Origin of the sequence: Paracidovorax konjaci (genome assembly GCF_900112675.1) — a bacterium.
GTDB classification, from domain to species: domain Bacteria; phylum Pseudomonadota; class Gammaproteobacteria; order Burkholderiales; family Burkholderiaceae_C; genus Paracidovorax; species Paracidovorax konjaci.
The window spans coordinates 285095-398355 of record NZ_FOMQ01000004.1 but is presented as its reverse complement, the minus strand read 5'-3'; the positions used below and the strand labels follow the sequence as shown (position 1 = coordinate 398355).

Annotated in this window: 102 protein-coding genes, 2 tRNA genes and 1 riboswitch (1 of these 105 cut by a window edge); of the genes, 48 read left to right on the top strand and 56 right to left on the bottom strand. The window is 69.4% G+C overall.

What is annotated here, in order from left to right; all coding sequences use genetic code 11:
- Nucleotides 1-59: 59 nt before the first annotated feature.
- The 3 genes from BM144_RS08305 to BM144_RS08295 all read right to left on the bottom strand — a co-directional run bounded on the left by BM144_RS08305 (nt 60) and on the right by BM144_RS08295 (nt 3908).
- Nucleotides 60-1202 (bottom strand): ROK family protein, encoded by a 1143-nt coding sequence (locus BM144_RS08305; protein ID WP_092951004.1) that lies wholly within the window; start codon nt 1200-1202, stop codon nt 60-62.
- Between the two features lie 298 nt (nt 1203-1500).
- Nucleotides 1501-2748 (bottom strand): YeeE/YedE family protein, encoded by a 1248-nt coding sequence (locus BM144_RS08300; RefSeq protein WP_245783583.1) that lies wholly within the window; start codon nt 2746-2748, stop codon nt 1501-1503.
- Between the two features lie 170 nt (nt 2749-2918).
- Nucleotides 2919-3908, bottom strand: a complete 990-nt coding sequence (locus BM144_RS08295; RefSeq protein ID WP_092951002.1) for a sulfurtransferase — start codon at nt 3906-3908, stop codon at nt 2919-2921.
- Nucleotides 3909-4141: 233 nt separating this feature from the next.
- Here BM144_RS08295 and BM144_RS08290 point away from each other — a divergent pair, with 233 nt between their 5' ends.
- Nucleotides 4142-4489 carry a c-type cytochrome gene (locus BM144_RS08290; RefSeq protein WP_092951000.1) on the top strand — a complete coding sequence of 116 codons (348 nt, stop codon included), beginning with the start codon at nt 4142-4144 and terminating at the stop codon, nt 4487-4489.
- A 26-nt stretch (nt 4490-4515) separates the two neighbouring features.
- On the opposite strand, the gene BM144_RS08285 is transcribed toward BM144_RS08290, so the two are convergent.
- The 12 genes from BM144_RS08285 to BM144_RS08230 form a co-directional block, all read right to left on the bottom strand.
- A complete protein-coding gene (locus BM144_RS08285; RefSeq protein WP_092950998.1) occupies nt 4516-5445 on the bottom strand; it encodes a CysB family HTH-type transcriptional regulator in 930 nt (309 codons plus the stop codon).
- A 137-nt stretch (nt 5446-5582) separates the two neighbouring features.
- Nucleotides 5583-6599, bottom strand: a complete 1017-nt coding sequence (locus BM144_RS08280) for a tripartite tricarboxylate transporter substrate-binding protein (protein WP_092950996.1) — start codon at nt 6597-6599, stop codon at nt 5583-5585.
- A 47-nt stretch (nt 6600-6646) separates the two neighbouring features.
- A complete protein-coding gene (locus tag BM144_RS08275; protein ID WP_011796117.1) occupies nt 6647-6862 on the bottom strand; it encodes a TOBE domain-containing protein in 216 nt (71 codons plus the stop codon).
- Nucleotides 6863-6940: 78 nt separating this feature from the next.
- On the bottom strand, nt 6941-7789 hold the full coding sequence (locus BM144_RS08270) for an ATP-binding cassette domain-containing protein (protein WP_092950994.1): 849 nt from the start codon (nt 7787-7789) through the stop codon (nt 6941-6943).
- 5 nt (nt 7790-7794) lie between these two features.
- On the bottom strand, nt 7795-8805 hold the full coding sequence (locus BM144_RS08265) for an aliphatic sulfonate ABC transporter substrate-binding protein (RefSeq protein ID WP_092950992.1): 1011 nt from the start codon (nt 8803-8805) through the stop codon (nt 7795-7797).
- A 14-nt stretch (nt 8806-8819) separates the two neighbouring features.
- Entirely contained in the window at nt 8820-9698 is an 879-nt protein-coding gene (ssuC, locus tag BM144_RS08260; protein ID WP_092950990.1) for an aliphatic sulfonate ABC transporter permease SsuC, read from the bottom strand.
- The gene (locus BM144_RS08255) at nt 9695-10069 is read right to left on the bottom strand and encodes a VOC family protein (protein WP_092950988.1); all 375 of its coding nucleotides are present in this window, start codon (nt 10067-10069) and stop codon (nt 9695-9697) included. The genes ssuC and BM144_RS08255 overlap by 4 nt, the downstream gene beginning before the upstream one ends.
- Nucleotides 10070-10092: 23 nt before the next feature.
- Nucleotides 10093-11298, bottom strand: a complete 1206-nt coding sequence (ssuD, locus tag BM144_RS08250) for an FMNH2-dependent alkanesulfonate monooxygenase (RefSeq protein ID WP_092950986.1) — start codon at nt 11296-11298, stop codon at nt 10093-10095.
- Nucleotides 11299-11362: 64 nt separating this feature from the next.
- Complete coding sequence (locus BM144_RS08245) at nt 11363-11575, bottom strand: hypothetical protein (RefSeq protein WP_092950984.1); 213 nt, start codon at nt 11573-11575, stop codon at nt 11363-11365.
- Nucleotides 11576-11607: 32 nt separating this feature from the next.
- Nucleotides 11608-12606: a sulfonate ABC transporter substrate-binding protein gene (locus BM144_RS08240; RefSeq protein ID WP_434802657.1), complete on the bottom strand. Its 999-nt coding sequence runs from the start codon at nt 12604-12606 to the stop codon at nt 11608-11610.
- Between the two features lie 190 nt (nt 12607-12796).
- A complete protein-coding gene (gene ssuE, locus BM144_RS08235) occupies nt 12797-13387 on the bottom strand; it encodes an NADPH-dependent FMN reductase (protein WP_092950980.1) in 591 nt (196 codons plus the stop codon).
- 49 nt (nt 13388-13436) lie between these two features.
- Nucleotides 13437-14462 carry a sulfate ABC transporter substrate-binding protein gene (locus BM144_RS08230; RefSeq protein WP_092950978.1) on the bottom strand — a complete coding sequence of 342 codons (1026 nt, stop codon included), beginning with the start codon at nt 14460-14462 and terminating at the stop codon, nt 13437-13439.
- Nucleotides 14463-14693: 231 nt separating this feature from the next.
- Here BM144_RS08230 and BM144_RS08225 point away from each other — a divergent pair, with 231 nt between their 5' ends.
- Complete coding sequence (locus tag BM144_RS08225) at nt 14694-14966, top strand: oxidative damage protection protein (protein WP_092950976.1); 273 nt, start codon at nt 14694-14696, stop codon at nt 14964-14966.
- 166 nt (nt 14967-15132) lie between these two features.
- A complete protein-coding gene (gene mnmC, locus BM144_RS08220) occupies nt 15133-17028 on the top strand; it encodes a bifunctional tRNA (5-methylaminomethyl-2-thiouridine)(34)-methyltransferase MnmC2/FAD-dependent 5-carboxymethylaminomethyl-2-thiouridine(34) oxidoreductase MnmC1 (RefSeq protein ID WP_092951145.1) in 1896 nt (631 codons plus the stop codon).
- A gap of 22 nt (nt 17029-17050) precedes the next feature.
- Here the strand turns inward: mnmC and BM144_RS08215 are convergent, their stop codons facing one another.
- On the bottom strand, nt 17051-18283 hold the full coding sequence (locus tag BM144_RS08215) for an MFS transporter (protein ID WP_092950974.1): 1233 nt from the start codon (nt 18281-18283) through the stop codon (nt 17051-17053).
- 232 nt (nt 18284-18515) lie between these two features.
- Between BM144_RS08215 and BM144_RS08210 the strand changes: the two genes are divergently transcribed.
- From BM144_RS08210 to BM144_RS08175, 8 genes are all read left to right on the top strand, one after another.
- The gene (locus BM144_RS08210) at nt 18516-19319 is read left to right on the top strand and encodes a sulfite exporter TauE/SafE family protein (RefSeq protein WP_092950972.1); all 804 of its coding nucleotides are present in this window, start codon (nt 18516-18518) and stop codon (nt 19317-19319) included.
- Between the two features lie 10 nt (nt 19320-19329).
- Nucleotides 19330-21180, top strand: coding sequence for a nitrite/sulfite reductase (locus BM144_RS08205; protein ID WP_092950970.1), 1851 nt, complete (start codon nt 19330-19332; stop codon nt 21178-21180).
- 29 nt (nt 21181-21209) lie between these two features.
- Nucleotides 21210-21590, top strand: a complete 381-nt coding sequence (locus BM144_RS08200) for a DUF934 domain-containing protein (RefSeq protein WP_092950968.1) — start codon at nt 21210-21212, stop codon at nt 21588-21590.
- A gap of 33 nt (nt 21591-21623) precedes the next feature.
- Nucleotides 21624-22556 carry a sulfate adenylyltransferase subunit CysD gene (cysD, locus tag BM144_RS08195; RefSeq protein WP_092950966.1) on the top strand — a complete coding sequence of 311 codons (933 nt, stop codon included), beginning with the start codon at nt 21624-21626 and terminating at the stop codon, nt 22554-22556.
- Complete coding sequence (locus BM144_RS08190) at nt 22556-23929, top strand: sulfate adenylyltransferase subunit 1 (RefSeq protein WP_092950964.1); 1374 nt, start codon at nt 22556-22558, stop codon at nt 23927-23929. Before cysD ends, BM144_RS08190 begins: the two co-directional genes overlap by 1 nt.
- A gap of 130 nt (nt 23930-24059) precedes the next feature.
- Nucleotides 24060-24383, top strand: coding sequence for a ferredoxin FdxA (gene fdxA, locus BM144_RS08185; RefSeq protein WP_092950962.1), 324 nt, complete (start codon nt 24060-24062; stop codon nt 24381-24383).
- 10 nt (nt 24384-24393) lie between these two features.
- Nucleotides 24394-25500, top strand: coding sequence for an NAD(P)/FAD-dependent oxidoreductase (locus BM144_RS08180; protein ID WP_245783593.1), 1107 nt, complete (start codon nt 24394-24396; stop codon nt 25498-25500).
- Nucleotides 25501-25713: 213 nt separating this feature from the next.
- On the top strand, nt 25714-26148 hold the full coding sequence (locus BM144_RS08175; protein WP_245783592.1) for an SH3 domain-containing protein: 435 nt from the start codon (nt 25714-25716) through the stop codon (nt 26146-26148).
- A 39-nt stretch (nt 26149-26187) separates the two neighbouring features.
- Here the strand turns inward: BM144_RS08175 and thiD are convergent, their stop codons facing one another.
- Nucleotides 26188-27102 (bottom strand): bifunctional hydroxymethylpyrimidine kinase/phosphomethylpyrimidine kinase, encoded by a 915-nt coding sequence (gene thiD / locus BM144_RS08170; protein ID WP_092950960.1) that lies wholly within the window; start codon nt 27100-27102, stop codon nt 26188-26190.
- A 66-nt stretch (nt 27103-27168) separates the two neighbouring features.
- Nucleotides 27169-27267: riboswitch (TPP riboswitch) on the top strand.
- Between the two features lie 69 nt (nt 27268-27336).
- On the opposite strand from thiD, the gene BM144_RS08165 reads away from it, so the two are divergent.
- From BM144_RS08165 to thiE, 4 genes are all read left to right on the top strand, one after another.
- Nucleotides 27337-28488 (top strand): FAD-dependent oxidoreductase, encoded by a 1152-nt coding sequence (locus BM144_RS08165; protein WP_092950958.1) that lies wholly within the window; start codon nt 27337-27339, stop codon nt 28486-28488.
- Nucleotides 28485-28682, top strand: coding sequence for a sulfur carrier protein ThiS (gene thiS, locus BM144_RS08160; protein WP_092950956.1), 198 nt, complete (start codon nt 28485-28487; stop codon nt 28680-28682). Before BM144_RS08165 ends, thiS begins: the two co-directional genes overlap by 4 nt.
- An 81-nt stretch (nt 28683-28763) precedes the next feature.
- The gene (locus BM144_RS08155; RefSeq protein ID WP_092951139.1) at nt 28764-29573 is read left to right on the top strand and encodes a thiazole synthase; all 810 of its coding nucleotides are present in this window, start codon (nt 28764-28766) and stop codon (nt 29571-29573) included.
- The gene (thiE, locus tag BM144_RS08150) at nt 29566-30474 is read left to right on the top strand and encodes a thiamine phosphate synthase (protein WP_092950954.1); all 909 of its coding nucleotides are present in this window, start codon (nt 29566-29568) and stop codon (nt 30472-30474) included. Before BM144_RS08155 ends, thiE begins: the two co-directional genes overlap by 8 nt.
- Nucleotides 30475-30591: 117 nt before the next feature.
- Here the strand turns inward: thiE and BM144_RS08145 are convergent, their stop codons facing one another.
- Nucleotides 30592-32892: a hypothetical protein gene (locus tag BM144_RS08145; RefSeq protein ID WP_245783582.1), complete on the bottom strand. Its 2301-nt coding sequence runs from the start codon at nt 32890-32892 to the stop codon at nt 30592-30594.
- Between the two features lie 72 nt (nt 32893-32964).
- Between BM144_RS08145 and BM144_RS08140 the strand changes: the two genes are divergently transcribed.
- The 5 genes from BM144_RS08140 (at nt 32965) to BM144_RS08120 (ending at nt 38796) form a co-directional block, all read left to right on the top strand.
- Nucleotides 32965-34485, top strand: a complete 1521-nt coding sequence (locus BM144_RS08140; protein ID WP_092950950.1) for a 3-hydroxyacyl-CoA dehydrogenase — start codon at nt 32965-32967, stop codon at nt 34483-34485.
- A 47-nt stretch (nt 34486-34532) separates the two neighbouring features.
- Nucleotides 34533-35312 (top strand): oxepin-CoA hydrolase, alternative type, encoded by a 780-nt coding sequence (locus tag BM144_RS08135; protein ID WP_092950948.1) that lies wholly within the window; start codon nt 34533-34535, stop codon nt 35310-35312.
- A gap of 302 nt (nt 35313-35614) precedes the next feature.
- On the top strand, nt 35615-36334 hold the full coding sequence (locus tag BM144_RS08130) for a Crp/Fnr family transcriptional regulator (RefSeq protein WP_092950946.1): 720 nt from the start codon (nt 35615-35617) through the stop codon (nt 36332-36334).
- A 47-nt stretch (nt 36335-36381) separates the two neighbouring features.
- Nucleotides 36382-37467, top strand: a complete 1086-nt coding sequence (locus BM144_RS08125) for a phosphotransferase (RefSeq protein WP_092950944.1) — start codon at nt 36382-36384, stop codon at nt 37465-37467.
- A 54-nt stretch (nt 37468-37521) separates the two neighbouring features.
- On the top strand, nt 37522-38796 hold the full coding sequence (locus BM144_RS08120) for an acyl-CoA dehydrogenase family protein (protein WP_092950942.1): 1275 nt from the start codon (nt 37522-37524) through the stop codon (nt 38794-38796).
- Nucleotides 38797-38834: 38 nt separating this feature from the next.
- Here BM144_RS08120 and BM144_RS08115 read toward each other — a convergent pair whose 3' ends face one another.
- From BM144_RS08115 to BM144_RS08090, 6 genes are all read right to left on the bottom strand, one after another.
- A complete protein-coding gene (locus tag BM144_RS08115; protein ID WP_092950940.1) occupies nt 38835-41411 on the bottom strand; it encodes a penicillin acylase family protein in 2577 nt (858 codons plus the stop codon).
- A 67-nt stretch (nt 41412-41478) separates the two neighbouring features.
- On the bottom strand, nt 41479-42426 hold the full coding sequence (locus tag BM144_RS08110; RefSeq protein WP_092950938.1) for an adenylate/guanylate cyclase domain-containing protein: 948 nt from the start codon (nt 42424-42426) through the stop codon (nt 41479-41481).
- A gap of 248 nt (nt 42427-42674) precedes the next feature.
- Complete coding sequence (locus BM144_RS08105; protein WP_092950936.1) at nt 42675-43673, bottom strand: LD-carboxypeptidase; 999 nt, start codon at nt 43671-43673, stop codon at nt 42675-42677.
- Nucleotides 43674-43763: 90 nt separating this feature from the next.
- Nucleotides 43764-45149, bottom strand: coding sequence for a tRNA adenosine(34) deaminase TadA (gene tadA, locus BM144_RS08100; RefSeq protein WP_245783591.1), 1386 nt, complete (start codon nt 45147-45149; stop codon nt 43764-43766).
- 135 nt (nt 45150-45284) lie between these two features.
- Entirely contained in the window at nt 45285-45530 is a 246-nt protein-coding gene (locus tag BM144_RS08095) for a hypothetical protein (protein WP_092950932.1), read from the bottom strand.
- A gap of 146 nt (nt 45531-45676) precedes the next feature.
- Complete coding sequence (locus BM144_RS08090; RefSeq protein WP_092950930.1) at nt 45677-46834, bottom strand: branched-chain amino acid ABC transporter substrate-binding protein; 1158 nt, start codon at nt 46832-46834, stop codon at nt 45677-45679.
- Between the two features lie 271 nt (nt 46835-47105).
- Here BM144_RS08090 and BM144_RS08085 point away from each other — a divergent pair, with 271 nt between their 5' ends.
- Nucleotides 47106-49115 (top strand): peptidase U32 family protein, encoded by a 2010-nt coding sequence (locus BM144_RS08085; protein WP_092950928.1) that lies wholly within the window; start codon nt 47106-47108, stop codon nt 49113-49115.
- A gap of 39 nt (nt 49116-49154) precedes the next feature.
- Here the strand turns inward: BM144_RS08085 and BM144_RS22695 are convergent, their stop codons facing one another.
- On the bottom strand, nt 49155-51143 hold the full coding sequence (locus BM144_RS22695; RefSeq protein ID WP_175525977.1) for a S9 family peptidase: 1989 nt from the start codon (nt 51141-51143) through the stop codon (nt 49155-49157).
- A gap of 367 nt (nt 51144-51510) precedes the next feature.
- Here BM144_RS22695 and BM144_RS08070 point away from each other — a divergent pair, with 367 nt between their 5' ends.
- Nucleotides 51511-52797 carry an O-acetylhomoserine aminocarboxypropyltransferase/cysteine synthase family protein gene (locus BM144_RS08070; RefSeq protein ID WP_092950926.1) on the top strand — a complete coding sequence of 429 codons (1287 nt, stop codon included), beginning with the start codon at nt 51511-51513 and terminating at the stop codon, nt 52795-52797.
- 116 nt (nt 52798-52913) lie between these two features.
- On the opposite strand, the gene egtB is transcribed toward BM144_RS08070, so the two are convergent.
- Both egtB and egtD read right to left on the bottom strand, forming a co-directional pair.
- On the bottom strand, nt 52914-54317 hold the full coding sequence (gene egtB, locus BM144_RS08065) for an ergothioneine biosynthesis protein EgtB (protein ID WP_092951135.1): 1404 nt from the start codon (nt 54315-54317) through the stop codon (nt 52914-52916).
- Nucleotides 54318-54461: 144 nt separating this feature from the next.
- Complete coding sequence (gene egtD, locus BM144_RS08060) at nt 54462-55400, bottom strand: L-histidine N(alpha)-methyltransferase (protein WP_092950924.1); 939 nt, start codon at nt 55398-55400, stop codon at nt 54462-54464.
- A gap of 377 nt (nt 55401-55777) precedes the next feature.
- Here egtD and BM144_RS08055 point away from each other — a divergent pair, with 377 nt between their 5' ends.
- Together BM144_RS08055 and BM144_RS08050 are read left to right on the top strand one after the other, a co-directional pair.
- Nucleotides 55778-56809 carry a metal-dependent hydrolase gene (locus BM144_RS08055; RefSeq protein ID WP_092950922.1) on the top strand — a complete coding sequence of 344 codons (1032 nt, stop codon included), beginning with the start codon at nt 55778-55780 and terminating at the stop codon, nt 56807-56809.
- Nucleotides 56810-56890: 81 nt separating this feature from the next.
- Complete coding sequence (locus BM144_RS08050) at nt 56891-58678, top strand: ATP-binding protein (protein WP_092950920.1); 1788 nt, start codon at nt 56891-56893, stop codon at nt 58676-58678.
- Between the two features lie 168 nt (nt 58679-58846).
- On the opposite strand, the gene BM144_RS08045 is transcribed toward BM144_RS08050, so the two are convergent.
- Together BM144_RS08045 and BM144_RS08040 are read right to left on the bottom strand one after the other, a co-directional pair.
- Nucleotides 58847-59449: an OmpW/AlkL family protein gene (locus BM144_RS08045; RefSeq protein WP_092950918.1), complete on the bottom strand. Its 603-nt coding sequence runs from the start codon at nt 59447-59449 to the stop codon at nt 58847-58849.
- Nucleotides 59450-59549: 100 nt separating this feature from the next.
- Entirely contained in the window at nt 59550-60545 is a 996-nt protein-coding gene (locus tag BM144_RS08040) for a DUF808 domain-containing protein (protein ID WP_092950916.1), read from the bottom strand.
- 163 nt (nt 60546-60708) lie between these two features.
- Between BM144_RS08040 and BM144_RS08035 the strand changes: the two genes are divergently transcribed.
- Complete coding sequence (locus BM144_RS08035) at nt 60709-62526, top strand: putative bifunctional diguanylate cyclase/phosphodiesterase (RefSeq protein ID WP_092950914.1); 1818 nt, start codon at nt 60709-60711, stop codon at nt 62524-62526.
- Nucleotides 62527-62604: 78 nt separating this feature from the next.
- Here BM144_RS08035 and BM144_RS22690 read toward each other — a convergent pair whose 3' ends face one another.
- The 4 genes from BM144_RS22690 to purL all read right to left on the bottom strand — a co-directional run bounded on the left by BM144_RS22690 (nt 62605) and on the right by purL (nt 67909).
- Nucleotides 62605-63075, bottom strand: coding sequence for a hypothetical protein (locus tag BM144_RS22690; protein WP_139225672.1), 471 nt, complete (start codon nt 63073-63075; stop codon nt 62605-62607).
- The gene (locus BM144_RS08030) at nt 63075-63581 is read right to left on the bottom strand and encodes an N-acetylmuramoyl-L-alanine amidase (RefSeq protein WP_245783581.1); all 507 of its coding nucleotides are present in this window, start codon (nt 63579-63581) and stop codon (nt 63075-63077) included. The genes BM144_RS22690 and BM144_RS08030 overlap by 1 nt, the downstream gene beginning before the upstream one ends.
- Before the next feature lie 6 nt (nt 63582-63587).
- Complete coding sequence (locus tag BM144_RS23400) at nt 63588-63809, bottom strand: hypothetical protein (protein WP_245783580.1); 222 nt, start codon at nt 63807-63809, stop codon at nt 63588-63590.
- 77 nt (nt 63810-63886) lie between these two features.
- Nucleotides 63887-67909 (bottom strand): phosphoribosylformylglycinamidine synthase, encoded by a 4023-nt coding sequence (gene purL / locus BM144_RS08025; protein ID WP_092950912.1) that lies wholly within the window; start codon nt 67907-67909, stop codon nt 63887-63889.
- A gap of 201 nt (nt 67910-68110) precedes the next feature.
- Here purL and map point away from each other — a divergent pair, with 201 nt between their 5' ends.
- Both map and BM144_RS08015 read left to right on the top strand, forming a co-directional pair.
- On the top strand, nt 68111-68926 hold the full coding sequence (gene map, locus BM144_RS08020) for a type I methionyl aminopeptidase (protein WP_092950910.1): 816 nt from the start codon (nt 68111-68113) through the stop codon (nt 68924-68926).
- A 147-nt stretch (nt 68927-69073) separates the two neighbouring features.
- On the top strand, nt 69074-71677 hold the full coding sequence (locus tag BM144_RS08015) for a [protein-PII] uridylyltransferase (protein WP_092950908.1): 2604 nt from the start codon (nt 69074-69076) through the stop codon (nt 71675-71677).
- Between the two features lie 86 nt (nt 71678-71763).
- Here the strand turns inward: BM144_RS08015 and BM144_RS08010 are convergent, their stop codons facing one another.
- Nucleotides 71764-72303 carry a peptide deformylase gene (locus BM144_RS08010; protein ID WP_092950906.1) on the bottom strand — a complete coding sequence of 180 codons (540 nt, stop codon included), beginning with the start codon at nt 72301-72303 and terminating at the stop codon, nt 71764-71766.
- Between the two features lie 97 nt (nt 72304-72400).
- Between BM144_RS08010 and BM144_RS08005 the strand changes: the two genes are divergently transcribed.
- From BM144_RS08005 to BM144_RS07980, 6 genes are all read left to right on the top strand, one after another.
- Nucleotides 72401-72814: a YbaN family protein gene (locus tag BM144_RS08005; RefSeq protein WP_092950904.1), complete on the top strand. Its 414-nt coding sequence runs from the start codon at nt 72401-72403 to the stop codon at nt 72812-72814.
- A gap of 70 nt (nt 72815-72884) precedes the next feature.
- A tRNA-Asn gene (locus BM144_RS08000) sits at nt 72885-72960 on the top strand.
- 53 nt (nt 72961-73013) lie between these two features.
- Nucleotides 73014-73089: transfer RNA gene (locus tag BM144_RS07995), tRNA-Asn, on the top strand.
- Nucleotides 73090-73292: 203 nt separating this feature from the next.
- On the top strand, nt 73293-74054 hold the full coding sequence (gene aat, locus BM144_RS07990) for a leucyl/phenylalanyl-tRNA--protein transferase (protein WP_092950902.1): 762 nt from the start codon (nt 73293-73295) through the stop codon (nt 74052-74054).
- Nucleotides 74051-74788 carry an arginyltransferase gene (locus BM144_RS07985; protein ID WP_092950900.1) on the top strand — a complete coding sequence of 246 codons (738 nt, stop codon included), beginning with the start codon at nt 74051-74053 and terminating at the stop codon, nt 74786-74788. Before aat ends, BM144_RS07985 begins: the two co-directional genes overlap by 4 nt.
- 66 nt (nt 74789-74854) lie before the next feature.
- The gene (locus BM144_RS07980) at nt 74855-75670 is read left to right on the top strand and encodes an IclR family transcriptional regulator (protein WP_092950898.1); all 816 of its coding nucleotides are present in this window, start codon (nt 74855-74857) and stop codon (nt 75668-75670) included.
- 202 nt (nt 75671-75872) lie between these two features.
- On the opposite strand, the gene pbpG is transcribed toward BM144_RS07980, so the two are convergent.
- The 6 genes from pbpG to BM144_RS07950 form a co-directional block, all read right to left on the bottom strand.
- A complete protein-coding gene (gene pbpG, locus BM144_RS07975) occupies nt 75873-76976 on the bottom strand; it encodes a D-alanyl-D-alanine endopeptidase (protein ID WP_092950896.1) in 1104 nt (367 codons plus the stop codon).
- 115 nt (nt 76977-77091) lie between these two features.
- Entirely contained in the window at nt 77092-78630 is a 1539-nt protein-coding gene (locus BM144_RS07970) for a 2-isopropylmalate synthase (RefSeq protein ID WP_092951134.1), read from the bottom strand.
- Nucleotides 78631-78832: 202 nt separating this feature from the next.
- On the bottom strand, nt 78833-79666 hold the full coding sequence (gene pssA / locus BM144_RS07965) for a CDP-diacylglycerol--serine O-phosphatidyltransferase (RefSeq protein WP_092950894.1): 834 nt from the start codon (nt 79664-79666) through the stop codon (nt 78833-78835).
- A 177-nt stretch (nt 79667-79843) separates the two neighbouring features.
- Nucleotides 79844-80860 (bottom strand): ketol-acid reductoisomerase, encoded by a 1017-nt coding sequence (gene ilvC / locus BM144_RS07960; protein WP_092950892.1) that lies wholly within the window; start codon nt 80858-80860, stop codon nt 79844-79846.
- A 58-nt stretch (nt 80861-80918) separates the two neighbouring features.
- Nucleotides 80919-81410, bottom strand: a complete 492-nt coding sequence (gene ilvN / locus BM144_RS07955; RefSeq protein WP_092950890.1) for an acetolactate synthase small subunit — start codon at nt 81408-81410, stop codon at nt 80919-80921.
- A gap of 136 nt (nt 81411-81546) precedes the next feature.
- Complete coding sequence (locus BM144_RS07950; RefSeq protein ID WP_092950888.1) at nt 81547-83349, bottom strand: acetolactate synthase 3 catalytic subunit; 1803 nt, start codon at nt 83347-83349, stop codon at nt 81547-81549.
- A gap of 287 nt (nt 83350-83636) precedes the next feature.
- Between BM144_RS07950 and BM144_RS07945 the strand changes: the two genes are divergently transcribed.
- The 6 genes from BM144_RS07945 (at nt 83637) to BM144_RS07920 (ending at nt 87179) form a co-directional block, all read left to right on the top strand.
- Complete coding sequence (locus tag BM144_RS07945; RefSeq protein ID WP_092950886.1) at nt 83637-84206, top strand: RNA polymerase sigma factor; 570 nt, start codon at nt 83637-83639, stop codon at nt 84204-84206.
- Nucleotides 84203-84667 carry a DUF3619 family protein gene (locus tag BM144_RS07940; protein WP_092950884.1) on the top strand — a complete coding sequence of 155 codons (465 nt, stop codon included), beginning with the start codon at nt 84203-84205 and terminating at the stop codon, nt 84665-84667. Before BM144_RS07945 ends, BM144_RS07940 begins: the two co-directional genes overlap by 4 nt.
- A gap of 11 nt (nt 84668-84678) precedes the next feature.
- Nucleotides 84679-85548, top strand: coding sequence for a DUF3106 domain-containing protein (locus BM144_RS07935; RefSeq protein ID WP_092950882.1), 870 nt, complete (start codon nt 84679-84681; stop codon nt 85546-85548).
- Nucleotides 85549-85555: 7 nt separating this feature from the next.
- Nucleotides 85556-86101: an RDD family protein gene (locus tag BM144_RS07930; protein WP_281246082.1), complete on the top strand. Its 546-nt coding sequence runs from the start codon at nt 85556-85558 to the stop codon at nt 86099-86101.
- 95 nt (nt 86102-86196) lie between these two features.
- Nucleotides 86197-86589: a diacylglycerol kinase gene (locus BM144_RS07925; RefSeq protein ID WP_092950878.1), complete on the top strand. Its 393-nt coding sequence runs from the start codon at nt 86197-86199 to the stop codon at nt 86587-86589.
- A complete protein-coding gene (locus tag BM144_RS07920; RefSeq protein WP_092950876.1) occupies nt 86586-87179 on the top strand; it encodes an LOG family protein in 594 nt (197 codons plus the stop codon). The genes BM144_RS07925 and BM144_RS07920 overlap by 4 nt, the downstream gene beginning before the upstream one ends.
- 81 nt (nt 87180-87260) lie before the next feature.
- On the opposite strand, the gene BM144_RS07915 is transcribed toward BM144_RS07920, so the two are convergent.
- Together BM144_RS07915 and BM144_RS07910 are read right to left on the bottom strand one after the other, a co-directional pair.
- A complete protein-coding gene (locus BM144_RS07915) occupies nt 87261-87599 on the bottom strand; it encodes a P-II family nitrogen regulator (RefSeq protein ID WP_092950874.1) in 339 nt (112 codons plus the stop codon).
- 192 nt (nt 87600-87791) lie between these two features.
- Nucleotides 87792-89444 carry an NAD+ synthase gene (locus tag BM144_RS07910; RefSeq protein WP_092950872.1) on the bottom strand — a complete coding sequence of 551 codons (1653 nt, stop codon included), beginning with the start codon at nt 89442-89444 and terminating at the stop codon, nt 87792-87794.
- 341 nt (nt 89445-89785) lie between these two features.
- Here BM144_RS07910 and BM144_RS07905 point away from each other — a divergent pair, with 341 nt between their 5' ends.
- Entirely contained in the window at nt 89786-91012 is a 1227-nt protein-coding gene (locus tag BM144_RS07905; protein WP_092950870.1) for a GNAT family N-acetyltransferase, read from the top strand.
- Nucleotides 91013-91028: 16 nt separating this feature from the next.
- Here the strand turns inward: BM144_RS07905 and BM144_RS07900 are convergent, their stop codons facing one another.
- Nucleotides 91029-91949, bottom strand: coding sequence for a LysR family transcriptional regulator (locus BM144_RS07900; protein WP_092950868.1), 921 nt, complete (start codon nt 91947-91949; stop codon nt 91029-91031).
- A 170-nt stretch (nt 91950-92119) separates the two neighbouring features.
- Between BM144_RS07900 and BM144_RS07895 the strand changes: the two genes are divergently transcribed.
- The gene (locus BM144_RS07895) at nt 92120-93562 is read left to right on the top strand and encodes a M20 family metallopeptidase (protein WP_092950866.1); all 1443 of its coding nucleotides are present in this window, start codon (nt 92120-92122) and stop codon (nt 93560-93562) included.
- Between the two features lie 64 nt (nt 93563-93626).
- The gene (locus BM144_RS07890) at nt 93627-94652 is read left to right on the top strand and encodes a Bug family tripartite tricarboxylate transporter substrate binding protein (protein ID WP_092950864.1); all 1026 of its coding nucleotides are present in this window, start codon (nt 93627-93629) and stop codon (nt 94650-94652) included.
- A gap of 137 nt (nt 94653-94789) precedes the next feature.
- Here BM144_RS07890 and BM144_RS07885 read toward each other — a convergent pair whose 3' ends face one another.
- From BM144_RS07885 to BM144_RS07875, 3 genes are all read right to left on the bottom strand, one after another.
- Complete coding sequence (locus tag BM144_RS07885; protein ID WP_092950862.1) at nt 94790-95305, bottom strand: chemotaxis protein CheW; 516 nt, start codon at nt 95303-95305, stop codon at nt 94790-94792.
- A 208-nt stretch (nt 95306-95513) separates the two neighbouring features.
- Entirely contained in the window at nt 95514-96155 is a 642-nt protein-coding gene (locus BM144_RS07880; RefSeq protein ID WP_092950860.1) for a 3-oxoacid CoA-transferase subunit B, read from the bottom strand.
- A gap of 3 nt (nt 96156-96158) precedes the next feature.
- Entirely contained in the window at nt 96159-96971 is an 813-nt protein-coding gene (locus tag BM144_RS07875) for a CoA transferase subunit A (protein ID WP_092950858.1), read from the bottom strand.
- Between the two features lie 159 nt (nt 96972-97130).
- On the opposite strand from BM144_RS07875, the gene BM144_RS07870 reads away from it, so the two are divergent.
- Complete coding sequence (locus BM144_RS07870) at nt 97131-97673, top strand: PAS and helix-turn-helix domain-containing protein (protein ID WP_092950856.1); 543 nt, start codon at nt 97131-97133, stop codon at nt 97671-97673.
- Nucleotides 97674-97812: 139 nt separating this feature from the next.
- Nucleotides 97813-98715: a hypothetical protein gene (locus BM144_RS23305; RefSeq protein ID WP_217644332.1), complete on the top strand. Its 903-nt coding sequence runs from the start codon at nt 97813-97815 to the stop codon at nt 98713-98715.
- A 50-nt stretch (nt 98716-98765) separates the two neighbouring features.
- Here BM144_RS23305 and BM144_RS07855 read toward each other — a convergent pair whose 3' ends face one another.
- The 10 genes from BM144_RS07855 to BM144_RS07810 all read right to left on the bottom strand — a co-directional run bounded on the left by BM144_RS07855 (nt 98766) and on the right by BM144_RS07810 (nt 108860).
- Complete coding sequence (locus BM144_RS07855) at nt 98766-100046, bottom strand: NAD(P)/FAD-dependent oxidoreductase (protein ID WP_092950854.1); 1281 nt, start codon at nt 100044-100046, stop codon at nt 98766-98768.
- A gap of 112 nt (nt 100047-100158) precedes the next feature.
- A complete protein-coding gene (locus BM144_RS07850; RefSeq protein ID WP_092950852.1) occupies nt 100159-101085 on the bottom strand; it encodes an SMP-30/gluconolactonase/LRE family protein in 927 nt (308 codons plus the stop codon).
- A 48-nt stretch (nt 101086-101133) separates the two neighbouring features.
- Complete coding sequence (locus BM144_RS07845) at nt 101134-102045, bottom strand: amidohydrolase family protein (protein ID WP_092950850.1); 912 nt, start codon at nt 102043-102045, stop codon at nt 101134-101136.
- Between the two features lie 7 nt (nt 102046-102052).
- Entirely contained in the window at nt 102053-103027 is a 975-nt protein-coding gene (locus BM144_RS07840) for a Bug family tripartite tricarboxylate transporter substrate binding protein (protein WP_092950848.1), read from the bottom strand.
- A gap of 50 nt (nt 103028-103077) precedes the next feature.
- Complete coding sequence (locus BM144_RS07835; protein ID WP_092950846.1) at nt 103078-104070, bottom strand: Bug family tripartite tricarboxylate transporter substrate binding protein; 993 nt, start codon at nt 104068-104070, stop codon at nt 103078-103080.
- Between the two features lie 75 nt (nt 104071-104145).
- The gene (locus BM144_RS07830) at nt 104146-105087 is read right to left on the bottom strand and encodes an NAD(P)-dependent oxidoreductase (protein ID WP_092950844.1); all 942 of its coding nucleotides are present in this window, start codon (nt 105085-105087) and stop codon (nt 104146-104148) included.
- Nucleotides 105084-105770, bottom strand: a complete 687-nt coding sequence (locus tag BM144_RS07825; protein ID WP_092950842.1) for an RraA family protein — start codon at nt 105768-105770, stop codon at nt 105084-105086. Before BM144_RS07825 ends, BM144_RS07830 begins: the two co-directional genes overlap by 4 nt.
- Nucleotides 105771-105839: 69 nt before the next feature.
- Nucleotides 105840-106859, bottom strand: coding sequence for a Bug family tripartite tricarboxylate transporter substrate binding protein (locus BM144_RS07820; RefSeq protein WP_092950840.1), 1020 nt, complete (start codon nt 106857-106859; stop codon nt 105840-105842).
- A gap of 30 nt (nt 106860-106889) precedes the next feature.
- Nucleotides 106890-107789 carry an amidohydrolase family protein gene (locus tag BM144_RS07815; RefSeq protein ID WP_092951130.1) on the bottom strand — a complete coding sequence of 300 codons (900 nt, stop codon included), beginning with the start codon at nt 107787-107789 and terminating at the stop codon, nt 106890-106892.
- Nucleotides 107790-107855: 66 nt separating this feature from the next.
- Entirely contained in the window at nt 107856-108860 is a 1005-nt protein-coding gene (locus BM144_RS07810) for a tripartite tricarboxylate transporter substrate binding protein (RefSeq protein ID WP_092951128.1), read from the bottom strand.
- Nucleotides 108861-108977: 117 nt separating this feature from the next.
- On the opposite strand from BM144_RS07810, the gene BM144_RS07805 reads away from it, so the two are divergent.
- The 4 genes from BM144_RS07805 to BM144_RS07790 form a co-directional block, all read left to right on the top strand.
- On the top strand, nt 108978-109826 hold the full coding sequence (locus tag BM144_RS07805) for an IclR family transcriptional regulator (protein ID WP_245783579.1): 849 nt from the start codon (nt 108978-108980) through the stop codon (nt 109824-109826).
- Nucleotides 109827-109876: 50 nt separating this feature from the next.
- Complete coding sequence (locus BM144_RS07800; RefSeq protein WP_092950836.1) at nt 109877-110449, top strand: peroxidase-related enzyme; 573 nt, start codon at nt 109877-109879, stop codon at nt 110447-110449.
- A 105-nt stretch (nt 110450-110554) separates the two neighbouring features.
- Nucleotides 110555-112645: a multicopper oxidase family protein gene (locus BM144_RS07795; RefSeq protein ID WP_092950834.1), complete on the top strand. Its 2091-nt coding sequence runs from the start codon at nt 110555-110557 to the stop codon at nt 112643-112645.
- Between the two features lie 249 nt (nt 112646-112894).
- Nucleotides 112895-113261: the 5' portion of a DJ-1/PfpI family protein gene (locus BM144_RS07790; RefSeq protein ID WP_092950832.1), read on the top strand. 374 nt of this gene lie beyond the right edge of the window; 367 of the gene's 741 nt are visible here — the first part of the coding sequence; its start codon is at nt 112895-112897; its stop codon lies beyond the right edge, outside the window.

Below are 113261 nucleotides of genomic sequence, written 5' to 3'. Positions count from 1 at the left end.
CTCCCGGCGGCCGCGCGGCCCGGCCCCGCGCGGCGCATGGGCGCCCGGTCCGCGCCCCGTCAGCGCCGGGGCCGCTGCGGGTGGCGGTTGGTGTAGCTCGCGTTGCCCAGGCCCGTGCCCACGGTGAGCACGGCCCACCGCTCCACGTCCTGCGTGAAGGGCAGCTCCGAGAGGCCCTGCACCACGGCGTCGTTGTGCAGGCAGACCTGCGTGCGGCCTCCGCCGATGGTGGGCAGGCGCTCGCACAGGTCGCGCGGCAGGTGGAAGCGGATGCTCTCCCAGTTGCCCGGCAGGTTCTGCGTGCCGCCCGCGAGCGAGCCGTCTTCGCAGACCAGCCCCGGGCAGGCCACGCCCACGAACGGCGCCAGGCCCAGGCCGCGCTTTTGCGCATGCTCCACCAGCTCTTCGAGGATGCCGGCGATGCCTTCCACGAGTTCGTCGCGGCGCGGCTCGTCGTCGGCATGGCCCCATTTCTCGCGGCGCAGCACCTCGGCCTTGGACATGTCGGGCGCCGAGTGCAGGTGCGTCTGCACGATGCCGCAGCGCACGTTCGTGCCGCCGATGTCCACCGCCAGGATCGCGTCGTAGCTCTGCAGCAGGGCGGGCGGGGCGAGGTGCACCCAGCCGATCAGGCCGCCTTCGTCGGCGTGGTGGTGCAGCAGGCGCAGCTCCACCGGGTCTTTCTTCTTGTGCTTGAGCTCGGCTGCCAGCAGTTCCGACGCACGGGCGATCGCGCGGCCGCCCACCTCGCTCTGGTGGAAGCCGCCGCCCACGATCACGCGCTCGACGCCCTTCCAGGTCTTGTGCTGCAGGAACTGCTGCACCACGTGCGCGAACTGCTGCGCGTAGTCTTCCGAGGCGGCTTCGATGGTGCGGGCGGCGGAGCCGTCCTTCTCGAACATCGCATCCAGCCGCTGCTTGCTGATCTCGCGCGTGGGCTTGTCGCCCAGCGGGTCCTTGCCGGCCATGTCGGCATACACCGTGCGCCACGCGTCGAGCATGTGCCGGAAGGCCGTGCGGCTGGCGTTGTCGCCCACGTAGCCGTCGCCATCGCGCAGCTCCAGGCTGTACTCGCCGATGGTGACGGACGCCAGTTCCATCTCTCCGTGCGGGCCGGCCGCGCACAGGGCGAGCCGGGCCTTTTCCTCGCGCTCTGCCGCGGCGGCGGACGCCGGGGCTTCTTCCTTCTCTTTGGATGCCATGGGATGTGTGGTTCAGGTGGAGAGTGGAAGCCGGGGCTGGACGCCGCCGCTTCCGCGGCCCGCAACGCGGGCGCGCACCGCATGGTGGCCCGGCGGCGAGGGGCCACCGCGTCAGCCAACGCCGCCAAACCGCGCGGGGCACGCGGAGGGCCGGCATGCATTCACTATCAAATCAATAGCAAAGTATTCAATGGATCCGGCGGCATGGAGCACAAAACGCTTCAAAACCGGGATGCAGCACTGCCGGAGCGCCGGCCGCGGAGCCCGGCAGGCGGCGGTCCCCTGCGGGGCGCGCGGGCTATCGGCCGCGGCGCAACGCCGCCTGCACGCGCAGGCCGGCCCACACCGCCACCAGCACCGCGGCGCCGAACACCCAGCCCGACAGCGCGCCCGCGATGCTGCCCGACAGCAGCGTGCCGATGGTGCAGCCCAGGCCGGTCATGGCGCCCCAGCCCAGCAGCACGCCGCCGGCCAGCCCGCGTGCGGCATCGCGCAGCGTCGGCCAGCGCGGGGCAAACTGCCGGCTGGCCAGTGCCGCGACGAACGCACCGGCCACGATGCCGGCCAGCAGCGCCGCATTGGGCGTAAGCCACTGCGCCTGCGGGGCCGTGGCACAGCCGCCGAGGCTGTCGAGCCCCTCCAGGCGCGCGGGCACCCAGCCCCATTCCGTGCCGAGCGCGCGGGCCGCGCCGCCCAGCGTGGCGGTGACGCCGAGCGGGCGCATGCGCACGATGACGAACGCCGCGATCAGCCCCACGGCCAACCCGCCCGACCAGTACGCCCAGCGGCCGGTCCAGAGGCGGCGCCACACGTCGCCCAGGGTGGGCACCGCCCGCGGGACATCCGCCACGGCAGGCACGCCGGCCTGCCGCCGTGCGTAGCCGCGCCAGAGCAGCGCCGCCGCGGTGCCCAGCACCGCCAGCTCCAGGGCCAGCGCGCCGCCGTAGCCCAGGTGGGCCGGGAGCCAGACCACGGGTGCATCGGCGATGGTGAGGGTGTAGAGCGGGTTCCACGTGCGGAACCCCAGCAGGAAGCCGAGCGCCGAGCCCAGCAGCGCGAACGGAGCCACGGGCGAGCCTTCGGTCAGCCGGTACCAGTGCGCGCTGATGCACGAGCCCGAGACCACCATGCCCGCGCCGAAGGCGAGCCCCGCCGCGACCAGCGCCGCGCTCACGGGCCCGACGTGCATGTCGGGCGGCAACTGGCCGGGCGCCGGGGCGGCCACCCAACTGCCCAGCACCACCGTGCTGCCGACGGCGCCCACGGCCAGCGCGAGCAGGATGGCCAGCAGGCCGCGCGGATCGCCGCCTTCGAACGCATCGCGTGCGTGGCAGTAGAAGCAGAACCGCGACCGCTGCAGCACCAGGCCCAGCAGCGCCCCGGCCAGCAGCGCGAAGGCGAGCGTGCGCCCACCCGGCACGCCCTGCGACAGCGCCTGGGCGGCTGCCGCGATGCCGGCCAGCAGCGCCACCGAAACCACCGGGCCCGCCACGCCGGCCACTCCACCCGGCCGCGCGCCCGGCCGTGCCATTACCGTCGATGCCATCTCCCCCTCCCACTGCCGCGTTGCGGCCCTTCGGAAACAAAAAAAGCCCGCGGGAGGCGGGCTGTCAAAAGAGACCCCCTACTGACAAACTTTTCGCGGCGCCGGTCCCTGGGGGACCGTGGCGCTGCCGGCATGCAGGGCGCCGGGGAAGCGCGCCCGCATGCCGTGCGTCATTTCGATGCCCAGACCGTGCCGGCCGGGTTGTTGATGGGCACGGCCACGGCGTTGCCGTATTCGGTCCACGAGCCGTCGTAGTTGCGCACCTGGTAGCCCAGGATCTTGCTCAGCGCGAACCAGGTGTGGCTGGAGCGCTCGCCGATGCGGCAGTAGGTGATGACGGGCTTGCTGCCATCCACGCCCGCCGCCGCGTAGAGCTTGCGCAGTTCGTCGGCGGACTTGAAGGTGCCGTCCTCGCGCACCGCATGGCCCCAGGGCACGTTCACGGCGCCGGGCACGTGGCCCGCGCGCAGCGACAGCTCGGGCACGCCGGGTGGCGCGAAGACCTTGCCGGAGAATTCGTCGGCGGAGCGGATGTCCACCAGCTTCGCGTCGCTGCGGCCTTCGGCCACGGCCAGCGTGTCGGCCAGCCGGGCGCGCAGTTGCGGGTTGGGCGCCGTCACGCGGTAGGTGGTGGCCGTGTATTCGGGGACCCGGTTGTTGAGGGGGCGGCTCTCGGCCTCCCACTTCTTGCGGCCGCCGTCGAGCAGCTTGACGTTCTTCACGCCATAGATGTCGAACACCCAGGCGCCCCAGGCGGCGAACCAGTTGTTGGTGTCGCCGTAGAGCACCACCGTGGTGTCGGCCGCGACGCCGGAGCGCGACAGCAGCGCCTCGAACGCTTCCTTGCCCACGATGTCGCGGCGCACCTTGTCGTTCAGGTCGTTGTGCCACGAGAAGTTGACCGCGCCGGGCACGTGGGCACGCTCGTAGAGGCCGGGGTTGACGCTGACCTCGACGATGCGCACCCGCGCGTTGTCGAGGTTCTGCGCGAGCCACTCGGTGCTGACCAGCGGGCCGTCGGGGACGGGGGTGGCTGCCGTGGCCGCCGCGCCGCACAGCGCCAGCGTGGCGCCCCAGGCGGCCCGGTGCAGGCTCTGGCGCCAGGGCGCGTTGCGCGGTCGGGCGCGTGTCGTGGTGGCGGTGCGTTCAGCGGTGGTCATCCCTCGTCCTTTCGGCAATGCGGTGTTCTGTCCGGTGGTGGCGCCCTGCCGGTGTGCGGCGGGGTGGAGTCCACTGTAGGGACCGCCGCAGCGGGCGTTAAGCGACAAGATCGCGCTTCGTTATGCGCAAACCGACGATGTGCGGGGCACCCCGCGCAGCGCGGCATACTGGCCGCCCGCCCCCTCCGCATTCGCCCCAGGGCACGCCCGCCCTGCCCCCACCGCCGTTCGCCATGCCACTGCCGCCCCTGCATTCCACCGCCCGCCGCCGAGGCGCGCCGGCCCTGGCGCTTGTCGCCGCGCTGGCGCTGCCCGCAGCTGCCCGAGCGGACGCCGGCGGCGACAGCGTGCGCGAGCACGGGTGCATGCGCTGCCATGCGATGGTGCGCACGTACGTGGGCCCGGGTTTCGCGCAGATCGCCGAGCGCTACCGTGGCGACAAGGGTGCCGAGGCCCACCTGGCGGGCAAGATCCGCAACGGCGGCGCGGGCGCGTGGGGCCGGGCCCTCATGCCCCGGCATCCCCGCATCGGCGAGGACGAGGCGCGGTCGCTCGCGCGCTGGATCCTGGCGCAGCGCTGAAGACCGCGCGGCGGACTGGCCGGCGGTCAGGCCTCGCTGCGCAGCGCCTCATCCACCGCTTCGCGCGTGAGCGTGGGCACGAAGGTCTCGATGAAACGATAGGCGTAGCCGCGCAGCCAGCTGCCGCGCCGCAGGCCCAGCCGCGTGAGGTTGACCTCGAAGAGATGGCGCGCGTCGATCATGCGCAGGTGGCGGTCGCGTTCGGGGTCCACCGCGATCGAGGCGACGATGCCCACGCCCATGTCCAGCTCCACATAGGTCTTGATGACGTCCGCGTCCATGGCCGTGAGCACCACGTCGGGCTGCAGCCCTTCGCGCGCGAAGGCCTCGTCGATGTGGGCGCGGCCGGTGTAGCCCAGCTCGTAGGTCACGATCGGGAAGCGCGCGAGCTGCTGCAGCGTGGGTGGATCCGGCAGGTCGAGCAGCGGGTGCTCCGGCGGCACGACGATGCTGTGCGACCAGCGGTAGCACGGCAGCGTGACGAGGTCGCCGTAGCCCGCGAGCGCCTCGGTCGCCACGCCGATGTCGGCTTCGCCCGATTGCAGCATCTCGGCCACCTGCCGCGGCGAGCCCTGGTGCAGGTGCAGCGACACCTGCGGGAACAGCGCGCGGAAGTCGCGGATCACCTGCGGCAGCGCATAGCGGGCCTGGGAGTGGGTGGCGGCGATGGACAACCGCCCCTCGCCGCTCGCGCGGTAGTCGTGGCCCGCGCGCTTGAGGTTCTCGGCCTCCAGCAGCAGGCGCTCGACGATGGGCAGCAGCGTCGCCCCCGGCGGCGTCAGCCCCGTGAGGCGCTTGCCCACGCGCACGAAGATTTCCAGGCCCAGCTCCTCCTCCAGCTCGCGGATCTGCCGGCTCACGCCGGGTTGCGAGGTGTGGAGCATGTGGGCCACGTCGGTCAGGTTGAAGCCGCAGCGAACGGCCTCGCGCACGGAGCGCAGTTGCTGGAAGTTCATATTCCGTCGTCGTCAGTCAGAGGGTCTTTTGCTATGTTTTTATGAGCGCTCCATGCAATTTTCACGGCGGCATGGAGGCCTTTTTGATCAAACCTTGCCCGCAGGGGCCGCCGCGCCGCAACCGGCACGGCGTGGCGTCAGGCATCGGCGACGAAGCCCGATGCCTCCACCACCGGGCGCCATTTGGCGATTTCGGCCACGCGCAGCGCTTCGAGCTGCGCAGGCGTGCGCGGATCGGGCTCCAGCGCCAGTTCGAGAAGCCGGGCGCGCACCTCGGGCGCGGCGAGCGCGGTGTTGAGCGCACGGTTGACGGCCGCCACGGCCGCGGGCGGCGTGCTGCTGCGCGCCCAGAGGCTGTACCAGCCGCTGCCCACGGCGCGCGGGTAGCCGGACTCCGCGAAGGTGGGCACCTCCGGCAGCTCGCGCGTGCGCTTGTCGGAAAAGGTGCCCAGGATGCGGATGCGCCCCTGGCGGTGCAGCGGCAGCAACTCCGTGGTGGTCTGGATGGCGGAGCTGAGCTGGCCGCCGGCCAGGTCGTTCAGCATCGGCGCGCCGCCCTTGTAGGCCAAGTGCACGATGTCCACCTTGGCGGCGCTGCCGAGCAGCAGCCCGAAGAAATGCGGCAGGCTGCCCGTGGCCGGGCTCCCGAAATTGGCCTGGCCGGGGTTGGCGCGCAGCCAGGCGATGAATTCGCCCACCGTCTTCGCGGGGTGGCTGGCCGGCACCGCCAGCGCGAACTGGAAATGCGCGACCAGCCCCACGGGCGCGAAGTCGGTGGCGGGGTCGTAGCCCGGCTTGCGGTAGACGATCTGCGACAGCACCGGCGTGATGAGCGGCGCGAGCAGGTAGGTCGCGCCATCGGCGGGCGCGCCCAGCAGCGCCTGCGCCGCGATCTGCCCGCCGGCGCCGGGCCGGTTGTCCACGATCACATGGTGGCCGGGGCCCAGCAGCGGCCCGATGCGCTCGGCCACGGTGCGGCCCAGCAGATCGATACCGCCACCGGCGCCGAAGCCCACGAGGATGCGGGCCGAATCCGGCACGGGCGAGCCGGCCGCCCGTGCCACCGGCGCCCAGCCGGCCATCGGCAGCGCGGCGGCACAGGCCAGCGAGCGCGCGAGCAGGGTGCGGCGGGTGGGATGGGAACTGGCGGGCATGGTGTCGGACTCCGGTGCGGCAGGGGAAAAGGAAAAGCGCCGGCGCATCAGAGCTTGGCGATCGACACTTCGGTCGACTTCACCAGCGCCACCACGTCCGAGCCGACCTGCAGGCCGAGATCGTCCACCGAGCGGGTGGTGATGACCGAGGTGACGATGCCCCACGGGGTTTCGACATCGACTTCCGAGACCACGTCGCCGCGGATGATCTCGCGCACTTTGCCTTTGAACTGGTTGCGCACATTGATGGCTTGGATGGACATGCTGGGTAGCTCCTGTGGTGGGTTGGAAAAGAAAAAGACGAAAAAAGAAAGGAATAAAAAAAATCAGGCGTCGCGGGTTCAGATGGCCCAGCGCAGGCCGTGCGCCGGCACGCCCGGCCAGCCGCCCGATCCGCTGCCGGTGCCGCCGCCCTCCTCCGCCTCCGGGGACGCGGGTTTCTGCAGCACGCGGTCCAGGATGCGTTTTTCGAGGGCCGCGAAGGCCGCGTCCCCGTGCGACCGGGGCCGGGGCAGCCCGACGCGTTCGTCGAGCGCGATGCGGCCGTCTTCGATCAGCACCACGCGGTCGGCCAGGGCAACGGCTTCCTGCACGTCGTGGGTGACCAACAGCGCCGTGAAGCGGTGGCGCTGCCACAGGCCCTCGATGAGGCGGTGCATCTCGATGCGGGTGAGCGCGTCGAGCGCGCCGAGCGGCTCGTCGAGCAGCAGCAGGCGGGGCCGGTGCACGAGCGCGCGCGCCAGGGCCACGCGCTGGCGCTGACCGCCCGACAGGCGCGCGGGCCATTCCCCGGCACGGTCGGCCAGGCCCACCTGCGCCAGCACCTCTTGCCCGCGCTCGCGCGCCGAGGCCGGCAGGCCCAGCGTGACGTTGTCCAGCACGCGGCGCCAGGGCAGCAGGCGCGCTTCCTGGAACATGATCCGCGTATCGCCGTGCAGGCCGGCCACGGGCCGGCCATCGACCTCCAGCGCGCCGCTGCTCGCCGATTCCAGCCCCGCCACCAGGCGCAGCAGCGTGCTCTTGCCGCATCCACTGCGGCCCACGATGGCGATGAATTCGCCCGGCTCCGCGGTGAGCTGCGCATTGCGCAGCACTTCGCGTGCGCCGTAGCGCTTGGTGAGACCCCGGGCCTGCAGGCGCACGCCGCCGGGTGCGGCATCGGAGGGAGGGGTCGAGGAGACAGCGGTCATGGGAATCAGGCTCCGATCGGAAAGAGGGGCGATGCCTGCAGCGTGTCCACGCGGCGCGGGAGCAGCTTTTCGGCGAAGAAGGCATCGGCGATGCGCTGCTGCTCGGCCAGCCCCGCCGGCACCACGGGCCGCACCGCGTAGCTGCGCCGGGCATTGGCCTGGAGCACGACGGCGGCATCCAGGCCCCAGATCGGCGCGAGCAGCTGCGCGGCATCGCGCGGGTTCTGTTTCACCCACCGGCCCGCCTGCTCCAGCTCGGCATACAGCGCCCGCACCACGTCGGCGCGGGACTGCGCGTAGTCGGTGCCGGCCAGGTAATAGCGCTGGTACGACGCCAGGCCTTCGCCGTCGGCCAGCACGCGCGCATTCGACTGCCGCTGCGCGGCCGAGAGGAACGGGTCCCAGACCACCCAGACGTCGATGGCGCCGCGCTCGAACGCGGCGCGGCCATCGGCCGGCGTGAGGTAGGCGGGCTCGATGTCCCGCAGCGACAGTCCGGCCTTCTCCAGCGCGGCCAGCAGCAGGTAGTGCGCACCGGCCGCCTTGGCGAAGCCCACCTTCCGGCCCTTCAGCTCCGCCACGGAGCGCAGCGGCGAATCGGCCCGCACCAGGATGGCCTGTGCCGTGGGCGACGGCGCTTCCTGCGCCACGAAGGTGACCCGGGCGCCCGCGGCCTGCGCGAAGACGGGCACGGTGTCGGCCACGTCGGCGCTGAAATCGATGTGCCCCAGGTTCAGCGCCTCCAGCAGCGGCAGGCCGCTGGTGAACTCATGCCAGGTGGGCTTCACGCCCAGCGGCGCGAGCCGGGCCTCCAGCGCGCCTTGCGCCTTCAGCACCACCGTGAGCGTGGACGACTTCTGGTAGCCGATGCGCACGGCCGCCGGCGCCGGCTGCGCCTGCGCACGCGCGGCCAGCGGCCCGAGGGTGGCGGCGACGGCAGCTGCGCCCGCTGCGGCGAGCACCGCGCGGCGCGTGGGCCGCGCTGCGGCGGGCGGAACGGATCGATGGCGTTGCATGGCGTGCTCCTGTCTCAGCCCTTGGCCTGGTAACCGGGATGCCAGCGCAGCCACCAGTGCTCCAGCCCGCGGGCGAACACATCGGCCAGCTTGCCCAGCAGCGCGTAGAGCAGGATGCCCACCAGCACCACGTCGGTCTGCAGGAACTCGCGCGCGTTCATCGTGAGGTAGCCGATGCCGGCCTGCGCCGAAATGGTCTCCGCGACGATGAGGATGACCCACATGAGTCCCAGCGAGAAGCGCAGGCCCACGAGGATCGACGACAGCGAACCCGGCAGGATCACCTCGCGGTAGAGCTGCCAGCGCGACAGCCCGTAGGTGCGGCCCATCTCGATCAGGCCGGGGTCCACGTTGCGGATGCCGTGGAAGGTGTTGAGGTAGATGGGAAAGAACACCGACACCGCGATCAGGAAGAGCTTGGCGGATTCGTCGATGCCGAACCACAGGATCACCAGCGGGATGAGCGCCAGCGCCGGGATGTTGCGCACCATCTGCACGGTGGAATCGAGCAGCGTCTCGGCCCAGCGCAGCGAGCCGGTGAGCAGGCCCAGCAGCAGGCCCAGCCCGCCGCCGATGGCCAGACCGGTGAGCGCGCGGCCGGCGCTCACCTTCACATGCGTCCACAGCTCGCCGGATTCGGCCAGCACCCAGGCAGCCTTGAGCACGTCGGAAGGCGCGGGCAGCACGCGGCTGGACAGCCAGCCCTGGGCCGAAGCCACCTGCCAGGCGGCGATCAGCGCCACTGGCACCAGCCAGGGCAGCAGCCGCTGTCCCACCGCCACAGCCCAGCGGCGCAGCGGCGCGGGCAGGCCGGCGCCGGGGGCCTCGAGCGTGTCGGTGGCCGCGGACACCTGCAGCTCCCGCACGGCCGGGGAGAGTTCGCGGGCGGTCATGCCAGGGCCCCTGCTTCGGCGTCGGCTTCGAGGAATTCGAGCTGGTTGCCCGCGGGGTCCTTCACGTAGAAGCGCAGGTAGCCGGGCAGCGAACGGTTTTCCACCACCGCCAGTTCGGCCTGCAGCAACCGGCCGCGCAGCTCGGGCAGGTTGTCCACTTCGAAGGCCAGGTGGGAGGCCACCGGCGCGGGTTGCCAGCGGGCCGTGGGCACGAGCGCGATGCGCTGGTTGCCGGCCGCGAAATGCAGCGCGTTCTCGGCCGGATAGGTCACTTCGGCCAGGCCCAGCAGCCCGGCGTAGAAGTCGCGGATCTCGCCCTCTGCGCCCGCAGGGAACGGCAGCTGGACGTGGTTGATGGAATGGATGGCCATGCGTTGTGCTCCTGTGCCCGCTGTCAGCTCTGCGATGCGCGCGGCGTGCTCGGCGTGCTCGGCGTGCGCGGCGCGTACTGGTTGCCCACGATCTCGCCGAACGGCCCGGTCAGCGGCCGCGCCAGGCCACCGGTGCCGGCGATGCGCTGGCGCGTCTCCAGCGGCAGAAGCGGAAACACGAGTTCGGCGAACCGGTAGGCCTCCTCCAGGTGGGGGTAGCCCGAGAGCACGAAGGTGTCGATGCCGAGGTCCGCGTATTCCTGCATGCGCGCCGCCACGGTCTGCGGATCGCCCACCAGCGCCGTGCCCGCGCCGCCGCGCACCAGGCCCACGCCGGCCCAGAGGTTGGGGCTGATCTCCAGGTCGGCGCGGCTGCGCCGCGCGCCTCCGGCGTGCAGCGCGGCCATGCGGCGCTGGCCCTCGGAATCCATGCGGGCGAACACCGCCTGCGCCTGCACCACGGTGTCGTCGGTGACCCGGCTGATGAGGTCTTCCGCGGCGGCCCAGGCCGCGGCATCGGTCTCCCGCACGATCACATGCAGCCGGATGCCGAAGCGCACCGTGCGGCCGTGGCGCGCTGCGCGCTCGCGCACATCGGCCACCTTGCGCGCCACTTCCGCGGGCGGCTCGCCCCAGGTGAGGTAGGCGTCCACCTGCTCGGCGGCCAGGTCGTGCGCCGCGTCGGACGACCCGCCGAAATACACGGGTGGATAGGGGTTCTGCAGCGGCGGATAGAGCAGCTTGGCGCCCTTCACGGTGAGGTGCTCGCCTTCGTAGTCGAAGCTCTCCCCGGCATGGCTGCGCGCCAGGATCTCGCGCCAGATGCGGATGAATTCGGCCGACTGCGCATAGCGCTGCGCATGGTCCAGGAATACGCCGTCGCCTTCCAGTTCGGCCCGGTCGCCGCCGGTGACGAGGTTGATCAGCAGGCGCCCGTTCGAGAGGCGGTCGAAGGTGGCGGCCATGCGCGCAGCCAGGGACGGCTGGTGCAGCCCGGGGCGCACGGCCACGAGGAACTTCAGGCGCTGCGTCACCGCGGCGAGGTTGGAGGCGACCACCCAGGGGTCTTCGCACGAGCGCCCCGTGGGAATGAGCACCCCTTCGTAGCCCAGGCTGTCGGCCGCCACCGCCACCTGCTTGAGGTAGTCGTGGTCGACCGGGCGCGCGCCTTCGGACGTGCCGAGGTAGCGGCTGTCGCCGTGGGTGGGAATGAACCAGAAAACTTGCATGCGTATCTCCCGCGGTGCGATGGGGATGGACGAACGGACGGACTGGCCGGGGCGCGCCGCGGCCTCAGTACGAAATGGCGAAGTACGGCGCCGGGCGGGCGCAGGGGGCCTGCGCCGCGGCGGCCAGCGGCCGGCGGGCCGGCGCGCAGGCCACGGGCGTGCGGCGGGGCGGGGCCGAGCGCGCGGGCGGCGGCTCGATGCCCCAGGCGCGGGCCGTGACCCGCAGCAGGCGCCGCGCGCGGTGGGCCAGGGCGGCAGGCGTGGACAGGATGGACATAGCTGGGCTCCTCGGGCGGGTACGGCGGGGGTTCACGACAGATCCACCGGGGCCGCGTGCAGCACGTTGAGCTTCTTGGGGATCAGCTTCAGGTCGAAGAAGGTGTCCGCGATGGCCTGCTGCTCGGCCAGGATCTCCCGGGTCACCACGCGCGTGCCGTAGCCCACGCGGCCCACGAACAGCTCCGTGATGGAGCGGTCCAGGCCCAGCACCTGCGACAGCTCGGCCGCGGCTTCACTCTTGTTGCGCGAGATCCAGGTATCGACGGCGTTGACCTCGTCGATGGCGATTCGCAGCACATCGGCGTTGCGGGTGGCGAAATCGCGCGACGTGAAATAGAACGCCCGGTTGTTCGCCACGCCCGTGGCATCGGCCAGCACGCGGGCGCCGAGCGTCTTCTCTGCGGAGGCGAGGAACGGGTCCCAGATTACCCAGGCATCGACCGCGCCGCGCTCGAAGGCCGCGCGGGCATCGGGCGGCGCCAGGAAGACCGACTGCACGTCGCGGTATTGCAGGCCGTGCTTTTCGAGCAGCTTGACCAGGAAGTAATGCACGTTGGAGCCCTTGTTGTAGGCCACGCGCTTGCCCTTCAGATCGGCCACGCTGCGGATGGCGGAGCCCTTGGGCACCACCAGCGCCTCCACGGCCGGGCGCGGCACCGTGGCGCCGGCATAGACGAGCGGCGCGCCGGCGGCCTGGGCGAAGATCGGAGGGGCCTCGCCCACGTCGCCGAAATCGATGGCGCCGACGTTCAGCGCCTCCAGCTGCACGGGGCCCGCGTTGAACTCGGTCCACGTCACCTTGGCACCCAGCGGGGCCAGCCGCTTCTCGAGCGTGCCACGGGCCTTGAGCAGCGACAGCCAGCCCTTCTGGTGGCCCACCCGCAGCACGCGGTCGCCCCCCGGCTGCTGGGCCCAGGCGGGCACCGCGGCCAACGCTGCGGTGCCCAGGCCCGCGGCCAGCCATTGGCGGCGCGAGGTATCTGCCGTGCCAGCGGAGGCTGCGGAATCGGTGCGGTCGGCGGAATCGATGAACAGGCCCATGCGGAAACTCCTTGAGTGGGTCGGCCAGGGGCGGTGCGCAGGCAAGGCTCCGCCCGGCGTGCGGCAACGCCGCACCGGCCCCGTGAGACGGTGAGAAAGACGAGAAAAGGGGAAGAAAACAGGGAATTGCCGCGCCCGGCGGCCGCGGGACCGCAAGGCGGCTGCGGCCGGGGGCGTGTCAGACGCTACATCGCACCTGCGAGAAAGGCACCGGCGGGAAGCGCGTGGCCTGCACGGGCGCGGAACGCAGCACCTCGTTCACGAGCTGGTCGAGCGCTTCGTCGAGCCGGTCGGAGATGTCCCGGCCGACGTCGTAGGCCCCTTCGGGCGTCAGTGTGACCTGCGCATCGGTCGCGTACACGCCGGGCAGGATGTGCTTGGCACCCAGCGACTGCAGCACGGGCCGCAGCGCGTAGTCGAGCGCCAGCATGTGGTGGGGACTGCCGCCCGTGGCGAGCGGCAGCACCGCCTTGCCCTTGAGCGCCGTCTGCGGCAGCAGGTCGAGGAAGACCTTCAGCACGCCGCTGTAGGCCGCCTTGTAGACGGGCGTGGCCACCACCAGCGCGGTGGCTTGCGCCACCCGGTCCACCGCCTGGGCGATGGACCGGTGGCCGGTATCGGCCAGCAGCAGCGCCTGCGGCGACAGATCGCGGATGTGCAGGCGATGCACCGCCGTGCCGCGCACCGACAGCCGCAGGGAGACGGCGTCCAGCAACGCGGCCGAGCGCGAGCGCTCGGATGGGCTGCCGGCGATCAGGAGTACGGACATGGATCGGGTCTCTCTCGGTCGGGCGGAGGGTGGCGTCGCGGGATGCGGCTTACTTCTTCGTGTAGATCTGGTCGAAGCTGCCGCCGTCGGCGAAATGGTCCTTGTCGGCCTTGCCCCAGCCGCCGAACGCCTGGTCGATGGTGACCAGCGTGAGCTTGGGGAACTGCTGGTCGTACTTGGCCTTGGCCTTTTCGCTCGTCGGGCGGTAGAAGTGCTTGCCGGCGATGTCCTGCCCTTCGTCGGAGTACAGGTACTTCAGGTATTCCTCGGCCACGGCGCGCGTGCCTTTCTTGTCGACCACCTTGTCCACCACCGACACACTGGGCTCGGCCAGGATGGAGAGCGACGGGGCCACGATCTGGAACTTGTCGGCGCCGAATTCCTTGAGCGCGAGGAAGGCCTCGTTCTCCCAGGCCAGCAGCACATCGCCCACGCCGCGCTGCACGAAGGTGATGGTGGAGCCGCGCGCGCCGGTGTCCAGCACGGGCACGTTCTTGTAGAGGTTGCCCACGAACTCCTTGGCCTTGTCGTCACCGCCGTACTTGCGCTTGGCGAATTCCCAGGCGGCCAGGTAGTTCCAGCGGGCACCGCCGGAGGTCTTGGGGTTGGGCGTGATCACCTGCACACCGGGCTTGATGAGGTCGTCCCAGTCCTTGATGCCCTTGGGATTGCCCTTCTTCACGAGGAACACGATGGTGGACGTGTAGGGGGCGGAGTTGTGCGGAAGGCGCTTCTGCCAATCGGCCTTGACGAGGCCGCCGTTCTTCACCAGCGCATCGATGTCGCCGCCCAGGGCCAGCGTGGCCACGTCGGCATCGATGCCGTCGATGATCGAGCGGGCCTGTTTGCCCGAGCCGCCGTGCGATTGCTTGACCTGCACGTCCTGCCCGGACTTGCCCTTCCAGTACTTGGCGAAGGCCTGGTTGTACTCGACGTACAACTCGCGGGTCGGGTCGTACGACACGTTCAGCAACTGCACGGGCTGCTGCGCGAAGACCGGTGCGCCGATGGCGGCAAGGGCGCCGGCCAGGATGGCTGCGGCAGGAAACTTGATAAAGTCGCGGCGAAGGTTCATGGAAGGCTTTCTAGGGGAATCCGGCAACGGTGGAGCACCGATGCACCGCATTCTGAAAGCCCCTCTTCAAAACTGAAACTACTGAAATTTCAGTTTTAAATATCCAAATCATCTGTAGAGTCGGCTGCCTTGAAGGAGCATGGCGCACCACCGGGGGGATCGTGCCCCTCCAGCGCCAGCGCCCTGCACCGATTCGCCCTCTTCTTTCGACACCACAAGGAACACACCCCCATGGCCCGTACCGTCCAGTGCATCAAGCTCGGCAAGGAAGCCGAAGGCCTCGACTTTCCCCCGTACCCGGGCGACCTGGGCAAGCGCATCTTCGAGAGCGTGAGCAAGGAGGCATGGGCCGGCTGGCTCAAGCACCAGACCATGCTCGTGAACGAGAACCGCCTGAATCTCGCCGATGCCCGCGCCCGGCAGTACCTGGCGCGCCAGATGGAGCAGCACTTCTTCGGCGGCGGTGCGGACGCGGCGGCCGGCTACGTGCCGCCCAGCGCCTGACCTCGGCCTGCACAGGCCCGCAGGCATTCCGTGGCGGCCCCGGCCGCCGCCTCCAGGCCCGGCGCTCCCGGGCCTTCGTTTTTCCCGGCGCCGGCTTCTGATGCGGCGCAACGAAACGGTTGCGCCTTGCCGAGGCGGCACCGGCCACGCATCGACAATCGCCCGCATGTCCGAACCCATCGACTGGCTCCCCGACGGCATCCCCTACAACCCCCGGTTCGGCGACCGCTACCACAGCGAAACCGGCCTCGACCAGGCACGCGGGGTGTTCCTGAGCGGCTGCGGCCTGCCGCAGGCGTGGGCCGGCCAGGCGCAGTGGCGGGTGCTGGAAACCGGTTTCGGCTGCGGGCTCAATTTCCTCGTGACCTGGGCCGCATGGCGCGCCGATCCGGACCGGCCCCGCCTGCTGCACTTCGTGTCCTGCGAGGCCTATCCGGTCGGCGCCGAGGACCTGCGGCGTGCGCTGGAGGGCCAGCCGGAACTGGCCCCCCTGTCCCGCGCCCTGCATGCGCAGTACTGGGGCCTGCTGCCGGGCGTGCACCGGCTCGCCTTCGAGGGCGGCCGCGTCCTGCTCACCCTCTACATCGGCGATGCGCAGGCCATGCTGCGCCAGCAGCAGCCCGTGGCCGATGCCGTGTACCTGGACGGCTTCAGCCCGCTCGCGAACCCCGACCTCTGGTCGCCCCACACGCTCAAGGCCGTGGCGCGCTGCTGCCGGCGGGGCACGCGGCTGGCCACGTGGTGCGTGGCGGGCGCCGTGCGCGAGGCGCTGGCGCAGTGCGGCTTCCAGGTGAAGAAGGTGCCGGGAATGCCCCCCAAGCGCGCCAACCTGCAGGCAGTGTTCGATCCGGCCTGGGAGCCCCGCCCCGCCCAGCAGGAACTGCCCGATGTCAGCGTGCAGGAGGCGCCGTCGCAGGCGCTGGTGATCGGCGGCGGACTCTCGGGCGCGGCCGCAGCGGCCAGCCTGGCGCGGCGTGGCTGGGATGTGCAGGTATTGGACGAGGCCGCGGAGCCGGCCGCGGGCGCCTCCGGGCTGCCCGCCGGGGTGTTCGCGCCGCACGTGTCGCCCGACGACAGCCTGCTCTCACGCCTGTCGCGCGGCGGCGTGCGGGCCACGTTGCAGGCCCTGGCCCCACTCGCCGAGGGCGAGGACTGGAGCGCCTGCGGCGTGCTCGAGCACGAGGTGGACGGCAAGCTCCGCCTGCCCGCCGATGGGGCCGGCGGCGCCGCTGCCGAATGGAGCCGCTTGGCCGATGCCGCAGCGCTGGCGGCTGCCGGCCTGCCGCCGGGAACGCTCGCCTACTGGCACGCGCGCGGCGGATGGATCCGGCCTGCGCGGCTCGTGCGCGCCCTGCTGGACCACCCCTCCATCGCATGGCGGGGCCGGAGCGCCGTCGCGCGCCTGGAGCGCACCGCCGCCCCGGACGGCACGTCGCACTGGCAGGCGTTCGGCCACGACGGCGGGTTGCTGGCCGCAGCGCCGCAGGTCGTCATCGCGGCTGGCTACGGCAGCCGGCCCTGGCTGCCCGCACGCTACCCCCTCCATCCCTTGAGGGGACAGGTCAGCTGGGGGCTGCGGGCGCAGGGCCCCGCGGCGGCCTGGCCGCCCTTCCCCGTCAATGGCCATGGCAACCTGGTGCCGCACGCCGGCCGCCCGGACAGCGCGGTCTGGGTGATGGGCTCCACGTTCGAGCGTGGCCAGACGGCGCTGCCGCCCACGCCGCAGGAGCAGGCCGAAGCGCATGCGGCCAATGCCGCGAAGCTGGAGCGGCTGCTGCCCGCGCTTGCGGAAGGCCTCGCGCCCGCCATCGCCGGCCCGGCGGCCGCCCCCGGCCACTGGGCGGCCGTGCGCTGCACCGCGCCCGACCGCCTGCCCTTCGTGGGGCCGGTGGACGCCGTGGACCGGCCCGGCCTCTGGGTGTGCGCCGCCATGGGCGCGCGGGGCCTCACGCTGTCGCAGCTCTGCGGCGAACTGCTGGCTGCCCGCATGGCGGGCGAGCCGCTGCCGGTGGATGTGCGCCTGGCGCGGGCGCTCTCCACCGAACGGCTGCCCGGCGCCTGAAGCCGGGCGGCGGCGGCCGCGGTCATCGCGGCGGCCCCTTCGCCGTCTTCGCGGGGATCCACACGCCCAGCATCGTCGCGGCCGCCAGCGCCAGCAGGCCGGTGACGGCGATACCGCCCGCCAGGGAGGCCGTGGCCACCAGGGCCGACAGCAAGGCCGGCCCGCACGAGCCGCCGACGTCCGAGAGGAAACGCCATACCGCCAGGAAGTACGGGCGGCCGTGGCGCGGAGCGAAGTCCGCACCCAGCGTCATGATCAGGCCCGAGCCGATGCCGTTGCCGAAGCCGATCGCCGTGGCGGCGACCAGCAGTGTGGCGAAGCCGGTCGTGAACGGCATCAGCAGCAGCGCCACGCCGATGATCGCCATCGACGGCACGGCCACCCAGCGGCGGCCCTTCAGGTCCATCACGCGGCCGGCCGGATAGAACAGCAGCATCTCGATGCCGCCGGAGATGCCGTAGACCATCGACGTGACCGCCGGGGCCAGCAGCAGGTGGTCCGCCCACAGCGGGATGACCGCCTGGCGCGACGCCCGCACCGCGCTCACCAGCGCCACGCCCAGGCCCAGTGTCAGGAACACCTTGCGGTGGTCCGCGAGGATGGAGCCCAGGCCCACCGGCGCCGGCGCGGGCGCGCCCTCGGGATGCGGCGGCGCCTGCAGGTCCGGCAGCCGCGCCCCGATCGCCGCCGCAGCGAGCACCCCGGCGATGCCCACACCGAAAGCCGCCTTCAGCCCGAAGGCATGCACCGCCGCCGCCGACAGGAACGGGCCGATGAACATGCCGATCCGCATCACGCCGCCCAGCGTGGACAGGGCCCGCGCGCGGTAGGCCGCCAACACCGCCTCGGTGAGGTAGCTCTGCCGCGCGAGGTTGTAGACGGCCTGCGACATGCCCACCATGAAGCAACCGATCGCGAGCGGCACCACGCCGGGCAGCAGCACGGCCAGCGCCATGCCGAGCGCGCTCCAGACGCCGGCAGCCACGATGGCCCACCGCTCGCCCCAGCGGATGGTGATTACCGACGCGGGGATGTTGTTGAGCAGCGAACCGAGCCCGATCAGCGTCACCACGAACGCCGCCATCGATACCGAAGCGCCCAATTCCCGCGCCAGCAGCGGCACGATCGGCAGGATGGCGCCCTCGCCCAGCCCGAACAGCAGCGAAGGCCCGAAGGCCGGCAAGGCGATCCGGCGGAACGAAAAGCCGGGATCTCCGGGACTGGCGGGTGGCGCGCTGGCGGGCGTATCGGTCATGGGGGCGGGGCGCAAAGGCGACGGGTCCGAGGGCAGGGTCTGTACCGACGATAAGCGAAGGCCGGCATCGACGCCTTCGCGGCGCCCATCCTCGCCGGTTCAGACACCGCCGCTCCGTCCCCTGCCACAGTGGCCGCCCTCCGCGCACGGACAGCGATATACATATATCGATATACCGGCAGGAACAAACAATAGTTTGAAACCATAAGGGAAGCGCCTACAGTCACGCCCCATGCATGACTTGGCGTTCGTTTTTGCAGGATTCGCGGTGGGCCTGATCGTCGGCCTCACCGGGGTCGGTGGCGGCTCGCTGATGACGCCCGTGCTCATTTTCTTCTTCGGCGTGAAGCCGCACCTGGCCATCGGCACCGACCTGCTGTTCGCGGCCTTCACCAAGATGGGGGGCACCGTGAGCCTGGCCCGCCAGCGCCTGGTGCCGTGGCGGGTGGTGGGCCTGCTCTGCGCGGGCAGCCTGCCGGCAGCGCTGCTGGCACTCTGGGCGCTGCGCGCCATCGGGCCCGCGACGGCCACCGCGCAGCACATCATGACCACCACCCTGGGCGCGGCCCTGTTGCTCACGGCCGCGGCCATGCTCTACAAGGCCTTCGTGTTCTCCCCCGCGCGGCAGGCGGCCGAACGCGCCTCGCGGCAGCAGCAGGGCGATGCGCAAGACCGCCCGCGCCACTGGAGCCTGCCCGTGCTGCTGGGCGCGGTGATCGGCACGCTGGTCACCTTCACCTCCGTGGGCGCCGGCGCGATCGGCGTCACCGTGCTGCTGATGGTGTTCCCCCTGCTCCCGCTGCCGCGCGTGATCGCGGCGGACATCGCCTACGCCGTACCGCTCACGCTGGTGGCCGGCCTGGGCCACGCCACGCTCGGCTCCGTGGACTGGCCGCTGCTGCTGCAGTTGCTGGCCGGCTCGCTGCCCGGCATCTGGCTGGGCTCGCGCCTCGTGACCCGCGCGCCGGAGCGGCTCATACGCTCCGCGCTCTCCGTGCTGCTCGCCTGGGCGGGCGCCAAACTGGTTCTGATCTGACTGCCCCACCATGTACCAATACACAGAATTCGACCAACAGTTCATCCGCCTGCGGGCGGACCAGTACCGCGACCAACTGGAGCGCTTCAACGCCGGCAAGCTCTCGGGCGACGAGTTCAAGCCCCTGCGCCTGCAGAACGGCTGGTACGTGCAGCGCTACGCGCCCATGCTGCGCGTGGCCGTGCCCTACGGCGAGCTGTCCAGCGCCCAGCTGCGCGTGCTGGCACGCATCGCCCGCGAATACGACATCCCCGACGAGGCGCTCCTGGCCGAGGCACAGGCCACGCAGGAGAAGCTCGGCGACATTCCCCTGGCCGACGGCCGCCGCATCGGCACGCGCCTGCAATACGGCTACGGCCACTTCACCACGCGCACCAACGTGCAATACAACTGGATCCCGCTCGACAAGAGCGCGGACGTGATGGACCTGCTGGCCTCCGTGCACATGCACGGCATCCAGACCAGCGGCAACTGCATCCGCAACATCACGAGCGATGCGCTGGCCGGCATCGCGGCCGACGAGATCGCCGATCCGCGCCCCTTCGCCGAGATCCTGCGCCAGTGGAGCACGCTGCACCCCGAGTTCGCGTTCCTGCCGCGCAAGTTCAAGGTGTCGCTGAACGGCGCGCGCGAAGACCGCGCGGCCCTGGGCTGGTACGACGTGGGCCTGCAACTGGTGAAGAACGAGGCTGGCGAACTGGGCTTCCAGGTGCGCGTGGGCGGCGGCATGGGCCGCACGCCGGTCATCAGCCCCGTGGTGCGCGAGTTCCTGCCCTGGAACCAGCTCATGAATTACCTGGAGGCGGTGATCCGCGTCTACAACCGGTACGGCCGCCGCGACAACCTCTGGAAAGCGCGCATCAAGATCCTCGTGAAGTCCGAAGGCCAGACCTACATCGACCAGGTGGAAGAGGAATTCCGCCAGATCGTCGAGGTGGAAGGCGGCCCCCACACCATCACGCAGGACGAATACGACCGCGTGGCCGCGTGCTTCCACGACCCCGTGCCCGACCTGGGCGGGGCGGATGCCGAGAGCCAGACCCTCTCGCTGCTGCGCGCCGCCGCCGAGGGCGACCAGGGCTTCGCGCGCTGGCTCACGCGCAACGTGCTGCCGCACCGCCACCCGCTGCTGCGCGCCGTGGTGCTGTCGTTCAAGCGCGTGGGCTACGCGCCCGGCGACGCCACCGCCGACCAGATGGACGCCGCCGCCGGCCTGGCCGACCGCTTCTCCTGCGGCGAAGCCCGCGTGACGCATGAGCAGAACCTCGTGCTGCCCTGGGTGCGCGCCGACCAGCTTCCCGCGCTCTACGAAGAGGCGCGCGCGCTGGGCCTCGCCCAGCCCAACATCGGCCTGCTCACCGACATGATCGCCTGCCCTGGCGGCGACTTCTGCTCGCTGGCCAATGCGCGTTCGCTGCCCATCGCCGAAGCGATCACCGAGCGCTACCAGGACCTCGACGAACTGTGGGACCTGGGCGAGATCGACCTGCACATCAGCGGCTGCATCAATTCCTGCGGCCACCACCACAGCGGGCACATTGGCATCCTGGGCGTCGACAAGGACGGCAAGGAGTGGTACCAGATCACGCTCGGCGGCGCCGACGGCACCGACCTCTCGGGCCCGGCCATCCCCGGCAAGATCATCGGCCCGTCGTTCAGCGCGTCCGAGGTGCCGGGCGTGATCGAGGCCCTGCTCGCCACCTACCGCGCCGAGCGCCAGCCGCTGCCGGCCGATGCGCCGGGCAGCGCGCGTGGGCAGAAGCACGAGCACTTCATCGACACCGTGCGCCGCGCCGGCATCGAGCCCTTCAAGGCCGCCGCCAATGCCGCGCGCCACCCGGCCGAGGCCGTTTCCGCCTGACCGGCCGCGCCGCCCCACCGAGAAACACTATGAAAATAATAGCTGCCCACGACCATTCGACGACGGCATCGGGCCAGAACGTGCTCGAAATGCCGAACGACGCCGACCCGCTCGCGCAGGACCTTGCCGGCATCGACCGCATCGACCTGCACTTTCCGAAGTTCACCGACGGCCGCGCCTACAGCCAGGCGCGCCTGCTGCGCCAGCGCCGCCAGTTCGCGGGCGAGATCCGCGCCACGGGCGACGTGCTCATCGACCAGCTCGTGCAGATGGCGCGCTGCGGCTTCGACGTGGCGGTGCTGCGCGAGGGCGTGGACCTGGCCGATGCCCAGCGCCAGTTCGACCGCTTCCACGCCTTCTACCAGGGCGACGTGGCGCACCCCCTGCCGCATTTCCGCGATGCCGCCTGACACGGCCCCTTCCCACGCCCACGAGCCCGCCGCATGAACGCACGCACCGAACCCCAAGTGCTGAACCAGCTCAGCAACCGCCACCTCGACGCGCTCGAGGAAGAGACCATCTTCATCCTGCGCGAGGTCGCCGCAGCCTTCGAACGCCCCACCCTGCTCTTCTCGGGCGGCAAGGATTCGCTGGTGATGCTCAAGTGCGCCGAGAAAGCGTTCGGGGCGGGCCGCATCCCCTACCCGCTGCTGATGATCGACACCGGCCACAACTTCCCCGAGGTCACGGATTTCCGCGACTTCCGCGCGAAGGAGCTGGGCGCCGAACTCATCGTGCGCAGCGTGGAGGATTCCATGGCGCGCGGCACCGTGCGCCTGGCGCACCCGGGCGAGAGCCGCAACGTGCACCAGTCGGTGACGCTGCTGGAGGCGATCGAGGAATTCCGCTTCGATGCGCTCATCGGCGGCGCGCGCCGCGACGAGGAGAAGGCCCGCGCCAAGGAGCGCATCTTTTCGCACCGCGACAGCTTCGGCCAGTGGCAACCCAAGGCGCAGCGGCCCGAACTGTGGACGCTGTTCAACACGCGCCTGGCCCCCGGCGAGCACTTCCGCGTGTTCCCGATCAGCAACTGGACCGAGCTGGACGTGTGGCAGTACATCGACCGCGAAGCCATCGCGCTGCCCTCGCTCTACTACACGCACCAGCGGCAGGTGGTTGAGCGCCGCGGCCTGCTCGTGCCCGTGACCGAACTCACGCCGCCGCGCGAGGGCGAGGAAGTCGTCACGCGCGACGTGCGCTTTCGCACCGTGGGCGACATCACCTGCACCTGCCCCGTGGCGAGCGGAGCCGCCACCGCGGCCGACATCGTCATCGAGACCCTGGCCGCCGAGGTCAGCGAGCGCGGCGCCACGCGCATGGACGACAAGACCTCCGAAGCCTCGATGGAAAAGCGCAAGAAAGACGGGTACTTCTGATGAGCACTACCAATTTAATAGCAGAAAACGCAATGGATCCGACGGCATCGGGCCATTCCGACCACAACGCTGCGCTGCGCTTCATCACCTGCGGCAGCGTGGACGACGGCAAGAGCACGCTCATCGGCCGCCTGCTGGTGGACAGCCGCGCGGTGCTGCAGGACCACCTGGCCGGCGTGACGCGCGGCGGCGAGACCGATCTGGCGCTGCTCACCGACGGCCTCAGCGCCGAGCGCGAACAGGGCATCACCATCGACGTGGCATACCGGTACTTCGCCACCGAGACGCGCAAGTTCATCATCGGCGACGCGCCGGGCCATGAGCAGTACACGCGCAACATGGTCACGGCCGCCTCCAGCGCCGACGCTGCCGTGGTGCTGGTGGACGCCACCAAGCTCGACTGGAAGAACCCGCAGCTCGCCCTGCTGCCGCAGACCCGCCGCCACTCGCTGCTGGTGCACCTGCTGCGCGTGCATTCGCTGGTGTTCGCGGTGAACAAGCTCGACGCCGTGGAAGACGCCTCGCTCGCGCTGCGCCACATCCGCGCCGCGCTCGAAGCCTTCGCCCAGGCGGCCGGCATCGCCGTGCGCGCCACGGTGCCGGTCTCCGCGCTCAAGGGCTGGAACGTGGTGGACGCCCAGCCCGGCTGGGCCGGCTACGAAGGCCCGAGCCTGCTGCAGATCCTGGAGCAGTTGCCGCACACGCCGGCCGACACGGGCCTGGCGCTGGCCTTCCCCGTGCAGTGGGTCGAGAAATTCTCTTCCTCGGCCGACACCACGCAGGGCCGCCGCGTGTTCTGGGGCCGCGTGGCCGCGGGCCAGGTGGCGCCCGGCACGGCGGTGCAGGTCTTCCCGAGCGGCCAGCTCGCCCAGGTGGCGCAGGTGCTCGACCATGCCCGCCGCCCGCAGGCCGTGGAAGCCGGCACCAGCGCCGGCATCGTGCTCGACCGCGAGGTGGACGTCTCGCGCGGCGACTGGATCCTGGCGGCGCCCGCGGCTGCTGCGCCGGCCCCGGCGGCCGACGACGGCTTCGACACGCCCACCGCCGTGCCGGCATGGCCCGGACGCCGCGACATCCGCGCCACGGTCGCCTGGATGGACGACGAGCCGCTGGTGGCGGGCCGCGTCTACTGGGCGCTGCACGGCCACCGCTGGGTCAAGGCCAAGGTGCAGCGCGTGGTGCACCGCCTCAACATCAACACCCTGGCCGAGGAAGAAGCCGCCCAGCTGGAACCCAACGCCATCGGCCACGTGGACCTGCTGCTGCAGGAAGCCCTGCCGGCCGCCCCGTTCGGCCAGGCGCGCGTGCTGGGCTCGCTGATCCTCGTGGACACGGCCAGCCACCGCACGGCGGCAGCCGTGCTCGTGAACTGACCGCGGAGCCCGCCGTGCTCCGGCCCCTGCCCGCCGTGCCGCTTCCTGCGACAGCACAAGGGGCAGCGGCGGACCTCGGCCCGAACCGCCCTAAAATTGCGGGTTACCCCCGATCCAAAGACTGCCTCTCATGACTCACGTCGTCTCCGAAAACTGCATCAAGTGCAAGTACACCGATTGTGTGGACGTGTGCCCCGTGGACTGTTTCCGCGAAGGCCCCAACTTCCTGGTGATCGACCCCGACGAGTGCATCGACTGCGCCGTGTGCATCCCCGAATGCCCGGCCAACGCCATCTACGCCGAGGAAGACCTGCCCGCCGACCAGCTGGCTTTCATCAAGCTCAATGCGGAACTCGCGCCGCAGTGGAAGAGCATCACCAAGCGCAAGGCCTCCCTGCCCGACGCCGACGAGTGGAACGGCAAGCCCGGCAAGGTCTCCGAACTGATCCGCTGACCGCGTGCCGCTGAACGACGTGCCCGCAGCGACGGCAGCCCTCCCTGCCACCACCGCCCCCATCGCCGCCGACGCGGTGGTGATCGGCGCGGGGCCCGTGGGCCTCTTCCAGGTGTTCCAGCTCGGGCTGCAGGGCATCCGTGCGCATGTGATCGACGCGCTGCCGCACATCGGCGGCCAGTGCGCAGAGCTGTATGCCGACAAGCCGCTCTACGACATTCCCGGCGTGCCCGTCTGCACGGGCCGCGAACTGGTCGCGCTGCTGTCGCGGCAGATCGAACCCTTCGCGCCGAACCTGCACCTGTCCGACCAGGTCGAGACGCTGCAGCCCGGGCCGGACGGCAGCTTCCTGCTCTCGACGCGTGCCGGCAAGGCATTCCACGCGCAGAGCGTCTTCATCGCGGGGGGCGTCGGCGCCTTCGTGCCGCGCACGCTGAAGGTGGAGGGCATCGACCAATTCCATGGCACGCAGGTGCACCACCACGAGGAAGCCGCCGCCACCGCGGGCCGGCACGTGGTCGTGCACGGCGGCGAGGACACGGCCGTGGCCCGGGCCATCGCCTGCGCGCAGGCCGCTGGCAGCGAGGCCGCCGCCAGCGTGACGCTGCTGCACCGCCGCGACGCCTTCCAGGCGCCGCCCGAGGCGCTGGCGCAGTTGCGGTCGCTGCGCGACAGCGGCCGCATTCGCGTGGTGGCGGCGCAGATCACGGGCATCGAAATCACCGAAGCGGCGCCGCCGCAGGGCGCACGCCTCGCCGCACTGCGGATCCTCGACGCCAGCGGCACGGAACGGCACCTGCCCGTCGACACGCTGCTGCTGTGCCTGGGGGTGTCGCCGCGCCTGGGGCCCATCGCCGATTGGGGCCTGGCGCTGGAGCGCAAGCAGGTGGCCGTGGACACGGCCACGTTCTCGGCAGGCGTGCCCGGCCTTTATGCGGTGGGCGACATCAACACCTACCCGGGCAAGCGCAAGCTGATCCTCTGCGGCTTCCACGAGGCCACGCTCGCGGCCTTCGCGGCGGCGGAACATCTGTCCGGCGCTCCGGTCGCGCTGCAGTACACGACCACCAGCACCCGCCTGCACGAGCGGCTGGGGCTGCGCCCGGCCGCCCACTGAAGGCCGCGCGGCCACCGTGCCGCGCTGCAGTGGATTGAGGAACCCGCGGCGCCTCGGCCGGTCCATGGGGGACGATCGACCGTCCACCCACCCACCGACCGACCGAGGAGACAGACGCCCGTGCCCTTCCGTACCCACTCCACCGACTCCGCCGCCCTCCGCACGCCAGGGGCACCCTTCCGGGCTCCGGCCTTCCTGGGCCGCTGCGCCGCCCTGGCCGGCAGCGCCCTGGTGGCTGCCGCGGCCCTGGCCGCCCTGCCGTCGCAGGCGGCGGATTTCGTGAGCATCCGGGGCGCCTCGGTCAACGTGCGCGAAGCGCCCACGACCCGTTCGGCCGTGCTGTGGGAACTGGGTGCGGGCTATCCGCTGCAGGTCACGCAGCGCCGCGGCCCCTGGCTCAAGGTGCGCGACCATGAGGAAACACTGGGCTGGGTCAGCGCTGGGCTGACCAGCAAGCAGCCGCACCGCGTGGTCACGGCTCGCACGGCCGTGCTGCGCGCCGGCCCGGGGGTGCGGCACCCGCGCCTGGGCCTGCTGGAGCGCCACGAGGTCGTGCGCACGCTGCGCACTGCCGGCGACTGGGCCCATGTGCAACGCGAGGATGGCCGCAAGGGCTGGGTCGCCCGCCGCCTCACCTGGGGCTGGTAGGCGCGCCGCAGGGCGGCCACCACCGTCCGCAGGCGCCCCTCAGTGCGGGGCGACAGGGTGCTCCGCGGGGTACAGGATGTGCTGGGCCACCGGCGCGTGGCCGTGGTTCAGCGGCCCCTGCCCACGCCCCGTGCGCACGTCCGCGCCGGCGGCGATCGCCTGCAGGATGTAGGCCCGCGCGCGCTTGGCGGCCTCCGCCAGGGGCAGCCCGAGTGCCAGGTGCGCCGCGATGGCGGAAGACAGCGTGCAGCCCGTGCCATGCCCATTGCGGGTGGGAATGCGGGCCGACTGCAGCCGCTCGGCCGTGGCGCCCTCCACGCTGCCGCGCAGTCCGAGGACATCCACCACCCAGTCGCCGGGAAGGTGACCGCCCTTGAGCAGCACCGCCGGCGCGCCCAGGTCGAGCAGGTCCTGCACCGCCCGGTCGAGCTGATCGATGCCGCCGATCTCCCTGCCGAGCAGCAGTGCCGCTTCATCCAGGTTGGGGGTGACGACGGAGACCAGCGGGAACAGCCGTTCCACCAGCACGCCCACGGTCTCGGGCGCGATGAGCCGGTCTCCGCTGGTGGCCACCATGACGGGGTCGAGCACCACGTGCGGCAACGCGTGGCGACGGATGGCATCGGCCACCGCCTCCACGATTTCCGGCGCGTGCAGCATGCCGATCTTCACGGCATCGACGCCGATGTCCTCCACCACGGCATCGATCTGCGCGCGCAGCATGTCGGGCGGCACGCCGTGGATGGCGCGCACGCCCTGCGTGTTCTGCGCGGTGATCGCGGTGATCGCGGTCATGCCGTAGCAGCCCAGGGCCGCGAAGGTCTTCAGGTCGGCCTGGATGCCTGCGCCGCCGCCGCTGTCGGAGCCCGCGATGGACAGGACGCGGGCGTACCGGGGCGCGCGGGCGGAGTCGTCCGCCGCCAGGGACGGCGGCGCAAGGGGATCGAGAGTCATGGCAAAAATTATGGCCCCTGCGCAAGGTCAAAACCCCTTCCCCGGGGCCTGTGCTGTAATCCGACCCGGACGAAACAGGGGTGTCCGCCATGCCGGCGCGACTGAGAAATACCCTCGGCACCCGATCCAGGTCATGCTGGCGTGGGGAGTTTCGACGGTGGATCGCCGCCTGTTCTCCGTCCCAGCGCCCCGGCGCACGGCCCCTCGACGAGAACGCACCTCCACCGCACGCACATGCTTCCTCTGCTGTCTCCGCACTCCTCCATCGCCATCCTCGGCGCCGGGCTCATGGGCCGGCTGCTGGCCGTCGAGCTGGCCCGCCAGGGCCATGCCGTGGACCTCTACGAAGCCCAGGGCCCCGATGCGCAGGGAGCCGCCGCACGCATCGCCGCCGCCATGCTGGCCCCGCTGGCCGAGTCTGCCATCACCGAACCCGGCGTGGTGCGCATGGGCCACCACGCGCTCACGCGCTGGCCGCAACTGCTGGCCGGCCTCGCCTGGCCGGTGTTCTTCCAGCAGGAAGGCACCCTCATCCTGTGGCACCGGCAGGACGCGGCCGAGGCCGCCCGGCTGCGCGGCGTGCTGGAGCGCACCGCCCGCACGGTGCCCGAACTGCCCGCGCTGCAGGTGCTGGACGCCGAAGGCATCGACGCCGCCGAGCCGGCCGCCGCCCGCCGCTTCCACCAGGGGCTGTACCTGCCGGGCGAAGGCCAGCTGGACAACCGCCAGTTGCTCGACTCCCTGGCGCACACCCTGGGCAGCCTCGGCGTGCGGGTGCACTGGCACAGCCCGCGGGCGCCCGAGGATTTCATGCCGGGCGAAGCCGGGCACCCCGACTGGGTGCTGGATTGCCGCGGCCTCGGGGCCCGCACCGAATGGCCCGCGCTGCGCGGCGTGCGCGGCGAAGTGGTCCGCCTGCATGCGCCGGGCGTCACGCTGCGCCGGCCCACCCGGCTCGTGCACCCGCGCTACCCGATCTACATCGCGCCCAAGGAAGACCATGTTTTCGTGATCGGCGCCACGGAGATCGAATCGGACGACCTCTCGCCCGCCAGCGTGCGCTCCACGCTCGAGCTGCTGAGCGCAGCCTATGCCGTGCACCCGGGCTTCGCCGAGGCGCGCATCCTGGAGATCGCCACGCAGTGCCGCCCCACGCTGCCCGACAACCTGCCGGCCATCCGGCGCCTGGCGCCGCGCGTGCTCCAGGTCAACGGGCTCTACCGGCACGGCTTCATGATTTCGCCGGCCATCCTCGATGTGGTGATGGAATTGCTGAACGAGGGACAATCACGCCTCGCCCCCCGCTTCGATCTGGCGCTGGACCTGGAGCCTGGCCTGCCAGGCCCCCCTGCCAGCGCCGTGCCTGCCGCCGCCACCCTTCCATGAACGTCGTCATCAACCAGAACGCCACCGACCTGCCCGAAGGCGCGACCGTGGCCCACGCCATCGCAGCCATCGCCGCCCGGCCGCCCTTCGCCGTGGCGGTCAACACCGTGTTCGTACCCCAGGCGCGCCACGCGCAGCATGCGCTGCAGCCCGGCGACCGCGTCGAGATCATCGCGCCGGTGACGGGCGGCTGAACGCGCACGCGCGGCCCCCGAACGCCCCTTCTTCTCCGCATTTGCCGCCGGGCGCGCCCGGCTTTTTCTCAGATGTCCGCCATGCCCACCTCTGCACCCGATGACGCGCTGGTCCTCTACGGCCAGCGTTTTGAAAGCCGGCTCCTCCTGGGGACCGCGCGCTATCCCTCGCCGAGCGTGCTGGAAGCCGCCGTGCAGCGTGCGCGCCCCGCCATGGTGACGGCCTCCCTGCGCCGCCAGGGCAGCAACCCGGCGGAGTCCGGCAGCGGCTTCTGGGAACTGCTGCGACGCCTGGACGTGCCGGTGCTGCCGAACACGGCGGGCTGCCACAGCATCCAGGAAGCCGTGACCACCGCGCAGATGGCGCGCGAGGTGTTCGGCACGCCGTGGATCAAGCTGGAGCTGATCGGTGACGACTACACCCTGCAGCCGGACACGCTGAATCTGGTGGAAGCGGCATCGCAGCTCGTGCGCGACGGCTTCCACGTGCTGCCCTATTGCACCGAAGACCTCGTGCTCTGCCAGCGCCTCGTCGATGTGGGATGCCAGGCCGTGATGCCCTGGGCGGCGCCCATCGGCACGGGCCGGGGCCCCGTGAATCCATACGCGCTGCGCGTACTGCGCGAGCGGCTCGATGTGCCGCTGCTGGTCGATGCGGGCCTGGGCCTGCCGTCGCACGCCTGCCAGGTCATGGAATGGGGCTACGACGGCGTGCTGCTCAACACCGCCGTGGCTCTGGCACAGGACCCCGTGGCGATGGCCGGAGCCTTCGCGGACGCCGTGCGCGCCGGACGGGCGGCCCGCGATGCCGGCACCATGTCCGCCCAGGACTCCGCCCAGCCGAGCACACCGGTGCTCGGCACCCCTTTCTGGCACCACGACCATGCTTGACGCCTCCATCCGGCAGATGTCGGAAGCCATCGTTCAGGCCCATGCCGCGGCTTTTGCCGACTTCCCTGCACAGCCCGCGCCGCCGTGCGGCGGCGACCATGGCGCGGTCTACCGGGCCGCGCTGCAGGCCTGCAGCACCCTCGGCTTCATCGCCGTGGACGCGCACTGCCTCGCCGGTGCCTGGCAGGCCCGCACGGACCGCACCGGCCGGTTCGACGCAACCGCCTGGCCCGATGCGCCCGAGGATTTCGGGCTGCAGCCACGCCCCCATGCGCACCCCTTTGCCCCCTGCCCCGGCGCGCTCGGGCTCTACGCCGTGCTGCCCGATGCGCAGTGGGTGGGCCGCATGGTGCGCGCGGGTGTGCCCACGGTGCAACTGCGCTTCAAATCGGACGATGCGGCCGCCGTGGCGAGCGAGGTCCGCGCCGCGGTGCAGGCCGTGCAGGGCACGGACGCGCTGCTGTTCATCAACGACCACTGGCAGGCCGCCATCGATGCCGGGGCCTACGGCGTCCACCTCGGCCAGGAAGACCTCGACGCGCTGGCTCCGGGCGCGCTGGCCACGCTGCGCAGCGCAGGCATGCGGCTGGGCGTGAGCACCCACGGCTATGCCGAGATGGTGCGCGCCGACGCCGCGGCGCCGAGCTACATCGCCATGGGCGCCGTCTTCCCGACCACGCTCAAGAAGATGGCCACCGTGCCGCAGGGACTGGCCCGCCTCGCGGGATATGCGCGCCTGCTGCGGGGCTACCCGCAGGTGGCCATCGGCGGGATCGGCGCGGAGCAGTTCCCGGCCGTGCGCGCGACCGGCGTGGGTTCGATCGCGGTGGTGCGCGCCATCGTGAATGCGGACGATCCGGAGGCGGCCGCGAGGCATCTCATGGACAGCCTCGGCGCCTGATCGGCCCGCCTGCGGCCTGTCACGGCCGCCGCGGGAAGGCCTGGCAGACGGCTTGGCCCAACGGCCGGCCATGGCCGCCGGGCCTTTCGCCAGAGCCCGGCACCCGGCTCGCCTCGCTCACCCCTTGGGCGGGTGCTTGCGCTCGATGTCTTCGAGTTCCAGGCGCAATTCCAGTTTGTCGTTGTCCATCCCGAAACCCACCGGCTCGCCGGGCTTCGGGGGGGCCGTCACCGGCACGGGCGGCAGGTCGCTGAGCGTGAGGTGGGGCGGCTCCGACAGATCGATGTCGAGCATCGCGTCGGGGTCGTCCTCCAGGCGCACCGGTGCGGTGGGGGCCTGCGCCTGCGACAGCGGCGTGGGCAGGGATTCCCAGGCCAGGCCGGCGGACAGCGAATCGAGCGAACGGAGTTCCTGCTCGCGTGCGGCAGCCTTGTCCGTATCCGACGGGGGCACCGGAGAAAAAGCGGCAAGGGATTCGTCGTCGGGTACTTCGGCGGGCGTCGTGCGGGCACGGGGGGGCGCGGCGCCGCGCGCGCTGGCGGGCGTGGTCTGCGCCACGGCCAGCAGCAGCAGCAGATCGTCGTAGGCGGCCAGGTCGAACTGCACGGCGTTGGGCGCATCCGCCTGCCGGAAGAGGTATCCCTCGATGATGCCGAGCACGGCGGGCGACGACCATTCGGCCTCGATGGCGGCCAGTGCCTCGGGGAAGCCCTGCAGGGTGCGCCCGCTGCGGTGGAAGGCTGCGAACTCGGGCACCCGGGCATTGAACTGCGCGTGGAACTTCTCCCGCAACTGGTTGAAGCTCTCGACACGGCCGAGCGTGTGGTAGAGCCGCAGCAGTTCGAGGTAAGCGAAGGCCGAGGTGTCGCCATGCGCGGCGATGTGCTGCTTGAGCACGCCGATCGCCTGGTCGTGTTCACCCACCGAGACGAAGAATTCGGCCTGCTGCTGGATGTCGAACAGGTCCTCGGGGTGCGGGCCGGGTGCGCGCGTGGCCGATGGGGCGACGGGCGCTGGTGCGGGCGGCACGGCGGCGGGCACCGGCGCCACCGGGGCCGGCACGAGCGGTGCGCTGCGCGTCGTGGAGGGCCCTTCGACCACCACGGCGCCCGACAGCGAGTCCGCGAAAGTGGGGAAGTTGAAAGCCGGGGCCGCGGCGGGCGCAACCGCCGGTTGCGGCGCCGGAGGCACCAGCACGGGCCGCGTGGAGGCCGTTGCCGCGCCCTTGCCGCGTGGCAGGGTGGGCAGCCTCTGGGGCCGGCTGGCAGGCACGGCGGATGCCTGTGGCCGGGTGCGCTGCGCATCGCCGCCGTCTTCATCGGTTTCTGGGCCACCGGGTGCGGCAGGCTGGCCGCTGGCGGCCACCGCCTGCATCCAGGCCGATTCGCCGGCGCGGCGCGCACGGACCCACAGCCAGGCCGCCAGGGCCAGCAACAGCACGAGCAGCCCCAGCAGCGCATAGACGATCACGGCGGGGAAGCGGTCGGCCTCGGCACTGTCGAGGCGCTGCCGCAGGTCCGCGGCGGCGGCGCGCTCGGAAGCGGCCCGGGCGCGTTCGGCCGCCACGGTGGTTTCGAGCTGGGCCGTGCGGCCCGCTGCACGCTGCACGTCTTCGACCGGGGTGTTGAGCGCTTTCCAGAGGGCTGCGGCCTCGGCGCGCTGCTGGGCAGACGCCTCGGGAGCGGCAGGAGACAGCTCGGCCGAACTGCGCAGCGGCAACGGGGAGTCGAGCCAGACGTCCAGCGGCTCCATCACCAGCCGCGCCCGGTCGGCAGCCGCCGTTGCCGGCGAAGGGGCCGGCGCCGCAGCGGCCGGACGGAGCGCCCGGCTGGGTGCGAGGGAGGTGCCCGCGTCGGAGGCCCGTGGGCGGGCCGCCCGCGCGGGGGCTGCGGCGGCCGCTCCGGAGGCCGGAACGCGTGCGGCGCGGGCCGAGGTCCCGCCGGCCACGGGGGCGCCGGAGGCCGTGCCCGGGCGCGCGCCCGCAGCCGGGGCGCCCGCCAGTTGTCCGATATCGACCGGCCGCGAGGATGGCGATGCCGCGGCCGATTCCGGCAATTGCGAGAGGAAGGTGTAGTGCCGCGTCACGCCGCCCGTGCAGCCGGCGGTCACCGTGGCCGTGAAGACCGGCTCGTCGGCCGCCACGTTGGCCCGCACCCGGACGGCGGGGTTGCGCCCCCCACTGGCCGGCACGGGTGTGATCTGCACCTTGGAATCCGGCACCACGGTATCGCCCGCCACGAGGCGCACCCGCACGCAGGACGATTCGACGTCGGTGCCCGGATCGGGCTGCACGTCGAAGACGAGGTCCACCGGCGCGCCGAGCACGACGCTGCCGTGGCTGGCGCCCAATGAAAGAGCCGCTGCACCGCTCGCGGCCACCGACAGGCTTGCTCCAAGAATTGCGTTACTTATCTTCACAATAGTTGCGTTCTTATTCGAACCATTCTTGCACATAAGTGCCTTGCTCCCCCGCCGCCATAATGGCGCTCCATGACCAACCTAAACCCGATCGTAGGCATCATAGGCACGGGTGCCATGGGCCAGGGCATTGCCCAGATGGCGGCACAGGCCGGCAGCCAGGTTCTGCTCTTCGACAGCCGCCCGGGTGCGGCAGACGCCGCACGCCACCATATACACCAGCAGTGGCAGCGCCTTGTAGGCAAGGGGCGCATGACGGAAGACGAAGCCACCGCCCTGGCGGGCCGCCTGGCACCGGTGGCCGCACTGCAAGATGCCGCCGGGTGCGACCTCATCATAGAAGCGATCGTGGAACGCCTGGACATCAAGCAGGCGCTTTTTACCCAACTCGAGGCCATCGTCCGCCCCGACGCGGTGCTGGCCACCAACACGTCGTCGCTGTCGGTGACGGCGATCGGCGCGGTACTGCAGCGCCCGGAGCGCTTTGCGGGTTTCCATTTCTTCAACCCCGTGCCGCTCATGAAAGTGGTGGAGGTGATCGCCGGCCTGAAGACGGATGCGGCCGTGTGCGACCGGCTCGCGGATTACGCCCGCGCCATGGGGCACACGCCCGTGCGCGCGCAGGACACGCCGGGATTCATCGTGAACCACGCCGGCCGGGGCTTCGGCACCGAGGCGCTGCGCATCGTGAGCGAGGGCGTGGCCGACTTCGCCACGGTGGACCGCATCCTGCGCGACCAGGTCGGCTTCCGCCTGGGGCCCTTCGAGCTGATGGACCTCACCGGGCTGGATGTTTCCCAGCCCGTCATGGAATCCGTTTATCGCCAGTATTACGAAGAGCCACGGTATCGCCCCAGCGCCCTGGCGGCGCAGCGGCTCGCGGGCGGGCTGCTCGGCCGCAAGACGGGCGAAGGCTTCTACCCCTATGTGGACGGGCTGGCGCAGGTGCCGGCCGAGCCCCCCGCGCCGTCGGTGGCGCAGATTCCGCCCGTGTGGGTGTCATCACGCGCAGCCCGCCGGCCCGAGGTGTACCAGTTGCTGAAGGACCTGGGCGCGCAGATCGAGACCGGCACGTCGCCCTCTCCGCAGGCGATCTCGCTGGTGGCCCCGATGGGCTTCGACATCACCACGGTGGCCGTGGTCGAGCGCCTGGACCCCGCCCGCACCGTCGGGATCGACATGCTGATCGAAGACGCGGCCACGCGCCGGCGCGTGCTGGCCACCAACCCGGCCACGCGCATCGACATCCGCGACGCGGCCCATGCGCTCTTCGCGCGCGACGGCAAGCCCGTGAGCGTGATCCGCGACAGCGGCGGCTTCGTCACCCAGCGCGTGGTGGCGGCCATCGTCAACATCGCCAGCGACATCTGCCAGCAGGGCATCTGCAGCCCGGCCGACCTCGAATCGGCGGTGACGCTGGGGCTGGGCTACCCGCTCGGACCACTCGCGATGGGCAACCGCTGGGGCCCGACCAACATTCTCGAGGTGCTCTTCAACCTGCAGACGGTGTATGGCGATCCGCGCTACCGTCCCAGCCCCTGGCTGCGCCGCCGCGGAGCGATCGGACTCAGCCTGCTGCACGAAGAGCCCTGAGCCGCCACGCCCTGCCCCCAACGACTTTCCCTCCGCCCCACCCTCCCATGCCCGCGAGACTCCAGAGCACCAGCCACGGCCAGACCCTCGTGCTGACCATCCACCACCCGGAGATGCGCAACGCGCTCGATCCGGGCATCTACGCGGCCGGGGTGGAGGCGCTGAACGGCGCCGAACGCAATGCCGAGGTGCGCTCCGTCGTCATCACCGGCGCGGGCGAGCACTTCTGCGCGGGCGGCAACCTGCAGCGCCTGCAGGAGCGGCGCCAGGAGGGCGCCGAGGCGCAGGCCCAGGGTGTCGAAGGGCTGCACCAGTGGATCGAGACCATCCACACCTACCCCAAGCCGGTGATCGCAGCCGTCGAGGGCGCCGCCGCCGGCGCGGGGTTCTCGCTGGCCCTGGCCTGCGACCTGATCGTGGCGGCGCGCAACGCGGCCTTCGTGATGGCCTATGCCGGCATCGGCCTGTCGCCCGACGGCGGCGCGACCTGGAACCTGGCGCATGCCCTGCCGCGCCAGCTCGCGTCCGAGCTGCTGCTGTGCGGCGAGCGCATCGGCGCCGAGCGCCTGCATGCGATGGGACTGGTCAACCGGCTCGCGCGCGCCGGCGAGGCGCTCACCTGCGCGCTGGCGCTGGCCGAAACGCTGAACGCCCGCGCACCCAATGCACTCGCAAGCACCAAGGAATTGCTGCTGGAGGCACCGCAGCGCACGCTGACCGAGCAGCTCGCGCAGGAGCGCAACCAGTTCGTGCGCAACCTGCAGCATCCGAATGCGGGCGAAGGCATTGCCGCCTTCCTCGAAAAACGCACGCCACGCTATAAATAACATAGCAAACTATTGAATGGATCCGCCGGCATGGAGCGGATTCCACTCAAACCAGAAGCCCTCTGGCCGCGGTGGGCCACGCCGTGGCCGTGGCGCGCGGGGCGCCCTCTTCTGGCGCCCTTTTCCCTCCTCGCCGCGGGCACCGGGTCCGCCATCCGCAGCCCCGCCCGTGGCGTTCACGCGCCCGGCCCGTCCTGCGCGCACCGCAGACACGCAGGCGACATCGCAGGGCGCGCGGCGGGCCGGCACGCCGGTCCCGCGCGCGACAATGTTCCAGCCACCAGTCACGCAAAAGACAGACCATGGACGACCCCATTCTTACCATCGAAGAACGAGAAGCGATCAATACCGGTCGCTGGTTTTCCTCCCTTTCCCCCTCGCTGCGGCACGACATACTCCGATGCGCCTACGTCAAACGCTTCAAGGACGGCGGACTGATCGCCGCCCGCGGCGATCCGCCCGAGGAGTGGATCGCCTGCGCCAAGGGCGCCGTGCGCGTGAGCTCGACATCCATCTCGGGCAAGCAGATCACACTGACCTACGTGGAGCCGGGCATCTGGTTCGGCGATGTGGCGATCTTCGACGGCGACCGGCGCACGCACGATGCCTATGCGCACGGGGACACCACCATCCTGTGCGTGGCCAAGGCCGATTTCCGCAAGATCCTGGCCGCGCACGTGGAGTTCTACGAAGCGATGCTGCGCCTGCATGCGCGGCGCATCCGCCAGCTCTACGGCCTGGTGGAAGACCTCAACACCCTGCCGCTGCGCGCGCGCCTCGCCAAGCAGTTGCTGCACCTCGTGCGCAGCTACGGCATCCCGAGCCTCTCGCACGGCAACGAGGTGCGCATCGGCCTGCAGCTCGCGCAGGAAGAGCTGGCGCAACTGCTGGGCGCATCGCGCCAGCGCGTGAACCAGGAACTCAAGGCCATGGAGCGCGAGGATGCCATCCGCATCGAGCCCGGCGGCCTCGTGGTGCGCGACCGTGATGTGCTGATGCGCATCGCCGAGACCGACCACTGACCCGCCCCCGCGCCCACGGACCTCCCCCTCCCCACCCACGCCGCCCCATGCAAACCTACGAGCACTTCATCGGCACCCGCCCCGTCTCCGGCACGCACGCATTCGACACCGCGGCGCTCTCCGCCTGGATGAAGTCCCATGTGGAAGGCTTCCAGGGTCCGGTGGAGGTGGAGATGTTCAAGGGCGGGCAGTCCAACCCGACCTACAAGCTGAGCACGCCCGGGCGCAGCTACGTGATGCGCGCCAAGCCCGGGCCGGTCGCGAAGCTGCTGCCTTCGGCGCATGCGATCGAGCGCGAGTACCAGGTGATGGGCGGGCTCGCCGGCACCGCCGTGCCCGTGCCGCGCATGTTCGCGCTCTGCGAGGACGAATCGGTGATCGGCCGGGCTTTCTACATCATGGAGTTCCTGCAGGGCCGCGTGCTCTGGGACCAGGCCCTGCCGGGCATGGCGCCGGCCGAACGCAGCGCCATCTACGACGAGATGAACCGCGTGATCGCCGCGCTGCACACCGTGCCGTTCGCCGACCGCGGCCTGGCCGGCTACGGCAGGCCCGGCAACTATTTCGAGCGCCAGATCGGGCGCTGGAGCAAGCAGTACGCGGCATCGGTCACGCAGCCCATCGAGGCGATGGACCGGCTCATCGAATGGCTGCCCGCGCATATGCCGGCGAGCGCGCGCGACGAGGCCAGCGTGTCGATCGTGCACGGCGACTTCCGGCTCGACAACCTGATGTTCCACCCCACCGAGGCGCGCGTGATCGCGGTGCTCGACTGGGAGCTGTCGACGCTCGGACACCCGCTGGCGGATTTCAGCTACCACTGCATGGCGTGGCACATCCCGCCGGGCATGTTCCGCGGCATCGGCGGGCTGGACCACGCGGCGCTGGGCATTCCCTCCGAAGACGAATACATCCGCCGCTATTGCGAGCGCACCGGCTTCTCGAACCCCGCGGCGCTGCGCGCCGACTGGAACTTCTACCTCGCCTACAACCTGTTTCGCCTCGCCTCGATCCTGCAGGGCATCGCCAAGCGCGTGGAGGACGGCACCGCCTCCAGCGCCCAGGCCCGCGCATCGGGCGAAGGCGCGCGCCCGCTGGCCGAAATGGCCTGGGGATTCGCGCAGCGCATGTAGGCAGGCCCTGGTCCGCGTCACGCCGCGCGGCACGATTTCAACCGGAGAACCGCGATGGATTTTGACTACTCCCCCAAGACCAAGGATCTGCAGGCACGCCTGCTGCGGTTCATGGACGACCACATCTATCCGGCCGAGGCCGGGTACCAGGCCGAGCTGGCCGCCAACACCGCCGCCGGCCGCCGCTGGACCGCCCTCAAGACCATCGAGGACTTGAAGCCGAAAGCGCGCTCGGCCGGCCTCTGGAACCTGTTCTTGCCGGTGGATTCCGCCGCGGCCTCGGGCTACGAGGGCGCCGGGCTCACCAACCAGGAGTACGCGCCCCTCGCCGAGATCATGGGCCGCGTGCCGTGGGCCAGCGAGGTGTTCAACTGCTCCGCGCCCGACACCGGCAACATGGAGACGATCGCGCGCTACGGCAGCGAGGAGAACAAGGCCCGCTGGCTGCGGCCGCTGCTCGAAGGCGAGATCCGCTCCGCCTTCGCGATGACGGAGCCCGACGTGGCCTCCAGCGATGCGACCAACATCGCCACCCGCATCGAGCGGCAGGGAGACGAGTACGTCATCAACGGGCGCAAGTGGTGGATCTCCGGCGCGGCGGACCCGCGCTGCAAGGTGTTCATCACCATGGGCAAGTCCGACCCCGAGGCGCCGCGGCATTCGCAGCAGAGCATGGTGCTGGTGCCCGCCGACACGCCCGGCATCCGCATCCTGCGTCCGCTCAACGTGCTGGGCTACGACGATGCTCCGCACGGCCACGTGGAGATGGTCTTCGAGAACGTGCGCGTGCCGGCCAGCAACATCCTGCTGGGCGAGGGCCGCGGCTTCGAGATCGCGCAGGGCCGCCTCGGCCCCGGGCGCATCCACCACTGCATGCGGCTCATCGGCCTGGCCGAGCGGGCGCTGGAACTCATGTGCCGCCGCGCGTCGTCGCGCGTGGCCTTCGGCAAGACGGTGGCGCAGCAGACGGTGACGCAAGAGCGCATCGCCGAGGCGCGCTGCAAGATCGACATGGCGCGGCTGCTCACGCTCAAGGCCGCCTGGCTCATGGACGTGGCCGGCAACAAGGTCGCCAAGACCGAGATCGCGATGATCAAGGTGGTCGCGCCCAGCATGGCCTGCCAGGTGATCGACTGGGCCATGCAGGTGCATGGCGGTGGCGGCATGTGCGACGACTTCCCGCTGGCCTATGCCTACGCGGGCGCGCGCACCCTGCGCTTCGCCGACGGCCCCGACGAAGTGCACCGCAACGCGATCGCGAAGTGGGAGCTGGGCAAGTACGCCAGCTACGGCCGCGACGCCGAGGTGCCCGTCACGCGCGGCTGCTGAGCGCGCAGCCGCCCTGCCCCGGTGCCCTGCGCGGAGAGTCAGGGCACCAGGGTCAGGGCATGCGCCCAGCGCTCCGGCCGCAGCTGCAGCGGCCGGTAGCCGCCGCCCGCCCATTCGCCCCGCATGTCGCGGTAGCGCGGCGAGAACACCAGCCCGCTCTGCCCGGTCTGGTAGATGAACCGGGAGGCTTCCAGGTCGGCCAGGTCGTAGATGGCGCGCAGCGAGGCCGCGTGCCGGTTCACGAACGGCCCGGATGCAATGCCGGCGTCGTACTGCCCCACGTTGACCGTGTAGGCATCGCCCGGTGACGGCACCCGCACCTCGAAGAACCGCGCCAGCGCCGGCACGTTGCTGAACGGGCGGTGCGTGCTCACGGCCGCGTGGGCGCGCCCCCACTGCCAGCGTGCGGGCTCGGTGCCCTGCGCCGCCTGCAGGCGGTCGAGCGCGCGGCCCACGGCGTCCGCGGCTTGCCGCTCGCAGGTGACGGGCTGGCACCACCAGGCGTCACCACGCTCCAGGATGCCTTCCAGGCCGGCGCGGTAGTCGCGCCTGCCGTAGGTGGCGGCGAACCGCTCCGCACCGATGCGCGCACCCAGCGTGCCGCGCGCCAGTTCGTCCACCCAGGCGGCAAAAACGAGCGGCGCCGCACGGTCCGCGCGCATCGCGCCATCGAAGCCGCGCAGCTGCGCGGCCGCGTCGGCCGCCAGCGGATGGGGGTGGCCCTGCAGCGCGCGCTGCAGGGTCGGCAGCAGCCGCAGCGTGGCCAGCGAGACCACGTCGCCCTGCAGGCGCTGCATGCCGGCCATGTCGTGCACGGCCGAGGCACCCAGTTGCTGCGCGATGCGGTCGTAGCGGTAGGGCAGCGCCCAGTCCTGCGTCATGAAATGCGGGTAGCCCTCGGGCGCCACGCGCTGGTTGGCCGTGGCGATCCAGCCGCGGCCCGCGCCGTCGCCCTGCGGCGTTTCGGCATAGGGCACCCAGCCCTGCCAGTCGTAGCGCGCATCCCAGCCGGGTGCGGGCGCCACGCCGCGCAGATCGTTGGCGGCATCGCGCACGGGCACGCGCCCCACGGCCTTGAAGGCGATGCGGCCCTGCACGTCGGCGGCCACCACGTTCTGCATGGGCGAGTGGTAGTCGGAGAGCGCCTCGAACAGCCCGCCCACCGACTGGGCATGGTTCAGCCGCAGGCCCGCCAGCACCGTCTGGTTGTCGGCATCGAGGGCGCTCCAGCGCAGCGCGATCACGTAGCGGTCCAGGTCGATGAGCCGGCCGTGCGAGGCCTGCGCATCGCTCAGCACCGGCCCGTGGCGGGTCGCCCGCAGCGTGACGGAGACGTCCGGCTGGCCCTTGACGCGGATGCTTTCGGTGCGCACCACGAAATCGGCCCAGCCCTCGGGCGTGCGGTAGCGGCGCGGGTGGGCGGGGTCGATCTGCTCCAGGTAGAGGTCCTGCACGTCGGGGCTGGTGTTCGTGAAGCCCCAGGCCACGCCGGCCGTGCGGCCCAGCACCACGAACGGCAACCCGGGCAGCGTCGCGCCCGCCACCTCCATCGGCGGGATGCGCGTGCCGTCGGCCGCGGTGCCTTCCGGCGAATGCAGCGCGGCGTAGTACCAGATGGCCGGCGCCGAAAGGCCCAGGTGCGGATCGTTCGCCAGCAGCGGCTTTCCGCTGGCGGTGCGCTCCCCGGCCACCACCCAGTTGTTGCTGCCCTTGCCTTCGTTCGTGCCCGCATCGCGCACCAGCGCCTGCGACCATTCCAGCCACTGCCGCACGCCCTCCCCCAGCAGCGCCAGGGAACGCGGGGCCGGTACGGCGGCCGAGGCCTGCGCGGGCGTGGATGCGCCCCCGGCATGGCCCGGCGGCGGCGCAGCGCCCTCCCCGGCGCGGTAGACGCCCAGGCCACGGTAGAGCGCGGCCAGGTCCGTGGAGGTGGCCGGCGGCTCGCCCGGATAGGGCGGCAGCGCCTGCCAAAGCCGGTCGGTATCGAGCACCCGGGCCAGCGAGAGGCGCGTGAACTCCTGGCCCCAGTTGCCGCCCATGTCCAGCGCCATCATCAGGGCCCAGCCCACGCTGTCCTCGGGCAGCCAGGCGCCGTCCTCGCCCTCTCCCGGCGATACGCCCAGCAGCAGGAATTCGGGCGGCAGGGCCTGCGTGCGGCCCTGGTGGAAACGCTGGATGCCGCGGCTGTAGGCCTGCAGCGCCTCCTGCGCCATCGCGGGCAGGCCGGCGTACTGGCGCCGGGCGGCGCCCATGATGTCCAGCGCACGCATCAGCTTGTCGGTCTCCAGCGCGGCGGGGCCGAACACCTCGGACAGCCGCCCATGCATGAGCCGCCGGTTGAATTCGAGCTGCCACGAGCGCTCCTGGGCGTGCACATAGCCCAGGCCGAACCACAGGTCCTGCGGCGACGACGCCTGGATGTGCGTCACGTCGGCGGCGTCGCGCCGCACCTGCACGGGCGCGCGCAGACCGGGTGCGGCCGCGCGGCCGTCCAGCGCGGGGAAGCTTTTCTGCACATAGATGGCCGCGCCCGCGCCCGCCAGCAGCGGCAGCGCCACGGCCGCCACCGCCAGCCAGCGGCCCCATGGTCTGCCCGTCGTCCTGTGTGTGTGCATGGCCCCGTCCCTCCTGAGTGAGCGCCATTGTCGTGCAGAGGCGCCCTGCCGCCGCCGTGCGCGCGCCTCAATACGGCGGGAGGGTGTCCCAGCTCTCGGGCACGTCGGTGTCGGTCACGCCGAAGCCCAGCGTGGGGGTGTCCGGCCGGCCGAACGGCACGCCCAGGGCGATCTGCCCGCTGCCGTGCAGCAGGCAGGCCGAGCGGCGCAGCGCCACCACGGTTTCGCTGCCGTCGAACCGCACCCAGCTGCCGAAACTGCTCAGGTCCGTGAACACGATGGTGCCGCCGCGCCATTCGATGCGCGCGTGCAGGCGCGACACGCGGGCATCGGCCAGGCGCACGCCGGCCTGGGTGGCACGGCCGATGTGCAGCGGGCTGTCGGCCGCTCCGAAGGTTCGGAAGGTGCCGGCCCAGGCCAGCTCGATCCAGGTGCTGGCCGGCTGGAACGGCACCGGGCCGCTGGGCAGGCCCGCGCGCTGCGTGAGCAGGCCGTGCTCGTCGCCCTGCCGCCACTCCACCTGGTAGACCAGCAGCGGCTCGGCGCGGCCGCGCAGCTCCAGCTGGCCCATGCGGACATAGGCCGCGCCGTCGATGCCGCCCGCGAACTCCACCGTGGCGGCGTCCGCCAGGATCTCGCGCGCGCCGGCACGCTCGCACAGGCGCGAGGCGATGTTCACCGCGTCGCCGTAGGTGTCGCCGTCCACCTCCACGAGTTCGCCATGGGCCATGCCCACGCGCAGGTCCATGGCCAGGCCGGCATGCCCCGGGCGTTCATGGTGGCGGCGCGCCATGTCGGTGGCCGCGGCCACCGCGGCACCCGGCTCGCCGAACACCGCCAGCACGCCGTCGCCCAGCGTTTTCACCACCCGCCCGCCGTGGACGCCGAGCACCGCCCCCATCCATTCGACGAGCCGGGTCACCGCGGCGGCCGCCCGGGCATTGCCCTGGACTTCGTAGAGGGCCGTGGTGCCGACGATGTCGGAAAAGACCACCGTGTGCCGTGCGGTCTTCATGGCGCAGCGCCTTCGCGGATGCGCGCGGGCAGCCAGGGGTGGAGGGTGGGAAGTGGGGGCACGGGTCGGGAAGCGGTACGGAGAAGAAGAAGGTGGCGTGGATTATGGAATGCGGCAATGCGCCGGGCGGGCCGGCGCGGCGGCGCACCGCGACACCGGGACGCGGCGCGTCCGGCGCACGGCGGCCCGGGCCGCGCCGGATGGGCGCAGGCACCTCCCTGCCCGCCGGCTCGGTCGGGGCGGCCGGGTCAGTGCGTATGCGCCGCGGCGCCCACGTGGCCCCAGTAGATCAACGCATCGCGCCCTTCGACCGACAGCGACACCGGCGCGCCGACCGGCAGCAGCACCTTGGTGGGCACGTGGCCGAACGGCAGGTTGGTGAGCACGGGCGCCTTGATGCGCGTGCGCAGCCAGTCCACCACGGTCTGCAGCTTGAAGCCCTTGTCGTGCGGCGCGAGCTGGTAGCCCGTGAACTGGCCGAACACCACGGCCTTCTGCTGCGCGAGGATGCCGGCGTGCAGCAACTGCGTGAGCATGCGTTCAACGCGGTAGGGGTGCTCGCTCACGTCCTCCAGGAACAGGATGCCGCCCTTGACCTGCGGCAGGTAGGGGGTGCCGACCAGCGAGCACAGCATCGCGAGGTTGCCGCCCCAGAGCGTGGCGTTGCGCAGGTACAAGTCGCGCACCGCGGGCGTGCCGTCGGCGGCCGGCTTCTCGTTGTGCATGCGCCAGCCGGAACCTTCGCCGTGGCCCGTGAGCAGGTCGTCGAAACAGGCCAGCATGATGTCGTCGGGCTCGCCTTCGCAGCCGAGGTCGCCCACCAGCGAGGGGCCGGCCCAGGTCATGGCGCCCGTTTTGGCGAGCAGCGCGCACTGGAAGGCCGTGAAATCGCTCACGCCCACGAACTGCGTGCCGCGCTCCACCGCCTTCGCGACCGCCTTGTAGCGGATGCCGTCCAGGATGCGCGTGAGGCCGTAGCCGCCGCGCGCGATGAGGGCCACGTCGGCACCGCTCGCGGCGGCCCGGTGGATCGCGGCGAGGCGCGTGGCATCGTCGCCCGCGAATCGGGTGTGGACCGCCAGGGCGTCCGCATCGACCTCGACCTCGTGGCCCAGCGCCTTCAGGCGCGCGACGCCGCGCTTGAACGCAGCCTTGTCGCGCACGGCACCGGCCGGCGAGTAGATGTAGATGTGGCGCGGGCCATGGTCGTGGCCGCAGTGCGAATGGTCGTGATCGTGTTCGGACAAGGCTTCAGTCGGGCCGGCAGGCCCGCTCCGGCAAGGGCGGGGAAAGACAGGGGCGATAAGGGGGCGAAGCGCGGCGTCTGCGTGCGCCGGTCAAGGACGGAAGTATTCCACAGCACGCCGTGCCAGTTCGGCCCCGTGGGACTCCGGCAGGCGGTGCCCCGCGCCGGGCCAGACCCAGGCGCCGGCCGCGCCGGCCGGCCAGGGCGCCGCCGAGCGTGCGTCCGCCAGCGCGGCAGCCCCCCAGGCGGCATCGCGCGCGCCCACGGCCACGGCGCTCGGCCCGTTCCATGCGGCCCAGAAACGCCGGACCGATGGCAGGGTGCCGTCGGCCCCGGGATCGGCGGCGGCATCGGCGGGCAGCCAGTGCAGGCCCGCGCGCAGCGCGGCGCGGTAGCCGGCATCGGGAAACGGCGCCTCGTACGCGGCGGCAGCGTCCGCGCAGGTGCCGGCCTCGGCCCCGGGCCGCAGTGCCGACGCGGGGCGTGCGGCCAGGGCCTTGCGCCAGGCCGCCAAGCCCGGCGGCAGCGGCGCCCCCCCGCCTGGAGGGGCCCAGGCATTGATCGCCAGCAGGCCCGCCCAGCGCTCCGGCCCCGCCTCGGCGTCCAAGGCCGGCGCGGCCAGGCCGGGCAGCCCGCCCTCCCCGTGCACGACCAGCACGGTGCGGCGCAGATCGAGCCGGCCTGCCAGCTCGGACAGCACCCGGGCATGCCATGCCAGGGTGTGCACGGCCTCCTTCTTGGGCTTGTCGCTGCGGCCGAAACCGACGAGGTCGGGCGCGACCACCCGGTCTCCGGCCGCCAGGAAGACGGGCAGCATGTGCCGGTACAGGTAGCTCCAGGTGCCGCCGCCGTGCACGCACAGCCACGTGCGCGGCGCATCGCGCGGGCCTTCGTCCAGGTAATGCAGCCGCAGCCCGGCGAGGGCGGGCAGGTCGCTCAGGTAGCGCGGAGCCCACGGAAAGTCCGCCAGCCCGGCGAAGCGCGCATCGGGCGTGCGCAGCGCATCGTCGCGCAGCGGGTGGGCGGCGCGCGCCTCGGCACGCTGCGCGCTGCGCCGGGAGCGGAAGAAGCCACTCAGCAGCGCCCCGCATTCCTCGGCCAGCACGCCGCCTTCGGTGCGCGTGCGGTGGTTCAGCGCGGGCTGCGCGAACAGGTCCACCACCGAACCGGCCGCGCCGGTCTTGGCGTCGAGCGCACCGTAGACGACGCGGTCCAGGCGCGCATGCAGCATGGCGCCGCTGCACATCGCGCAGGGCTCCAGCGTGACGTAGAGCGTGCAGCCGTCCAGCCGGTAGTTGCCCAGGCGCTCGGCCGCCGCCCGCAGCGCCACGATCTCCGCATGGGCCGTGGGATCGTGCGCGCCGATGGGCGCATTGCAGCCCCGGGCGATGACCTCGCCGTCCTTCACCACCACGGCGCCCACGGGCACCTCGCCGCGCGCGGCGGCCCGGGCGGCCTCTTCCAGCGCCAGCCGCATCCAGGCGGCATCCTCGGCCCGCGCGCCGTCCGGTCCGCTGGCGGGCAGGTGGGTCGCCGCGTCAATTGCTATTTTTTTCATAGCAAACAAATCAATGGAATCGGCGGCATGGAGGCTTTTTCATCTGAACCCAGGTTACTTGGGGTCGTCTTCCGGCATCGGCCGAGGCTGCTGCATGAGCGATTCCACCTGCTGGCGCACCTGTTCCTGCACCTGCAGGCTCTGCTGGCGCACCGTGGGTGCGGAGGCACCCGATGCGGGCGCCTGCGCGCCGGGCACCGCGGGCACGGCCACGCGCGTGGCGCCCAGTTGCTGCTTCACGAGTACGGCCACCACGGCCAGGGCCACGAGCAGGCCTACCAGTCCAAACGCCATGCGCATAGGTCGTCCTTCTTCGATCGTCACGGGGGTGCGGGCGTCGCCGCCCAAAGCAAACGTGCCGCGCCCGGAGCTTCCGGGGGCGGCACGCTACTCTAGCGAACCCGGGGCGCCGCGGCCATGCCGCGGCAGCCGCGGGTGCCGGGCAATCAGTTCAGCGCCACGCGGGCATTCGCAGGGTAGTGGTAGAGCGTCACGGCCGGCGCGGTCAGCTCGCCCTTGGCCGTGAAGGCCACGTTCGCGGTCACGCCCTTGTACTGGGTCTTGGCGATGAAGGGCGTGTAGACCTTGGGGTCCACCGAGTCGGCCCGCTTCATCGCATCGACCAGCACCATCGCCGCGTCGTAGGCATAGGGACTGTAGATCTGGAACTGGCCGGGGAACCTGGCGTCGTAGCGCTTCTTCCATTCGGCGCCGCCCTGCATCTTGGCCACGGACGCACCACCGGTGGCGCACGTCACGTTCTTGAGCACGGCGCCCTTGCTCGCCAGTTCGGGCAGCTTTTCGGTGCACAGCGCGTCGCCGCCGAAATACTTCATCTCGCCCAGGCCGAGCTGCTCCATCTGGCGCAGCATCGGACCGGCCTGCGCGTCCAGCCCGCCGTAGAAGATCGCATCGGGCTTCTTGGGCTTGATCGACGTGAGGATCGCCATGAAATCGGTGGCCCTGTCGTTGGTGAATTCCTCGGCCACCACCTTCAGGCCCTTCTGCAGCGCCGTGGCCTTGAAGACCTGCGCCAGGCCCTGGCCGTAGGCCGTGCGGTCGTCGATGATGGCCACCGACTTGAGCTTCAGGTGGTCGGCCGCGTAGATGGCCAGCGCCGCGCCTAAAGCGCTGTCGTTGGCGATCAGGCGGTAGGTGGTCTTGTAGCCGGGCTTGGTCAGGTCGGGGTTGGTGGCCGCGGCCGTGATGTTCGGCAGGCCGCACTTGTCGTACAGCGACGAGGCGGGGATCGACGTGCCCGACTGCAGGTGGCCCACGACGCCGGCCACCTTCAGGTCGCAGAACTTCTGCGCGATGGCCGTGGCCTGGCGCGGGTCGCCGGCGTCGTCTTCCGCGGCGATTTCGAAGCGGATCTTCTTGCCGCCGATCACGAGGTTCTGGGCATTGAGGTCGTCCAACGCCAGGCGCACGCCGTTTTCGGTGTCCTTGCCGATGTGGGCAATGCCGCCCGAGAGGGGGCCGGCGTGGCCGATCTTGACGGTCTGCACGTCCTGCGCGCTGGCGGGGGCGGCGGCGAAAGCGGCCAGCGCGGCGGTGAAGGCGGCGCATTGCAAAGAGGGGCGGAAGCGGAAAGCGGATGGCACTGGGTCGGTCTCCTGGCGGTCTCTGGATCAGCGGGGGAAATGCCCGCGCTGTGCGGGCACCGGGCCGAATCGTACCGGCAGTTCGCACCGTCTCCGGGCGAAGCGGCGCCAGCACGGTGCATGAATGCGATGAAACGCTCCATCCTGGGGCATTGCGGGGCCGCTGTGGGGCCACTGTGGGGGCATCTCGGACGCGCGCGGCGGCCACGGCCCGTCCCGTGGAGAGCCGGGCAGGTGCCGCCTGCGGCCCCTGCGGGGATAATCCCGCCCCATGTCTCTCCTGCCCCACCAGCTCGAACTGCTCTCCCCCGCGCGCGACGCCGACATCGGCATCGAAGCCATCAACCATGGCGCGGATGCCGTCTACATCGGGGGCCCGGCGTTCGGCGCACGGGCCGGCGCGGGCAACGAGATGCGCGATCTGGAGCGGCTCATCCGCCATGCGCACCGCTTCCATGGCCGGATCTTCGTCACGCTCAACACCATCCTGCGCGACGACGAGCTGGAAGGCGCGCGCCGCATGGCCTGGCAGGTGTACGAGGCCGGGGCCGACGCGCTCATCATCCAGGACATGGGCCTGCTGGAGATCGACCTGCCGCCCATCCAGCTCCACGCGAGCACCCAGACCGACATCCGCACGCCCGAGAAGGCCCGCTTCCTGCAGGACGCCGGCCTCTCGCAGATCGTGCTGGCGCGCGAACTCACCGTGCAGGAGATCGCCGCCGTGCGCGCGGCCACCGACGCCGAGCGCTGCACCATCGAATTCTTCATCCACGGCGCGCTGTGCGTGGCCTACAGCGGGCAGTGCTACATCAGCCATGCGCACACGGGCCGCAGCGCCAACCGCGGCGAATGCAGCCAGGCCTGCCGCCTGCCCTACCAGGTGACCGACGATGCGGGCCGCTTCATCGCGCACGACAAGCACGTGCTCTCGATGAAGGACAACAACCAGTCGGACAACCTGCGCGCGCTCATCGACGCGGGCGTGCGCAGCTTCAAGATCGAGGGCCGCTACAAGGACATGGCGTACGTGAAGAACGTCACGGCCCATTACCGCCGGCTGCTCGACGAGATCATCGAGGAACGCGAGACCTCCGGCGCGCCGCTCGCGCGGTCATCGAGCGGGCACACCACCTTCACATTCACGCCCGATCCGCTGCAGAACTTCAACCGCGAGTTCACCGACTATTTCGTGAACGGCCGCAAGGAAGACATCGGCGCCTTCGATACGCCCAAGAACCCCGGCCAGCCGATCGGCTGGATCACGCAGGTCGGCCCGAACTGGGTCGAGCTGGAGACGCACGCGCCCGATGCCGTGCTGCACAACGGCGACGGGCTCTGCTACTACGACCTGCAGAAGGAACTCGTGGGCGTGGCCATCAACCGCGCCGAGCCCGCGCCCGGCAAGGCCCGCCACCAGTGGCGCGTGTTCCCGAAAGACCCGATGGAAGGCTTCAAGGACCTGCGCCGCGGCACCGAGATCAACCGCAACCGCGACATGGACTGGGTGCGCACGCTGGAGAAGAAATCGAGCGAGCGGCGCATCGGTCTCTGGGCGCACTTCACGGACACCGACACCGGTTTCGCGCTCACGCTGACCGACGAGGACGGCTTCGTCGGCACCGCCGCCGTGGACCATCCCCACGAGGCGGCCACCGATGCCGCGAAGGCGCAGGCCGGCCTGCGCGAGCAGCTCGGCCGCTTCGGGGCCACGCTGTTCCAGGCGCACGACATCGCGGTCGCCCTGCGCGGGCCCTGGTTCGTGCCGGCCTCGGTGCTCAACCCGCTGCGCCGCGATGCCGTGGCCGAGCTGGAGGCCGCACGCGCCGCGGGCCTGCAGCGCCTGCCCCGCGCCCGGCCGGTGGAGCCGCCCGTGGCCTTCCCCGAAGACACCCTCACCTACCTGGCCAACGTGTTCAACCAGAAGGCGCACGACTTCTACATGAAGCACGGCGTGAAGGTGATCGATGCCGCCTACGAAAGCCAGGAAGAGGAAGGCGAGGTGAGCCTGATGATCACCAAGCACTGCGTGCGCTTTTCCATGAGCCTGTGCCCCAAACAGGCCAAGGGCGTCATCGGCGTCAAGGGCACCATCAAGGCCGAACCGCTGCACCTCATCAATGGCAAGGAAAAGCTCACGCTGCGCTTCGACTGCAAGCCGTGCGAGATGCACGTGGTCGGCAAGGTGAAGAAATCGGTGCAGAACCAGCACGCGCGCGAGGCGCAGGCGGTGCCGATGCAGTTCTACCGCACGCGGCCGGTGCCCGGCGCGCCGCACTGAAGCGGCGAGGCCGGGCACCGGCCGCCCTGCGGCACCGGGTCAGCCTTCCGGCGGGGGCGGCAGCGGCTCGTCCACCCAACGCTCCACCCACTCCACGATGCGCTGCACGGCGTCGCGGCGCACCGATGGCGCGCCCGACGCCGTGAACGTGTGCCCTTCGCCCGGGTAGATCACCAGCTCGCACGGCGGGTTGGCGCCGCGCTTGAGCGCGCAGAACAGCGCCTCACTTTGCCCGACGGGGCAGCGCTGGTCTTCTTCCCCCTGCAGGATGAGCGTGGGCGTGCGCGACCGGGCCGCACCCGGCAGCGTAGAGGCACGCAGATAGGCCTGCGGCGCGCTCCAGGGCGTGCCGCCGAAATCGAACGGGTCGGCGTAGTAGCCGCTGTCGGACATGCCGTAGTGGCTGCGCGCGTCGGCCACCGGCGCCATCACCACCGCCGTGCGGAAGCAGTCCGTGTGGCCGAGGGCCCACGCGCTCAGGAAGCCTCCGTAAGATTTTCCGCAGACGGCAATTCTTTCATCGGCCAGCCCTTCGCCGCGCAGCGCCTCCACGGCCGCCAGCACTTCCGGCAGGTCGCGCTCGCCCCAGTGCCCGCGCAGGCGCTCGGCGAACGCAGGGCCGTAGCCCGACGATCCCGACGGGTTGAGGGCCAGCACCGACCAGCCGCGCGACCAAAGCACCGACCAGTACGCGGTGGCCGGGTAGTCGAACAGCGCGCAGGCGGCCGGGCCGCCGTGCAGATCGACGAGCAGCGGCGTGGCCCCGCGCGCGCCCGGGGGGCGCAGCAGCCAGCCGTCGATGCCGTGCGTTCCGCCCTCGCCATCGGGCACCGTGAAGCGCCGCCGCTCCAGCGTGGCGCAGGCATGCGGTTCCCACCACGCGGCGTTGAATGCGGTCACCTTCCGTTCGGCCCCGCCCCCGTGCGTGCACGCGTGGATTTCCATCGGCTCGACCGGTGTATAGGCCAGGAAGGCGAGCCGCTCCCGCGTGTGGGCCAGGGATTTCATCTGCCGGTCGCCCTGCACGAGCGTGCGCACCTCGCCGCCCGCCAGCGCGATCGACACCACGGCGTGCGCGCCCCGCCGCTGGACCACCGCCAGCACGCGCCCCGGATCGCCCTCCGCGAAGCGCACGCTGGCGGTTTCGGTGCCGATCTCGATCGCATCGTCGCCCAGGGGATCGACGCGCGCCGTCTCGGCGTCGCACCGCCAGAGGCGCACCTGCGCATCGCCATCGCGCGAGGAGCCCGAAAGCACCAGCGTGCGTCCGTCCGGCGACCAGACGGGCGAGAGCACCTGCGCCAGATCGTGCGTGAGCTGGCGGGCAGGGCCGCCCGCGGCCGGCAGCGTCCACAGATCGGTGCGGTGGCCGTCGGTGTCGCTGTCCCGGGTGCGCACGAACGCCAGTTGCTTCCCGTCGGGCGACCAGGCGGCGGCCCGCACGTTGAACGCACCCTCGGTGAGGCGCAGGCAGCGGCCGCCCTCCACGTGCAGCACGAAGAGGTGCGTCTCCTGCCCCAGCACGTAGCCGAGGCCGTCCGATTTGTACGGCAGCCGCCAGACGACGCGCGGCCCGCCCGTGCGCGGCGGCGGCGCATCGGCCCGCGGCCGGCGCCCGCGCAGGTCGGGATCGACCGCCACCGTGCACAGCACCGCGAGGCGGGTGCCGTCGGGCGACCAGTCCGCCGAGAGGACTTCGCCGTCCAGCGCCCCCACCTGCCGGGCCTCCCCGCCATGGCGCGGGATCACGAAGGCCTGGCTGCGGCCGGCGCGTGCCGAGACGAAGGCGATGCGCATTCCATCGGGCGACCAGCGCGGGCTGCTGTCAGTGGTGGTGCCGCCCGTCAGCGGCCAGGGCGGTCCGCTGCCGTCCAGCGGCACGCACCAGAGCGCGCTGTCCATGCGGTCGGCGGCGGCGTTGTGGCTCCGCACCGTGCAGACCAGCAGCTCCTCGGCGGGAGAGCCCTGCAGCTCGGCGATGGTCTGGTGGCGCAGGGTGTCTTCGGGGGTCCAGGGCGTTCCGCTCATGCGCGGGCCTCCCGGACCGGCGCAGCGCCGTGCGGAAGAAGGATGAGGACTGCGGGGCCGGCGGGCCCCTGCTGGCGAAGCATCGGAGTGCGAGGAAGGAAGGTCATGCGGAGGATCGGAGCAACAAAAAAACGGCGATGGGCCACCGGCGCCATGCGCCTCCCAAAAAGGCAAACGGCGTTCCCGGCGCTGCGGCGAAAGTGCCGGGCGGACCCCGGGGCCGGCCGCGCACTGGGCCGTGCGCGCATAAGCACATAGCCATCGGTTCGTTCCGCGCGCTGCCGTGCGCCGACACAATGGCCCGCACCTGCCCGGCAGCCGCGCCCTGCGGCACGCCGGAGAAACTTCTTCCGGAGACACCCCGCCCATGAAGATCGAAACCCTTGCCGTCCACGCGGGCCAGACGCCCGACCCCACCACGCGCGCCGTGGCGGTGCCCATCTACCAGACGGTGGCCTATGCCTTCGACAGCGCCCAGCACGGCGCGGACCTGTTCGACCTGAAGGTGCCGGGCAACATCTACACGCGCATCATGAATCCGACCAACGACGTGCTCGAGAAGCGCGTCGCGGCGCTCGAAGGCGGCATTGCCGCGCTGGCCCTGGCCTCGGGCATGGCGGCCATCACCTATGCGATCCAGACCATCGCGGAAGCCGGCGACAACATCGTCTCGGCCGGCACGCTCTATGGCGGCACCTACAACCTCTTCGCGCACACGCTGCCGCGCCAGGGCATCACCACGCGCTTCGCAGACCCGCGCGACCCCGCCAGCTTCGCGCAGCACATCGACGGGCGCACCCGGGCCGTGTTCGTCGAATCCATCGGCAACCCGCTGGGCAACGTGACCGACATCGCCGCGCTGGCGAAGGTGGCGCACGACCACGGCGTGCCGCTGATCGTGGACAACACCGTGCCCAGCCCCTACCTGCTGCGCCCCATCGAGCACGGCGCCGACATCGTCGTGCACTCGCTCACCAAGTACCTGGGCGGCCATGGCAACAGCGTGGGCGGCGCGATCGTGGACAGCGGCAAGTTCCCGTGGGCACAGCACAAGGAGCGTTTCGCCCGCCTGAACGAGCCCGACCCCAGCTACCACGGCGTGGTCTACACCGAGGCGCTGGGCGAGGCGGCCTTCATCGGCCGCGCGCGCGTCGTGCCGTTGCGCAACACGGGCGCCACGCTCTCGCCGCACAACGCCTTCCTGATCCTGCAGGGCATCGAGACGCTGGCCCTGCGCATGGACCGCATCTGCGAGAACGCGCTCGCCATCGCCCACTACCTGCAGCAGCATCCCAAGGTGGCGGACGTGCGCTATGCCGCCCTGCCCGACCACCCGGACCACGCGCTCGTGCAGCGGCAACTGGGCGGACGGGCCTCGGGCATCCTTTCGTTCACGCTGCGCTCCGGCGCGGGCGAGGATCCGCGCGCGGCGGGCGCGCGCTTCCTCGATGCGCTGCAGCTCTTCACGCGGCTGGTGAACATCGGCGATGCACGTTCGCTGGCCACGCACCCGGCATCGACCACGCACCGGCAGCTCGGCCCGCAGGAGCTGGAACAGGCGGGGGTGAGCGAGGGCATGGTGCGCCTGTCGGTGGGCATCGAGCACATCGACGACCTCACGGCCGATCTCTCCCGGGCACTGGAAGCGGTGTGACGGCCGCGCGCCGGCATGAAAAGCCCGCATTGAATCAAAAGGCCTCCATGCCGCCGTATCCATTCAATAGTTTGCTATATTTTTAATAGCAATCCATGCCAGGCGCCGGTCACCCTTCACACGTCGCGCGCGAGCCGCAGGCCCGCGAACTGCCAGCGCGCCGTGGCGGGAAAGAAGTTGCGGTAGGTGGCGCGCGCATGCCCCGGCGGCGTGGCGCACGAACCGCCGCGCAGCACGTACTGGTTGACCATGAACTTGCCGTTGTATTCGCCCACCGCGCCTTCGGCCACGCGAAAGCCCGGATAGGCCGCGTAGCTGGACTGCGTCCATTCCCAGACGTCGCCGAAGAGCTGCTCCAGCGCGGGCTGCCCGTCGGCGCCCTGCCGGCGGCCGGCGGGCGCGGCGCGCGGGTGCAGCACGCCGCTGTCGGCGAAGTGGCCTTCCACGCCCGCAGCGCCTGCCGCATCGGTGCACTGGGCTGCGGCGGCCTCCCATTCGGCCTCGGTCGGCAGGCGGGCGCCGGCCCAGCGGGCGTAGGCATCGGCTTCGTAGTAGGACAGGTGCACCACGGGCGCCGCCGGCTGCAGCGGGCGCGGGCCGGCCAGGGTGAACTCGTGCCAGTCACCCTCGTCCGCCGTGCCGCCCGCAGTGCCGGGGCGCCAGTACAGCGGATGCTCCAGGCCCTGGGCCTGCCGCCAGTCCCAGCCTTCGGCCAGCCAGAGCGCCGGATCGCGGTAGCCGCCGGCTTCGACGAAGGCAAGATATTCGCCGGTGCTCACCGGCCGCGAGGCCAGCGCATAGGGCTGCAGGTACACGCGGTGGCGCGGGGATTCGTTGTCGAACGCGAAGCCCGCGCCGGGCGCGAGCGCGTCGTGCCCGATCTCCGCCACCCCGCCGCCGAACCGGCGCCAGCGCAGCGGTGCAGCCTCGTCGGCACCGCGCGGCGCAGGCGGCGCAGCGGCCGCCCCGCCCGCGCTCTGCAGACGGTAGGCCGGCCAGAGCGGGCTGCACGAAAGCAGGTGTTTCACGTCCGTGAGGATCAGTTCCTGGTGCTGCTGCTCGTGCTGCAGGCCGAGTTCGATGAGCGCCTCCAGCGCGGCATCGGGTGCGGCCTCCCTCGTTGCGAGCAGGCGGTCCATGCGCGCATCCACGTCGCGCCGGTAGTCCAGCACCTGCGCCAGGCCCGGCCGCGTGAGCAGCCCACGCTGGGGCCGCGGGTGCTTGGCGCCCACGCCGTTGTAGTAGGAGTTGAACAGCACGCGGAACGCCGGGTGGAAGGGGGCGAAACCGGGTTCGTTCGGCTCCAGCACGAAGGTCTCGAAGAACCACGTGGTGTGCGCGAGGTGCCATTTCACGGGGCTGGCGTCGGGCATGGATTGCGCGCAGCAGTCTTCGTCGGACAGCGGCACCGCGAGTGCGAGCGACGCGCCGCGCACACCGGCGTAGCGCGCGCGCAGCGCGGCCGGCGCCTCGGCACGGCGCGCAGGCCGCGCGGGCAGGAGGGACAGGGAAGGGGTCATGTCAGGGGTCTCCTGGCCCGCGTGCATCGCGGGCTCTGGGGTGTTTTTTCGTTTTTTCCGCAGGGGCCCGGGTCCTGGTTTCCGGTGGGCCGTTCGCGGGCTGCAAAGGCGCCGCTGTCCGCCGTGCCGGTGCGCACGCCGGTCTCAGGGCCGGGCGTGCACCACGGCGAACCAGCCGCGCTCGTCGGTCCAGGCGCGGGCATGCGAGAAGCCCGCGCGCGCCAGCATCGCCTGGAAGGCGGGCAGCGTGTACTTGTAGCTGTTCTCGGTATGGATGCGTTCGCCGGGCGCGAAGACCCGGCTGCCGCCGGGCCAGCGCACGCGCGTGCCACGGGTCGTTTCGAGGTGCATCTCGATGCGCGAATGCCGGCGGTCGAAGAACGCGCGGTGCTCCCATGCCTCGGGCACGAAATCGCTGCTGATGAGCCGGTTCACGTGGGCGAGCGCGTTGCGGTTGAAGGCCGCGGTGACGCCCGCCGCGTCGTCATAGGCGGCTTCGAGCACCGCGAGGTCCTTGGGCAGGTCGAAGCCGATCAGCACGCCGCCATCCGCATCCACCAGGGCGCGCATGCGGGCCAGCAGAGCCAGCGCCTGCGGCGGATCGAAGTTGCCGATCGACGAGCCCGGGTAGAACACCAGCCGCCGCGCGCGCGGGATGTCCTCGGGCAGTGCCACCGGGAGGGTCAGGTCGCCGGCCACGGCATCCACGCGCAGCCACGGCAGCGCGCCCTGCAGCCGCGCGACGGCGCCGCGCAGGAAATCGGCGGAGATGTCCACGCCCACGAAGCGCTCCGGGCGCAGCAGCGCGCACAGCGAGCGGGCCTTCTCGCAACTGCCCGCCCCCAGTTCGATGACCGTTCCGCCCTGGCCCACCGACTCGGCGATGTCCTGGCCGTGCCGCTGCATCACTTCGTATTCGGTGCGCGTGGGGTAGTACTCGGGCAGGCGCGTGATCGCCTCGAACAGCTCCGAGCCGTGCTCGTCGTAGAAGTATTTGGGAGAGAGGCTGGCCGGGCGCTGCAGGAGCCCCTGGACGATGTCGGAATGGGCCGAGACGGGGTGCTGGAGGGCGAGTGCGGTCATCGGAAACTTCTTTTCTCGTGAGGGGGCGCCGGGAAGGCCGGGGCTTGCGGGAGCCCTGCCGGCCTGCGGCCGCGCCGGGGTGCAGGCGGCAGCCGGATCAGGCCGGGCGGGTGCCCGCGCGACGCTCCCGGGCGATAGCGGCACGCGACAGCGGCACCCACGAAGTCCAGCATTGCAGAGACACCGCCCCGGGCATGTAGGACGCGCCCGCATCGTCCCCGACCCGGCCTTGCGCCCCCGTTCGCCGCGGCGCGGATGCAACCCATCCATACCGCCCTTCGGAATCCTGCTGTGCAGGCGGCTAGAATGCGGCCGCCCCGGGCGCCCGCATCGCCGCTGCCATCCGGCCTGCCCGCTCCCCATGTTCTGATCGCGCCATGGATTCCCTGACCCAGATCGCCCTCGGCTCCGCCGTCTCCCTCGCTGCCATGGGGCGCCGCACCTCGCCCTGGAAAGCCGCTCTCTGGGGCGGGATCGCCGGCACGCTGCCCGACCTGGACGCCCTCATCGACCACGGCGACCCGATCGCCAACATGGTCCTGCACCGGGCGGAAAGCCATGCCCTGCTCTACCTTTCGCTGCTCGCGGTGCCGCTGGCCTGGGCCGTGGCCCGGCTGCACGGCGAGCCGGGCCAGTGGAAGCGCTGGGCCCTGGCACTCTGGCTCGCATTGGTCACGCACCCGCTGCTGGACTGGATGACGGTGTACGGTACGCAGTTGCTGCGCCCCTTCACCGACCACCCGTACGGGGTGGGCAGCATCTTCATCATCGATCCGCTCTACACCGTGCCGCTCATCGTGGGCGTGGTGGCGGCCATCGCGGTCTCCGGCGAGCGCGGCCTGCGCTGGAACACCGTGGGGCTGGTGCTGAGCACCGCCTACCTCGCCTGGAGCGTCGCCGCCCAGCAGCACGTCGCGAAGATCGCCGATGCGTCGCTGCAGGCCCTCGGCTGGCCGGTCGATCGCGTGCTGGTCACCCCCACGCCCTTCAACACCCTGGCCTGGCGCGTGCTGGCCGTGTCGGGCGACCGCTACGCGGAGGGCTTCTATGCGCTGGCCGATGGGGACACGCCCATCCGATTCACGCTGCACGACCGCGGCCAGGCCCTCATCGAGCGCTTCGGCGCGCAGGTGCCGGTGCAGCGCGTGGCCGGCTTCAGCCACGGCTTCTACCGCATGCGCGAGCAATCCGGGCACGTGCAGCTCACGGACCTGCGCATGGGCCAGGAGCCCTTCTATACCTTCCACTTCGACCTGGGCACCCCGGCGCAGCTGCAATCGGGGCAGGCCCCGGTCACGCAGACCTGGCAGCGCCCCGACCCCGCCACCGCCCTGCCCGCGCTGTGGCGCCGCATCCAGGGCCACGGCGGCGGCGACGGCCCGTTCGGCGCCGCCGCGGCAGCGCCTTGAACCCGCCCACAGCCATGGCACGGTCCCCGGCACAGCAACGGCGCAGCCCCCGGCGGCGCCAGAACATGGCAAGCTCCACCCATGGCCGCCCCTGCTCCGCATAGCACCACCGCCGCCGCACCGCACACCGCACCGCCGCCGCCGTCCGGTGCGCACGGAAGGCGCCTGCGGGCGATGGTCATCGGCTTCCTGCTGCTGGCATTCACCGTCACCTGGGTGCTGGTGGCCGTGGCCCTGCACACCAAGTGGAAAGACGCGATGGAGGCGCAACTGCGCCAGAACAGCAACCTGGCCCGCGTGCTGCAGGAACAGACGCTGCGCGTGCTGGCCGCGCTGGACCAGGCCACGCTGCGCGTGGTGACCGAGGTCAACAGCGGCGAATTCACCGCACAGGACTACGCACTGTTCGCCAACGAGACCGGGCTGGCGCCGGACATCCTCACGCAGCTGTCCGTGGTGGGCTCCGACGGGCGCTTCGTGGGCAGCAACCTCGACCCCACGGGTGAGCGCACGCGCAACATCGACCTCAGCGAGCGCGAACACATCCGCGTGCACCTGGAGCCGCAGAAGATGCCGCATGTCCAGGCCCAGATGTCGGGCTCGGGCCTGTTCGTCGGCAAGCCCGTCATGGGCCGCGTCTCCGGCCGGTGGACGGTGCAGCTCAGCCGTCCGATCCAGGACGGCAGGGGCGCGCTGCAGGGCGTGGTGGTGGCGTCGCTCAACCCCGATTACTTCGAAAAGGTCTATGCCGACGTGGACATCGGCAACCAGGGCGCGGTGCTGCTGATCGGCGACGATTTCAGCGTGCGCGCCCGCGTGGTGGGCGGCCAGCCCGAGGGCATGGGGCAGATCGTGGAGTTTCCGCCGGACCACCCCCTGCACAGCGCCACCCAGGTGCAGGGCACCTACCAGCGCGCGAGCCGCATCGACGGCGTCGAGCGCATCACCGCCTTCTACCGCGTCAAGGGTTACCCGCTGAGCGTGGTGGTGGCGACGACCACCGATGCGGCCCTGGCGGAATGGAAGAGCATGCGCAACCTGGCGGTGGTCTTCGCGGGCCTTTTCTCTGCCGCGCTGGTGGCCATCGGCGCGGGCTTCCTGAACGGCGTGCGCCAACTGGAGCGCAAGAACGTCGAGCTGGCGGCCAGCGAAGCCCAGGCCCGCTCCGCCAACCGGGCCAAGAGCGAGTTCCTCACGGCCATCTCCCACGAGCTGCGCACGCCCCTCACCAGCATCCACGGCTTCTCCGAACTCATGGAGCAGCGCCTGGAGCAGCCCACCTACCGCGAGGCGGCCGGGCTCATCCGCAAGGCGGCCGAACACCTCAACACCCTGCTTTCGGAAATCCTGGACCTGGCGAAGGTGCAGGCCGGCGCCATGCCGATCGTGCCCGGCGAGCACGATGTGCGGGAACTGGTGCGCACCACCGTGGACCTGTTCGCCATCTCGGCCGCGCAGAAAGGCCTCACGCTGGAAATGCACATCGCGCCCGAGGTCCCGTACACGCTCCATTGCGATGGCCTGCGCCTCAAGCAGATCCTCAACAACCTGCTGAGCAACGCGCTCAAGTTCACCGCCGAGGGCGGCGTGCGGCTGGAAGTGGACGTCGCGAGAGGCCGCGTGGCGCGCTTCCACGTCATCGACACGGGGCCCGGCGTTCCCCAGGGCCTGCAGGACGTGATCTTCGAAAAATTCCGCCAGGGCAGTGCCGACGTCAGCACCCAGCACGGGGGAACGGGCCTGGGCCTCGCACTTTCTCGCGCACTGGCCGAACTCATGGGTGGGCGGCTGACCGTGGCGTCGGAGACCGGTAAAGGAGCGCGCTTCACGCTGGAACTGCCGCTGGAGCCCGGCCCGATCCCCGTTTGAGAAGGCACGTCGCAGCCCGCCCGCTACCGCCTTCGCAAGCCAGAGGCCCCGGGGATGGCCCAAGGGCCCGCGCGCAACGCAAAAAAAGGCCGGCGCATGCGCGCCGGCCCTTCCCCACCAGGTGTCAGCGCAACGGGGCGCGCGCTGCGCGCTCCGCGGGCTGGAACTTCAGAAACGCCAGCCCAGGCCCACGCCGGCCAGCACCGGATCGACCTTGAACGTGCCGATCTTGGCACCGGCCACGGCCACATCGGTCTGGATGTAGACCTTCTTGATGTCGAAGTTGAGCGACAGGTTCTTGGTCAGCGGAATGTCCACGCCAACCTGCAGTGCCCCGCCCCAGCTGTTCTTGTCGATGCTCACGCCCGCAGGCAGGCGCACGCTGGAGAAGCGCGTGTAGTTGACGCCGGCGCCGACATACGGCTTGAAGCCGGGGGCATCGAAGTGGTATTGCAGCATCAGCGACGGCGGCAGGTGCTTGAGCGTGCCGATCTGCCCGCCCAGCGCGCTGGAGCTGAGGCGCTGCTTCTGCGGCACGGTCAGCACCAGCTCGGCGGCGATGTTCTTGTTGAAGAAATACGAGATGTCGACCTCGGGGAGCGTCTTGTTGTTGATCGACAGGCCCAGGCCCGTGCTGTCCTTGTTGGCGCTGTCCAGGTGCACCGCGCGTGCACGGACCAGCCAGGGACCTTGGCCGTCGGTGGCCTGCGCGAAGGCGGGGGCCGAGGTCAGAGCGCACAGGGCAGCCAGGGCGAGCAGATTTTTTTTCATACGGAACTCGATGCGGTTGAACGGGGACGGCCCCCGTGCATGCATTGGGCCCACAAACCGCTCCACCCACCTTGCCGCAGATCAACAAGGCCTGCGCCTGTCAGTGCGCAAGCGCGCGGCGGCTGCGCCAGCGTTGCACCAGCGTGACCACCGCGAGCACCGCGGCGCCCGCCGCGATGCCGGCCACCGCATTGAGCCCGTTGGTCACCAGCACCTGCCAGAGGCCGCCGGCGGGCCCCTGCGCTGCCGATGCGGCCAGGGCCTCGACGCCATGGTGCAATGCCGGCACGCCATGCACGAGGATGCCGCCGCCCACCAGGAACATGGCCGCGGTGCCCGCGACCGACAGCACCTTCATGAGCCACGGCGCCGCGGCCACGATGCCCCGGCCCAGCGCGCGTGCCGCGGCACTGCCCCGGCGGCTCAGCCACAGTCCCGCGTCGTCGAGCTTGACGATGCCCGCGACCAGGCCGTACACGCCCACCGTCATGATCAGCGCGATGCCCGCCAGCACGGCCACCTGCTGTCCGAACGGCGCAGCCGCCACGGTGCCCAGCGTGATCGCGATGATCTCGGCCGAGAGGATGAAGTCCGTGCGCACCGCACCCTTGACCTTGTCCTTCTCGAAAGCCGCCATGTCCACGGCCGGGTTGGCCGCCGCGATGGCATGGGCTTCGCGGTGCGCGGCCTCCTGCTCGGGCGCGTTGTGCAGGAACCGGTGGGCCAGCTTTTCTGCGCCTTCGTAGCAGAGGAAGGCGCCGCCCACCATCAGCAGGGGCGTCACGGCCCAGGGAATGAAGGCGCTGATCAGCAGCGCCGCCGGCACCAGGATGGCCTTGTTGACCAGGGAGCCCTTGGCCACGGCCCATACCACCGGCAGTTCGCGCTCGGCACGCACGCCCGTGACCTGCTGGGCGTTGAGGGCCAGGTCGTCCCCCAGCACACCGGCCGTTTTCTGCGCGGCGACCTTGGTCATCACCGAAACGTCGTCGGCCATCGCAGCGCTTTTCCTGGCGGCCACTTTGGTCATGAGGGCGACGTCGTCCAGAACGGTGGCGATGTCGTCGAGCAAGGTCAGAAGGCTGGCTCCGGCCATGTGGGAGGCTCCGTGGTTGAAGTCGGCCGATTATGGAGGGCGCGACGCCCCCGTCCGGCGGCGCGGGCCCTTGGCGCACAACACCCTTTTTCCACCGAAGCCCAAAGGAATTGCATATGCTCTGCCCATTCGCGCAGCATGGGCTCCGCAGCCCCCTTCCGCCATGCACACGCCTGACTCCACCACGACCCTCCCGCTCAGCGCAGAAACGCAGAGACTGGCGGCCCTGCGGGCCACGGGCCTGCTGGACACGCCGCCCGCGGAAGAATTCGATCGCATCACGCGGCTGGCAAGCCAGCTCTTCGGTGTGCCGATCGCGCTGGTCAGCCTGGTCGATGCCGAAAGGCAATGGTTCAAATCGCACCTGGGCCTGCCCGTGCGCGAGACCTGCCGGGAAGATGCCTTCTGCGACCACACCATCCGGGCCTCCGACGTCATGGTGGTCGAGAACGCGCTGGCCGATCCCCGGTTCGCCCAGAACCCGCTGGTGCTGGGCGAACCGTACATCCGGTTCTACGCAGGCGCCCCCCTCATCCTTCGCGGCGGCCACAACATCGGCAGCCTGTGCCTGATCGACACCATTCCCCGCAGCTTCAGCGCCGCGCAGCAGCGCCAGCTCGAAGACCTCGCGGCACTGGTGCTGGCCCAGATCGACCTGCAGTGCTCCGCCGCGCGCGTGGACGAAGCCACCCTGCTGCCCAACCGCGCACAACTGCTGCAGGACATCGCGGGCCTGTGCCGCGCCGAACCCGGGGGCCGGCGCGTCCTGGCGCTGGTCGAGCTCCTGCCGCACGATGGGCTGATGGATGCGGCACGGGCCCTGGGCATGGCGCCGATCGAGCAGCTCACCCATGAAGCCGGACAGCGCCTCACCCGCTGCATCGGCGACGGCTCCCGCGTCTACCACACGGGAGTCGCAAGGCTCGCGGTGCTGCTGCGCCCCGGCGAGGAAGAGGCCGTGCAGGACTTTGCGCAGCAGCTGCTGGGCGCCCTGCTCGCGCCCATCGCCGCCAGCCACAGCGGCCTGGTCATCAACCAGCGCCAGCGCGTGGGCCTGGCGCCCTTCACGCTCGACCCGGTCGATGCGGCCGATGCGCCGCGCCGTGCCAACGCGGCGCTCTACCAGCAGGCGATGCCCGGAGCATCGATCTGCGGCTACGACGCCGCCGTGGACGCGAGCTACCGACGCTCCTACGAATTGATCGCCAGCGTGCCCCGCGCGCTCATGGCCGGCGAATTTCGTCTGGTCTACCAGCCCCAGTTCGAGCGGGCCTCCACGCGCTACACCTGCGTGGAAGCGCTGCTGCGCTGGGACCACCCCCGCCTCGGGCCGGTGCCGCCGGGCGATTTCATCCCGCTGCTGGAGAAGACCAGCTACATCCAGGCGCTCACGCAATGGGTGCTGGACACCGCGCTCGCCCAGATCCGCGCCTGGGAGGACGAAGGCCTGGCCCTCGACGTGGCAGTCAACGTGTCGCCCCGCAATCTGGAGCAGCCGGATTTCATCGACATGCTGCAAAGCGCCTGCGGGCGCCACCGCCTCGCCCCCTCGCGCCTGGAGATCGAATGCACCGAGAACGCGGTGCTCACCGAAGGCCCCACGCTGCGCGCCGTGAACGCCGCACGTGCGCTGGGCGTGCGCGTGGCGCTGGACGACTTCGGCACCGGCTACTGCAATTTCGGCTGCCTCTATGGCCTCTCGGCCGAGGTGCTCAAGCTCGACCAGGCACTGATCCGCCCCATCGGCTCGGACGCCCGTGCGCTCGACGTCGTCCGGGGCATGGTGCAGCTCGGGCACACCCTGGGCTACCGCCTGCTGGCCGAGGGCGTCGAAACAGCCGAAGTCTTCGACCAACTCATGGAACTGGGCTGCGACCAGGTGCAGGGGTACTACCTGAGCCGTCCCCTTCCGGCGCAGGAAGCCTTCGCGTTCGTGCAGCGGTGGAATCGGCTCGTCACTCCCGACGACCCCACCGCCTGAGAGCACAGGGCGCAATGCGAAGCGACGAGGTCACGCGCACCGGGACAAGCAGATGCCTACCCGCGCCGACCCAAGCCATCAAGGCGGCAGGTCGGAAGGACGCCGACGAGGGTCGAAGGAGAAGCCGGGCTCCAGAATATCCACGCAGCTATCGCAAGCCAAGAACGACGATCGCTTTCCAACGCTGAGGGCACCCCAACCCGTTCCGCTATCGATGGATACCGTTGCTGTGGTCCCATCTGAAAAAAACACCTTGGCATCCGCGGAGCAGTCGTCAACGATGGCATTTCTTCGGTATTCGGCGCTGGTGGTGGGAGTGCCATGCCGCAAGAAGAACCGCACCCGCTTTTCATCCAGCTTCAAACTGCGGCACTGGACACCTTGGTCGAATCGCGCACGCGCAGCCGGGCGTTCGATCAGTATTCGCTGGATCTTTTCAGGCGCGTACCGAAATGCCTGCTGACTTTCGGACTCCCGCCCCTGCCCCGACGCGGCGGTCAACACACCTGCCACCGCAGCGAGCGCCAATGTACGAGCAGAGCTTTTCATCACCACGCCGCCGTGGACGCCTCGGTTTTCTGCTTGTAGCTCACCTCTGGATGCCTGTGGACTTCCTTTAGCGGAATCCGCAGCGTATCCAACAGTCCCCTCAGCAGAAATTGCAGGGATGACTGCTGTGCGCTGGTCACAGCGTCGTACACACCGAATTTCTCCATGAATACATTCTTTTGAATGTCGGTGAGGTTCACGGGCATCTTGATATGTGCCGGGAGCCGGCACCTTCCTACCAGTTCGACTCCGATACTGTCGAAATTGGAGGGATACCGTTGCGGGACGGATTTCGACATTTCCAGCCTGTTGGTGGTATCCGGCGAAAATTTTCCGTACTGGGCCATTTCGGCCGGCGTACAACGGTGCTCCGCAAGACAGCGGGCTTTTATCTTTCCGACATGGCGCGTCGTACGGAATACAGAGGCCGTCTGGTAGATCACCCCGCCTTTGGCCACCAGAAAATGCGCTCCGTTCGCGTTGGCGCGGCCATAGCTCTGAAACACGGAAGCTTAGTCTTCCGAATCGGTCTGGTGTACCACGACACCATTCACTTTTTCCATCGGCGAGCGCTCGATGGTAGGGGAGCGGCGCGCCTTGATGCGCGCATCGCCCACCACCATTCCACTTCGATCGATATTGAACATCTTCAAGGTACTTGAATGGAAACCACCATTTTCGGTAATCCACGCCGCGCCTCGAATCAATTTTCTGAATACCCAAAATAAGCGCATGTGAGGGCCTGGATCGAGTGCCGCAGGCAAGCTACCCGCGGCTCCCCATCATCACCTCACCACGCATCACTCCGACATCACCCCACCCACTTGCGCGCGTTGCGCCAGATGCGCATCCAGGGGCTCAGGGCGCTCCGGTCGCCGCTGGTCCAGCTCATCTGCACGTTGCGGAAGACGCGCTCGGGGTGCGGCATCATGGCCGTGAACCGGCCGTCTGCCGTGGTGACGGCGGTAAGGCCGTTCGCGCTGCCGTTCGGGTTGAACGGGTATTGCTCGGTGGCACGGCCCTGGTGGTCTACGAAGCGCATGGCTGCGAGGGCCTGCGCCGCGTTTCCGCGCACCTTGAAGTTGGCATAGCCTTCGCCATGCGCCACCGCGATCGGCAGGCGGCTGCCGGCCATGCCGGCGAAGAACAGGCTGGGCGATTCCAGCACTTCGACCTGCGAAAGCCGCGCCTCGAAGCGCTCGCTCTGGTTGGTGGTGAAGCGGGGCCAGGCCTCGGCACCGGGGATGATGTCGGCCAGTTCGGCGAACATCTGGCAGCCGTTGCAGACGCCCAGGCCGAAGGTGTCCTTGCGGCCGAAGAATCCGCGGAACTGGTCTGCCAGTTGCGGATTGAACGTGATCGAACGCGCCCAGCCGATGCCGGCGCCCAGCGTGTCGCCATAGCTGAAGCCGCCGCAGGCCACGACGCCCGCGAAATCGGACAGGCGTGCGCGGCCGGCCTGCAGGTCGGTCATGTGGACGTCGTAGGCCTCGAATCCCGCTTCCGTGAACGCATAGGCCATCTCGATGTGCGAGTTGACGCCCTGCTCGCGCAGGATCGCGACCTTCGGCCGGGCCAGGTTCAGGAAGGGCGCGGCCACGTCTTCGGTGGGGTCGAACGACAGCGACACCTGCAGGCCCGGATCGTCCTGAACCCCTGCCGCCGCATGCTCGGCATCGGCGCAGGCGGGGTTGTCGCGCTGCTGGCAGATCTTCCAGCTGACGGCATCCCAGACCTGGTGCAGATCGGAGAGCGATGCGCTGAACACGGTCTTCACGTCGCGCCACACCTGCAGTTCGCCCTTGCCCACCTCCATGGCGGAAGCCGCGGGACGCGTCTTGCCGATGAAGTGGCTGAACTTCGAGAGACCGTGCTCGCGCAGCGTCTGCATCACATCGTTGCGCTCGGCGGTGCGGACCTGCAGCACCACGCCCAGCTCTTCGTTGAAAAGCGCCTTCAGCGTGAGTTCCTCGCGCCGCGCGCTCACCTGCTGTGCCCAGTTCTTGGCGTCGCCCGTTTCCATGCGGCTGTCGGTGATGCCGTCGCCTTCGGTGACCAGCAGGTCCACGTTCAGCGCCACGCCCACGTGCCCCGCGAACGCCATCTCGGCCACGGCCGCCAGCAGGCCGCCATCGCTGCGGTCGTGGTAGGCCAGGATGCGGCCCTGGGCGCGCAGCGCGTTCACCGCGTCCACCAGGCGCACGAGGTCCTGCGCGTCTTCCAGGTCCGGCACGGCGCCGCCTTCCTGGCCCAGCACCTGCGCGAGGATGCTGCCGCCCATGCGGCAACGGCCCTTGCCCAGGTCGATGAGCACCAGCGTGGTGTCTTCCTCCTGTGCGTCGAGCTGCGGCGTGAGCGTGCCGCGCACGTCGGCCAGGGTGGCGAAAGCGCTCACGATCAGGCTCACGGGCGAGGTGACCTTCTGCGCGTTGCCATCGCCGTCCTTCCACTGGGTGCGCATCGACAGGCTGTCCTTGCCCACGGGAATGCTGATGCCCAGTTGGGGGCACAGTTCCATGCCCACGGCCTTCACGGTGGCGTAGAGATCGGCGTCCTCGCCGGGCTCGCCGCAGGCTGCCATCCAGTTGGCCGAGAGCTTCACGCGCGGCAGCTCGATGGGGGCGGCCAGCAGGTTGGTGATCGCCTCGGCGACGGCCATGCGGCCGGAGGCCGGCGCGTCGATGGCCGCCAGCGGCGTGCGCTCGCCCATGCTCATCGCTTCGCCCGCGAAGCCGCGGTAGTCGGCCAGCGTCACGGCGCAGTCGGCCACGGGCACCTGCCAGGGGCCCACCATCTGGTCGCGGTGCGAGAGGCCGCCCACCGTGCGGTCGCCGATGGTGATGAGGAACCGCTTGGATGCCACCGTCGGATGCGCCAGAACGTCGATCACGGCCTTCTGCAGCGGCACGCCGGTGAGGTCGATGGGCGCGGCCTCTCGGCGCACCGTCTTCACGTCGCGGTGCATCTTGGGCGGCTTGCCGAGGAGCACGTCCATCGGCATGTCCACCGGGAGCTTCTGGTCCCCGCCGTCGATGGCCGTGTCTTCGAGCACGAGCTGGCGCTCGGCCGTGGCGGTGCCGATCACCGCGAAGGGGCACCGCTCGCGCTCGCAGAAGGCGCGGAACACCTCCAGCGATTCGGGCGCGATGGCCAGCACGTAGCGCTCCTGGCTCTCGTTGGACCAGATCTCCTTGGGCGCCAGGCCGGATTCCTCCAGTTGCACGGCCCGCAGGTCGAAGCGCGCGCCGCGGCCCGCATCGTTGGTCAGTTCCGGGAAGGCATTGGAGAGCCCGCCCGCGCCCACGTCGTGGATGGCCAGGATGGGGTTCTGCGCACCCTGCGCCCAGCAGTGGTTGATGACTTCCTGCGCACGCCGCTCGATCTCGGGATTGCCGCGCTGCACGGAATCGAAGTCCAGCTCGGCCGCGTTGGCGCCCGTGGCCATCGAACTGGCGGCGCCGCCGCCCATGCCGATGCGCATGCCGGGGCCGCCCAGCTGGATGAGCAGCGTGCCGGGCGGGAATTCGATCTTCTGCGTCAGGCCCGCGTCGATCACGCCCAGGCCGCCCGCGATCATGATGGGCTTGTGGTAGCCGCGCTGCACGCCGGCCACGCTCTGCTCGTATTCACGGAAATAGCCCAGCAGGTTGGGCCGGCCGAATTCGTTGTTGAAGGCCGCGCCGCCCAGCGGGCCCTCGACCATGATCTGCAGCGGGCTGGCGATGTGCTCGGGCTTGCCGCCCGGCGCGTCGCTCCAGCCGCCCCACAGCCGGGATACGGTGAAGCCCGTCATGCCGGCCTTGGGCTTCGAGCCGCGGCCCGTGGCGCCTTCGTCGCGGATTTCCCCGCCGGCTCCGGTGGAGGCACCGGGAAACGGCGAGATCGCCGTCGGGTGGTTGTGCGTTTCCACCTTCATGAGCACATGGTGCGTTGCGCTACTTTTTTGATAGCTGGGAACGCTCTGTTCTCCGCGGCATGGAGCCGATGGGGCGATGAAACGCTCGACCGCGCTGCCTTCCATGATGGAGGCGTTGTCCGAGTACGCGACGACCGTGTGCTGCGGCGCGAGCTGGTGCGTGTTGCGGATCATGGCGAACAGGCTCTTGTCCTGCTCCTGGCCATCGATGGTGAACCGCGCATTGAAGATCTTGTGGCGGCAGTGCTCGCTGTTGGCCTGCGCGAACATCATCAGCTCGACGTCGGTCGGGTTGCGGCGCAGCGCCGTGAAGGCGTTGACGAGGTAATCGATCTCGTCGTCGGCCAGGGCCAGGCCCCAGCGGGTATTGGCGCCCTCCAGTGCGGCCCGGCCGCCGCCCAGCACGTCGACGAACTCCATCGGCGCGGCAGGCAGCTCGGTGAACAGGTCGGCCGCGCCGGCGCGGTCCCACAGCACCGATTCGGTCATGCGGTCGTGCAGCAGCGCGGCCGCGGCCTGCTTCTGCGCCTCGGTCAACGTGGGCACGCCGCCCAGCAGGCCGGATTTCAGCACCAGGCGGTATTCGGTGATGCGCTCCACGCGGCGCACGTGCAGACCGCAGTTGCGGGCGATGTCGGTGGCCTTGGAGGCCCAGGGCGAGACGGTGCCGATGCGCGGCGTGACCACGATCGCCGGGCCGGCATCCGGCCCTGCATAGGCGTCGCCGTAGGTCAGCAGCGCCGCCAGGCGCTCGCGGTCGGCAGGCGTGGGCTCGGCATCGGTGGCCACCAGGTGCACGAACCGGGCCGCGACCCCTTCGATGCGGTCGTGGATGGCCTGCAGGCGGGGCAGGAGCTGCTGGACGCGGAAGGGGCTGAGGGCATTGCTGCCTTCGAACGAAGTAAGGTGCAGGGTCACTTTGGCGGCCTGTGGCGGGAGATGGATCTCTGAGGGAGCCGCGGCCCGCTGGGCGAGGCCGCTGAATGGGGCCTCCCGCTCGGGTGTCGCGGCGCAGTTGACGCAGCCGGGCATTTTACCGGGCCGGCGCGCTTCGCCTGCCCGCCGCTGCCATCGCCCCGCGGCGTGGTGTGCGATCCCCCGATGGGATAATCCGCCCCCATGAGCATCACCATCAAGTCCGCCGAGGAAATCGCCGGCATGCGCGAAGCCTGCCGCCTGGCTTCCGAAGTGCTGGACTACATCACGCCGCACATCCGGCCCGGCCTCACCACGAACGAAGTCGACCGCCTCGCCGCCGAATGCATGGCGCAGCAGGGCACCATCTCCGCCACGGTCGGCTACCAGCCGCCCGGCTACCCGCCCTACCCCAAGTCGCTCTGCACGTCGCTCAACCACGTGGTCTGCCACGGCATCCCGAACGACAAGCCCCTCAAGAAGGGCGACATCATGAACGTGGATGTCACCGTCATCACCAAGGACGGCTGGTACGGCGACAACAGCCGCATGTACCTCATCGGCGACGTCTCCATCGCCGCCAGGCGCCTGTGCCAGCTGACCTTCGAGGCCATGTGGCTGGGCATCCTGGAAGTGAAACCCGGCGCGCGCCTGGGCGATGTGGGCCACGCGATCCAGAAATTCGCGGAGGGCCACGGCCTCTCGGTGGTGCGCGAGTTCTGCGGCCACGGCATCGGCAAGAAGTTCCACGAAGAACCGCAGGTGCTGCACTACGGCCGCCCCGGCACCCTCGAAGAACTCGTGCCCGGCATGACCTTCACCATCGAGCCCATGCTCAACGCCGGCCGCCGCGAGGTCAAGGAACACGGCAACGACGGCTGGACCATCGTCACCAAGGACCACAGCCTGTCCGCCCAGTGGGAGCACACGGTGCTGGTGACCGAAACCGGCTACGAGGTGCTCACGCTGTCGGAGGGATCGCCCGCCCTCCCGCCCTTCGTTTCGGCCGTCAAGACCTGACGGGCCGCGCCGCCTGGGCCGCCCCATCCACCCCGCCCTTCCCGGGCCGGGGCCCGATGAACGAGGCGGCGCAGCATGGTTCTTGCTAGCGGTGCTGCCATGCCTTCGCAACGGTCCACGCCCCCTCAGCCCCTTCCTCCGCACGCCATGCCGCCACCCCACACGGAACTCCAGCCGCTGCGCGACGCCTACCGGCAGGACAAGGCCGCGCTGCTGACCGCCCTGCAGTCTGCAGGTTCGTCCACCCGGGGAGTGCGCGCCCTGCTGGGCAAGCTCTCGGCCCTGGCGGACCGCCTGCTTCGGCACCTGTGGCAGCGCGCCGGCCTGCCGGACACGCTGGCGCTGGTGGCCGTCGGAGGGTACGGCCGGGCCCAGCTGTTTCCGTACTCCGACGTGGATGTGCTCCTGCTGCTGCCCGATGGCGGCCAGGCGGCCTGCGACGGCCCCCTGCGCCCTGCCATCGAGGCCTTCATCGGCAGTTGCTGGGACGCAGGCCTGGAGATCGGCTCCAGCGTGCGCACGGTGGCCGAATGCCTGACCGAGGCCGCCGCCGACGTGACGGTGCAGACCTCGCTGCTGGAATCCCGCCGCATCGTCGGCAGCGCCGCACTGTTCGCCGATTTCCAGCAGCGCTACGACGCGCAGATGGACCCGGAGGCCTTCCTTGTGGCCAAGACGCTGGAAATGCGCCAGCGCCACAACAAGTACGAGAACACGCCCTACGCGCTGGAGCCCAACTGCAAGGAATCGCCCGGCGGCCTGCGCGATCTGCAGACGGTGCTGTGGGTGGCGCGCGCCGCCGGCCTGGGCCGCAACTGGAAGGAACTCGCCGCGCACGGGCTCGCCACCGCGTTCGAGGTGCGGCAGATCGAGCGCAACGAGGCCCTGCTGTTCCTCATCCGGGCGCGTCTGCACGCCATCGCCGGACGCCATGAAGACCGGCTCGTCTTCGACCTGCAGACGGCCGTGGCCGAATCCTTCGGCTACCGCACGCAGACCGCGGAAGGCCGGCGGCTGCGCCTGCGCGCCAGCGAAACCCTCATGCGGCGCTACTACTGGGCCGCCAAGGCGGTGTCGCAGCTGAGCCAGATCCTGCTGATCAACATCGAGGAGCGGCTGGCGCCCCCGGCCCACGAACTGCGCCCGATCAACGAACGCTTCTTCGACAAGTCCGGCCTCGTCGAGGTGGCCAGCGACGACCTCTACCAGCGCAATCCGCATGCCATCCTCGAAACCTTCCTGCTCTACGAGACCGAAGAGGGGCTGAAGGACCTCTCGGTGCGCACGCTGCGCGCGCTCTACAACGCCCGCGGCGTGATGGACGGCGCCTTCCGCCGCGACCCGGTCAACCGGCAGCAGTTCCTGCGCATCCTGCAGCAGCCCGCGGGGATCACGCACGCGATGCGGCTCATGAACCAGACGTCGGTGCTGGGCCGCTACCTGTGGCCCTTCCGCCGCATCGTCGGGCAGATGCAGCACGACCTCTTCCACGTCTACACCGTGGACCAGCACATCCTCATGGTGCTGCGCAACGTTCGCCGCTTCTTCATGCCCGAGCATGCGCACGAATACCCGTTCTGCTCGCAACTGGCAGGCGGCTGGGACAAGCCCTGGCTGCTGTACCTGGCGGCGCTGTTCCACGACATCGGCAAGGGCCGGGGCGGCGACCATTCCACCATCGGCGCCGAGGAAGTGCGCCACTTCTGCCGCCAGCACGGCGTGGCGCCCGAAGACGCGGCGCTGGTCGAATTCCTCGTGGCCGAACACCTGGCCATGAGCCAGGTCGCGCAGAAGCAGGACCTGTCCGACCCGGATGTCATCGGCGCCTTCGCGCGCCGCGTGGGCAGCGAACGCAAGCTCACGGCCCTCTACCTGCTCACCGTGGCCGACATCCGCGGCACCAGCCCCAAGGTCTGGAACGCCTGGAAAGGCAAGCTGCTGGAAGACCTCTACCGCGCCACCCTGCGCGCGCTCGGCGGCCGGGCGCCGGACGCCGCGGCCGAGGTCGAGGCCCGCAAGCGCGACGCCCTCGTGCTGCTGGCGCTCAGCGCCCAGCCCTTCGAGGCGCACAAGAAGCTGTGGGACACGCTGGACGTCGGATATTTCATGCGGCACGAAGCCTCGGACATCGCCTGGCATGCACGCCATCTGGCCCGCCACGTCGGTGCCGGGCGGTGCGTCGTGCGGGCCCGCCAATCGCTCGCGGGAGAAGGCCTGCAGGTGGCGGTCTACGCACCGGACCAGCCGGACCTCTTCGCGCGCATCTGCGGCTACTTCGACCGCGCAGGCTTCAGCATCCTCGACGCACGCGTGCACACGGCCAGCAATGGCCACGCGCTCGACACCTTCCAGATCGTGGCGCCCGAACAGGCCGGCCACTACCGCGAACTCACGCACATGGTCGAGAGCGATCTGGTGCGCGCGATCGAAGAAGGCGGCCCCCTGCCCGAACCCGGCCGCAAGCGCGTGTCGCGCCGCGTCAAGAGTTTTCCGATCATGCCGCGCATCGCGCTGCGCCCCGACGAGAAGGCCCAGCGCTGGATCCTGCACATCTCGGCCAGCGACCGCGCGGGCCTGCTCTACCTCGTGGCGCGCGTGCTGTCGCGCCACCAGCTCAGCGTGCAGCTCGCCAAGGTCAGCACGCTGGGCGAACGCGTGGAAGACACCTTCCTGATCCAGGGGCCAGAGCTGCAGCACAACGCCCGGCAGATCCAGATCGAGACCGAACTGCTGGAAGCGCTTTCCGGATAGAGCGACCCCGGATGCTATATTTTTTATAGCAAACTATTGAATGGATCCGGCGGCATGGAGCATTTTTCACGCCGATCCGTGTGCAGTCAGTCGTCTTCGCCGTCCGCGATATCTGGAAAGAGCACTTTCGTGAAGCCGAACCGGCTGAAGTCCCGGATGCGCATCGGGTACAGCGTGCCGAAGAGGTGGTCGCACTCGTGCTGCACCACCCGGGCATGGAAGCCCTCCACCGTCCGGTCGATGGGCGCGCCGAATGCATCGAAGCCGGTGTAGCGGATGTGCGACCAGCGCGGCACCACACCGCGCAGCCCGGGCACCGAAAGACAGCCTTCCCAGTCCTCCTCCTCGTCCGGGCCGATGGGTTCGATCCTCGGATTGACGAGCACGGTCGGCGGCACCAAGGGCCGGTCGGGATAGCGCGGATTGCGCTCGTTCGACCCGAAGATCACCACCTGGAGGTCCACGCCGATCTGCGGCGCCGCCAGCCCGGCGCCATTCGCGGCCCGCATGGTGTCGCGGAGGTCGTCGATGAGTTCGAGGAGCGAGGGCGTGCCGAACGCCTCGACGGGCTGGGCCGTGCGCAGCAGCCGCGGATCGCCCATTTTCAGAATCGTGTGGATCGTCATTGGAAGGTTGGGAAGCGCCGGCGGCACACATCGCCACCGGCCGGACATCGGGTCGCGCAGCATATCGCCATGGAGCGGCGCAGGCACAATCGACGCCATGCCCGCGCCGCTTCCGGACCCTTTGCCCCCGCCCCCCGTGCACGCGCCATTGCCGACGCCTGTGCGGTGGCTGCTGCTGGTGTTCGCGGGGTTCAGCCTGGCGCTCGGGATCGTCGGCATCTTCGTGCCCGGGCTGCCCACCACCGTGTTCGTGCTCATGGCCGGATGGGCCGCTGCCCGCAGTTCCCCGCGCCTGCATGCCTGGCTCTGGCGCCACCCGCTCTTCGGATCCATCCTGCGCAACTGGACCGACGGCGGGCGCGTCAGCCGCCGGGCGAAATGGAGCGCCACCGCCATGATGGGCGTCTGCGGCGCCGTGCTGGCCATCAGTTCGGCGCCGAGATGGGTGGCCATCGGGGCGTCCGCGTGCATGGCCGGGGTGCTGGTCTGGCTGTGGCGCCGCCCGGAATGAGGCCTGTGGCCCATCAGTGATCGCAGATGATCGGAACCCCGTTTTTTTGTGTATATAATCTAAGTCTTGTTCCTCGATAGCTCAGTCGGTAGAGCGCCGGACTGTTAATCCGTAGGTCCCTGGTTCGAGCCCAGGTCGAGGAGCCAGCATTCAGCAGGCTTTGCAACCGAACAAAGCCGTTTCAATTCAATAAAGATATTCCTCGATAGCTCAGTCGGTAGAGCGCCGGACTGTTAATCCGTAGGTCCCTGGTTCGAGCCCAGGTCGAGGAGCCACACTGCAAAGGCCACCCAATGGGTGGCCTTTTTGTTTTGCGCTCCGCATTTACACCGTTCAGGCCCCACGAACGCTCCGGGGGCCCTGAGCCCTGCCGCGGCCCAGCCGGGGTACCGCAAAATAATTGGCCGAGCCGTGCACCGGAAGCAGCGGCCCTCCCTCTTCGACAATCCACCATTCCATCGCTCCACTTCCCGCGACCATGCCCCCGTCCGCCCCGCTCGCCTGGCTCGAACCCCAAGACCCGTTCCCTCCTGTCGAAAAGGCCTGGGGAATCGACGACCCTGCACCGGGCCTGTTGGCGGCGGGAGGCGCGCTGGATGTGGAGCAGCTCCATCGCGCCTACGCCAGCGGCATATTCCCGTGGTTCAGCCCGGGCCAGCCCATCCTCTGGTGGAGCCCCGCTCCCCGCATGGTGCTCCCGGTCGCCGACTTCAAGCTGCACCGGTCGCTGCGGCGCACGCTGCAGCGATTCCGCCATGCGCCCGGGTGTGAAATCCGCGTGGACCATGACTTTCAACGCGTCATCCAGGCCTGCGCGCACACTCCACGGGACGGCCAGGGCGGCACATGGATCGTGCCCGACATGATCGACGCCTACTGCGCATTCCATGCGGCCGGCCATGCCCACAGCATCGAGACCTGGCAAGACGGCCGACTGCTGGGCGGGCTGTATTGCATCGGCATCGGGAAGGCTGTTTTTGGCGAATCGATGTTTGCCCATGCCACCGATGCCTCGAAGATCGCCCTGGCAGCGCTCGTGTGCCTCTGCCGACTGCAGGGTGTCTCCTGGATCGACTGCCAGCAAAACACCGCCCATCTGGCATCGCTGGGCGCGAGAGAGATCGACAGAGAGGATTTCATTCGCGGCCTGGAGTGGTCTACCCTGCAAGCGCCCCTGGCGTGGCGTTTCGAGTCCGTATACTGGAACGCGTTGCTGCCCCCATCGCCGCACCTGGAATGACGCAACTCAACGACCTCCCGCTGCAGACCCTGCAGTTCTACGCCACGGCCCCGTACCCCTGCAGCTACCTGCCGGACCGGCAGGCGCGCTCGCAGGTCGCCACGCCCAGCCACCTCATCCAGAACGATGTGTACTCGGATCTGGTGGCCCGCGGTTTCCGGCGCAGCGGCATGTTCACCTACCGCCCCTACTGCGACGGCTGTCAGGCGTGCACGCCGTTGCGAGTCCTTGCGCGGGCCTTCGAGCCCGACCGCAGCCAACGACGGGCATGGAAGCAGCACCAGCATCTGCAGACACGGGTGCTTCGCCTCTGCTACGAGCCAGAGCACTACCAGTTGTATCTCCACTACCAGAACGCCCGCCACGCCGGAGGCGGCATGGACCACGACAGCATCGACCAATACACGCAGTTCCTGCTGCAGAGCCGCGTGAACTCACGGCTGGTGGAATTCCGCGACCCCGCCGAAAACGGAGAAGTCGGCAGGTTGCGCATGGTGTCCATTCTGGATGTCCTGGACGACGGACTGTCTGCGGTCTACACCTTCTATGACCCGGAGCCGGGTTGCAGCTACGGGACGTTCAACGTCCTGTGGCAGATCGAACAAGCCCGCACGCTGGGCCTGCCCCATGTCTACCTGGGCTATTGGATCGAACAAAGCCCGAAGATGAACTACAAATCGCGGTTCCGTCCCCATGAACTGCGAATCGATGGCCACTGGCAATGCGGCACGTGAAGCCGATTCCAGGGAGCAGGCTTTTCAAAAGATAAAATTATTTGATATTGCCCAGGCCAAAAAATCATGAAAAAAAACGATGCCGGCTCAGCCGCCAAACCTAGCGTGCAGGTTTTGGAGCGCATGTTCACGCTCATCGACGTGCTGGCCTCTCGGGAAGAAGCGATCCCTCTGAAGGAAATCAGCGAGAAGACCGGGTTGCATCCCTCCACGGCCCATCGCATCCTGAACGATCTCACCATTGGCCGCTTTGTCGATCGCCCAGAGTCAGGCAGCTATCGACTGGGAATGCGGCTGCTGGAACTGGGGAACCTGGTCAAGGCACGACTGAGTGTCCGCGATGCCGCCCTGCTTCCGATGCGCAACCTGCACAAACTCACACAACAGCCCGTGAATTTGAGCATGCGCCAAGGGGATGAGATCGTTTACGTGGAACGCGCCTACAGCGAACGCTCCGGCATGCAGGTGGTACGCGCCATCGGCGGTCGCGCCCCCCTCCATCTGACTTCCACCGGGAAGCTGTTTCTCGCCGCCGACGATCCACAGCGTGTGCGCGCCTATGCAATGCGCACCGGACTGGCCGGCCATACACGCAACAGCATCACCCAATTGCCGATTCTTGAGCGAGAGCTGGGCAACGCGAGGCAATACGGCATTGCGCGCGATAACGAAGAATTGGAGCTCGGCGTCCGATGCATGGCGGCCGGCGTCTATGACGACCAATCCCAACTGGTGGCAGGGCTGTCCATTTCCGCGCCGGCCGATCGGCTGGATGAAAACTGGTTGCCCAAACTACAAGCCACCGCGAATGAAATTTCGGTAGCGCTGGGCTACAGCACCGACAGAGCCCCTGGAGAAGTCCGAAAAGATCTGCGGAGCTGACACAACCAGCGTGCGCAAACCCAATCGGAGCAGGCCACGCCGCTAAGCGCCTGATGCAGGCTACCTTGCAGTACCAGCACACCTGCATAGGACAGAGGGGCGCTCGTCAATGCAGCAAGAAATGGATGCCCCGAGGAGAACGCGGTGCGGCGTGCATCCCGCATCGCCAGAGATGGCTATCTATCAGCGCCACCGAGCGCAATCACTCCAGCTTGGCCGCACCGACCGCATGCAAAGTAGCCGTCGAACCCAGAGAGGGCAACTTTTCCACCCAATTGCGGACACGTTCGGCATCGCCGAGGCGGCTGAACTTTCCAGCGGAATCCAGGAACACCATGATCAGTTTCCGGCCGGCAATGTGGGTTTGCATGACGAGACAGCGACCGGCTTCGGAGATGTAGCCGGTCTTCTGCAAGCCGATGTCCCATGCAGGATTTCTCACGAGACGATTGGTATTGTTGTATTGCAGGGTGCGACGGCCGACTGCTACTTCATAGCTGGGAGAAGTGGTCAGTTCACGAAGCAAAGGGTCAGCATGCGCGATGTTCACCAACGTTGCCAGATCCCGGGCACTGGACTGGTTGCGGCTGGAGAGACCTGTCGGCTCTACATAACGGGTGTCCGTCATTCCAAGAAGCTTCGCCTTGGCATTCATCTGGCCGACGAAAGCTTCCATGCCACCAGGGAAGGTGCGCCCAAGAGCATGGGCCGCCCGATTCTCGCTGGACATCAAAGCCAGATGCAGCATCTCTCCGCGCGTCAAGGTCGTGCCTACGGCAAGTCTGGAACTGCTGAACTTTTCGGTGTCGACATCGTCCTGCGTGATCGTGATGGTTTCATCCATCGGCAGCTTGGCCTGGGACACGAGCAGGCCGGTCATCAGCTTGGTCAGGGATGCGATCGGAAGGACGGCGTGATCGTTTTTGCTCAGCAGGACTTCATGCGTTTCCTGATCGATGACCAGGGCTACGCTGGACTTCAGTTCGAGCGGGTCTTGTACTGCATGCAAGCCTGCGACCTGCCCGAAGGATTGGCGCTCGGGAACGGCAACCATCCGCGGTGCCAACTTGGCGCTGCTGGACATCACCCGGGTAGCCTTCACGCGCGTGACTGCCTTGCGGGGCACGGCTTTGGCGGAACGCGCCACCGGACGCTGTTTGGCGCTCACCGATGCGGCGGCTGGCTTTTTGGCAGTGGTTTTCTTGCGCTCGGCCGCGTGTGCGCTGGGGATGGCCAATGCCACACTCAAGGCGCAGAAGGCCACGGTATGGATGAGCCGGGGGACAATGCGGCGGCGTTCTTGCATCAGATGCTCCAAGCGGCAAAAAGTGTGTGACAGTGTACTGAAGCAAAAAAAGTCGCGCAAGATCAATACCTTACGCGACCTTCCCAATGAAGTAGCTGAATTATAAATTCGGGTTTCAACCCTGAGCAGCGACTCGATCGGCTTTACTTTGTAATTTGTTCAACGCACTGAGGTACGCTTTCGCTGACGCCACCACTATGTCTGGGTCTGCACCCACGCCATTGACAACCCGTCCGCTGTTCTGCAGCCGCACAGTCACCTCGCCCTGGCTCTCTGTCGAACCACTGATCGCGTTGACAGAGTAAAGAACCATCTCTGCGCCACTCGATACATGTGCCTCAATGGCTTTCAGAGAAGCATCCACGGGCCCGTTGCCCTCTGCTGCCCCGTGGACTTCCTTGCCGTCAACGGTGAAGACAATGGCAGCATGAGGACGCTCTCCAGTTTCGCTCCGCTGTGACAGCGACACAAAGCCATACCGCTCGCCTTCACCTGCGGTCGAGTCCCCACTCACCAGGGCAAGGATGTCCTCGTCAAAGATCTCGCTCTTGCGGTCGGCAAGCTCTTTGAACCGCAGGAATGCCGCGTTCACATCGGCTTCGCTCTCGAGTTGCACGCCGAGGTCCTGAAGCCTCTGCTTGAAAGCATTGCGCCCGCTCAATTTTCCCAGCACGATTTTGTTGGCAGTCCAGCCGACATCCTCAGCCCGCATGATTTCATACGTATCCCGGGCTTTGAGCACACCGTCCTGGTGGATGCCGCTCGCGTGGGCAAACGCATTGGCGCCCACAACTGCCTTGTTCGGTTGCACAACGAAACCTGTCGTCTGGCTCACCATGCGGCTGGCTGCAACGATGTGCTGGGTATCGATGCCCAGGTCCAAGTTGAAATAATCCTTGCGCGTCCGGACCGCCATCACCACTTCTTCCAGGGAACAGTTGCCGGCACGCTCCCCCAATCCATTGATGGTGCACTCCACCTGCCGCGCGCCACCAATCTTCACACCGGCCAGGGAGTTCGCCACGGCCATGCCCAGATCGTTATGGCAATGCACCGACCAGATTGCCTTGTCGCTGTTGGGTATCCGTTCGCGCAAAGTCTTGATGAAATTGCCATAAAGCTCGGGAATGGCATAACCCACTGTGTCGGGCACGTTGATCGTCGTAGCCCCTTCCGCGATAACTGCTTCCAGCACGCGGCAAAGGAAGTCGGGCTCACTGCGGTATCCGTCTTCCGGGCTGAATTCGATGTCTCCCACGAGGTTCCTAGCAAATCGGACCGATTGTTTCGCCTGCTCGAGCACTTGCTCCGGAGTCATGCGAAGCTTCTTCTCCATATGCAGCGGGCTGGTGGCAATGAAGGTGTGGATGCGCGCACTCTGCGCACTTTTCAGGGCCTCTGCAGCACGGCTGATATCCCGATCATTGGCCCGGGAAAGCGAGCAGATCGTCGATTCCTTGATGGTTTGCGCGATCGACTGAATGGCCTCGAAATCCCCATTCGAGCTGGCAGCAAAACCCGCCTCGATCACGTCCACCTTGAGGCGCTCGAGCTGGCGCGCGATGCGCACTTTCTCGTCCTTGGTCATGGAAGCGCCAGGGGACTGCTCGCCATCGCGCAAGGTGGTATCAAAGATGATCAGTTTGTCAGCCATGGGGTGCTCCTTTGGTATTCGTATCGGTATGTCTTGGTAACCAAATAATGATTCCAAGAAAAAGGCCCGGTGCTGCATGCACACGGGCCCACTGGGGAAGCTGCGTCTGTCAGGTCAACTCCATCGATCGGCGCAAGCGCAGGGAGCCGGCACTACAGAACAGCCGGTAAATTTAGCACAAGCACTTCGGCATTCGCCTGCCCTACTTGTGCAGTCCGCGCTCATCAGGTTCATCGGTTGAAGTGCTGATCACGCTGCTGTGTTGACCCTTGGCCTTGCGCCAGGCGTACACCCCATAGCCGCTGAGTCCGTAAAGCACAAAAACCCCGAAAAGCACCGTCGGAGGATGGATGTTGATCACCGCGATTCCCAATGCGATAAGGACGATGGTTGCGAACGGCACGCTTCGCTTCATGTGGATGTCCTTGAAGCTGTAAAACGGTACGTTGGTCACCATGGTGAGGCCGGCATATAGCGTGAAGCCGAACATGATCCAACTGATTTGCGACCATGTCAGCCATCCATCCACACCACGCTGGATGCCAAGCTCGGTCAACAGCCAGATGAATCCCGCTACCAATGCCGCGGCGGCAGGTGATGGCAGCCCCTGAAAATACCGTTTATCCACCACGCTCGTATTGACGTTGAATCGCGCAAGACGGAGTGCCGCGCATGCGCAATAAACGAAAGCGGCTATCCACCCCCAACGTCCCAAACCATTCAATGACCACTCATACGCGATCAATGCCGGAGCAGCGCCGAACGACACCATGTCCGAGAGCGAATCCATCTGCTCTCCAAAGGCGCTTTGGGTATTGGTCATCCGCGCGACCCGTCCGTCCAGGCTGTCGAGCACCATGGCGCAGAAGACACCCACGGCCGCGAGGTCGAAACGACCATTCATGGCCATCACAACAGAATAAAACCCGCCAAACAACGCTGCCAAAGTGAAAAGATTCGGCAGTATGTAGATGCCTTTGCGCCGCTTGCGTATCACTACACCAGGATGGTCTGCACCATTTTTGCCGTCGTGCATCACACCAACTCCCAATTACCGATGGTCATGCGCCCAGCGAAGAATTTCATAAGATAAGTTTGCTCAAGGCAAATAAAGCGGGCAGTTTAGAGGGCGCCGCCGAACCGCCGCAAAAAAGAAGGCCACCCTTGCGGGTGGCCTCTTCATGATCTCATAACCGCCGACGGCGGAACGAGATCAGTTGCGCGTCTGGTCGACCAGCTTGTTCTTGGCAATCCACGGCATCATCGCGCGCAATTGAGCGCCGACGATCTCGATTTTATGGTCTGCGGTGTTGCGGCGGCGTGCCGTCATGCTTGGGTAATTCAGGCGGCCTTCCTGGATGAACATTTTCGCGTAGTCGCCATTCTGAATGCGCTTAAGCGCATTGCGCATGGCTTCGCGCGACTGTGCATTGATGACCTCGGGGCCCGTCACGTACTCGCCGAATTCAGCGTTGTTCGAGATCGAGTAGTTCATGTTGGCGATGCCGCCTTCGTAGATCAGATCCACGATGAGCTTCAGTTCATGCAGGCACTCGAAATAGGCCATTTCAGGCGCATAACCCGCTTCGACGAGCGTCTCGAAACCCATCTTGATCAGTTCAACGGCGCCGCCGCAAAGAACAGCCTGTTCACCGAACAGATCGGTCTCCGTCTCTTCCTTGAAATTGGTTTCGATGATGCCGGCCTTGCCGCCACCATTGGCCATGGCATAGGACAGGGCCAGATCACGGGCCTTGCCGGATTGGTCCTGGTGCACAGCCACCAAGTGGGGCACGCCACCGCCTTGCGCATAAGTGGAGCGCACGGTGTGGCCAGGAGCCTTGGGAGCCACCATCCAGACATCCAGGTCGCTGCGCGGCACGACCTGGTTGTAGTGAACGTTGAAGCCGTGCGCAAAAGCCAGGGATGCACCTTGCTTGATGTTCGGTTCGACGTTGTTCTTGTAAACCTCGGCGATCTGTTCATCCGGCAAAAGGATCATCACCACGTCTGCGGCTTTGACGGCTTCATTGACTTCAAGGACCGTCAGGCCTGCCTTGCCGACCTTGTCCCAGGAAGCTCCGCCCTTGCGCAGGCCGACCACGACCTTCACGCCGCTGTCGTTGAGGTTCTGGGCATGGGCATGGCCTTGGCTTCCGTAGCCGATGATGGCAACGGTCTTGCCTTTGATGAGGCTCAGGTCACAGTCTTTGTCGTAGAAAACTTTCATTTTGGCTCCAGGTTGAATCTGTTGGGTTGTCGGGAAAGATGGATGGACGGGATCGTGGTCAGACCCGCAAGATGCGCTCGCCACGCCCGATGCCGCAGGCGCCGGTGCGCACTGTTTCGAGGATGGCAGTTCGGTCGATCGCCTGCAGGAATGCATCGTTTTTCGACTGGTCACCCGTCAATTCGACGGTGTAGCTCTTCTCGGTGACGTCGATGATTCGGCCACGGAAGATATCGGCCATGCGCTTCATCTCTTCGCGCTCCTTACCCACCGCTCTGACTTTGACCATCATGAGTTCCCGCTCGGTGTAGGCACCTTCGGTGAGGTCGACCACTTTGACCACCTCGATCAATCGGTTCAGGTGTTTGGTGATCTGCTCGATGACATCGTCCGATCCCGTCGTCTGAATGGTCATCCGGGAGAGAGAGGCGTCCTCGGTAGGGGCTACGGTGAGCGACTCGATGTTGTAGCCACGGGCAGAAAAGAGCCCGACTACGCGCGAGAGTGCTCCAGGCTCGTTCTCGAGCAGAACGGCAATGATGTGTTTCATGAAAAAGATCCCTCTTTTCGCTGCCCTCCCCTGAAACCGGTAAGTCCCAGGCTCGGCATGCAATAGATTCGTCGATAAATGACCGCCGACCGGCGGCAGAAACCGGACCAGAGGTCCGGGCACGGCACAGCGTGTCTTAAAGGTCCTCCGAACCCAACAGCATTTCGGTGATGCCCTTGCCGGCCTGCACCATGGGAAACACGTTTTCGGTCGGGTCCGTGCGGAAGTCCAGAAAAACCGTCCGGTCCTTCAGCCTGCGGGCTTCACGCAGTGCGGGCTCCACATCCTGGGGGCGCTCGATCAACAGGCCGACATGGCCATAAGCCTCGGCCAGCTTCACGAAATTGGGAAGCGCGTCCATGTAGCTGTGGCTGTAGCGGCCGGAGTATTCGATTTCCTGCCACTGCCGCACCATCCCCAAATAGCGGTTGTTGAGCGAGCAAATCTTGATGGGAGTGTTGTACTGCAAGCAGGTCGAGAGTTCCTGGATGTTCATTTGCACGGAGCCTTCGCCCGTGATGCAGAACACTTCACTCTCCGGCTTGGCCAGCTTGATACCCATGGCATAAGGAATGCCCACGCCCATGGTTCCAAGACCTCCGGAATTGATCCAGCGACGCGGCTCATCGAACCGGTAATACTGTGCCGCCCACATCTGGTGCTGCCCGACGTCCGACGTGACGTAGGTATCGGCATCCTTGGTCATGTTCCAGAGCGTCTCGACCACGAACTGCGGCTTGATGACCTCTTGGTTGCCCCGGTCATACTTGAGGCAATCCCGACGGCGCCAACCTTCGATGGAGTCCCACCACGAAGCCAAGGCCCCAGCATCGGGGCGAAGAGCAGACTCCCGGATCATCGAGATCAGCTCGGTCAGCACGTCCTTGACATCTCCCACGATGGGAACGTCCACCTTGACGCGCTTCGAAATGCTGGAGGGATCGATATCGACATGGATGATCTTGCGATCGTTCTGAGCAAAATGCTTCGGATTGCCGATCACGCGGTCATCGAAACGTGCGCCTACCGCCAGCAGCACATCGCAGTTCTGCATCGCGTTGTTGGCTTCGATGGTTCCATGCATGCCCAGCATGCCCAGGAATTTCGGTGAACTCGCGGGATAGGCGCCCAGCCCCATAAGAGTGTTCGTGACCGGATACCCCAGCATGTCCACCAGGGTTCGCAATTCCTGCGTGGCATTTCCTAGCAACACACCGCCACCGGTATAAATGTAGGGCCGTTTCGCAGCCAGGAGCAACTGCAGTGCCTTGCGAATCTGCCCACCGTGGCCCTTACGGACCGGATTGTAGGAACGCATCTCCACGGTCTGGGGATAGCCGTGGTAAGGCACTTTCTTGAAAGACACGTCCTTCGGTATATCGACCACGACCGGGCCAGGACGGCCGGTGCGAGCGATGTGAAAAGCCTTCTTCATGGTCGCCGCGAGATCGCGAGCGTCCTTCACAAGGAAGTTGTGCTTCACGATCGGCCGGGTGATGCCCACGGTATCGCACTCCTGGAAGGCGTCCAGCCCGATCGCGGGCGTAGGCACTTGGCCAGAGACGATGACCATCGGGATGGAATCCATGTAAGCCGTGGCAATGCCCGTCACGGCATTCGTCAAGCCGGGGCCGGAAGTCACCAACGCAACGCCTACATTGCCAGTCGCTCTCGCATAGCCATCTGCGGCATGCACCGCGGCCTGCTCATGCCGCACCAGCACATGCTGGATGGTGTCTTGCTTGTAGAGCGCATCGTAGATGTACAGCACCGCCCCACCTGGGTAACCCCAGATGTACTGCACCCCTTCGGCCTGCAAGGACTTGATGAGGATTTCTGATCCCATCAGATCTGGATGGGCGTGGGATGCACTGGAGGGGGGGGTTGCGGCCTGCGCGGCGGCGGTTGCCGATGAAAGCTCGGCCTTGGAAATTTCCATGATCAACCTTTGTGAATTTCTCTGACGAAAAACCTAGGGTGCCCCTCGCTGCGACCCTTGTGGAGCCGGCTCGGAACTTGAGGCCTCGGCCATGGGCGAGATGATGACTGCGCCGGACCGGGACCCGTTTGCCTTTTGAATTGCAGCGCGGATTATGGCACCCCCGCTCGACAAGCGGAGTGCAGAATCCAAAAAACATCGCGCCAGTGCAATAATGCGCGCCATCTGCAGATTGTCTGCCCTGCGCCGTCCGCGGCTTTCTCCGCCCTGATGGGCCTCTACATCTCTTGGCGACCGAACAAGAACTGTCCGACTTTCTCAAAAGCGTGGAAAAGCGTGCTTTCAAGCGCTCGCTCTACCACGTCCGCAACGAGGAAGCCGCATTGGACATCGTGCAGGACAGCATGCTCAAACTGGCCGAGCACTACGGCGACAAGCCGCCGGCCGAGTTGCCGATGTTGTTCCAGCGCATTTTGTCGAATTGCACATTGGATTGGTTTCGACGGCAGAAAACCAGAAACGCTCTTTTTTCCAGCATGAGCGATTTCGAGGGGCCTGGCGACGATGGCGACGACTTCGACCTCCTCGAGGCCTACTCGGGCCCGGAAAATTCGCAAACCACGCAGAGCACTGAAGACCTGGCACGCCGTGCGCAGGTTTTCCGGGATATCGAAGCAGAAATCCAGGAGTTGCCACCTCGTCAACGGGAGGCGTTTTTGATGCGTTACTGGGAAGAAATGGATGTTGCTGAAACGGCTGCGGCTATGGGTTGCTCAGAAGGCAGCGTCAAGACGCATTGTTTCCGAGCCGTTCAGACCCTCAGCAAAGCACTGAAGGCCAAAGGAATCGAACTATGAACTCCAGTCCCCAGACCCTGTCTACCAGCGAAGCTGCTGCAGAGCGTTTTGCCCGGCGTCTCACCGCGCGCCTGTCCGAGGGAACGGCCGAGATGCCCTACGACTTTTCGGAGCGGCTGCGCGCAGCGCGCGTCCAGGCCGTGGCACGCCGCAAGAAGGTGGCGGCTGTGCCGGTTCGGCAGGCCGCGGCGGCAACGACCGTTCTGGGGCGAGGAAGCAGCGCCTCTCTCGGTTGGGGTGGTGAGGGTGGGAACTGGTGGCGCGCACTGGTGTCAGCCATTCCGCTGACCGCGCTGCTGGTCGGCCTGGTCGTCATCAATGTCGCCCAGGACGAAAAGGGCGTGAACGAAGTGGCCGAGGTGGATGCCGCCTTGCTGACCGATGACCTTCCTCCGTCGGCCTATGCCGACCCGGGCTTCCTGCAGTTCCTCAAGACCTCCGCACAGGCGCCAAACCGCTGACATCTCTCTGCATGCCCACTGCCCCGCTCGCCGCCTCTCGACTGATGCCAGCCGCCGTGCTGGCTTTTGCATTGCTGGGCGTGCTCTCGGCCGTGGGCTGGCAGGCCTGGAGGCAGGCAGGCATGGCGCCCAGCACCCCGGTGCCTGCCGAGGCCCTCGCCAGCAAGCACACGGCACGCGGCCAGGAAGTCCGGCCGGCGACCCCTGACCCCGACGGCGCCGGAACGGGCCCGGACTGGAGCAGCCTCACGACGGCGCAGAAGCATGCCCTCCGCCCACTGGTCGATCGCTGGCCCACCATGAGCGAAGCGCAGAAGCGCCATTGGCTCACGCTGGCGGCGACGTTTCCCACCCTGTCGCCCCACGAGCAGGAAAAGCTCCTGGCGCGCATCACCGACTGGGCCAATCTGAGCGGCCAGCAGCGCAGCCAGGCGCGGCTCAACTATGCACTCACCAACAAGCTGGCCGTCGACGACAAGCGTGCGCAGTGGGAAGCGTATCTCGCCCTGAGCGAGGAAGAGAAAAAGCAGCTGGCAGCGCGTGCGGCCCCCAAGCCCACCGGTGCCGCAACGGCGATCCGCCCCGTTCCGACGCGCAAGCTGGCCCGCGTGCCGGCGGCCGCCACCGCGGCCAACCGGGCCAACGCCCCCAAGATTCCGGCCCCGCCAGCCGCCCACCCGATGCAGGCGCTGCCCGTGCTCGTGCCGCCCGCTCCAGCCAGCGCACCCACCATCGCCCCCTCGGTGGTGGAAACCCTCCCGGTGCCCGTGCCGACAGCGGTGCCCGCCCCGCTGCCCCCGCTGTCCTCCGAGCCGCCGGCGCCGATTCCAGCCGCGGTGCCCGAGACGCGGAACAACGAACCGGTACATCCGCCGCAATAATCGCCGGATGCCTTCCACGACGCACCACGGCCCCGTCCCTGCCTCCGCCTCCCCCGGCGACGTCGGCGCACAGCCCCATCAGAACTTCCGGACGCCTTCGCTGCGCCGGCGGATGGCCTGCTGGATGTATGAGGGCATCCTGATGTTCGGGGTCGTCTTCATCGCGGGCTACCTCTTCGATTCGCTCAGCCAGTCGCGCCATGCGCTCGACCACCGCGCGATCCGCATGGGGTTCCTCTTCGTGGTCTTCGGGATTTACTTCACCTGGTTCTGGGCGAAGGGCCAGACCCTCGCCATGAAAACCTGGCATATCCGGCTGCGGGACAAGGCGGGGGCCCCCGTGACGCAGCGGCGCGCGCTGTGGCGCTACGTGCTCAGCTGGATGTGGTTCCTGCCTCCTCTGGCAATCGTCGGCCCGCTGGGCCTGGGCGCCGGGGAGATCACGGTGCTCACCCTTGGCTGGGTGGCGGTGTGGGCATTGCTCAGCCGCTTCCATCCGCAACGGCAGTTCTGGCACGACGCGTGGGCGGGCACCCGCCTGGTGCAGGCCTGATTCCGGGCCCTGCCCAAAGCGCCCTGCCCGCCCATCATTTCCACTGTCCCGGCACCGTCACGCGCGGGGACAGAATGCTCCAACGGCCCACATCCATGACCGCGCCGATTTTCGACAATCCCCACAAGTCCCGCCGAGGCCTGCACAGGCTGCGACATGCCGCGGCCCATTCCTGGAATGGGTTGGCGGCCGGCTGGACCGAGAAGGCCTTCCGGCTGGAAGCGATCCTCGCCGCCGTATTGCTGCCGCTGTCGGTCTGGGTGGGCCGCAACTGGATGGAAATGGCCTTGCTGATCGCCGTGGTGGTGCTGGTGCTGATCACCGAACTGCTCAATTCGGCCGTGGAGGCCGCGATCGACCGCGTCGGGCCGGAATGGCATGCGCTGTCGAAGCGCGCCAAGGATATGGGCAGCGCCGCCGTGCTGCTGAGCCTGCTGCTGTGCGCAGGCGTCTGGGGCGCGGCATTGTTTCAAAGGTTTTCTGGATGACCGAACCTGCTTTTTCGATCTGTGTATACCTGGGCTCGCGCCATGGCGAGAACCCCGCCTTCGCCGGTGCGGCCGAAGCGGTGGGCGACTGGATCGGCCGCCATGGCGGTCAACTCGTCTACGGCGGCGGCCGCAGCGGTCTGATGGGCACCGTGGCCGAAGCGACCCGGCGTGCCGGTGGCCGGGTGGTGGGCGTGATTCCGCAGGCCCTGGTGGACAAGGAACTCGCCAACCAGGCCTGCGATGAATTGCACATCGTGACCACGATGCACGAGCGCAAGGCCTTGATGGCAGAACGCTGCGACGCGTTCCTTGCCCTGCCCGGCGGGATCGGCACCTTCGAGGAGTTGTTCGAGGTCTGGACGTGGCGGCAGCTCGGCTACCACGACAAGCCGCTGGGGCTGCTCAACGTGGACGCCTACTACGATGGCCTGCTGGCCTTCCTGGACCACAGCGTCCGGTCCGGCCTGATGAGCGACTGGCAGATGGGCCTGCTGTCGGTGGGCAACGATGTCGCCACGTTGCTGCGGGGCCTGGTGGAAGCCGCCGGCACCCGGCGGGAGACGCCCTCGCTGCGCGCGGTCATCTGAGCCGTGCATGCCGGCAGCGCTGCCTGCCGGTGCCGTGCGCTCCGACCGGCCCGCGGAGCGAAGTGGACTGTGCCCGGGGATTCAGACGGCAGCGTCGTCGAGATCGCCCGTGCGGATGCGCACCACGCGCTCGACTTCGGTCACGAAGATCTTGCCGTCGCCGATCTTTCCGGTGCGCGCCGCATTCACGATCGCATCCACGCAGCGGTCCACGTCGTCGCTCTTGACGACCACCTCCACCTTCACCTTGGGCAGGAAGTCCACCACGTACTCGGCACCGCGGTACAGCTCGGTGTGGCCTTTCTGGCGGCCGAAGCCTTTGACTTCCGTGACCGTCAGGCCCGTGACTCCGCACTCGGCAAGGGCCTCGCGGACTTCTTCGAGCTTGAAGGGCTTGATGACGGCGGTGATCATTTTCATGACGGAAACTCCTCGGAAGTGGTGCCTGCGAAAGTGCGGCCATCAGGGCGATGGCCCGCTTGCGCGGCGGAAGGGTTGCTCCGGGCCATCAAACGGCTCGGCATCCGCCGCACAACGATCCGGGGGCCGCGGCCCGTGCTGCAGCACGGCAGGGCGAACCGACGGTGTTATGCGGTGGAAGGCCGATCCGTTTCAGGCCCGGAAACGGTTGGTGATCGGGTAGCGCCAGTCCTTGCCGAAGCTGCGTGGTGTCACGCGGATCCCGACAGGGGCCTGGCGGCGCTTGTACTCGTTGATCTGGATGAGCCGGGTCACGCGCTCGACATCCGCGGCAGCGTAACCCGCGGCGACGATGGACTCGATCGGCTCGTCGTTCTCCATGTAGCGCGCGACGATGGCGTCGAGCACTTCGTAGGGCGGCAGGCTGTCCTGGTCTTTCTGGTCGGGGCGCAGTTCGGCGCTGGGCGGCCGGGTGATGATGCGCTCCGGAATCGGCGCTGCGCCGGTGCCGAACGGATCGTTGTCGTTGCGCCAGCGGGCCAGTCCGTACACGGCGGTCTTCGCGACGTCCTTGATGACCGCGAAGCCGCCGGCCATGTCGCCATAGAGGGTGCAATAGCCCGTGGCCATTTCGCTCTTGTTGCCCGTGGTCAGCGCGATGGCGCCGAACTTGTTCGACAGCGCCATGAGCAGGGTGCCGCGGATGCGCGCCTGCAGGTTTTCCTCGGTGGCATCTTCGGCACGCCCGGCGAATTCGGTGGCGAGCGCAGCCTTGAAGGCGTCGAACTGGGGCGCGATGGCGATTTCGTCATAGCGCACGCCCATGCGCTCGGCCATGTCGCGCGCATCGATCCAGCTGATGTCCGCGGTGTAGGGCGACGGCATCATCACCGCGCGCACCCGGTCCGCTCCGAGAGCATCGACGGCGATGGCGAGCACCAGCGCCGAATCGATGCCGCCGGAAAGCCCCAGCAGCGCACCCGGAAAGCGGTTCTTGCCGACGTAGTCGCGCACGCCCATGACCAACGCGCTCCACAGGTCGGACTCCGGCGCCGCGATGGGCGCCACATCTGCTATTACTTTTATAGTATCGTTTTCAATTTTTACGGCGGCATGGAGCAGTTTTTCCTCGAACCCCGGAGCGCGGAAGCTGACGAAACCGCCGGCGTCCAGGGCGAACGAACGCCCCTCGAAAACGACTTCGTCCTGCCCGCCCACCAGGTGCGCATAGACCAGCGGCAAGCCCGTTTCCGCCACGCGCTCGCGCATGATCTGCTCGCGCTCCGCGCTCTTGCCCAGATGGAAGGGAGAGGCGTTCAGCGTGGCGAGCAACTGGGCGCCCGCGTCGGCGGCCTGGCGCGCGGGTCCGGGGAACCACGCGTCCTCGCAGATGAGCAGGCCGATGCGCACGCCCTGCACCTCGAACACGCAGGGCCCGCTGCCGGGCGTGAAGTAGCGGCGCTCATCGAACACCGCGTAGTTGGGCAGTTCCTGCTTGGCATAGGTGTGCTCGGTGCGCCCGCCGCGCAGCACGCTGGCGGCGTTGTGGCAGCACTCCTGCCCATCGACGATGCGGCGCCAGGGGTGGCCGACCACCACGGCCAGGCCGTCCAGGCCGGCCGTGGCCTCGGCGACCGAAGCCAGCGCCTGCTCGCAGGCGTCCAGGAACGCCGGGCGCAGATAGAGGTCTTCGGCCGCATAGCCGCACAGGGCGAGTTCGGGGGTCAGCAGCAGGCCCGCGCCTTGCGCGTGCGCATCGCGCGCGGCGGCGATGATCTTCCGGGCGTTGCCCTGGACATCGCCGACGATGAAGTTGAATTGCGCGATGCTGATGGCGAATGGCATGGAAGGCGGCAGGAAAGGACTCCGGCGATTATGTCACCCGGCTTTCCGCGCGCCGGGCACCCCCGCGTTATCCCCGCGCGCACTGGACAACTCTGTGGATAAGCCGTGGCCTGCGCTGTAGGGCGCGGGTAAACCCTTGTTTTCATTACAGATTTGTTTCAATGCCGCTTTTTTGGGCAGTGGATGGCTGGCGCTTGCGGTACCGGCCGGGCCTCCCCGCCGCCGCTCGCCGACCGCCCGCACGGACCCGCAGGGTTCCGCTTTTGCGCCATCATCGGCGGCATGCCGGGCCGCCCGCCCTGCCCCGCGCCCCTGAACTCCCCTCCCCACGGACCGACGCCTTGAGCCCCCCCGACGACTCCCCGGCCTTTTCCGACAGCCGCTACACGCTGCAATTGCACCCTTCGCCCGACGGCGTCGCGGCGCACGAATGGGATGCCCTGCTCGCCGCCCAGGCCGAGCCGACGCCCTTTATGCGGCATGCCTACCTGGCGGCCCTGCATGACAGCGGCAGCGCGGTGCCCGAGACCGGCTGGACGCCGGTGTTCTGCGCGCTGCGGCGGGACGGCGTGCTGGTGGGGGCCTGCGCCGTGTATGCCAAGCCGCACTCCTATGGGGAATACGTGTTCGACCACGCCTGGGCCCATGCGTACGCGCGCCACGGCGTGGAGTACTACCCGAAGGCGGTCGTCGCCGTGCCCTTCACGCCCGTGCCGGGCGCGCGGCTGCTGGCGGTGGACGCGGCTGCGCGGGCGGCGCTCGTGCGGGCGCTGGTGCAGTGGTGCGAGGAGGCGGGGCTGTCTTCGCTGCACCTGCTGTTCGCCGCGCCCGAGGACGTGGAAGCCGCGCGCGCCGGGGGGCTGATGCTGCGACAGACGGTGCAGTTCCACTGGCAGAACGCCGCGCCGGGCAGCGGCGCCGCCTTCAGTACGTTCGACGGGTTCCTCGCCACGCTCGCGCAGGACAAGCGCAAGAAGATCCGCCAGGAGCGCCGCCGCGTGGCCGATTCCGGCGTGGCATTCCGCTGGGCGCGCGGCGCGGACATCGCGGCGCAGGACTGGGATTTCTTCTACCGCTGCTACGAGCGCACCTACTGGGAGCACGGCAACCCGCCCTACCTCACACGCGATTTCTTCCACCGCATGGCGCAGGACATGCCCGAGGCCTGGCTGCTGTTCATCGCGGAGCGCGAGGGCGCGCCGATCGCCAGCAGCCTCATCGCGCTCGGCCGCGACGGCCCCGCGGGAGCCGTGGCCTACGGGCGCTACTGGGGGGCGCTGGAGCGTGTGGACTGCCTGCATTTCGAGGCTTGCTACTACCAGCCGCTGGCCTGGTGCATCGCGCACGGCGTGCGCCGCTTCGAGGGCGGAGCCCAGGGCGAGCACAAGATGGCCCGCGCGCTGATGCCCGTGGCCACCACCAGCGCGCACTGGCTGGCCCACCCGGGGTTCGCCGCGGCCGTGGACGATTTCCTGCAGCGCGAGGGGCGCGGCGTGGACGGCTACCTGCGCGAACTGGGCGAGCACAGCCCGTTCCGCGCACCGGGCGGCCCTGCGGCACCGGAGTAACTCGCCGCCGCGCCTTTCAGCCGTGCCCGCCGGCCTCCGCGATGGCCCGCTCCAGGGCATCGACGCAGGCGCGCAACGGCGCGGACAGCGTCCGGCCTTCGAGCGACAGGATCTGCAGCCGGCGCTGCCTGAGCACGGTGGCTTCGGCGAAGGGCCGGGCCACCACCGTGCCCTCGCGCACGCGGTGCACGACGGTGAGCAGCCCGGACAGCAGGATCTGCGGGCTGCGCAGCAGCGGCAGCATCACCGACGAGAAATTGCTCACGAACACCGGGTGGTAGCGCAGCCCCTGGGCATTGCAGGCCAGATCGAACAATTGCCGCGATGTCATGCCCGGGCTGCCGACCAGCAACGGATGCCGGGCCACCTCCGCCAGCGCCACGCGTTCCGCGGCGGCCAGCGGGTGGTCGGGCGCCATGACGGCCAGGATCGGGGCACGCGCGGAATGCTCCACGCGCAGGCCCGGCTCCGGCGCCACGGCGTATTTGAGGCCGATGTCGGCCTCGCCGCGCAGCAGCCACTGGCTCACCGCATCCGGCGCACCCACCATCAGCTCGACCCGGCTGTCCGGTTGGACGCGCCAGAAATCCCGCATGAAGGCCGGCATGAAGTCGGCGGCGAAGCCCTCCGTGCAGCACACGCGGACCCGCGCGGAGGTTTCCTGTCCGAGCTGGCGCACCTGGTCGAGCATCTGCTCGGCGTCCAGCACCGCGTGCCGCAGGTGCGCCGCGAGCCGCTGGCCCGCCGCCGTGAGGGCCATGCCCCGCGCCTGCCGCTCGAACAGCGCCGTGCCGAAGCTGTCCTCCAGCTTGGCGATCTGGCGGCTCACCGCCGAGGGCGCCACGAAAAGCCGCGCGGCGGCCTGGTTGACCGATCCGCTGCCGGCCACTTCCAGGAAATAGCGCACCGGGGTGCTGTGCAGAAAAGGCTGGGCCATGGCGGGTGCGGTGGGGGAGGAAAAGGCCGCGGCACCGGGAACAGGTGCGCGCTGTGAAGCAGATATCCTCGCATGCGTTGCCCAAAAGGCAATGCGCAGATGCCAAATCGGCACTTCCGGCAATGGCGAGATGGCCTTTTACTTGCAACGCAACCGTGAAAGGACACACCATGCACCGCCCTGATGCCATCGCGCTGGCCCACGCCTATTTCGACGACGGCCGCTTCTTCTCCGACCTGCAGCGGCGCGTGGCGCTGCGCACCGAAAGCGACATGGGGCAGGCGCCTCCGTCGCTGGCGGCCTACCTGCACGAGGAGCTGATGCCGCGCCTGTCCGCGCTGGGATTCCAGGGCACGGTGGTGCCCAATCCGCAGCCGCATGCCGGGCCGTTCCTGATCGCGCGGCGCGTGGAGGACCCGGCGTTGCCCACGGTGCTGGCCTATGGCCACGGCGACGTCACCAGCGGCCAGGATGCGCTGTGGGACGAGGGCCTGGGCCCGTGGTCGCTGCGCTCGCGCGGCGACCGGCTCTACGGCCGGGGCACGGCCGACAACAAGGGGCAGCACAGCATCAACCTGGGCGCGCTGGCCGCGGTGCTGGAAGCCCGCGAGGGCCGGCTGGGCTACAACATGACCTGGCTGATCGAGATGGGCGAAGAGGCCGCTTCCCCCGGGCTGCATGCCGTCTGCGCGGAGCACCAGGAGGCGCTGCGTGCCGACCTGTTCCTCGCCAGCGACGGCCCGCGCGTGAGCGCCGGCCGTCCCACGCTGTTCCTGGGATCTCGGGGGGCGGTCAATTTCACGCTGCGCCTGCGCGAGCGGCCACGCGCCTACCACTCGGGCAACTGGGGCGGCGTGCTGGCCAACCCCGCCACGCGGCTGTGCCACGCGGTCGGCTCGCTGGTGGATGCGCGCGGGCGCATCACCGTCGAGGGGCTGCGCCCGCCGCCGGTCTCGCCGGCCGTCCGGCAGGCGCTGGCCTCGATCTCCATCGGGGGCGGCGCGAACGACCCGGCCCTGTCGGCCGGATGGGGCGAGCCCGGGCTGTCCGCCGCCGAGCGGCTGATGGGCTGGAACACGCTGGAGGTGCTGGCCCTGGGTGCCGGCCAGCCACAGCGCCCGGTGAACGCGATTCCCGGCGAAGCGGTGGCGCATTGCCAGTTGCGCTTCGTGGTGGGCACACCCTGGCAGGCGCTCGAATCCACCGTGCGCGCCCACCTGGATGCGCAGGGCTTCCCCGACGTGGAGGTGGGCGTCACCCTCGCGGGGGCCGCCACGCGGCTCGACCCGGACCACCCGTGGGTGGACTGGGCGCGCGCTTCCATCGAGCGCAGCAGCGGCCAGGCGCCCGACGTGCTGCCCAACCTCGCAGGCTCGCTGCCCAACGACGTGTTCGCCGATCTGCTGGGCCTGCCCACGCTGTGGGTGCCCCACTCCTACCCGGCCTGCGCGCAGCACGCGCCCAACGAGCACCTGCTCGGATCGGTGGCGCGCGAAGGCCTGGGCATCATGGCGGGCCTGTACTGGGACCTGGGCGAATCCGGAGGCGACGCGCCGCCCCCCTGGGCCCGCAAGAGCGCACGCACCGAACGCCAGGAACCGGCGGTGGCCTGAGCGGGCCACACCAGCATTGCCTCCACCGACCTTCTCCGATCGATCCCTCACCCACCCCGCTGCCATGGACACCGACCGCTGCCCCCACTCCCCCCTGCCCGCACCGCTGCGCCGCCGCGCGTTCTCGCTTCTCGTGCTCGGCGCTGCCGCGGCCGCAGCGGCCGGTGCGGGCAACGCCCGCGCCGAGGACGCCTGGCCCGCCAGGCCGGTGCGGCTGATCGTGCCGTTCCCGCCCGGGGGCGGCACCGACCTGGTCGCGCGGGCCCTCGGGCAGCGCCTGGGGGACCGCCTCCGCCAGCCCGTGGTGATCGACAACCGCCCCGGCGCCTCGACCGTGATCGGCACCGACGCCGTCGCCAAGGCGGCGCCGGACGGCTACACGCTGCTGCTGTCGGGCTCCACCAGCTACACGGTGAATCCGGCGCTGCGCAGCCGCATGCCCTACGACCCGGTGCGCGATCTGGCACCCATCCTGATCGTGGCGCGCACGCCGCTCGTGCTGGTGGTGCGGGCGGAGCAGCCCTGGCGGTCGGTGGCCGACGTGGTGCAGGCCGCCAAGGCACAGCCCGGCGGCGTCCGCTACGCCACGTTCGGCCCCGGCTCGGGTCCGCACCTCGCGGGGGAGCTGTTCGCGCTGGCCACGGGCGTGAAGCTGCAGGACGTGCCGTACAAGGGCAGCAGCCAGAGCACCCTGGCGGTGATCGGCGGCGAGATCGAGCTGGGCATCGACACGGTGGCCGCGGTGGCGCCGCATGTCCGGTCGGGCAAGCTGCGCGCGCTGGCCATCGTGGGCGCGTCGCGTTCGAGCCTGCTGCCCGAGGTGCCCACCATGGCCGAGCTGCGCTGGCCGGATGCCACCTTCGACGCCTGGTACGGCTTTGCCGCGCCGGCCCGCACGCCGCAGCCCGTCATCGCCCGGCTCGCGCGCGAGGTGGAGGCCGCCCTCGCCGACCCGGCGCTGCAGGCGCAACTGCGCGCCCAGGGCATGGAGCCCGCCGCCATCGGTGCGGCCGCCTTCCGCCAGCAGATGGATGCGGAGATCGGCCGCTACCGGGCGCTCGCGCACCGGGCCGGCATCGTGGTCGAGTGACGCACCGCCGGCAGCCCGCACTGCCGGACTTCGGGCGTTTGATGCTCCATGCCGGCGGATCCATTCAATAGTTTGCTATCTTTTCAATAGCAAACGGGCCCTTGCGGGCCCGTGGATGCCGACGGCGCGGTGGCGCGTCAGGGGGTGGCGACCGAACGCACCAGGCCCATTTCGGAGCTGCTCAGCAGCGATTCGATGTCCATCACGATGAGCATGCGCTCGCCCAACGTGGCGATGCCGGTGACGAAGGCGGAATCCACCTGGCCCTGGAACTGCGGCGCGGGGCGGATCGCATCGCGGGAGAGTTCCACCACGTCGGCCACGGCATCCACGACCGCGCCGAGGACCGTGCCCCCCACGTTCAGGATGATGACCACGGTGAAATCGGTGTACTCGGCGCTGGCGCAATGCAGCTTCAGGCGCAGGTCGACGATGGGGACGATCACGCCGCGCAGGTCGATCACGCCCTTGATGAAGTCGGGCGCGTGGGCCATGCGCGTGGGCTGCTCGTAGGAGCGGATTTCCTGCACGCGCAGGATGTCGATGCCGTATTCCTCCTGGCCCAGGCGGAAGGTCAGATACTCTGCGGGCGGGTTGGCGGCGGCGGCGTTGCCACCCGAGCGGTGGTGGGCGGCGGAGGGGGTGGACAGCATGGCGGATCCTTCTCTATGAAGCGGTGCGGAAGCAGGGCCGGACGCGGCATTCCAGCGCGGCCACCGCATTGTGCGGGCAGCATAGCAGCCCGTCCGTTACTTGTGGTGACATTTACGTATTTTCCCCAGCCCGCATGCGGCCCCTGCCGGCGGCCGGAACGGCCCGGGCGCGGCGGAGCGGTGGGGCCCCGCCAGCGCCCGGCACGCGTCAGGCCGGCAGCAACTGGACGCCGGTCTTGGCCTGCAGGTCCTCGAAGCTCACTCCGGGCGCCAGCTCGACCACCTTGAGGCCGCCGGGCGTCACGTCCAGCACGGCGAGGTCCGTGATGATGCGGTCCACCACGGCCACGCCCGTCAGCGGCAGCGTGCACTCGGGCAGGATCTTCAGGTCCTCGGTGCCGTCCTTCTTGCGGGCCACGTGCTCCATGAGCACGATCACGCGCTTGACGCCGGCCACGAGGTCCATGGCGCCGCCCATGCCCTTGACCATCTTGCCGGGGATCATCCAGTTGGCGAGATCGCCCTTCTCGCTCACCTGCATGGCGCCGAGGATCGACAGGTTGATCTTGCCGCCGCGGATCATCGCGAACGACTGGTCGCTGCCGAAGATGGACGAGCCCGGGATCGTGGTCACCGTCTGCTTGCCGGCGTTGATGAGGTCGGCGTCCACCGCGTCTTCGGTCGGGAAGGCGCCGATGCCCAGCATGCCGTTCTCGGACTGCAGCCACACCTCCTTGTCGCCCGTGTGGTTGGCCACGAGCGTGGGAATGCCGATGCCGAGGTTCACATAGAAGCCGTCTTCCAGCTCCTGTGCCGCACGCGCGGCCATCTGGTCTTGGGTCCAGGGCATGTCTCAGGCTCCTTGTTGTTTGTTGGCGGGCACCGTGGGCACGGGCACTTCGCTGCTGGCGGCCGCCTGGGCGATGACGGCCTGCGCCTCCACCTTGGCAGCGACGGGGTCCACGGGCGCCGCGGCGCTCACGGTGCGCTTCTCGATGCGCTTTTCGGGGGTGGGGTTGTGCACGATGCGGTGCACGTAGATGCCCGGCAGGTGGACGTCGTCGGGGGCGATCTCGCCGGTCTCGACGATCTCCTCGACCTCCACGATGCAGACCTTGCCGGCCGTGGCAGCCGCGGGGTTGAAGTTGCGCGCCGTGAGTCGGAACTGCAGATTGCCCGACTTGTCGGCGCGGTGCGCCTTGACCAGCGCCACGTCGGGCACCAGCGAGCGTTCCATCACATAGGTTTCGCCGTCGAACTCGCGCAATTCCTTGCCTTCGGCCACCATGGTGCCCACGCCGGTCTTGGTGAAGAAGGCCGGGATGCCCGCGCCGCCGGCGCGCAGCTTCTCGGCCAGCGTGCCCTGCGGCGTGAACTCCAGTTCCAGCTCGCCCGCGAGGTACTGGCGCTCGAATTCCTTGTTCTCGCCCACGTAGGACGAGATCATCTTCTTGATCTGCCGCGTCTCCAGCAGCTTGCCCAGCCCGAAGCCGTCGACCCCGGCGTTGTTGGAGATCACCGTGAGCCCCTTGGCACCGGAATCGCGCAGCGCGTCGATGAGCGCCTCGGGAATGCCGCACAGGCCGAAGCCGCCCACGGCCAGCATCTGGCCGTCCGCCACGACGCCCTTGAGCGCCGCAGCCGCGGAAGGAAATATCTTGTTCACACCCGTCTCCTCAGTTGGAAGGTTCACGAATTCTCTGATGATCGCAGCCGGCGGTGACGGCGTTCGCGCCCCACCGGCCGGCCACCGCGCAGACGCCTGGCGCGCTCTACGATACTACGTACCTTCATAGGTAGTTTTTCGTAGAGAGTTGCCCCGAGCATGGACATCGATTACCGCCTCGCCTTCGACATGGCCCCCGTGGGCCTCGTGCTGTCGCGCAACCGCACTATGGTGGACTGCAACCGCCAGGTCTGCGAGATGTTCGGCGCGTCGCGCGAACTGCTGATCGGCCAGTCGTTCCGGATTCTGTATCCCAGTGCGGACGAGTACGAGCGCCTGGGCAAGCGCATGGAACCCATCCTCAACGCCCGCGGCCACTATGCCGACAACCGCATCATGAAGCGCGCGAACGGCGAGGTGTTCTGGTGCCACGTCTCGGGCCGGGCACTGAACCGCGAGGCGCCGCACGAGTCGGGCATCTGGAGTTTCGAGGACCTCAGCTCGCAGCGGCCGGTGAAGGCCGAACTCACGGGCCGCGAGCGCGAGGTGGCCGCGCGCCTGCTGGAGGGGCTGACGTCCAAAGAGATCGGGCGCGCATTGGACATCAGCCACCGCACGGTGGAGATCTACCGCGCCCGGCTGATGCGCAAGTACGCCGCATCGACCGCGGCCGATCTGGTGCAAAAGCTCATGGCCGGGTAGACGAACGGCAGGCGGCTGGCAGGCGGACGGGGCGCTGCAAACGCTAACACTTGCTTGCACCTGGGCTCCCTGGGTGGGGTTACGGCCACAGGGCGCCAGCAGATACCTTTCGCGGCTTCGTCTCTGAGGTTCATTGCCCATGCCCACCCACCCACACTCTCTCCGCACGGCCGCATTCGCCGCGTTCGCCGCATTCGCGGCCGCCTCCCTGACCGCCTGTGGCGGGGGCGGCGGCGGCGATGCGGTCGCTACGCCGGGCAATCCCTCGACCCCATCCCCCGCGCCCTCCCCGTCACCCGCGCCCGCACCGTCGCCCACTCCGGCGCCCTCGCCTTCACCATCGCCCGCGCCCTCTCCTGCGCCCAGCCCGGCCCCCTCGCCCGCACCAGCGGCCGGCAGCTCGGCCGACTGCTACAACGCCGCCGACTACAACGAAGGCACCGAGGTGGTCGAAGAAGGCATCACGAAGATGGAGGGCCAGCCCGACCTCGCCACCGTCAGCACCCGGACGACCGGCGCCCGCCAGGACTTCGCCGGCGCGAAGCCGGTGATGTTCATTCCCAGATCCACCGGTTCGGTGGGCGAGAACAGGGAATTCCGCGATCTGGTGAACGGCCGCGAACTGGCCTACGGCGTGGTCTCCGACACCTCCACGCAGGTGCTGACCCAGGTCTACGATCCGCCGGTCTCCACGCCGCTGGACATGCAGCCCGGGCAGACCGTGAACCGCGACCACAGCACCCAGACCACGGTCACGCCCAAGAACGGAACGGCCTCCTCGTCCTTCAAGGAGGCCGTGACCGACCAGTTCACCTACACCGGGCGCGAGACGCTGCAGACCCCGATGGGCGCGCTCAATGTCTGCAAATTCAACAACGACGTAACCTCCGTGGGCTCCCTCGGCAACGCCGTGTCCAATTTCCAGCTGTGGGTGGTGGCCGACGGCCCCTACCGCGGGCGCACCGTGAAGATCGCCACGTCGTCCTCCAACGGCAAGCCTTCCACGTACGAGGTGACGCGGATCACCTACACGCCCAAGTGAACCCGCGCTGAGCGGCGGGCGCCGCCCCGGCGCCCCTGCCGCCTCGCGTGTCAGTGCAGCTTGAGGCGCCCCGACACCCGCTGCTGCAGCAGCCGCGCCAGGGCCAGCACCGCCGTCTTGCCCACGCCGAGGATGGCCCGGTGGTGGTTCAGGTGCAGCGACATGTACATCCACTTCGCGATCAGGCCCTCGACGAAGAAGTTGCGCCCTGCCAGGCCGCCCATGAGGTTGCCCACGCCCTTGTTGTCGCCCAGCGAGACCAGCGAGCCGAAGTCGCGGTACGCGAAGGGCTCGTCGATCTCGTGCTCGCGCAGCATCGCGGAGAGCACGCGCGCCAGGTATTCGGCCTGCTGGTGCGCGGCCTGCGCACGCGCCGGCACCAGCTTGCCGTCCACCCAGGGGCACGCGGCGCAATCGCCGAAGGCATAGATGCCCGGCACGGAGGTGCGCAGCCGGTCGTCCACGACGAACTGGTTGAGGCCGTTCACCGCCAGCCCCATGCGCCCGTTGGTGTCGGCGGCCTTGATGCCGGCGGCCCAGACGATCATCTCGGCCGGCACGTTGCCCGCGGGCGTGACGAGTTCGCCGCGGCGGATTTCGGTCACGCGCGTGCCCGTGCGGATCTGCACCTGCTTGCGCTGCAGGGCGAGCGCGGCCTGGGCGGAGATCTTCTCGGGCAGCCCGCCCAGGATGCGCGGGCCTCCTTCGACGAGCGTGATGTCGAGGCGAAATCGCTGGCTGCTGCCCAGGCTCTCCTGGATCTCGGCATAGGCCTCCAACAGCTCGGCCGACAGCTCCACCCCGGTGGCGCCGCCCCCCACGATGGCCACGCCCAGCGAGCGGCTCTCGGAGAACGCGGCGCGCGCGCAGGCGGCCAGCCAGTCGGCATGGAAGCGCTGCGCATCGCGCACGTTCTCCAGCAGGTAGGCATGCTCGATGCCCGGCGTGCCGAAAGAATTGGAGCCGCTGCCGATCGCGAGCACCAGCCGCGTGAAGCTGACCACGCGCTGCGGCACGATGGTCTCGCCCTCGGCATCGCGGATCTCCGACAGCGTAATCATCCTGCGGGCGCCGTCCAGCGCCGCCAGCTCGCCCATCGAATAGCTGAAATGGTTGCGGCGCGCGAGCACGGTGTACGACAGGCCCTCCTGGTGCGCATCGAGCGTGCCGGCCGCGACTTCGTGCAGCGTGGGCTTCCAGATGTGGAAGGGGCTGCGGTCCACCAGCAGGATGCGTTCGCGGCCTAAGCGCTGGCCCAGCCCCCGCCCGAGCCGGGCCGCCAGTTCCAGGCCGCCGGCCCCGCCCCCCACGATCACGATATCGAAGTGCATGCGTCACCTTTCGTTTGCGTTGCGTCAAGTGTATGCATGCGCGCCCTCCGGCTCGGTAAAAACCCGAAGCTCCGCCCCGGCGATGGCGACAGGCGCGGCCGGCGCCCGCACTTCAGGGGCGCTGCGCGGCGCGGTGGATCGGCAGGCCCGCCGCGGACATCGGGGCGTGCAGGATCTGCCCGTGCGTGGAGTCGGTCACGAACAGCCCGCGCCGCCCCGGGCCGCCGAAGGCCAGGTTGGTGGTGGAGCTGCCGGGCACGCCGCGCAGCACCTCCACCGGCTCGGCACGGCCGTTCAGCACCCAGACCACGCCCAGGCCCGGGTTGGCCACGAGCACGCGGCCCTCGTCGTCCACGGCCAGCCCGTCGGGGCCGCTCGGGCCGTACGAGGTGAAGAACTGGCCCACCTTGGCGACGCTGCCGTCCGGCAGCAGCGGCACGCGCCACACGCAGTTGCCGCGCGTGGCGGCCAGGTACAGCACGCGCCCGTCGGGCGAGAGCGCCACGCCGTTGGGGCTGGGCACGTTGTCCAGCAGCAGGTCGAGCTGGCCGTTCTGCCGCAGCCGGTAAAGCCGTCCGCTGGGGTCGTGCAGGCCGCTCTGCCCCTGGTCGGTGAAATACAGGTTGCCTTCGGCGTCGAAGATCAGATCGTTCACCCCTTTGAAGCGCTCGCTGTTGCGGCGCTCCAGGTAAGGAGTCACCACGCCCGTCGCCACGTCGAGCTGCATCAGCCCGTTCTTGTAGTCGGTGATGAGCAGCGTGCCGGCGTTCAGGAACTTCATGCCGTTGGGCTCGCCGCCGTACTCGGCCACCTGGCTCCAGGCGCCCTGCGGGTCGATGCGGAAGATGCGGCCCCAAGGGATGTCGGCGACGTAGAGGTTGCCCGCGCCATCGAACACCGGCCCCTCCAGGAAAGAGTCGGTGACCGTGCCGCCGCGGTTGGCGTCGGCCCACTCGCTGCGCTCGCGGCGGCGGAAGGCTTCGGGCAGGGAGGTGAACGGCTCCAGCGCGCGGATCTGCGGGGCTTCGAGCAGGAACATGGGATATCGGCTTTCTTTTCTCGGGGGAAGGGAGGCAGGAGCGGCGCGTCAGCCGGCTCCCGGTGGGGGGCTGTCCGCATCGAATCCGTAGAGCAGCGCAGGATTGCGCACGAGGATTCCATCCATCGCCGCGTCCGAGCCGGCCCAATCGCGCAGCAGGTCCAGCAGATCGGCATCGTTCACCGTGCCCGGCGCCTCGGTGGTGTGGGGCCAGTCGCTGCCCCACACCAGCCGCTCGGGCGCGGCCTGCACCAGCGCGCGGCCCAGCGGCAGCGTGTCGGCATGGCGGCCGGCGCCGTGCACGGTGGACCGCATGTAGGCGCCCGAGAGCTTGACCCAGGTGTTGCCGCCGTCCAGCAGCCCGCGCAGCACGCCCCAGGCGGGGCCGCAGGTGCCTTCGGCCGGATCGATGCGGCCCAGGTGGTCGATCACGAGCGGCACCGGCAGCGTGCGCAGCAGCGGCGCCAGCGCCACGATCTGCTCCGGGTGCGCGAAGACCTGGATGTGCCAGCCGAGCCGCGACGCCTTGCGCGCCAGCGTGGCCAGCATCGCCGGGGTGGTCTCACCCCACGACTGCGGCGAAACGAAGTTCACGCGCAGCCCCCGCACGCGGCAGGCGTGCAGGCGGTCCAATTCGGCATCGGTGGCACCCTCGCCCACCACGGCCACGCCGCGCGCGCCGTCGCCCAGCTGGTCCAGCGCATCGAGCGTGCAGGCGTTGTCGGTGCCGTAGGTGGACGGCGTGACGACGACCGCGCGCGCGGTGCCCAGGCGCTGCTGCAGCCGCCGGTAGGCGGCCACGGGCGCGTCGGGCGGCGTGCGCGGCCAGTGCGGCGACGCTGCGAAGCGCGCATCGAAAACATGCATGTGGCTGTCGCAGGCCAGCGGAGGCAGCGTGCGCACCGGCCGGTTCACCCCCGCCGAATGCGGCACCGGCGCCAGGATCGGATCGGGAGCCATGCCGCGGTCAGTCGAGCTGGATGCCGCCCTGGCGCACCACGGCGCCCCACTTGGCGTCCTCCTTCTTGAGGAACTCGGCAAACTCGGCCGGCGTGGACCCGATGGGCCGGGCACCCAGGTCGGAGAGGCGCTGCTTCACCTCGTCCTCGTTCAGCACTTCGGCCAGCGCCTTGTGCAACTGCGCCGCCACGGACGCGGGCGTGCCGGCCGGCAGCAGCACGCCGTTCCATTCATACGCCTCGTAGCCGGGCACCGCCGCCTCGGCTACGGTGGGCACGTCGGGCAGGCGCGCAGAACGCTCGGGCGAGGAGATCGCCAGCGCCCGCAGCTTGCCGCCCGACACCAGCGGGTACGTGGCCGCGATGGTGCCGAACATGAAGTCCACCTGCCCGCCCATGACGTCGGCGATCGCCGGGCCGCCGCTCTTGTAGGGCACGTGCACCATGTCCAGCTGCAGGCGCTGGCGGAACAGCTCCGACGCCAGGCGCTGCACCGTGCCGCTGCCGCCCGAGGCGAAGTTGATCCTGCCGGGCTGGGCCTTGGCGCGCGCCACGAGGTCGTTCACCGTCTTGAACGGCGAGTCCGCCTTGACGATCAGCACGTTGGGCGCCAGCAGCACGAGCGACAGCGGCTGCAGCGCGCCGGCCGCATACGGCATCTTCGCGAACAGGTGCGGGTTGATGGAATACGGCGTGGCGTCGTAGAGCATGGTGTAGCCGTCCGCCGGTGCCTTGGCCACGAAGGCCGCACCGATCGTGCCGCTCGCACCGGGCTTGTTGTCCACGATCACCGAGGTGCCGAGCCTGGTGCCCATGCGGCTCGCCAGCACGCGGGCCACCGCGTCGGCCGCGCCGCCGGGCGCATAGGGCACGACGATGGTGATCGTGCGCTCGGGGAACGCGGCGTGCGCCGCGGCGGCGGTCAGCACGCAGGCGGCGGCCAGCAGTCCGCGGACGAAGGTCTTGAAGGGCTGGGTGCGCATGGTTTTTGTCTCCGTGAAAAAAAGATTCGGGAATACGGGGCGGGCCGCTCTCAGTCGGCCTGCAGGCCGAGTTCCCGCGCGACGCGGGTATGGGCCTCGGTCTCTTCGCGGACCTGCCGGACGAAAGGCTCGCCGCAGCGCAGCGATGCCTCCATGCCCAGTCCGCGCAGCTTTTCGGCGGTGGCTTCGCTGCGCGCGAACGCCGTGGCGGCACGCTCCAGCGTCTGCACGATGGCGGGCGGCGTGCCCGCGGGGGCCAGCACGCCGTACCACGCATCGGCGGAGAAATCCTTGCCGCCGGCCTGCGCGAAGGTGGGCACGCCGGGCAGCAGCGCCGAGCGCTGCGGCGACGCCACGGCCAGCGCCGTGAGCTTGCCGCCCTGCACCTGCGGCAGCACCGAGCCCAGCGTGGCGAAGGAGCTGTCCACCTGCCCGCCCATCAGGTCGGTGACCACGGGCGCGGCCCCCTTGTAGGGCACGTGGTTGAGGCGCAGCCCGTTGGCCCGCGCGAACATTTCGGTGGCGAAATGGCCCGAGCTGCCCACCCCGGCCGACCCGGCGGTGATGCGCCCCGGCGCCTGGCGCACCCGGTCCAGGAATTCGGGCAGCGAGCGCACGGGCAACGACGGCCCCACGACCAGCACCGTCGGGCTGGTGGCCACGGTGCACAGCGGCAGGAAGGATCGGACGGCATCGAACTTCACGCGCGTGCTGTAGAGCGCCGGGATCATCGTGTGGTTGGTGGCGCCGAACAGCAGCGTGTAGCCATCGGCCGGTGCGCCGGCCACGGCCTGCGCCGCCAGGATGGTGTTGGCGCCCGGCTTGTTGTCCACCACGAAGGGCTGGCCGAGCGTGCGGCTGGCCTGCTCCGCGAATGCGCGGGCCACCACGTCGGTCGGCCCGCCCGCGGCAAAGCCCACCACCAGCCGCACGGGCCGGGCGGGATAGCCGTCCGCCTGGGCGAAAGCCGTGCCATTTGCTATTAAAACAATAGCTATCGAGGTCCATTTTCCGGCGGCATGGAGGCGATATGGCTTGAACATTTCAGTGTGTCTCCTTTTTTTGTCGTACCGGGGCTGCCTCCGCTGGCCCCGGGGCTGGCGCCTGCGGCGCCTGGTTCAGGCCGTGGGCAGCGCCGCGCGGCTGCGGCCGAGCACGTCGAGCAGGTTCCGGGCCGCGCCCACCCCCATGTTCACGTAGGCATCGCCCGTCACGCCGCCGATGTGGGGGCTCAGGATGAAGCCCTTCTCGCCCTGGAACGGGTGGCCGGCCACCATGGGCTCCGCGGCGAAGCTGTCCAGGCCCGCGGCCATCACCTGGCCCGAGCGCACGGCCGCCAGCAGCGCGGCTTCGTCGATCAGCCCGCCGCGCGCCGTGTTGACCACGATCACACCGTGCTTGCACTGCGCCAGCGTGCCGGCGTTCAGCATGCCGCGGTTCTCGTCGGTGAGCGGACAGTGCAGCGAGATCGCGTCCGATTCGCGCCAGATCGTGGCGAGGTCCACGCGTTGCACATGGTCCGGCAGGTTCTTGGCGAACGGATCGAAGCCGATCACGCGCATGCCGAGCGCATCGGCCATCTTCGCGAAGCGCAGGCCGATGGCGCCCAGGCCCACCAGCCCCACGGTGCGCCCGCCCAGCTCCAGGCTCTTGTGCGTAGCCTTGTCCCAGTGGCCAGCGTGCATGCGCGCGTCCAGCTCCACCACCGACTTGGCGCAGGCCAGCAGCAGCGCCAGCGCCTGCTCTGCCACCGCCGCGGCGTTGGCGCCCACGGCGGCCACCACCTCGATGCCGCGTGCCTTCGCGGCCACCTTGTCGATGGTGTCGGTGCCGCTGCCGTGCTTGGAGATCACCCGGAGCGACGGCGCCGCGTCCATCACGGCCGCGCCCACCTTGCCGTAGCGCACGATGATGGCCACCGGGTCGTGCTGGCGGCACAGGGCCACGAGGTCTTGCTCGGTGGGCGTCTTGCCGGCGTAGACGATCTCGAAACCCTGGAGCAAGTCCAGGGCCTGCCGGGCCAGGTCGGCACCGGTGATGATGATGGCGCGGGCGCTCACAGCGACGCTCCTTCCTTCAGCACGCCGGCGGCGCGCAGCGCGGCGGGCAGCCACTTCGATGCCGTGTCGCCGCGGGCGATGGCCTCGATGCGGGCGGCCTCGTCGGCCACCTTCTTGTCGGCCAGGGCCATCATGGCGGGGGCCTTGGCGCGCTCGATCACCACCACGCCGTCGGCATCGCCCACCACCAGGTCGCCCGGATTCACCACGGCGCCACCGGCAGAGATCGGATGGTTGATGCGGCCGGGCACGTACTTGGTGGGCCCGGCAGGATTGAAGCCGGCGCTGAACACGGGAAAGTCCAGCTCCAGGATCTCCAGCTTGTCGCGGATGGCGGCATCCACCACCACGCCGGCCAACCCGCGCTTCTTGCAGGCGCTCAGCATCAGCGTGCCCATGAGCGCCGCGGTCTGGTCGCCCTTGCCGTCGATCACCAGCACGTCGCCCGGCTGGGCGAGCGCGATGGCGGCGTGGATCATGAGGTTGTCGCCGGGGCGCACTTCGACGGTGAAGGCCGGTCCCGCCACCTTCATGCTCTGGTGCACGGGCGAGACCCGGCCATGCAGGGTGCCGCGGCGGCCGGCCACGTCGGCGAGGATGGCGGCCTGGAAGGTGGCGGCCCGGGCGACGACGTCGGCGCTCACGCGCTCGATGTCACGGATGATTTCGGGAAGTGCGATCATGGTGGTGCGTTGCGTTGCGGTGAAAAAGCGGGATCTCTGGAATGCGGGAAAGAGAGGTGGGCGCGGCCTTCAATCGGCCTTGATGTTTCCGGCCTGGATGACCCGGGCCCACTTGGCGGAATCGGCCTTCTGCAGGTCGCCCAGTTGCCGGGGCGTGCCGCCCACCAGCGTGATGCCGAGCTTGTCGGCCAGCGCGGCCACGGCCGGGTCCTTCAGCGCCTGATTGATCTCCTGGTTCAGCCGCTTCACGACAGGCGCTGGCGTCCTGGCGGGCGCGAAGACCGCCTGCCACTGCTCGACCACGAAATCGGCCACGCCTGCCTCCCCCATCGTGGGCACCGCGGGCAGCGCATTCAATCGCTGCGCGGAGGTGACGGCCAGCGCGCGCAGCTTGCCGGACTGCACGTGCGGCAGCGCGGCGGCGGCGGGCGCGAACATGAACTGCACCTGCCCGGCCAACGTGTCCTGCAGCGCCGGGGTGTCGCCCTTGTAGGGGATGTGGATGAACCGCGCGCCGGTCTTCTGCTGCAGCAGCTCGCCCTGCATCTGCAGGATCGTGCCGCTGCCGCCCGAGGCGAAGGCCAGCTTGCCCGGATCGGCCTTGGCGGCCGCCAGCAGGTCGGCCACCGCCGTGAAGGGCTGGTGGGCGCCCACGACCAGGATGTGCGGGATCGTGCCGAGGATGGCCACCGGCTCGAAGCCCCCGATGGGGTCGTACGGCAGCTTACCCATGAGGTGCGGCGCGATCGCCTGCGGGCCGATGGACGTGCCCAGCAGCGTGGTGCCGTCCGGCGCGGCCTTGGCCACGAAGGCCGCACCGATGGTGCCCGTGGCACCGGCCTTGTTGTCCACGATCACCGTGGTGCCCAGCGCCGCGCCCACGCGCTGCGCGACGTTTCGGCCCAGCACGTCGGTGCTGCCGCCCGGCGGGTACGGCACCACCCAGGTGATGACCTTGCCGGCGGGCCAGTCGCCCTGGGCCATGGCCGGCGCGGCGAGCACCGTGCCCAGCAGCGCGGCGCCGGCAGCGGCGATCAGCCCGCGGCGGGAAAGCGAGGAAGCAGAAGGAGAAGCGGCAGGTGCAGCCATGGTCTTGTCTCGTCTCTCGATGAAGGGGGTTCAGGAAAGGGTCTCGAAGCCGTAGAGCGCGGCCGGGTTGTCCACCAGCACGCGCCGCAGCGTCGCGGCGCCGCCCGCGGCATCGGCCCAGTCGGCGAGGCGGTCCACCTGCCGCGCGTCGTCAGGAAGGGGTTGCGCGCCGGCCGTGGCCGTGGCGTGGGGCCAGTCGCTGCCCCACAGCACGCGCCCGGGTGCGCAGCGCAGGTAACTGGCGGCCAGTGCGTCGAGTGCCGGGTCTTCGGTGGAGTGGCGATCGCTCACGATGTAGCCACCGGACAGCTTGATCCACGCCTGCCCGCGCTCCAGCAGGCCGAGCAGCACGGCATGGGCCGGGTGGCGCCCCGCGAGCGCAGGCGGGATGCGGCCGAAATGGTCGAACACCAGCGGCACCGGCAGCGCGCGCAGCACGGCGGCCTGGGCGGCCAGCAGGTCCGGGGCCATCAGCAACTGCAGGTGCCAGCCGAGCGGCGCGATGCGTTCGGCCAGCGGGGCCAGCGACTGCGCCGTGCCCGAGACGCCGAGCGAGAGGTTCAGCCGCACGCCGCGCACCCCGGCCGCGTGCAGGCGCTGCAGTTCGGCATCGCCCTCGCTGCCGTCGATCACCGCCACGCCACGCGCCTCGGCGCCAAGCGCGGCCAGCCCTTCGAGCATGCACCGGTTGTCGGTGCCGTAGGTGGACGGCGTGACCAGCACCGTGCGCGCGGTGCCGATGCGCCGCTGCAGCGCGCGCAGATCCTGCGCCGAGGCATCGGGCGGCCGCAGCCGGGCGCCCTGCGCAGCCGGGAAGCGGCCGTCATAGACATGCACGTGGCAGTCGCAGGCCCCCGCCGGCAACGGCGTGCGCGGCGCGGCGGTGCCGGCCGAAAAGCGCACGGGCGTGGCGGAGCTGTCGCGTTGCAGGGCGGACGTCATCGGAAGGCAGCGAAGGAATGCCGGGGAATGGCGGGAAATGCCAGGGAATCGCCGTCAGTCCAGGCTGGCGCCGGAGTCCTTGACGATCTTGGCCCAGCGGGGCACTTCGGCCTTCAGCAGCGCGCTGAACTTCTCGGGCGTTCCGCCCAGCACGTCGCCTCCCTCCGAGCGCAGCTTCTCGGCCACGTCGGGCTGGGCCAGCGCCTGGTTGATGGCCTTGTTGAGCTGCTGCACGATGGGTGCCGGCGTGCCCGCAGGGGCCAGCACGCCGAACCACGAAGCCGCCTCGAAATCCTTGTAGCCGGACTCCGCCAGCGTGGGCGTCTGCGGCAGCTGGTCGGAACGCTTGAGCGAGGTGATCATGACCGCGCGCAGCTTGCCGTTGCGCACCTGGCCCAGCAGCGTCGGCACGGCCGACATGTAGAGATCGATCTGGCCGCCCACCAGGTCGGTCATCGCCTGCGATGCGCCCTTGTAGGGCACGTGGCGCAGCTTGATGCCGGCGGCGTTTTCTGCCAGCTCGCCCGCCAGGTGGGCCACCGTGCCGTTGCCGGAATAACCCAGCGTGATGCCGTCGGGCCTGGCCTTGGCGGCGGCCACCACGTCGGCGAAGGTCTTGTAGGGCGAGTTGGCGGGCGCGGCCATCACGATCGGCGCCGAGGACACCAGCGCCACGGGCACGAGGTCCTTCAGCGGGTCGTACGGAAGCTTGGCATAGAGCGACGGGTTGATCGCGAGGTTGCTCGTCTGGCCCATCACGAGGGTGTAGCCGTCGGGCGCCGACTTCGCAGCCGCGTCCACACCCAGGTTGCCGCCGGCGCCGGGGCGGTTGTCCACCACCACGTTCCAGCGGTTCTGGTCGGCCAGCTTCTGCGCCACGGTGCGCGCGATCATGTCGGTGCCGCCGCCCGGCGGGAAGGGCACGATGAGCCGGATCGGCTTGGCGGGCCATGCGGCCTGCGCGGCGGCGCCGGTGGCAAAGGTGGCTGCGGCCACGCAGCCGATCAGCAGCGCGCCGAGGCGCGGGAGGGCGGAACGCGGGTGCGTCAGAAAAGGCATGTCGTTGTCTCCGTCGTTGTGTTCTTGCTGCCGCGGCTGCCGCCCGGCTTGGAACGCACTGTAGAAAAACGTTTCGCTCCATACAATGCCGTTTCGCACAACGCAACGCATACCACCATGAGCAACCGTCGCCCTTCGCCCGCGAAGCCGTCCCCGCGCCCCTCCGGCCCTGCTGTGGGTGCGCCCGGCCGATCCGCCCCGCAACCGGCGGAGCCCCCCGACCCGCCGGCCGCGGGGCGGGATGGCGGCGTGGCCGCCGTCACGCGCGCCCTGCAGGTGCTTGCCGCCTTTGCACTGGGCGAATCGCACCTGTCGCTGGCCGAGTTGAGCCGCCGCTGCGCGCTGCACAAGACCACCGTGCTGCGGCTGGCGCGCACGCTGGCGCAGTCGGGCTACCTGGTGCAGCGGGAGGACGGCGACTGGCGGCTGGGGCCCGCTGCCGGCTGGCTGGGTGCGCGCTACCAGGCAGGCTTCGACGTGCAGAACGTGCTGGAGCCTGCCCTGCGCGCGCTCACCCAGGCCAGCGGCGAGAGCGCTGCGTTCTACGTGCGCGAAGGAGACGTCCGCACCTGCCTCGTGCGCGTGGAGGGCCCGCAGGCGCTGCGCCACCACGCGCGGATGGGCGAAGGGCTGCCGCTGGACAAGGGCTCCCCGGGCCGGGTGATCCTCGCGTTCTCGGGCGCGCCCGGCGCGGACTACGAGCAGATCCGCCAGCGCGGCTACCACTGGTCCATCGGCGAGCGCGAACAGGGCGTGGCCACCGTGTCCGCCCCCGTGTTCGGGCTGCACTGGCGGCTGCTTGGCTCGGTGTGCATCTCGGGGCCCGCCTCGCGGCTGCCGCCGGAAAAGCTCGAGTCCCTGGCGCAGACCGTGGTCTCGGCAGCCACCCAGCTATCGTATGCCCTCGCGGGCAGCGCTGCCGCACCGGCCCCGCTGGCCACGCGCGCGAGCCACTGGCATCCGTGATACCGTTTTTCCGGCACCGCACATTCCAACGACGACAGGAGACGACGCCCGTGAGCCGCTACCCCCTCCCCGAAATCCACACGCTGCCCGAAGACATCCAGGCCCGCATCCTCGAAGTGCAGGAAAAGGCCGGCTTCGTGCCCAACGTCTTCGTCGCGTTCGCGCGCCGCCCCGCCGAATGGCGCGCCTTCTTCGCCTACCACGACGCGCTCATGCTCAAAGAGGAAGGCTCGCTCACCAAGGGCGAGCGCGAGATGATCGTGACCGCCACTAGCGCGGCCAACCAGTGCCTCTACTGCGTGGTGGCGCACGGCGCGATCCTGCGCATCTACGAAAAGAAGCCCTTCGTGGCCGACCAGGTGGCCGTGAACCACCGCAAGGCCGACATCAGCCCGCGCCAGCGCGCCATGCTGGACTTCGCGATGAAGGTCTGCCAGCGCTCGCACGAGATCGACGACGCCGACTTCACCGCACTGCACGCGCACGGCTTCGACGACGAGGACATCTGGGACATCGCGGCCATCACGGCGTTCTTCGGGCTCTCCAACCGCATGGCGAGTTTCGCGGGCATGCAACCCAACCCCGAGTTCTACCTGATGGGCCGGGTGCCGCGCGAACGCTGACGGGCACCGTTGACCGGATGGGCGCGGCTCATCCATACTCTCGCCGCGCGACAGGGCCCCCAGAAGGCCCGGCGCAAGACACCGCTTACATTGAGGGAGGAATCCATGCAACCCGTGCTCCGCAGCACCTGGGCGGCGCTGCCGTCGCTCGCCGTCGCCATCGCCGCAGTCTTTGCCGGCACCACCGCACCGCCCGCGCGCGCCCAGGCGGACAACGCCAGAGAAGTCGACAACCCCCCGCTACTGGAACTCCGGCGCAAGGCCCCGCCGCCCGTGCTGCTGCAGGAGGCGGCCGGCGGCCCCGGCACCCAGACGCTGCGCCTCAGGCAGTTCTCCAACGTCCTGGGCCCGGCGTCGCTGTCGCCTTCGCACGAGGCATCGCTTGACCTGAACGTGGTCTACACCGACGGCACGCTCTGGAACCCGGCCACGCAGCGCAACGACAAGGTCCGGCTGCGCAGCTACCAGGGCTCGCGCGTGAACCCCAAGACGCCGTTCGTCTCTCCCATGCTGGAAGTGCGGCCCGGGGACACCATCCGCATGCGGCTCAACAACCAGCTGCCCCCCGACCCCGGCTGCATCCAGGCGCCCGCAGGCGTCAACACGCCGCACTGCTTCAACGGCACCAACCTGCACACCCATGGGCTGTGGGTGAACCCGGCCGGCAACGGCGACAACGTGCTCATCTCCATCAACCCGGGCGTGAGCTTCGAGTACGAGTACAATATCCCGTCCGACCACCCCTCGGGCACCTACTGGTACCACACCCACCGGCACGGATCGACGGCACTGCAGGTGGCCAGCGGCATGGCGGGCGCGCTCGTCATCCGCGGCAACCGCCCTCCCACCCCCGACAAGAACGGCGACCTGGACACGCTGCTGCGCTCCACGGCGCGGCAATCGTTCCAGGAGCGGGTGCTGGTTTTCCAGCAGATCCAGTACGCCTGCCGCGACAAGAACAACAACATCAAGCTCAACCCGGACGGCACCTACCGGTGCGACCCGGGCGACGTGGGCGGCATCGAGCACTACGCGGCGGTCAGCCCGAACGACGTGGACCAGTTCGGTCCGCGCACCTGGGAAAAGTCCGGGCGCTACACCAGCATCAACGGCGAGGTGCTGCCCGTGTTCCGCAACGCGCGGGCCGGCCAGATCGAGCGGTGGCGCGCGATCCACGGCGGCGTGCGCGACACCATCAACCTGCAGTTCCGCAAGATGCGCACCGGCGCGCCCACCGCCGAGGGCCTCAAACCCGAGGACCAGGACGCCTACATCGCGCAGAACTGCACGGGCGCCCCGCTGCCCCAGCATCTGGTCGCCGCGGACGGCCTGACGACCGCGACGGCCATGCCGTCGAAGCAGACCGTCTACCAGCCCGGCTACCGCTGGGACACGCTCATGGTCTTCCCGGAGGCGGGCGACTACTGCGTGATCAATGCCGCGGCGCCGGCGTCCGCCAACGTGGGCCAGCGCGCCCCGTCGCGCCAGTTGCTCGCCACGGTCAAGGGCGTCGCGCCCGGAGGCCCCGTGCCGCAGGACATCTCCGCCTACCTCGCCCAGGAACTGGCGGCCGCGGCGGCCACCAACATGCCTGCGGACGTGCGGTCGCAGGTGGCTGCCGACCTGCGCAATGGCCTCAAGCTCACCCGCTTCGTGCCGCACCCCACCGTCGAGGACAGCGAGGTCACGGGCACCCAGGTGCTGGCCTTCAACATCGACCTGAGCCAGCAGCCGATCCAGTTCCAGGTGAACGGCCGGCCTTTCGAGCCCGGCCGCATCGACCGCGTGCTGACCCTGGGCGGCGTGGACGAGTGGACTCTGCAATCGGACTTCGTGAGCCATCCGTTCCACATCCACGTCAATCCGTTCCAGGTGGTACGCATCCTGGATCCGAACGGCAAGGATGTTTCATTGCCCGGGGCCACCGACATCGATCCCTCGGACAACACGGCCGACCCGCAGTACCCCGGGCTCAAGGGCGTCTGGAAGGACACGCTCTGGGTGAAGAACAGCAAGAACGACAAGAATCTGGACGGCAAGTACACGCTCATCGTGCGCACGCGCTACCAGCGCTATATCGGTGACTACGTGCTGCACTGCCACATCCTCGACCACGAGGACCAGGGAATGATGCAGCTCGTGCGCGTGGCCCTGCCCGACGGCGCAGGCGGCGCCAGCAAGGGCCACCACCACTGAAGCCGCGCGGGCGGATCCAGAGCGACAGAAAAGAAGCGAACCGATTCTGTCGCGGGCCCCGGCCACCTGCCGCGCGGGCCGAGTTCGGCACCGAGCGGATGCCGTTCCGCCGCCCCTGACGCGCAGGCCCCGCCCGCAACCCGATTCCTGCCCAGCCGCTGCACGGACCGGACCAGCCCCCGCCCGGGAGCCTCCGTGCAGGCATCCCCTTCCACTGCGCCCAGCGCACCTCCACAAGGCATTTTCTCCATGGCCACCGACACGCTCTTCCCGCGCACGCAACGCATCGGCATCCTGGTGTTTCCGGACTTCGAACCGCTCGATGTGTGGGGCTTCATCGAAGCGTTCTCCATCGCCCGCTTCATCGGTACGCCCTACGCACAGCCACCCGGGCCCTGCCCCTTCGAGATCGTGCTGATCTCCAACGACTGCAGGCCGGAGGGCCATGGCCCGAAGGCAGGCCTCGGCCCCGGGCCCGTGCGGAGCTTCAACGGCCCGCGCGTGGCACCCGACCTGTTCCGCGGCGACGCGCTGGAGCAACCGTTGGACCTGCTGATGGTGCCCGGCGGCCAGGGCGTGAAACTGCTGCTGGAGGACGAGGCCAGCCTGCCCGCCC

Excerpts from the sequence above, each read along its gene's own strand:
- BM144_RS23400 (WP_245783580.1), bottom strand. The coding sequence starts at position 63,809 with ATGCGCTTATTTTGGGTATTCAGAAAATTGATTCGAGGCGCGGCGTGG.
- BM144_RS08110 (WP_092950938.1), bottom strand. The coding sequence starts at position 42,426 with ATGAAGACCGCACGGCACACGGTGGTCTTTTCCGACATCGTCGGCACC.
- BM144_RS22690 (WP_139225672.1), bottom strand. The coding sequence starts at position 63,075 with ATGAAAAGCTCTGCTCGTACATTGGCGCTCGCTGCGGTGGCAGGTGTG.
- BM144_RS08140 (WP_092950950.1), top strand. The coding sequence starts at position 32,965 with ATGACCAACCTAAACCCGATCGTAGGCATCATAGGCACGGGTGCCATG.
- BM144_RS08245 (WP_092950984.1), bottom strand. The coding sequence starts at position 11,575 with ATGTCCATCCTGTCCACGCCTGCCGCCCTGGCCCACCGCGCGCGGCGC.
- BM144_RS07880 (WP_092950860.1), bottom strand. The coding sequence starts at position 96,155 with ATGCCCTGGACCCAAGACCAGATGGCCGCGCGTGCGGCACAGGAGCTG.
- BM144_RS08230 (WP_092950978.1), bottom strand. The coding sequence starts at position 14,462 with ATGAACCTTCGCCGCGACTTTATCAAGTTTCCTGCCGCAGCCATCCTG.
- BM144_RS08300 (WP_245783583.1), bottom strand. The coding sequence starts at position 2,748 with ATGGCATCGACGGTAATGGCACGGCCGGGCGCGCGGCCGGGTGGAGTG.
- BM144_RS08130 (WP_092950946.1), top strand. The coding sequence starts at position 35,615 with ATGGACGACCCCATTCTTACCATCGAAGAACGAGAAGCGATCAATACC.
- BM144_RS08275 (WP_011796117.1), bottom strand. The coding sequence starts at position 6,862 with ATGTCCATCCAAGCCATCAATGTGCGCAACCAGTTCAAAGGCAAAGTG.
- egtB (WP_092951135.1), bottom strand. The coding sequence starts at position 54,317 with ATGACCCCTTCCCTGTCCCTCCTGCCCGCGCGGCCTGCGCGCCGTGCC.
- pssA (WP_092950894.1), bottom strand. The coding sequence starts at position 79,666 with ATGCACGACGGCAAAAATGGTGCAGACCATCCTGGTGTAGTGATACGC.
- ssuC (WP_092950990.1), bottom strand. The coding sequence starts at position 9,698 with ATGACCGCCCGCGAACTCTCCCCGGCCGTGCGGGAGCTGCAGGTGTCC.
- pbpG (WP_092950896.1), bottom strand. The coding sequence starts at position 76,976 with ATGCAAGAACGCCGCCGCATTGTCCCCCGGCTCATCCATACCGTGGCC.
- ilvN (WP_092950890.1), bottom strand. The coding sequence starts at position 81,410 with ATGAAACACATCATTGCCGTTCTGCTCGAGAACGAGCCTGGAGCACTC.
- BM144_RS07985 (WP_092950900.1), top strand. The coding sequence starts at position 74,051 with ATGACGCAACTCAACGACCTCCCGCTGCAGACCCTGCAGTTCTACGCC.
- ilvC (WP_092950892.1), bottom strand. The coding sequence starts at position 80,860 with ATGAAAGTTTTCTACGACAAAGACTGTGACCTGAGCCTCATCAAAGGC.
- BM144_RS08190 (WP_092950964.1), top strand. The coding sequence starts at position 22,556 with ATGAGCACTACCAATTTAATAGCAGAAAACGCAATGGATCCGACGGCA.
- BM144_RS08125 (WP_092950944.1), top strand. The coding sequence starts at position 36,382 with ATGCAAACCTACGAGCACTTCATCGGCACCCGCCCCGTCTCCGGCACG.
- BM144_RS08035 (WP_092950914.1), top strand. The coding sequence starts at position 60,709 with ATGCACACGCCTGACTCCACCACGACCCTCCCGCTCAGCGCAGAAACG.
- BM144_RS07890 (WP_092950864.1), top strand. The coding sequence starts at position 93,627 with ATGGACACCGACCGCTGCCCCCACTCCCCCCTGCCCGCACCGCTGCGC.
- BM144_RS08280 (WP_092950996.1), bottom strand. The coding sequence starts at position 6,599 with ATGCCCGCCAGTTCCCATCCCACCCGCCGCACCCTGCTCGCGCGCTCG.
- BM144_RS08155 (WP_092951139.1), top strand. The coding sequence starts at position 28,764 with ATGCCCACCTCTGCACCCGATGACGCGCTGGTCCTCTACGGCCAGCGT.
- BM144_RS08255 (WP_092950988.1), bottom strand. The coding sequence starts at position 10,069 with ATGGCCATCCATTCCATCAACCACGTCCAGCTGCCGTTCCCTGCGGGC.
- mnmC (WP_092951145.1), top strand. The coding sequence starts at position 15,133 with ATGTCCGAACCCATCGACTGGCTCCCCGACGGCATCCCCTACAACCCC.
- BM144_RS07910 (WP_092950872.1), bottom strand. The coding sequence starts at position 89,444 with ATGCCATTCGCCATCAGCATCGCGCAATTCAACTTCATCGTCGGCGAT.
- BM144_RS07835 (WP_092950846.1), bottom strand. The coding sequence starts at position 104,070 with ATGTTCAAGCCATATCGCCTCCATGCCGCCGGAAAATGGACCTCGATA.
- BM144_RS08120 (WP_092950942.1), top strand. The coding sequence starts at position 37,522 with ATGGATTTTGACTACTCCCCCAAGACCAAGGATCTGCAGGCACGCCTG.
- BM144_RS07845 (WP_092950850.1), bottom strand. The coding sequence starts at position 102,045 with ATGGCTCCCGATCCGATCCTGGCGCCGGTGCCGCATTCGGCGGGGGTG.
- BM144_RS08165 (WP_092950958.1), top strand. The coding sequence starts at position 27,337 with ATGCTTCCTCTGCTGTCTCCGCACTCCTCCATCGCCATCCTCGGCGCC.
- BM144_RS07940 (WP_092950884.1), top strand. The coding sequence starts at position 84,203 with ATGAACTCCAGTCCCCAGACCCTGTCTACCAGCGAAGCTGCTGCAGAG.
- BM144_RS08290 (WP_092951000.1), top strand. The coding sequence starts at position 4,142 with ATGCCACTGCCGCCCCTGCATTCCACCGCCCGCCGCCGAGGCGCGCCG.
- BM144_RS07885 (WP_092950862.1), bottom strand. The coding sequence starts at position 95,305 with ATGCTGTCCACCCCCTCCGCCGCCCACCACCGCTCGGGTGGCAACGCC.
- BM144_RS22695 (WP_175525977.1), bottom strand. The coding sequence starts at position 51,143 with ATGAGCGGAACGCCCTGGACCCCCGAAGACACCCTGCGCCACCAGACC.
- BM144_RS08215 (WP_092950974.1), bottom strand. The coding sequence starts at position 18,283 with ATGACCGATACGCCCGCCAGCGCGCCACCCGCCAGTCCCGGAGATCCC.
- BM144_RS07840 (WP_092950848.1), bottom strand. The coding sequence starts at position 103,027 with ATGCGCACCCAGCCCTTCAAGACCTTCGTCCGCGGACTGCTGGCCGCC.
- map (WP_092950910.1), top strand. The coding sequence starts at position 68,111 with ATGAGCATCACCATCAAGTCCGCCGAGGAAATCGCCGGCATGCGCGAA.
- BM144_RS07930 (WP_281246082.1), top strand. The coding sequence starts at position 85,556 with ATGCCTTCCACGACGCACCACGGCCCCGTCCCTGCCTCCGCCTCCCCC.
- BM144_RS08305 (WP_092951004.1), bottom strand. The coding sequence starts at position 1,202 with ATGGCATCCAAAGAGAAGGAAGAAGCCCCGGCGTCCGCCGCCGCGGCA.
- BM144_RS08055 (WP_092950922.1), top strand. The coding sequence starts at position 55,778 with ATGGATTCCCTGACCCAGATCGCCCTCGGCTCCGCCGTCTCCCTCGCT.
- BM144_RS08225 (WP_092950976.1), top strand. The coding sequence starts at position 14,694 with ATGGCCCGTACCGTCCAGTGCATCAAGCTCGGCAAGGAAGCCGAAGGC.
- BM144_RS07870 (WP_092950856.1), top strand. The coding sequence starts at position 97,131 with ATGGACATCGATTACCGCCTCGCCTTCGACATGGCCCCCGTGGGCCTC.
- BM144_RS07855 (WP_092950854.1), bottom strand. The coding sequence starts at position 100,046 with ATGCACTTCGATATCGTGATCGTGGGGGGCGGGGCCGGCGGCCTGGAA.
- BM144_RS07825 (WP_092950842.1), bottom strand. The coding sequence starts at position 105,770 with ATGATCGCACTTCCCGAAATCATCCGTGACATCGAGCGCGTGAGCGCC.
- BM144_RS08045 (WP_092950918.1), bottom strand. The coding sequence starts at position 59,449 with ATGAAAAAAAATCTGCTCGCCCTGGCTGCCCTGTGCGCTCTGACCTCG.
- BM144_RS08085 (WP_092950928.1), top strand. The coding sequence starts at position 47,106 with ATGTCTCTCCTGCCCCACCAGCTCGAACTGCTCTCCCCCGCGCGCGAC.
- thiE (WP_092950954.1), top strand. The coding sequence starts at position 29,566 with ATGCTTGACGCCTCCATCCGGCAGATGTCGGAAGCCATCGTTCAGGCC.
- BM144_RS08050 (WP_092950920.1), top strand. The coding sequence starts at position 56,891 with ATGGCCGCCCCTGCTCCGCATAGCACCACCGCCGCCGCACCGCACACC.
- BM144_RS08200 (WP_092950968.1), top strand. The coding sequence starts at position 21,210 with ATGAAAATAATAGCTGCCCACGACCATTCGACGACGGCATCGGGCCAG.
- BM144_RS07850 (WP_092950852.1), bottom strand. The coding sequence starts at position 101,085 with ATGTTCCTGCTCGAAGCCCCGCAGATCCGCGCGCTGGAGCCGTTCACC.
- BM144_RS08095 (WP_092950932.1), bottom strand. The coding sequence starts at position 45,530 with ATGCGCATGGCGTTTGGACTGGTAGGCCTGCTCGTGGCCCTGGCCGTG.
- tadA (WP_245783591.1), bottom strand. The coding sequence starts at position 45,149 with ATGCGGCTGGCGCTGGAAGAGGCCGCCCGGGCCGCCGCGCGCGGCGAG.
- BM144_RS07980 (WP_092950898.1), top strand. The coding sequence starts at position 74,855 with ATGAAAAAAAACGATGCCGGCTCAGCCGCCAAACCTAGCGTGCAGGTT.
- BM144_RS07920 (WP_092950876.1), top strand. The coding sequence starts at position 86,586 with ATGACCGAACCTGCTTTTTCGATCTGTGTATACCTGGGCTCGCGCCAT.
- BM144_RS07915 (WP_092950874.1), bottom strand. The coding sequence starts at position 87,599 with ATGAAAATGATCACCGCCGTCATCAAGCCCTTCAAGCTCGAAGAAGTC.
- BM144_RS08070 (WP_092950926.1), top strand. The coding sequence starts at position 51,511 with ATGAAGATCGAAACCCTTGCCGTCCACGCGGGCCAGACGCCCGACCCC.
- BM144_RS08205 (WP_092950970.1), top strand. The coding sequence starts at position 19,330 with ATGTACCAATACACAGAATTCGACCAACAGTTCATCCGCCTGCGGGCG.
- BM144_RS07810 (WP_092951128.1), bottom strand. The coding sequence starts at position 108,860 with ATGCCTTTTCTGACGCACCCGCGTTCCGCCCTCCCGCGCCTCGGCGCG.
- ssuE (WP_092950980.1), bottom strand. The coding sequence starts at position 13,387 with ATGTCCGTACTCCTGATCGCCGGCAGCCCATCCGAGCGCTCGCGCTCG.
- egtD (WP_092950924.1), bottom strand. The coding sequence starts at position 55,400 with ATGACCGCACTCGCCCTCCAGCACCCCGTCTCGGCCCATTCCGACATC.
- BM144_RS07950 (WP_092950888.1), bottom strand. The coding sequence starts at position 83,349 with ATGGAAATTTCCAAGGCCGAGCTTTCATCGGCAACCGCCGCCGCGCAG.
- BM144_RS07925 (WP_092950878.1), top strand. The coding sequence starts at position 86,197 with ATGACCGCGCCGATTTTCGACAATCCCCACAAGTCCCGCCGAGGCCTG.
- aat (WP_092950902.1), top strand. The coding sequence starts at position 73,293 with ATGCCCCCGTCCGCCCCGCTCGCCTGGCTCGAACCCCAAGACCCGTTC.
- BM144_RS08015 (WP_092950908.1), top strand. The coding sequence starts at position 69,074 with ATGCCGCCACCCCACACGGAACTCCAGCCGCTGCGCGACGCCTACCGG.
- BM144_RS07935 (WP_092950882.1), top strand. The coding sequence starts at position 84,679 with ATGCCCACTGCCCCGCTCGCCGCCTCTCGACTGATGCCAGCCGCCGTG.
- BM144_RS07795 (WP_092950834.1), top strand. The coding sequence starts at position 110,555 with ATGCAACCCGTGCTCCGCAGCACCTGGGCGGCGCTGCCGTCGCTCGCC.
- BM144_RS07900 (WP_092950868.1), bottom strand. The coding sequence starts at position 91,949 with ATGGCCCAGCCTTTTCTGCACAGCACCCCGGTGCGCTATTTCCTGGAA.
- BM144_RS08285 (WP_092950998.1), bottom strand. The coding sequence starts at position 5,445 with ATGAACTTCCAGCAACTGCGCTCCGTGCGCGAGGCCGTTCGCTGCGGC.
- BM144_RS08265 (WP_092950992.1), bottom strand. The coding sequence starts at position 8,805 with ATGCAACGCCATCGATCCGTTCCGCCCGCCGCAGCGCGGCCCACGCGC.
- BM144_RS08135 (WP_092950948.1), top strand. The coding sequence starts at position 34,533 with ATGCCCGCGAGACTCCAGAGCACCAGCCACGGCCAGACCCTCGTGCTG.
- BM144_RS07970 (WP_092951134.1), bottom strand. The coding sequence starts at position 78,630 with ATGGCTGACAAACTGATCATCTTTGATACCACCTTGCGCGATGGCGAG.
- BM144_RS08040 (WP_092950916.1), bottom strand. The coding sequence starts at position 60,545 with ATGGCCGGAGCCAGCCTTCTGACCTTGCTCGACGACATCGCCACCGTT.
- BM144_RS23305 (WP_217644332.1), top strand. The coding sequence starts at position 97,813 with ATGCCCACCCACCCACACTCTCTCCGCACGGCCGCATTCGCCGCGTTC.
- BM144_RS08210 (WP_092950972.1), top strand. The coding sequence starts at position 18,516 with ATGCATGACTTGGCGTTCGTTTTTGCAGGATTCGCGGTGGGCCTGATC.
- cysD (WP_092950966.1), top strand. The coding sequence starts at position 21,624 with ATGAACGCACGCACCGAACCCCAAGTGCTGAACCAGCTCAGCAACCGC.
- ssuD (WP_092950986.1), bottom strand. The coding sequence starts at position 11,298 with ATGCAAGTTTTCTGGTTCATTCCCACCCACGGCGACAGCCGCTACCTC.
- BM144_RS08010 (WP_092950906.1), bottom strand. The coding sequence starts at position 72,303 with ATGACGATCCACACGATTCTGAAAATGGGCGATCCGCGGCTGCTGCGC.
- BM144_RS08295 (WP_092951002.1), bottom strand. The coding sequence starts at position 3,908 with ATGACCACCGCTGAACGCACCGCCACCACGACACGCGCCCGACCGCGC.
- BM144_RS07895 (WP_092950866.1), top strand. The coding sequence starts at position 92,120 with ATGCACCGCCCTGATGCCATCGCGCTGGCCCACGCCTATTTCGACGAC.
- BM144_RS07820 (WP_092950840.1), bottom strand. The coding sequence starts at position 106,859 with ATGGCTGCACCTGCCGCTTCTCCTTCTGCTTCCTCGCTTTCCCGCCGC.
- BM144_RS08270 (WP_092950994.1), bottom strand. The coding sequence starts at position 7,789 with ATGACCGCTGTCTCCTCGACCCCTCCCTCCGATGCCGCACCCGGCGGC.
- thiD (WP_092950960.1), bottom strand. The coding sequence starts at position 27,102 with ATGACTCTCGATCCCCTTGCGCCGCCGTCCCTGGCGGCGGACGACTCC.
- fdxA (WP_092950962.1), top strand. The coding sequence starts at position 24,060 with ATGACTCACGTCGTCTCCGAAAACTGCATCAAGTGCAAGTACACCGAT.
- thiS (WP_092950956.1), top strand. The coding sequence starts at position 28,485 with ATGAACGTCGTCATCAACCAGAACGCCACCGACCTGCCCGAAGGCGCG.
- BM144_RS08115 (WP_092950940.1), bottom strand. The coding sequence starts at position 41,411 with ATGCACACACACAGGACGACGGGCAGACCATGGGGCCGCTGGCTGGCG.
- BM144_RS08005 (WP_092950904.1), top strand. The coding sequence starts at position 72,401 with ATGCCCGCGCCGCTTCCGGACCCTTTGCCCCCGCCCCCCGTGCACGCG.
- BM144_RS07805 (WP_245783579.1), top strand. The coding sequence starts at position 108,978 with ATGAGCAACCGTCGCCCTTCGCCCGCGAAGCCGTCCCCGCGCCCCTCC.